This is a genomic window from Halobellus ordinarius (assembly GCF_031823395.1).
In the GTDB taxonomy this organism is placed as follows: domain Archaea; phylum Halobacteriota; class Halobacteria; order Halobacteriales; family Haloferacaceae; genus Haloquadratum; species Haloquadratum ordinarius.
Window position 1 is genome coordinate 54,720 of the sequence record NZ_JAVQKJ010000005.1, and the last position, 110,546, is coordinate 165,265.

The following is a 110,546-nucleotide window of genomic DNA, read 5'->3' on the forward strand; positions in this document are numbered from 1 at the left end:
CCGGAGACGACGACCTCCTCGATGTAGCCGATCGTCGGCCGGTCGCCGCTCGGCGTGGTGTCGACCCGTGGCATCCCCGCGGGACGGGAGTCATCGAGCGTCGCCGACAACTCCTCGACGCGTTCGTCGTCGACCGCCCCGCCGACCTCCTCGATGGCCAGTTTGGCGATGTACGGCGCTGGACTGTGACCGGTCGCCTCGTAGAGCCCTTTGAATCCGGCCGTCGGATTGACTTCGAGGACGAACCAGCCGTCGTCGCCCTCGATGAGGTCGACACCGACGTAGTCCAGCCCCATCACCTCCGTGGCGTAGAGGGCGGTCTCCTTGGCCTCCGTCGGCAGATCTTCCGTGGCATCGAGGACGTCGCCGCCGAGCGCGACGTTCGTGCGCCACTCGCCCTCCGGCGCGTACCGGTACATCGCGCCGACTATCTCCCCGTCGACGACGTAGACGCGGAGGTCGCGGTGTTCGTCCTCGTCTCTGTCGATGAGGTCCTGCAGGAACGCCTGTCTGTTGCCGACCTTCGGATTCACCGGCTCCGTGAGGTCGACCTTCCAGGTGCCGCCGCCGTGGGTCCCGATCGCGGATTTGTAGACGCCGACGTCGCCGAAGCGTGCCCGGTCCCGGTTCAGTCGGTCGTTCGAGAGCGCGAGCAGCGCGTCGGGGACCTTGATGTTCCAGTTTGCGAGCGTCGCCGCCGTCGCGAACTTGTGGATCGCGGTGAGCACCGCGGCGGGGTCGTTGAGCATCGGTCGGATCCGCTCGAAGGTCGTCGCGAGTCCGAGCAGTTCGGCCGGCTCCTGGGAGTTCGAGAGCAAGAGCCGATTCGCGACGACGTCGACCTCGGGTTCGACTGTGACGTCGCCGTCCTCGACGCTGATCGCCGTGTTCTCCCGGCGCAGCCAGATACCCTCGTGGCCGAGGTCGTCGACCGCATTCAGAATCGCCTTCGTCTCCTTGCTGTTGTGCAGCGAGAGGACGCCAACCCGAATCGGATCTCCGTCGGTGGACATATTCGTGATACTCGCCTGCGGTTTCAAAGAGGTGCCGATGGGACCGTCCGGTAGTGAATTTCGGCCACCCGAGCACGATACTGGTTGAGAGCGCTTATGCCGCCGGGGGATCCAGAGGGGGTATGAGCACCGACGCGACCTTCACCTACAACGGCGGGAAGGTCGAACCAGGGGAGCGACAGAACCTCAGATACGGGATCAGCGAGACGTACCTCGGGGATCCGATCCGGATTCCGGTCACCATCATCAACGGCGAGGCGGACGGCCCGACCGTCTTTCTCTCGGCGGCCGCCCACGGCGACGAACTCAACGGCATCGAGGTCGTCCGCGAGATCGCCCACGAGTGGGACCTCTCGGACCTCGCCGGCGCGCTCGTCTGCCTCCCGGTGATGAACGTCCCCGGATTCCTGGCACAGCAGCGGTACCTCCCGATCTACGACCGCGACCTGAACCGCTCGTTTCCCGGCGACGAGGAGTCGACCAGCGCAAAGCGGATGGCGGCGCGGATCTTCGACAACTTCATCGCGCCCTGCGATTTCGGCCTCGACTTCCACACGTCCACGCGCGGGCGGACGAATATGCTCCACGTCCGCGCGGACATGTCCGACGACGAGGTCGCGCGACTCGCGAAAGCCTTCGGATCGAACGTGATCATCGACACCGAGGGCAGCGACGGCATTCTGCGGACCGAAGCCACCCGGATCGGCATCCCGACGGTGACCATCGAGATGGGCGAGGCACACCGCTTCCAGCGCGGGCTGATCGACGACGCACTCGCGGGGGTCGCGAGCGTCTTCACCGAGTACGGCCTGGGTCCGGAACCGGGCGTCCGGTGGCCGGGGTGGCGGACCGTCATCGGCGACGACAGCGAGAAGACGTGGATCCGCGCCGACGCGGGCGGGATCGTCGATATGCACCACGAGCGAGGCTCTCTCGTCCACGAGGGCGAGCGAATCTGCACGCTGACGAACCCGTTCAAAGACGACAACGTCTCCGTCACTGCCCCGTTCACCGGCCTGCTCGTGGGCGTGCTGGAGAATCCGGTGGTCTATCCCGGCAACCCGCTGTGTCACCTGGTCGAACTCGAAGACGACGTCCAGCAGGTCGTCGAGCGCGAGCAGTCGGACCACGGCGACAGCGGATAGTCGAATCCCGGCTCAAAAGTGGTGACAGCCGAGCGAAAAGCTGACCGCAGCGTCACCCTGGATTCGGCTTTCGTCGCCGGGCTTTGCGACCGTACACGTAAGTTCTATAGTGGGTCCGGCCTGAGGTCCAGAAGAGTATGAGTCAGTCTTACAATCGGGGCCGCATCGAGGACTTCGGCCGCTGGCGGGAGTTCTCTGCGGGGATGTGGGCCTGGGTGTTCCACAAGTTCACGGGCTGGGTGCTCGTCGGCTATCTCTTCACCCATATCGCCGTCCTCTCGACGGCGCTGCAGAGCCCGGACGCGTACACGACGACGATCCAGTCCCTGGAGAGCCTGCTCGTCGTCCGGATTCTGGAAGTCGGGTTGCTCTCGGTCGCCGTGTTCCATATCCTCAACGGCGTCCGACTGCTGTTCGTCGACCTGGGTATCGGCCTTGAGGCGCAGGACAAGAGCTTCTACGCGTCGCTTCTGCTGACGGGCGCCATCGCCGTCGCGAGCGTCCCGACGTTCCTCGCGGGGGTGTTTGGCTGATGGCCGAACGCTACTCCTCGTTCCAGCCGGGGGGCCGTCGGTGGCTCTGGCAGCGCATCACGGCCGCGTTCCTCGTGGTCGTGCTCGCCTTCCACTTTTTCCTCCTGCATTTCGTCAACCACGCCGACGAGGTGACCTTCGCGATGTCGCAGGCGCGGATGGAGCAGTTGACGTACTTCTCGCTGATGATCCTGTTTCTCGTGACGGCGACGTTCCACGGGGTCAACGGCGTGTACAACGCCCTCATCAACCAGGGGATCTCCGGAACGAAAAAGACCGCCGCGAAGGCGATCTTAGGGCTAGCGAGCGTCGTCGTGATCGTCCAGGGCGTCAGAACCGCACTCGCGTGGGCCGGGGGAGTCCCACTCTAACAATGAGCACGCAAGTACCCGAACAGACCGAGGAGGAATCGTCCACGACCGAACCGCCGGCGGAGTCGACGCCGTCGGAACGGCGGATGGAGAAGAAACGCGAGCGCGCCGCAGCGCGGGAGGAAGCGCTGCAGGCAGAGGAAGCCGAGAAGGCGCTCGACGACGAGGAGACGTACCACCTGAAGGTGTTCCGGTACGATCCCGAGATCGCGGGCAAACAGGAACCGCGCTTCGACGACTTCCACGTCCCCTACCACAAGGGGATGACCGTCCTCGACGCGCTGATGTACGCCCGGGACACGTACGATTCGAGTCTCACCTTCCGGCACTCCTGCCGGCAGGCGATCTGTGGCTCGGACGCGATGTTCGTCAACGGCTCACAGCGGCTCTGCTGTAAGACCCAGCTGTCGGACCTCGAAGAGCCGGTCCGCGTCGAGCCGCTCCCGCACGCCGAGGTCGTGAAGGATCTCGTCGTCGACATGGAGCACTTCTACGACCAGATGGAGGCGGTCGAGCCGTACTTCCAGACGAACGACCTCCCGGACGGCGAACTCGAAGAGCAGCGGCAGTCACGGGAGAACCGCGAGAAAGTGAAGATGTCCACGCGCTGTATCTGGTGTGGCGCGTGTATGTCCTCCTGTAACATCGCCGCGGGCGACAACGAGTATCTCGGCCCGGCCGCGATCAACAAGGCGTACCGCTTTACGATGGACGAACGGGAGGGCGAGGATATGAAGCAGCAACGCCTGGAGATCCTCGAACAGGAACACGGCGTCTGGCGGTGCCAGACGCAGTTCTCCTGTACGGAGGTCTGTCCGAAGGACATCCCGCTGACGGAACACATCCAGGAGCTGAAGCGCGAAGCGGTCAAGAACAACCTGAAATTCTGGTGAGAGAGTAACTATGCACGAACACGACGTCATCGTGGTCGGCGCGGGGGGCGCAGGCCTCCGCGCGGCCATCGCCGCACAGGAAGAGGGGGCCGACGTGGCCATCGTCTCGAAACTACACCCGGTCCGCAGCCACACCGGTGCCGCGGAGGGCGGCATCAACGCCGCGCTCCGCGAGGGCGACTCCTGGCAGGACCACGCCTACGACACGATGAAGGGCTCGGACTACCTCGGCGACGCGCCGGCCATCGAGACGCTGGCCCAGGACAGCCCCGAGGAGGTCATCCAACTCGAGCACTGGGGAATGGCCTTCTCCCGGGAGGACGACGGCCGCGTCAGCCAGCGCCCCTTCGGCGGCCTCTCGTTCCCGCGGACGACCTACGCCGGCGCGGAGACGGGCCACCAGCTCCTGCATACGATGTACGAACAGCTGGTCAAACGCGGCATCGAGGTGTACGACGAGTGGTACGTCCTCGATCTGGCGGTCAGCGACGAGGAGACTCCGGAGGAGCGGACCTGCCACGGCGTCGTCGGCTACGACATCCAGTCGGGGACGGTCGAGGGCTTCCGCGCTCGCGACGGCGTCGTCCTCGCGACCGGCGGCCCCGGCCAGGTGTACGACCACACCACGAACGCGGTCGCGAACACCGGCGACGGCGTCGCGATGGCGTATCGCGCGGGCGTCCCGATGGAGGACATGGAGTTCATCCAGTTCCACCCGACCACGCTCCCCTCGACCGGCGTCCTGATCACCGAGGGCGTCCGGGGTGAGGGTGGCATCCTCTACAACAGTGAGGGCGAGCGCTTCATGTTCGAGTACGCGTACGCGAACAACGACGGCGAACTCGCCTCACGCGACGTGGTCTCCCGCGCCGAACTCACCGAGATCAACGAGGGGCGCGGCATCGAGGAGGAGTACGTCCACCTCGACATGCGCCATCTCGGCGAGGAGCGCATCGTCGACCGCCTGGAGAACATCATCCACCTCTCGGAGGACTTCGAGGGCGTCAACCCCCTCGAGGAGCCGATGCCGGTCAAGCCCGGCCAGCACTACGCGATGGGCGGGATCGAGACCGACGAGAACGGCGAGACCTGTATCGAGGGCCTGTACGCGGCCGGAGAGTGTGCCTGCGCCTCGGTCCACGGCTCGAACCGCCTCGGCGGCAACGCCCTCCCGGAACTGATCGTCTTCGGCGCACGCGCGGGCCACCACGCCGCCGGACGCGACCTCGGCGAGGCCGAAATCCCGACCGGGAAGCGCGGCGAGTGGGAAGCCGGCGACGTCGACACGCCGGTTGAACCCGGTTCGGTCTCACCCGACAGCGTCTCCGGCGGCGACGCCGACGCCGTCGCAGACGGCGGGGCGGCAGCGGATCTGGGGCCGACGGAGTTGGTCGAACGGGCGACCGAGCGGGCGACCGAGCGCGTCGAGGCGCTTTTGAACAACGACGGCCGCAACCACTCGGAGATCCGCTCGGAGGTCCAGCAGTCGATGACCGAGAACGTCAACGTCTTCCGCGAGAAGGAGCGCCTCGAAGACGCCCTGCGGGACATCCGCGAGGCGCGGGAGGCATACAGCGACGTCGGCGTCGCCGACCAGTCGCGGACGTTCAACACGGACCTCATCCACACCATCGAAACGCGGAACGTCATCGACCTCGCGGAGGCGATCACGCTCGGAGCACTCGCCCGCGAGGAGTTCCGCGGCGCCCACTGGCGGAAGGAACACCAGGAGCGCGACGACGAGGAGTGGTTGAAGCACACGATGCTGTCGTGGAACGACGGCTCCCCGGAACTGTGGTTCCGACCGGTGCTGCTCGAGGGCGAGTCGAAGCGCTACGAGCCGAAGATCCGGAGTTACTGAGCGACGCTGGGGCCCGCAACACGCGCGAATTCCCCGCCGTCACCCATATACCGCGGCGCTGTGTAGGTTACTCCGGGAAGGGTAGCTCAGTGGTAGAGCGGTCCGGCGGCGGCCGTCGTTCGGTCGCGCCGGCTTACGGCTTCGCGTGGTTCAAATCCCGCCCCTTCCATCTTAGCTCGTTGTGGATTATCGTCACGAGTCGAAAAAATCGCCCCCGTTCGACCGCCAAAAAGAAATGAACAATCGTCCAAAAATCGCAGAACAGGCGGCAGACGGTGTCTCTGGCTGTTTATCGAAACGAGAATCTTCGACAATCGTCGTGGGAGGGTTTTATTATCGTCGAATCCAACAGTAAGACAACAACGATGCAGGGCACGATGCACACGCGACCGACAGGGGGGATCGAGACACCGTCGATTCCGTCTCAACTCGAATCGCCGCGCGCGAAACTCGTCTATCTGTTCCTTTCGACGCACGGGGAAGCGACGATCTCCGAACTCCAGTCGGGTCTCGATATGAAGAAGATCTCGCTGTACAGCATTCTTTCGACGTTGTGTGAACGCGGCCTGATCAATCAGGACGCCGAGCGCTACCGGCTCTGCTGAAGCCGTCCGTCCGCGCCGACGCTCTCGACAGTAGCTTCAGCAGTCGGCCCTATACTTCGTCGCCGGAGCGGAACAACGTCAGTTCCTCGGCCTCGTAGATGTTGATGAGTTCGGTGACGATTTCGTCGTAGTCTTCGCCTTCCTGGCGGAGGGAGTCGAGTCGGGCCACCGTCTCCTCGTCGAGATGCACCTGGGGCATACGCGAGGCTACGGCACGGAGGAATTTAAACGCCGGGGGGTATCGGAGCGAACCGCCCCCCAAGCGGGAAAAACCGCACGACACGGGCAGGACGTTGGTCGGTAACGGCGAGGCGGGTCGAAGCCGCGATACCGGTCGCCGCTCGCAGGGACGGACACTCACCGATGTTTCAGATCCCGACCAAGGCGACAGAGAGAACAACCGAAGCGAGCGCCCACCCCGTCCCGACCCAAGTCAGCACCGCGAACGCCCGCCGGGCGCCGGCCTGTGTCCACCCGGAATCGGAGCCGAGGTGCCGCTGTACCTCCGTCAGCGACTCCCCGAGGCCGACGGTGCCCGACCAGGCGGTGACGCCGAACCCCAACACCAGCGCGCCGAGCGCGAAGGCCGTATCGGTCGCTCCCCGTGGCGAGGCGACTGCAAGCAGGAGTACGGCGACGGCGAGCCCGAGGGCTGCCCCCTTGGCAATCCACCGGCCGGCCGATCGACCGGTCGCCCGCAGGCCGGAGTCAGTCAACGGTCTCTCGCATCCGCGGGTCGAGCGCATCGCGCATCCCGTCGCCGACGAGGTTGAACCCGAGCACCGTCAGCGCCAAGATCAGGCCGGGGAAGAAGGACCACCACCAGGCTCCGGAGAACAGGCCGAACTCGACGCCGTTCGAGAGCATCATCCCCCAGGTCGGCTCCCCGGGGCTGGCGCCGAACCCGAGGAACGAAAGCGCCGCGATGTCGATGATCGCCAGCCCGTAGTTCAGCGTCGACTGGACGGTGATCGGCGCCAGGCAGTTCGGCAGGATATGCCGCACCAACAGCCGCGGGTCCGTCGCGCCCAGCGCCTCGGTGGCCTCGACGTACTCGTCCTCTAAGACTTTCAGCGCGGCGCCGCGGACGACCCGGGCAAAGCGCGGGGTGTAGACCAGCGTCAGAGCCGCGACCGCCCGCCAGAGTCCCAGCTCCTCCGGGAAGATCGTCACCAGAGCGAGAGCCAAAAGCAGCGACGGGAACGAAAGCAGCACGTCCATCGTCCGCATAATCACGTTGTCGGTGAGGTCGCCGTAGTAGGCCGCGATGATGCCCAGTCCCACCCCGAGGAACGTCGAGGCGGCGACGGTGACAGTACCGTAGAGGATCGCGTACCAGGCGCCGTACAGCACCCGCGGGAAGATGTCGCGGGCCTGTCCGTCGGTCCCGAACGGATACTCCAGGCTCGGCGGCGTCTCCGAGGGGTTCGTGCCGAACTGCGTCGACATCAGCTCGCTCAGGTCGTACGTGAACCGCGCGTAGATCGCCAGCACGACGACGGCGGCGATGATAGCCAGCCCCGTCACCGCGAGCCGATTCGAGAACAGTTGCGAGAGGAACGGGCTCGCGCGGACCCGCTCGACGATGCTCCGGTCGACGTCTCGGGTTGTGGTTTCGGTGCTCATTGTTCGATGCGGGGGTCAAGGACGGAGTAGGTCACGTCGACGAACAGGTTGACGAGCGTGTACAGGACAGCGAACACGAGCACCGTCGCCTGGACGACCGGGTAGTCGCTCCGGTTTATGGCGTCGACGAGCAGGGTGCCGATGCCGTTGATCTCGAAGACGGTCTCGGTGAGCACGGCGCCGCCCAGAAGCGATCCGAACTGGATCCCGATGACGGTGATGACGGGGATGAAGGCGTTGCGGAGGCCGTGTTTCATAATCGTGATCTTCGCGCCCTGGCCCTTCGCCCGCGCGGTCCGCATATAGTCCTGGCGGATCACCTCCACCAGCGAGGAGCGCATCATTCGCGAGATCAGTGCCATCTGGTAGATACCGAGCACGATCACCGGCAAAAGCAGGTGTCGGACCGCCGACCGGAACGCCTCGGTGTTCCCCGCCAGGAGCGTATCGACGAGGATGAACCCGGTCGTCGGCTCGATGAAGAACTCCGAGCCGATCCGCCCGCTGGTGGGAAGCACGCCGAGGAACTGCGCGAAAAGCAAGATTAGAAGGGGACCGCTCCAGTAGATCGGGACGCTGATCCCGCTGAGCGCGCCGACGCGCGTCAGATGGTCGGTCCAGGTGTCCTGTTTGACCGCGCTGAGAATCCCGAGCGGGAGGCCGAACAGGAGGCCCGCTATCTCCCCGAGTAAGGCCAGTTCGACCGTGATCGGCAGTCGATCCGCGAGGATGTTGCTCACCGGGGTGCCGCGCTGGATCTGGTAGGACTCGCCGAAATCGAGAGCGGCGACGTCGCCCAGGAAGCGAACGTACTGCTGCCACAGCGGGTCGTCGAGGCCGAGGTCCGCGCGGACCTCGTTTACGAACTCCTGGCTGGCCCGTTCGCCCGCGATAGTCACCGCGGGATCGCCCGGAGACAGATGGAGGATCGCGAAGACGACCGTCGCGACCCCGAACAGTACGGGGAAGAGGAGGAGAAGCCGTTTCAGGACGAACTGCTTGGAGATCATCAACGAAAGCCGTGGATTAGAGAGTAAAAAATGTATGCCCGTTACTGGAGTTCGACCTGTTCGAGGAAGGGACCGCCGATGGCGGCGACCGTGTAGTTGCTCACGGCGTTACTGACGCCGCGGACCTCGTCGGCGTAGTCGATGAAGACCCAGGGCGCCTCGTCGTGGGCGAGCTGTGCAGCCTGGCTGTACAGGTCGGCGCGATCATCCTGGTTCGTGGTCCGTTGTGCCTCTTCGACGAGACTCATATACTCGGTGTTGGCCCAGGCGGCGTTGTTCGAGGTGTTGAACCCCTCGGTGTCCCAGGAGACCCAGTCCTGTCCGTCCGGGACATCCACCTGCGGGTGCAAGAGGACGTAACAGAAGTTGTCCGGGTCGGCGTTGTCGGTGTACCACCCGGCCAGCGTCGCGTCGTGGCGGCCCTCGCTGGTGTACGTGAGATAATCGGAGAACTGCCGGTCGTCGATCTCCATCTCGATCCCGACCTCCGCGAGGTTCGAGCGGATCGTCTCTGCGGTCGGCAGCGGCGCGGGGTTGTACCCCCGCGGATTCTGGAAGGTCGTCAGTGTGAAGGAGAAGCCGTCCCCGTAGCCGGCCTCTTCGAGCAGGCTCTGGGCCTGTTCGGGGTCGTACTCGTAGGGGCTGATGTCGTCGTTGTGACCGAACAGCGCCGGCGGGATCGGCTGGTCGGCCTGCGTGGCGATGCCCGAGTAGATCTCCTCGACGATCGTCGCGGTGTCGATGGCGTGGCTGATCGCCTGGCGGACCCGACGGTCGCGGAAGGCCTCGACCCGGGAGAGGTTGAAGGCCATATACCCGATGTTGATCCCCGTCGCCGTGCGGTTTTCGGCGGTGTCCGACCCCTCGATGATCTGCATACTGTCGGGGTCGAGCCCGTCGATGATGTCGAGTTCCTGCTCGACGAGCGCCTGCGCCCGCGTGGAGTTCTGCCCGCGGGTGAGAAAGAGGACCTCGTCGACGTTCGCTCCCTCGCCCCAGTAGTCGTCGTAGGCAGTCAGTCGAATCCGGTTGTTCGCGTCGTCCAGGGTTTCGAGCTGTAACGGACCGGTCCCGACCATCTCGTCGTCCAGGTTCGTGTCGCCTTCGATGGCCTCCTGGGAGATGACGACGGCAGCGAACATCGCGAGGTTCCGCAAGAACGGAGCGTACGTCTGGGTCAGCGTGATCGACAGCTCGTAGTCGCCGGGGGCCTCGACCTCGTCGATCCAGTTCCCCAGCGTGAACGGCCCGTAGACCGAGGAATCCTCGAAGTGGTACTCGTAGTCGTCGTCGACGAACCGCCGGTAGGTGGCGATGAAGTCGTCGGCAGTGAAGTCCGACCCGTCGTGGAACGTGACGTCCTCCCTGAGCGTGAGCGTCACCGAATCGCCGTCCAGCGACCAGTCGGTGGCGAGGGACTCGGTGAGGGCCGCCTCGCCGGGCTGGAAGGCGATCAGACCCTCGTAGGCCTGGTTCGTGACTTTCGCCACCTCGCCGCTGGTGGTGTTCTGCGGGTCGAGCGTGCTGGAGTGGGCGCCGCGGCCGTACCGGAGGGTGGTACCGCCGCCTCCGCTGTCGTCGCCGGAGTCGCCGGTGTCGTCGCCGGAGTCGCCGGTGTCGTCGCCCGAGTCACCGCCCGAATCGCCGCCCGAGTCGCCGCCACCGCCGCCACAGCCAGCGAGCGACGTGATCGACGCCGTTGCGGCGGTCGCGCCGGCAACCTTGAGGAAACTACGCCTGGGGACTTGCTCCGCTTCGCGGGGCATACCCGGCCTATATACTGCTATATTGATAATTCTACTGGTATGTCAAACAATCATTGCATTTCGTCGGTGTGTAAGTGACATGCCGCCGGGTGGTCCCCGTCGTCGAGGTGGGGTTCTTCTCGCTCGCAGACGCTCTCGAACGTCGCTCTGAGCACTGCTTCGGCCTCGTCCCAGCGGTCGGCTTTCAGGTGCTCGAAGGACTCCACGACGGCGGCTTCGGCCTCGCCTGAGAGGGGGCCATCAAAGAAGTACTCGAAGAGCGCGGCGTGTTCGCCGCCGCCGTCGGCGACGGCGTTAGGGGCTGCATCGACGGCACCGCCCGCGTCCGCCTCGATGGCCTCCAGGCTGATGTCGCCGGATTCGACGCGTTGCCGGTAGAACATCACTTCGCGGTAGCGCTCCTGATCGATGTCTAAGTCCTCCGGCGGGATGATCGACGGACAGCGCGTCCGGAACCGGCAGTTCGAGGGGGGATCGATCGGGGAGGGGACGTCGCCCCGCAGGATAGTTCGGTCGCCGGTCGCCGCCGTCGGATCAGGTTCCGGGATCGCCGACAGGAGCGCCCGTGTGTAGGGATGTTTCGGCGTCTCGAACAGTTCGTCGGTGTCGGCCACCTCGACGATCTTTCCCAGGTACATCACGGCGACCCGATCGGAGATGTGCCGGACGACGCTGAGGTCGTGGGCGATAAAGAGGTACGTGAGTCCGAACTCCTCTTGGAGGTCCTCCAGGAGGTTGATGATCTGCGCCTGCACCGAGACGTCCAGCGCCGACACCGGTTCGTCGGCGACGATGAAGTCGGGGTCCACCGCGAGCGCCCGGGCGATGCCGACGCGCTGGCGCTGCCCGCCGGAGAGTTCGTGCGGGTAGCGGTCGTACTGTGCCCGTTCGAGCCCGACGGCTTCCAGCAGCTCGAAGACCCGTTTGCGCCGCTCGCCTTTCGCGAGCCCGTGGATCTTCAGCGGCTCCATAATCGTCTGCCCGGCGGTCATTCGGGGATCGAGACTCGACATCGGATCCTGGAACACCATCTGCATATCCTTCCGGCGCTCGCGCAGTTCCGACTTCGAGAGCGAGCCGAGTTCCTCCCCCGCGAAGACGACCGTTCCGTCCGTCGGGGGGTTGAGGTGGAGGATCGCCCGGCCCGCGGTGGATTTGCCGCAACCGGACTCGCCGACCAGACCGAGGGTCTCGCCCTCGCGGACGGTCAGATCGACGCCGTCGACCGCCCTGACGCTCGGGCTCTCGCCCGCCAGCAGCCGGTCGAAGACGCTGTCGTCCTGCTCGTAGTACTTCCGCATCCCCACCGTCTCTAAGAGCGGTTCGCCGACGTCGGAAGGGAGCGCAGCGACGCCTTCGTCGGATCCGTACTCCGATTTCTCGAAGGACTCGTGGATGCACTTCGATCGGTGATCCACGGTGTCGGGGCCGTGCTGTAGCTCCTGGATCTCTCCCTCGCGACACTCCGGTTCGGCCCAGGGACACCGTGGCGCGAAGTGACATCCCTTGGGCATATCGATCAGATCTGGAACGTTCCCCTCGATGGGGGTGAGCCGATCCTTCTCCTCGGTCGGGATGGACTCGAGCAGCGTGTAGGTGTAGGGGTGGCTGGGGTTGTGGAAGATCTCCTCGACGGGCCCCTCCTCGACGATTTCGCCAGCGTACATCACGGCCACGCGGTCGCAGGTCTCGGCGACGACCCCCAGATCGTGGGTGATCATCAGGACCGACATCCCGAACTGTGCCTGGAGGTCGTCGATGAGATCGAGGATCTGCGCCTGGATTGTCACATCCAGTGCGGTCGTCGGCTCGTCGGCGATCAGGAGCCGCGGGCGGCACGCCAGGGCGATCGCGATCAGGACCCGCTGGCGCATCCCGCCGGAGAACTCGTGGGGGTAGTCGTCGAGCCGCGCCTTCGCCTCCGGGATCCCGACCTCCCGGAGCATCTCGACGACCTCCGCCATCACCTCCTCGTCGCCCGTCCGCCCCCCGATCTTCGGGAGGATCTCGCGGATCCCGTTGAGCCAGGAGTCCCGTTTTTGCCCGCCATAGCGGTGGAGCCGCAGGGACTCGGCGATCTGTTCGCCGATCGTCACGGCCGGGTTCAGGGAGGTCATCGGATCCTGGAAAATCATCCCCATCTCTCCGCCGCGGATCCGGCGGACGGCCTCCTCGGGCGCGGCCGTCACGTCGACGATCCCCCTCTCGATCCCGGCGTCACTCGGGTCGGTCCCGCCCCGGATCCGGTCCCGCGCCCGATCGTCGACGTACACGAATCCGTCGGTCGCGTCCTCGAGCGCGCGGCGGAGGGCGTCACCGACGGCGTCGGGGTCGTCGTGATCGTCCAGGCGCCCCGCCGACTCCCGGAGATCGGACGCGAGGTCGTCGGGATCGTCCAATCGGGCGAGGTCGGCGGCCAGCGAACGAAGGTCTCCGGCCGCTCCCCGGGCGTCCGCCTCCGAGCGGAGGTCGTCACAGACGGCGTGTGCCGCGTCGATCGGATCGAACGGGTACTCCACGAGGGCGCCGCCGAATTCCGAAAGCAGTCTCCCCGCCAGGGCCGCGTCCTGGAACGTGACCCGACCGTCGACAATCTCGCCCGGGTCGTCGACGATATCCATCGCGGAGAGGGCGGTGACGCTCTTCCCGGATCCGGACTCGCCGACCAGACCGACGGTCTCGCCCGCCTCGATGGTGAGGTCGATTCCGTCGACGGCCTTGACAGCGCCTCGCTCGGTTCTGAATTGGGTTCGGAGGTTCGAAAGAGAGAGGAGGTCGGTCACTGAGAGGGATACACGTGCCACGGGAAAAATACCTTATGGAGGGTCCGGTGGGAACGCTTTTTGCGGACGGCGCCGCTCCAACGAATATGACTGGCCCGTCGCCGAGTGATGCGCCCACGAACGTCCAGGCCCAGGAGGGGTGGGACGCCGTCGTCGAAGATATGGAAGCGACCGCCGCGACGTACCGCGAGCAGGGCTGGCGGGCGCTCGAACTCCACCCGGGGGATTCGGTGCTCGTCGACTCCGACCGCCGCCGGGGGCTCGATGTCCTCCTCCCCGGCCCCGAGTTCGAGGAACTGGAGGCCGCCGTCGAATCGGGATCGTTCACCGACGTCGAGGTGTTCCGCGCCGAGAGCGGCGGCCTGCTCTACCTGCTCGTCGTCGAGCGGGATCCCCAGGAGGAAACCGTGGTGCTCGTTCCCGCCTACTACGATCCGATTTCGTCGAGCGAGACGCTCGAGTCGATCGAGGAAGACGGGACGTTCAAACTGTTCTGTCGTCGGCTGAACGACGACACCGTGGAGTTCGCCCACGGCGACCCCTCGCCGTTCCTCCCGGAGACGGCGTAGCGCTGTTTTAGCTCCCTTTCATACTGATTACTCTCGTCTCTTCCCGCCGAGCGCCGCCAACGGGGACGGCGCTCGGCGGTAAACAGTGAGAGTAATCAGTATCAGGAAGGACGGAAAATTGAAACAGTCTCGGGGAGATACCTCTCGATATGGAATCTGTTGACGACTCCCCGATCACCCGAAACGGAAACTCTCTGATCCTCGCGTACGACCACGGGACGGAACACGGCCCGGTGGACTTCGAACCGATGCCGAAAAGCGCCGACCCCACACACGTCTTCGAGGTCGGGAGACACAGTGCAGTAACGGCCATCGCGCTCCAGAAAGGCAACGCCGAATACTACCGGAACTGGGAGACCGAACACGCCGTCGACGACGCGGCGCCGCTGCTCGTCAAACTGAACGGCAACTCGAACCTCGCGAAACGCGACGACTACTACTCCCCCAAACAGTGCTCGGTGGAGTACGCCGTCGAACACCTCGACGCCGACGCGATCGGCTACACGATGTACGCGGGGTCGCTCCACGAAGACGAGATGTGGAAGGAGTTCCGCGAGGTCCAGGAAGCCGCACGGCAGTACAGCGTTCCCATCGTGATGTGGAGCTACCCGCGCGGTAAAGGGATCCAGGAGAACGACGCCTACAGCGGGCAGGACGACCCGGACGTCGTCGCGTACGGCGGCCGCCTGGGGCTCGAACTCGGCGCCGACGTGGTCAAATGCAAGTATCCCGGCAGCCAGGAAGGCTGGCGGCAACTCGAAGACGCCGTCGGCGATCTGAAGACCGTGATGAGCGGCGGATCGAAGCGGAGCGACGAGGAGTTCCTCGCGGACGTGTCCGCGACGGTCGAGGCCGGCGGCAACGGTCTCGCGGTCGGCCGGAACATCTTCCAGCGCGAGAACCCCGAGGGACTGCTTGACAAACTCGAAACAGTCCTCTTCGAGGAGTAGAGCTCCGACGAGATCGATAGTTGCGTTCGCAAGTGGTCGCCACTCGATCGCCCGACGTCGTGCGGTCAGGAGAACAGCTTCTTCAGGCGCGCGAAGAGGCCCTTCTCTCGGTCGCCGCCGCGCCGTTGCCCGCCGGCGTCGGCGTCGCCGCCCGCAGCCGGTTCGTCGGCAGCGTCGTCGTCCCCTCCGCCAGCCTCGACCGCACCCGTTTGGCCCTCCTCGACTAACTCGGCGGCCTGCTCGAAGAGGCTCTCGGGGTCGTTGACGCCGTCCTTCACCGTTCCCTTCACGAGCGGCTTGCCCTCGAATCGTTCCCGGCTGACGGCCGTATCCGAGGCGATGATGACCGCGTCGGCATCGTCGATCTCCGCGGTCGTGAGTTCGTTCTGGGCGCCCATCGCGCCCTGCACCTCGACTTTGATCTCGTGGCCGAGCCGTTCGGCGGTCTGTTCGAGGTTCTCGGCGGCCATCTGGCTGTGCGCGATCCCGGTCGGGCAGGAAGTGACTGCGACAACGTTCATTGTGTGGTCTCTGTTAACACGTCTTTCACTTGGTCTTTTGTGCTGGCCGCAAGCGCCCGTTCCGCGAGATCACGGGCGTCAGCGAGCGTCGTCTCCGTCACGGCTTTCTTCACCTGCGGCACCGTGACAGCGCTCATACTCAGTTCGTCGAGGCCGAGACCGACGAGCAGTTCCGTCAGATCGGGATCGCCCGCCATCTCGCCGCACATCCCGACCCAGACGTCCGTGCCCTCGGTCGCCTCGACGGTCATTCGGATCGCACGGAGCACCGCAGGCTGGCGGTAGTCGCCGAGGTCCGCCACCCGGTCGTTGCCGCGCTCTGCGGCCATCACGTACTGTGCGAGGTCGTTCGTCCCGATGCTGAAGAACTCGACGTACTCGACGAGGTCGGCCGCGAGGAACGCAACCGCCGGCGTCTCGATCATCACGCCGAACTCCGGGAGGGCGTACTCCTCGCCCTCGGCGTCGAGGTCGGCCGCGACCGACTCCAGGACCTCCCGGGCCTCCCGGACCTCCTCGACGGTGGTGACCAGCGGGAGCATCACCGAGAGGTCTCCACCCGCATCGTCGCCGGCCGCACGCAGGAGTGCGCGCAGTTGCGTTTCGAAGAGATCCGCGTCGGGTCCCAGCGATCGCCTGATGCCGCGCTCGCCGAGGAAGGGGTTCTCCTCGTCGGGCAGATCCAGGTACCCCACCGGCTTGTCGCCGCCGATGTCGAGCGTCCGGACGACTACCCGGCCCTCCGGGAACGCCTCCAGAGCCTCCCGGTACGCCGTGTACTGCTCGTCCTCGTCCGGCGGCGACGTCCGATCGAGGAAGAGAAACTCCGTGCGATACAGGCCGATCCCGTCGGCGCCGCGGTCGGCCGCAGGCCCGACGTCCGCCTCCGTACCGACGTTAGCGGCGACCTCGATCGGCGTCCCGTCGGCCGTCGCGACCGGATCCGCGCGGATTTCGACGTCCTCGCCGCCCGCGGCTGCCTCTCGCGTCTCGTCGTCGGGGTCGACGACGAGCGTTCCCTCCGTGCCGTCGACGACGACATCGGCGCCGTCGGCGACGTCGTTCAGGGCGTCTCCGATGCCGACTACCGCTGGCAGCGCCAGTGAGCGCGCGAAGATCGCCGCGTGAGACGTCCGGCCGCCGGTCACGGTCGCGAATCCGGCCACGCGCTCGGGGTCGAGCTGAGCGGTGTCACTCGGTGTTAGCCGTTCAGCGAGCACGACGCTCCCCTCGGGGAGCGCCGAGAGGTCGACTCGATCGCCGCCGACCAGCACCCGCACCAGGCGATCGCGGACGTCGCGGAGGTCGTCGGCGCGCTCGGCCATCCGGCCTTCCATCTCGGCGAACTGCTCGACGAACCGATCGAATGTCCGGGTGACGGCGTGTTCGGCGGAGAGCCCCTCGTCGATGGCGGTCTCGACGCCCTCGGTGATCTGGGGATCCTCGAGGAACTGGATGTGCGCGTCGAAGACCTCGGCTTCCGCCTCGCCGACGCGCTCGGCCGTCCGCTCGCGCTCGGCGCGGATCTCCTCGCGTGCCTCGTCGCGGGCCGCCTCGAACCGCTCCCGTTCGGCGTCGGCGTCGACCGACTCGGGGGCCGGCGGCTCGTCGAGTTCCGCGTCCGGCGCGTACCAGACGACCGTGCCGACGCCCGAAAGCGGCGTAACGCCCACCCCGGAGAGTCGTTGCTCCGGCATTCAGAGTTCATCCTCCGGGGTTGTCAGGATCCGTTCCAGTTCGTCCAGTGCGGCCTCGGCGTCTTTGCCCTCCGCGGTCAGACGGACGTCCTCGCCGGTCGCAACCCCCAGGCCGGTCACCGCGAGCATACTCGCGGCGTTCACGAGGTCGCCGTCGACGTGGCCGACGCGGATCTCCGCGCCGAACTCGTTTGCCGCCTCGACGAACTTCGATGCCGGCCGCGCGTGCAGGCCGTCCTCGGGAACGACGGTGACGACGCGTTCGGGCATCAGTTGACCGCCTCCCGGACGGTGTTCTGGACGGTTTCGGGGTCCTCTGCTGCCAACAGCGTCTCGCGGACATCCTCGTGCATCAGTGCCCGGGAGAGCGCGCTCAAGATCTGTAAGTGTTCCTCGCCACCCTCTGCAGGCACGAGAATCATAAACAGGAGGTGCGCCGGCTTGTCGTCCATCGCGTCGAAGTCGATGCCCGCATCCGAGCGAGCGAACGCGACGGACGGCTCCTCGACGGCGCTCGTCTTCGCGTGCGGGATCCCGATGCCCATCCCGACGCCCGTGGTCGCCTCCTGTTCTCGCTCGCGGAGCGCGTTCAGTGCCGCCTCCCTGTCGGTGACGCGGCCGTTGTCCGCGATGAGATCGAGGAGAAACTCGACTGCTGCTTCCTTCTCGGCGGGCGGTTCGGTCAGCGAGATGTGCGCCTGCGGGAACAGTCGATCGATGTCGTCTTCGAGCATAGGTACTGAATTCGTTGACTGGAACCGTAAGGATTCGTGTTCGATCCGGCCCCCAGCGGTGAGTGGAGTCTGGCGGCGCGACCCAAACGTGAGGACCGACCGTCGGACGGACTGCTGTGACGTTTCGCCGTCCGTCGCCCACGACGGTGTGGCGATGGACGGGACGAAACTGCCGCAGTCCGTCTCAGTCGCCCGCGCTTGCCCCCGCAGTGGCATCAGCCTCCCCGGCCGCGCCGACGCCCTCCTCGTAGTCGGGCTTGAGGACAGTCGCGAGCGCCGCCGTCACGAGCGAACCGATGACGATGGCGGCCAGGAACACGAACGGGCTGTTCGACAGCGGGACGACGAAGATGCCGCCGTGCGGGGCGGGCATCGAAACGCCGAGCGACATCGACATCGCCGCGCCGACGGCGCTGCCGACCATGATCGAGGGGATGACCCGGATCGGATCGGCCGACGCGTAGGGGATCGCCCCCTCGGTGATGAACGAGAAGCCGAGGATGATCCCGGACTTGGCGTTCTCGTACATCTCTTCGGCGTACTTGTGCGGCGCGATGAAGTTCGAGATCGCCAGACCGATCGGCGGGATCATCCCGGCGATCATCACCGCGGCCATCGGTTCGGTGACGCCTTCGGTGATCAGTCCGGCGGCGAACACGTAGGCGACCTTGTTGACCGGACCGCCCATGTCGAACGCCATCATCGCGCCGAGGATGCCGCCGACGAGAAGCGCCTGCCCGCCCTGAAGTCCCTGCAGGTACGCGGTCAGTCCCGCATTCGCGATGGCGACGGGGACACCGAGGACGAACAGCGCAATCGGCGAGACGATCGCCATCGTCAGGACCGGGACGATGAGCACCGGCATCATCGGCCGGATGAAGTCCGGAACGCTCCAGTTTTTGATCCACCGGGCGATGTAACCGACGAGGAGGCCGACGACGAGCGCTCCGAGGTATCCGGCACCCGCTTCGCCGCCCTGTAACCCGATAACCTCGCCCGCCGCCACCAGCACCTCACCCTGCTGGATCAGATACGACGCGAGAAAGCCTGGTGCGAGCCCCGGTCGATCCGCAATCGCGTACGCGACGTACGCACCGAGGATCGGGACCATAATTGTGAGGCCCAGGCCACCGATCTGACCGAGGAAGTACGCCAGCGTCCCGACCTGTGACGTGTCCGGGGCTCCGTTGGGCCCCGTCGGCGCGACGGCGAACCCCAGCGCCAGGAAGATCCCGCCGATCGTCACGAACGGGATCATAAACGATACGCCGGTCATGAGGTCCTCTTTGACCTTCGTCAGGTGGGACCGCATCTTGCTCTTAGCTTTGCTTGACATACGTCTTCCTCACGATTGTTTTCCAACGAACGACTAAGAACTTTCGTTCGTGTTTGTTTCTGACCGATATAAAGCTAAGATAGTCGAAAGCACACAGCGTCCGGCTCAGACCGACCGGACCTCGACCGTCTCCCGATCCGCGACGACGTCGTCGAAGGACGGGACCCGAGTTCCGGGGACCGAGACGACTCGCGCGGCGACGACGATCGCCGTCCGGAGCGCACTCGCTTGCGGCTCTCCGCGGACGAGTCCGGCGAGAAAGCCCGAAAGCATCGCGTCGCCCGCACCCACGGTGTCGACGACGTCGACGGGGAGAGCCGGAGCGTAGAGCGCCTCCGCCTCGGAGACGAGGAGCCCGCCGTCGGGGCCGAGCGACGCGAGCACGTAGCGAAACCCGCGTTCTCGAAGCACCCGGGCGGCCGCGGCGCAGTCCTCGATCGTCCCGACATCACGGCCCGTCGCCGTCCCGAGTTCCTCGCGGTTTGGCTTACAGACCAGGTAGTCGGCATCCAGGCGCTGCAGAAACGAGCCCCCCATATCCACCGCGGTCTCCCAGGGGCCGGCGCGTGCCAGCCGATCGACGGCGTCGACGTCGACGCCCCGGGGGAGACTTCCGGCGATCACGAGTCGGGAGGGTGACCGTTCGCGGACGCGCTCGACGAGTGTGTCGACGTCGTCGCCGCCGACCAGCGGGCCGTCGTGGTTGATCTTGTACTCGCCGTCGGGGCTCAGGATCGTCGTGTTGAGCCGCGTCCGTCCCGTGATTTCGACGAAGTCGTGGGCGACGCCGTCGTCGTCGAGAGCCTCCCGGATCATCAGCCCGAAGGACCCACCCAGGAAGCCGGTTGCGGGCGCGTCCACGTCGAGGGCAGTCAGGTACTGCGAGACGTTGATGCCCTTCCCGCCGGCGTCGAACTGCGCGTCGTCGGTCCTGGCGACGCCGCCTGCTTCCAGCGGTTCGTCGAGGCTAATCGTGTGGTCGACCGCCGGATTCATCGTCACCGTCAGCACGTCGTCGCCGTCGCTCATCACGACCTCGCCTCCACAACGGGGACCTCTGCAGCCTCGAACCACTCGCGGGCCTCCGCCGGGATGCCGCCGGCGGTGACGAACAGGTCGACGTCATCGAGACGGGCAAAGCTCACAAACGACCGTTCGCCGATCTTCGAGGCGTCGGCGACGAGGACGACCCGCGAGGCCCGCTCGACCATCAGCTCTTTGACGCGGGCCTCCTCCTCGTTGGGGGTCGTCAAGCCCGTCTCGTGATCGATCGCGTTCGCTCCCAGGAAGAGCAGATCGAAGTTCGTCCGTTCGAGGAACGATTCTGCGGTCGGTCCGACCAGAGAGCGGGTCCGCCGGCGGAGCGTTCCGCCGGTCAGTTTCACGTCGTTTTCCTCCTTGCCCAGTTCGACCGCCAGCCGCGGGGAGTTCGTCACCGCGAGCATCGAGCCGTCCTTCGGCGCCTGCGTGGCCACCTGCATCGTCGTCGTGCCCGCATCGAAGAAGACGACCTCTCCGTCGGTAATCTCCTCGATCGCCCGTTCGGCGATTGCCCGCTTCTCTTTGAGATTCTGGACCTCCTTTTGCCCGTACGCCTGTTCGTGGCCGACGCTCGTGACAGGGACCGCGCCACCGTGAGACCGCTCGATCCGCCCGCGCTCTTCGAGTTCCTGGAGGTCGCGCCGGATCGTCGCCTTCGAGAACCCGAGATCCTCGGCGAGCGCTTCGACCGACTGTCCGTCCTTCCCGGTAACGAGTTCGACGATGCGACGTTTTCGCTCAGCGGGTAGCATATGAGTTGCTCGTCGCACCTTCTCTCTGTGTATTGTTAATGGTTTGTGTTCGTATGCTCGTGAGTTAGTCCCGAAACCGATTCGATTCGATCACAAACAAACAGATCCGCTGGATTCCTGGATCGATAGCGGAGTCAGAAGCCGGGACTGAGGGCAACGATTATTGCGGAATAGTGTATATATGGGAGTTATAAACAATATTGGACCGACAGATCGGAGCGTCAGACTGGCAGTCGGCGTACTACTGGTCGCTATCGGGCTCGCGAACGTCGGTGGCGTCATATCCCTCGGTGTCGTCGGGGGCGTCGCGCTCCTCGTCGGCGCGGTGCTCATCGGAACCGGCCTGCTCCGAACGTGTCTCCTCTATCGGGTCGTCGGCATCGACACCTCGCAGGGCCGATAGAGATGGAGCGGTTTCGGAACACCGGACAGCCGGACTGGGACTGGTGGGGGCGGCTGTGGCCGACACCCGGTGAGACCCTGCGTCGACTCGGTATCTCCGACTCCGACGTCGTCGCGGAGGTCGGGTGCGGAAACGGCTATTTCGCGCTCCCGGCCGCCCGGATCACGGCCCCCGAGCCGGTGTATGCACTCGACATCGAGCCGTCGCTCCTGACGGAACTGTCGAATCTCGCCGACCGGGAAGCGATCGACAATCTCGTCCCGATCCACTGCGACGCCCGAAACCTGCGGAACCATCTCCCCGACGGCGTAGACACCGTCCTCATCGCGAACACGTTCCACGGGATCGAAGACGTCTCAGGGTTCCTCCAGGAGGTGTCCACGGCGCTCCCAGCCGACGGCCGGTTCGTCGTCGTCAACTGGTACGACCAGCCGCGTGAGGAGACGACTGTGATGGGAGAGCCACGCGGCCCGCCGGCGGAACTGCGGCTCTCACCCGCTGAGACGACGGACTGCGTCGAAAGCGGGTCGGCATTTTCGCTGGAACGGCAGGTCGAACTGCCACCATATCATTACGGGCTCGTCTTCGAGCGCGCCCGCCGGTGATGTCGTCCGCCGGAACCGGGAGGTGAGATCGCGCCGCCGTGGCCGCGTTTTCCCCGCGCCTTCGATTTCCCACTATATTGGATCCTTCGCCCAATATTAATACGTCGCGGGACGAAGTGGTGTATGTACTTATGACTGAGACCGAACTCGAAGCCCAGGAAACCGTCGACGCCCGCGGTGCGGCGTGTCCCGGTCCGCTTATGGATCTCATCGGCAAGATCCGTAGTGTCGACCCCGGGACAGTGGTACTGCTCCTGAGCGATAACGACCAATCGAAGACCGACGTGCCGGAGTGGGCCGAGGAGTCCGGCAACGAGGTGCTGGGGATCGAAGAGCGCGACGACCACTACGCGTTCTACGTGGAGAAAACATGACAGAGGAAATCGTCATCGTCGGCGGCGGGACTGGCGGGACCGTGCTAGCGAACGACCTGGCGGACCGCCTGTCGCCCGAACTGGACCGCGGGGACGTCCGAATCACGCTGATCAACGACAGTCCAGATCACGTGTACAAGCCGGTGTGGCTGTACGTCCCCTTCGGTCAACGGGAGCCCAGCGATGGCCGCCGGCCGCTGTCGGAACTCCTCGACGACCGGGTGAATCTCCGGATCGATCGCGTGTCCGAAATCGACACCGACGCCCAAGCACTGCAGACACGCGAGAGTCGAGACGGAACCGAGTACGACAAACTCGTCCTCGCGACGGGGTCGACGCTGGCTCCCGACCGAATTCCCGGCCTCGAAGCCGGTGGCCACGACTACTACAGCGAATCCGGCTCGGAGGCGCTCAGAGAGGAGCTGCTGTCGTTTACCGAGGGGCACATCGTGCTGAGCGTCATCGGCACGCCGCATATGTGTCCGGCCGCGCCGCTGGAGTTCGTGTTTATGACCGACGACTGGTTCCGAGAGCGGGGACTCCGCGACGACGTCGATATCACGTACACGTATCCCATCGGGCGGGTCCACGGCAACCCGCACATCGCCGAGTGGGCGAAGCCGCTGATGGAGGAGCGCGACATCGCCATCGAGACGTACTTCAACGCCGAGGAGGTCGATCCCGACGCGGAGACGATCGTCGGGATGGGCGGGAGCGAAATCGACTACGACCTCCTCGTCTCGATTCCGCCGCACAGCGGCGTCGATCTGATCGCCGAGGCCGGTCTCGGCGACGACGGCTGGGTCGACGTCGACAAACACACCCTCGAGGCCGAACACGCGGAGAACGTGTACGCTATCGGCGACACGGCCGACACTGGCGTCCCGAACGCCGGCAGCGTCGCCCACTATCAGGCGGGCGTCGTCGGACAGCGCCTGGCAAGCGAGATCCGCGGTCGACCGGCGACAGAGACGTACGACGGCAAGACCCTGTGCTTCATCGAGACGGGGATGGACGCGGCGTCCTTCGTGGAGTTCAACTACGAGGATCCGCCGTCGCCCGCCCCGCCGTCCCAGAAGCTCCACTGGTCGAAACTGGCGTACAACGAGTCCTACTGGCTCACTGCACGGGGGTTACTCTGAGATGTCCGAAGAAGTAGGGGCCGAGGAGTCCAACGAGATAGAAGCGAACCAGTCCGAACTGCAAGCGGCCATCGCCGAGAACCCCGAGGCGGTCGCGGAGTTCGTTGAGCGACTGGACGCCGTCAACGAACTGCTCGACGTGCTCGCTCTCGGCGAGAGCGCGCTCACTGACGAGATGGCGCGCGACGTCGCCGGGACGACCGCCACACTGGCGGAATCCGCGGACGGCATCGCGACCGACGAGACGGCGGCGCTGGCCGAAACCGTCGGGGAGAACGGCGCGGAGATCGAAGCCGCACTCGAATCGATACTCGCGCTCCAGCGGTCCGGAACGCTCGACGAACTGGTCGAGCTCGCGGAGGTCGTCTCGCTTCTGACGGCGGCACTCGACGACGAGATGGTGCGGTCGCTCGCGGGGACTGGCTCCGGACTGGGCGAACTCGCTCAGACCGCCGCCGACGAGGAGACCCGCGAGGGACTGGACACCCTGCTGTCCAGTGTCGGTGCAGCCGAACGCGACACGTCGGAACCGGTTGGCGCCCTGGGGCTGATAAAAGCGACCCGGGACCCGGAGGTCCAGCGCGGCCTGGGCTATCTGCTGTCGCTCTCGCGGGCGATCGGTCGGTCACAGTCGGACGACGGAGCCGACTCACGGTAACCGTCTCGCGGTTTTCGCCACCGGAGACGGCGCCTTTCGCCGGGTTGGTCTCGCGAACCGCCGAATAGCGGCGCTGCTCCTACTGAGACCCGAAGACGTATCGGAACAAAAGAGACGCGGCGACCCTAGACGAGTAGCTGGATGTCGGCATCGGCCATATCCTGGAGCGCCGTCGCCGCCCCGACTCCAGTCGTGACACCGTCGTAGAACTCGTCCTCGTCGTACCCCATCAGGTCGATGGTCATCTGACAGGCCTGGAATTCCACGCCCATATCGAGGCTGGTCTCGACGAGTTCTTCGATGGTCGCGGTGTCGTTGTTGTCGATTTTGCGTTCCATCATCGTCGTCGTCACCCGGTCCATCCCGGGGAGCGCGCCCACGAAGTTCGGGACCGGCATATTGGGGTTGCCGACGGAACTCAGTTTGAGGTTCTTCGACCGTTTCTCGTGGAGGATTTCGAGCCCCCAGAACGTGTGAAAGACAGTCACGTCGTAGCCGAAGGCGGCCGCAGTGCTGGCGAGGATGAGCGGCGGGTACGCCATGTCGAGCGTCCCCTTCGTGGCGATGATGCTCATCTTCTTCGCGTCGTCCTCGTCGGTAGCCTCGGCCAGCGACTCCTCCAGATCTTCGATGCGTGCCTGGAGTTCCGCCCGCGAGGGGGCGTCATCCGCCGATGCGGAGGGGGTGTCCGTGCTCATCGTCACTCCGTCTTCCGGACGTAGTGTTTGAACACGTCGTCACCCTCCACCTGGTCGAGAAGCTCTACACCGGCTGTTCCGTCCGCCCATCCCTGGATGTCGCTCATACTCCCCGAATCGGTGGCGAGCACTTCGAGGACCTGTCCCACCTCGATGTCGTCGACGGCGGATTTCGTCTTCACGACCGGCATTGGACACGATGCACCTTTCACGTCGAGCGTCTCCGCGATATCGAATTCTGCACTCATAGTTTTGATCTGCTCCGTGCGTCTGTATTGGAGCTACCGCACAATATACTCTACCCGGTTAAAAGAATGTTGATTCTTGTACGGACTGTGAATTACTCTCAGGTGCCGAGTCCGACCCTATTCCACACATACACGCGGGTAATCACGCTATTATCTGTAAAACCGCCACGAATGGTATTGTGTATTTAGCGGATTACTATACAAACTCTTTAGTATCTCCGTCCGGTACGAGGGAATGCACTATATGAATCCAGAAGACTTCCCGACTCCGGACGCCGACGTGGAGACAGTCGCCCCGGAGACGCTGAAGGATCGTATCGACGCGGGCGAAGAGGTCACGCTCCTCGACACGCGGATGACCTCCGAGTACGAGGAGTGGCACATCGACGGCGAGAACGTCGAGTCGATCAACGTCCCCTACTTCGAGTTCCTCGACGAGGAGGTCGACGACGACGTCCTCGATGGGATCCCCGACGACCGTGAAGTGACCGTCCTGTGTGCGAAGGGCGGCGCAAGCGAGTACGTCGCTGGGACCCTCGCGGAACGCGGTTACGAAGTCAATCACCTCGAAGACGGAATGAACGGCTGGGCGAGCATCTACGAGGCCGTCGAAGTGACCGAGTACGACGGCGCGGGGACGCTACTGCAGTACCAGCGGCCGTCCTCGGGCTGTCTCGGATACCTGCTCTACGACGACGGCGAAGCGGCGATCATCGATCCGCTCCGGGCGTTCACCGGCCGGTATCTCGATGACGCCGAGGACCTCGGCGTCGACCTCACGTACGCGCTCGATACGCACATCCACGCAGACCACATCTCGGGCGTCCGCAACCTCGACGAGGAAGGCGTCGAGGGCGTGATTCCCGAAAACGCCGTCGACCGCGGCGTCACCTACGCCGACGACCTGACGACGGCAGCCGACGGCGACACGTTCCAGGTCGGCGACGCGACCATCGAAACCGTCTACACGCCCGGTCACACGACCGGAATGACCTCGTATCTCGTCGACGGGAGCCTGCTTGCGACCGGCGACGGGCTGTTCGTCGAGAGCGTCGCCCGCCCGGACCTCGAAGAGGGTGACGAGGGCGCGCCCGATGCGGCGCGGCTGCTCTACGAGTCGCTGCAGGAGCGCGTGCTGACACTTCCCGACGACACGCTGATCGGCGGGGCGCACTTCAGCGACGCCGCCGAGCCCGCCGACGACGGGACGTACACCGCCCCGATCGGCGACCTCGTCGAAGAGATGGACGCGCTGCGGATGGACGAGGACGACTTCGTCGACTTGATCCTCTCGGACATGCCGCCGCGGCCGGCCAACTACGAGGACATCATCGCGACGAACCTCGGCCAGAACACCGTCGACGACGAGGAGGCGTTCACGCTCGAACTCGGCCCGAACAACTGCGCTGCGAGCCAAGAGTCGCTTGCGGGTGACTGAGACCGCCGATGGTGACTGATCCGGTCTTCGCACAGGTTGTCGCCGAGCTGTTCCCCAACGGGATCAGTCGCTACGCCGTCGGCGGACTGCTCGTCGGCCTCGGCACCGTCGTGATCTACCTCGGGACGGGTATCCCCGCCGGGGCGAGCACGTTCCTCGAGTCGACGCTGTCGTACGTCTCCGACCTGCCGCGGTTCCAGCAGTACGTCGGCTCCCGGGACTGGCGGCTCGTGTTCACGGCCGGGATCATCCTCGGCGCGCTGGCCTTCGCCGCGACGTTCCAGTCCGGCCTGGTCACGAGTTCCCTGTACGAGCCCGGAACGACCGGACAACTGTACGAGGTCGGCGGCGTGACGCTGTGGATGACCGACGTCCAGCCGTGGCGACTGTTCCTGGGTGGCATCCTCGTCGGCATCGGCACCCGTGTCGGCAAGGGCTGTACGTCCGGTCACGGCGTTTGTGGCGTCGGCTCGGCATCGAAGACGTCCATCCTCGGCGTGGTCACGTTCCTGACGGTGGCAATCGGGACGGCACAGGTCGTCGCCGCACTGGGGGTGAGCCCGTAGATGGCCGACCGCCATCCCCTGTTCAAGCCGCTGATCTTCGTCGGCGGCCTGATCTTCGGGTTCGGGCTCGGGTTCAGCCACATGGCGCGCCCGGAGGTCGTGCTGAACTTCCTCCTGTTCGAGGATCTCGGCCTTCCGTTCGTTATGTTCGGGGCCGCCATCGTCTCCGGCGTTGCCTTCGCGCTGCTCCCTCGGATTCGAGACGCCGCGCCGCTTACCGGCGCCCCCTACGAGCGCCGACTGAAGTCCTTCGACCGGAACGTCCTCGTCGGCGGCGCCATCTTCGGCGTCGGCTGGGGGCTCTCCGGCATCTGTCCGGGTGCGGCTTACGCCAGCCTCGGTGTCGGCAACGTCACGATCCTCTGGGCGCTCGCCGGGATGTTCATCGGCGCCTACGTCCAGGGCTACTGGCGGAGTCGAACGGCCGATACTGAACCCCTCGCTGCGGGTGCGGACTAACTACTCGTTCTCAATTCTCAACTACTAATGGAACTTTCTGTACTCGCTCTCTTCTTGATTGCCGGACTCGCAAGTCTGTTTATGGCGTGGGTCATCGGCGCCGGATCCAGCGGCGCGACGCCGTTTGCGCCGGCCGTCGGCGCCAACGCGATCTCGACGATGCGCGCGGCGTTCGTCGTCGGGATCTTCGGGTTCGCCGGCGCGGTAATCCAGGGGGCGAACGTCTCCGAGGCCGTCGGTCGCGGGCTCGTCGGCGGCGTCAGCCTCCCGGCGGAGGCCGTCATCGTCGTCCTCCTGATCGGCGCCGGACTGATGGCGATCGGCATCAAGACGGGCTATCCGATCGCGACTGCCTTCACCGTGACCGGCGCAGTGATCGGCGTCGGCCTCGCGCTGGGCGGCACTCCCGTCTGGCCGAAGTACCGCCAGATCGGCGCGGTCTGGGTCCTGACGCCGTTCGTCGGCGGCGGGATCGCCTACGCGATCGCGAGCGTGCTCCCTCGCAAGGACGTCCCGGAACGGTTCAGTATCCCGCCGCTTGCCGCCCTCGTCGGCGCGGTCGTCGCCAATCTGCAGTTCACCGGGCTCGGACCGGGTGGCACGGCGGGCTCGCTCGTGGCGTTGAGCGGGCGTACGCTCGGAACCGACCATCCGCTGCTTCCGTGGGCTGTCTCGCTCTCCGTCGCGGCCGCGGTTGCCGCGATCGTCTGGTGGGACGTCCGTCGCGACAGGGCCGGCGGGCTCCGGCGGGTGCTGCTCGCGTTCGGCTCGCTCGTCGCCTTCTCCGCCGGGGGCAGCCAGGTCGGGCTGGCCGTCGGTCCGCTGCTGCCCCTTCTGGGCGACGTCGGCCCGATCCCGGTGATCTGGGTCCTGGCCGGCGGCGGTCTCGGGATCCTCGTCGGCTCCTGGACCGGCGCCCCGCGGATGATCAAATCGCTCGCGCAGGACTACTCGTCGCTCGGGCCGCGGCGCTCGATCGCGGCGCTCGTCCCCTCGTTTCTGATCGCCCAGGTGGCCGTCCTGCTCGGCGTGCCGGTCTCGTTCAACGAGATCATCGTGAGCGCGATCATCGGCAGTGGCGCGGCCGTCGGCGGGAGAGACGCGATCAGCGCTCGGAAGATCGGCGTCACCGTGGGCGCGTGGGCCGGGTCGTTCGGGATCGCGTTCGTGCTCGGATACGGCGCGAGCTGCGCGCTTCAGGTGGTCTGACGGCGAGATCGAGATCGAACGGACGAAAGGATCGCTCGCTGCAGGTCAGTCCAGCCGGTCGAGAACCGCTTCGGTGACCGCGGCGGTTCCCGCCTCCCCGCCGAGATCGGCGGTCCGCGGGCCGTCCGCGAGAACGGACTCTACAGCATCGTTGACGTCCGCTGCGGCTTCGTCGTAGCCGAGATGATCCAAGAGCATCGCCGCCGAGAGGATCGCCGCCGAGGGGTTCGCGACGCCCTCGCCCGCGATGTCGGGCGCGGTCCCGTGGACCGGCTCGAACAGCGCGTTGTCGGGGCCGACGTTCGCGGAGGGAAGCAGCCCCAGGCCGCCGACGAGGCCCGCCGCGAGGTCCGAGAGGACGTCGCCCGCGAGGTTCGGGCAGACGACGACGTCGAACTGCTCGGGGTCGAGACAGATCCGGGTCGCGAAGGCGTCCATCAGGACCTCCTCGGCGTCGACCCCCTCCGAGTCGGCGACGTCGACGACGGCGTCCCGGAAGCGGCCGTCGGTCTCGCGCATCACGTTCGCCTTGTGGGCGACGTGGAAACCCGATTCGCCGCGGTCCGTGACGTACTCGCAGGCGTACTCGGCCAGTCGCTCTGAGGCCGAGGTGGTGACCACGCGCGTCAGCGTCGAGAGGTCCTCGGAGAGGCGGTCCTCGTGGCCCGAGTAGACTCCTTCGGTGTTCTCACGCAGGAACACCAGATCGGTCTCCGGCCGGACGGCGTCGACGCCGGGGTAGGCCCGCGCGGGCCGGATGTTGACGAAGGAGCCGACGGCCTCCCGGAGCGGGAGGATGACGTCGGCTGCGGTCTCGCCGGCAGCGCCGAACAGCGTCGCGTCGGCCTCGGCGACGGTCTCGTAGGTCTCCGCCGGGAGTGCCTCGCCCGTCGCGTCTTTGACGGCGTCGCCGGCCTCTGCCTCGACAAACTCGAAGCCGCCGACGGCCTCCAGGACCGAGACGGCCGCGGGAACGACCTCCCGACCGATGCCGTCGCCCTCGATGACGGCGATCTGCTCAGACATCGGTGTAGGGGAGTTCGGCGGCCTTTTCGGCGACCGCGTCGGCGTTGGACTTCATCAGCGCCGTCGTGTCCCAGACGCCCTCGGTGAGCGCCCGCCGCTGTGCGTCGTCGACCGTGGCCTCGACGGTGGTATCGTCGTAGGCGACGCTCTCCTCCTCGACATCGACGTGGATCTCCTCGTCGGGGTTTTCGTCGATCCACGCCTGGAGTTCCTCTATCGTCTCGTGGTCAGCTGTGACCGTGGGGATGCCGAGCGCGAGGCAGTTGCCCGCGAAGATCTCGGCGAAGGACTCGCCGACGATGGCGTCGATCCCCCAGCGCATCAGCGCCTGGGGGGCGTGCTCGCGGGACGAGCCGCAGCCGAAGTTCGCGTTGACGACGAGCACCGAGGAGTCCTGGAACTGCGGTTCGTTGAACGGGTGGTCCTTCTGGTTGTCGTCGTCGTCGAACCGCAGGTCGAAGAAGGCGAACTCGCCGAGGCCGTCGAACGTGACGACCTTCATAAACCGCGCCGGGATGATCTGGTCGGTGTCGATGTCGTTGCCGCGGATCGGAACGCCCGATCCGGTGACGGAGTCGATCTCGGGGATCTCGTCGGTCATACGCGAGCCACCTCCTTCAGGTCGCGGACGTCAGTCACTTCCCCTTCGATCGCCGCCGCGGCGACCATCCGGGGGTTCATCAGGACGGTCCGCCCGTCCTTCGAACCCTGCCGGCCGATGAAGTTCCGGTTCGAGGAGGAGGCGCAGGCCTCGTCGCCCTCCAGTTGGTCCTCGTTCATCCCGAGGCACATCGAACAGCCCGCGTTCCGCCACTCGAAGCCGGCTGCCTCGAAGATCTCATCGAGGCCCTCGGCCTCGGCGGCGGCCTTCACGCGCTGGCTGCCGGGGACGACCATCGCGCGGACGTCCTCGTCGACCTGCCGGCCCTCGACGATGCTCGCGGCCCGGCGCAGGTCGGGAAGCCGGGCGTTCGTGCACGACCCGAGGAAGGCGACGTCGATCTCGTAGCCCTCCATCGTGTCGCCGGGGGTGACGCGCATATGTTCCTGTGCGCGCCGTGCGGTGTCCTGTTTGTCCTCCGGCAGCGATTCCGGTTCGGGGATGGGTTCGCTGATCCCGATCCCCTGGCCGGGTGTGGTGCCCCAGGTGACGACGGGCTCCAGTTCGGCGCCGTCGATGGTGACGACGTCGTCGTAGACGGCGTCGTCCTCGGAGCGGATGGACTCCCAGTAGGGCTTGAGTTCCTCGAACCGTTCCGGGTTCTCCTGGAAGTAGTCGGTGTCTTCGAGCCACTCGTAGGTGGTCTCGTCGGGGTTGACGTAGCCCGCGCGGGCGCCGCCCTCGATCGACATGTTGCAGATGCTCATCCGGCCTTCCATATCGAGGTTCTCGATGGCCTCGCCCCCGTACTCGTAGACGTAGCCGACGCCGCCCTCGGTGCCGAGACGGCGGATCACTTCGAGGATGATGTCCTTGGCCTCGACGCCGGGACCGAGTTCGCCCGTGACCTCGATCTTCCGGACCTTCTTTTTCTCCATCGCGACGGTCCCCGTCGCGAGGACGTCGCGGATCTGGCTCGTCCCGATCCCGAACGCCAGGGCGCCGAAGGCGCCGTGCGTCGAGGTGTGGGAGTCGCCGCAGACGATGGTCTTGCCAGGTTGGGTGAGTCCCTTCTCGGGGCCGATGACGTGGACGATGCCCTGTTCGCCCGAGGTGGGATCGGAAAAGTCGATGCCCGCCCCGCGGACGTTCTCTTCGAGTTCGCTCATCATCTCCTCGGCGGCGTCGTCGCTGTAGGGGCGCGATTGGTCCGCCGTCGGGACGATGTGGTCGACCGTCGCGTGCGTGAGTTCGGGATAGGCGACCTCCAGGCCGCGCTCTTCGAGCATCCCGAACGCCTGCGGGCTCGTCACCTCGTGGATGAGATGAAGGCCGACGAACAACTGCGTCTGTCCGGTCGGCAGCTCGGAGACGGTGTGCTCCTCCCAGACCTTGTCGTACAGGGTTCCTTCGCTCATCTGCGCTCCCCCGTTCGGTTCGGTGTCGTCTTTTTGTATACTCTCATCGTCATCGTCAGTCGTCCGCGGCTGCCTCTGCCGTCTCGGCGTCGTCGGATTCCTCGTCGGCCCACGCGAACAGGTCACGCAGCGGCGCGCCGACCTGTTCGATGTGGTGGGTCTCCTCGGCGTGCTTCAACTGGGTGTAGGAGGGGCGGCCCGCCTGGTTCTCCGCGATCCACTCGCGGGCGAACGTGCCGTCCTGGACGGCGTCGAGGATCTCCTCCATCCGCTCGCGGGCGTGGTCGTCGATGACGTCGTCGCCGCGGGTGAGGCCGCCGTACTCGGCGGTGTCGGAGACGGAGTCCCACATATTCGAGAGGCCGCCCTCGTACATCAGATCGACGATGAGCTTCATCTCGTTGAGGCACTCGAAGTACGCCATCTCCGGGGAGTAGCCCGCGTCGACGAGCGTCTCGTAGCCCTCCTTGACGAGGGCGGTCATCCCGCCGCAGAGGACGGCCTGCTCGCCGAAGAGGTCGGTCTCGGTCTCCTCGCGGAACGTGGTCTCGATGACGCCCGCGCGGGTACAGCCGATTCCGTGGGCGTACGCCAGCGCTTCCTCGCGCGCGTCGCCCGTAACGTTCTGGTAGACTGCGACGAGGCCGGGCGTGCCCTGGCCGGACTCGTAGTTCCGGCGGACGAGGTGCCCGGGAGACTTCGGCGCGACCATCGTCACGTCGACGTCCTCGGGCGGGCGGATCTGGTTGTAGTGGATGTTGAAGCCGTGGGCGAACTGGACCGTGTCGCCGGCCTCGATGCCGTCGCGGATGTTCTCGAACACCGCCGGCTGGACGGTGTCCGGCACCAGAATCGAGACGATGTCGGCCTCCGCGGCCGCGTCGGCGGGGGTCTCGACCCGCAGGCCGTCGGCTTCGGCCGCCGCGCGCGAGGAGGAATCCTCGCGCAGGCCGACCACCACGTCGACCCCGCTCTCGGCGAGGTTCTGTGAGTGGGCGTGGCCCTGGCTACCGTAGCCGATGACGGCCACCGTCTTGTCGTCGATGTGGGAGCGATCCGCGTCGTCGTCGTAGTACACTGTCGTGTTCAGCTCTGAGTCTGTCATTGTACGTTCGTCGGTTGTGTTGGTTCGTCCGCGGTCCCGGGCTTTTCGCCCGGAACGGTCGCTTGATTCCCGCGTGCCAGCGCCGTGTAGCCGGTTCGGGCGATCTCGATGATCCCGAACTGCCGGAACGCGTCGATCGCGTCGTCGATCTCCTGCTCGCCGCCGGTCAGTTGCACGGTGATCGTCTCCGGGCCGGCGTCGAGGGTCTGGCCGTCGTACATCTCGGTGACGGCGTGGACCTTGTCGGGCTCGTCGCCCTCGACCTTCAGGAGGACGAGTTCGGTCCGCACCGCGTCGTCGTCGAGTTCACCGATGGCGATGACGGGCTTGAGTTTTCCGAGTTGCTTCTTCACCTGGTCGATGCCCGGCTCGGACTCCTCGACCACCATCGTGATCCGCGAGTGGTTCTCGACGGTCGTCGGGCCGACGGTGAGGCTCTCGATGTTGAACTGCCGCCGGGAGACCAGCCCCGAGACGCGCGAGAGCACGCCGGGGTCGTCCTCCACGAGCGCCGACAGCACCGCACGCCGGATCTCGGGTTCGGCCTCCGCCTCGGGATCGATACGGATCCCCTGGGAGTTCCGCCGCCCCTCCGGGTGCGGCCGCTCGTCGGGTTCCGGCCCCTTCAGTCCGTGTTTCGGTAGCTCGTCGTCCGTCTCGTCGGTCTCGTCGGAACTCATAGCTGGTCCTCCGTGAGTGCGAATTTGCCGTTCGCGCCGCCGGAGGGCACCATCGGGTAGACGTTCTCCGCCGGATCGATGTGGAAGTCGATCACGGAGGGGCCGTCGTACGCGAGGGCCTCCTCGACGGCGTCTGCGACCTCGTCGTAGTCGTCGACGCGCCACCCGCGGGCGCCGAACGCCTCCGCCAGCATATCGAACTCGGGACACCAGTTGTACTCCGCGGCCATCCGGCGGCCCTCGAAGAAGGCGTCCTGCCACTGGCGGACCATCCCGATGTACTCGTTGTTCAGCACCGCGACGGTGATGTCCATCTCCTCTCTGACCGCCACCGACAGCTCCTGGATCGTCATCAGGAAGGAGCCGTCGCCGTCGACGCAGACGACGTCCTGATCGTCGTCGGCCGCGACGCGCGCGCCGATGGCGGCCGGCAGGCCGTACCCCATCGTTCCGAGCCCGTGGCTCGACACCCACGTCCGCGGCTCGGTGTACGTCCAGTACTGGGAGGCCCACATCTGGTGCTGGCCGACGCCGCTCGTGACGATGGTGTCGTCGTCGGTCGCCTCGTCGAGCACCTCGACGACGAACTGCGGCTTCAGCGGCTCGTCGTCCGGCGTCGCGTAGTCCATCGGGTACTCGTCTTTCCAGGTCAGACACTGCTCGCGCCACTCGTCGGCGTCGGGTTCCGTCGTCAGCGCGTCGTCGAGTTGGTCGATGACGATCCCCGCATCGCCGATCAGCGGGTAGTCCGCGTGGATGTTCTTCGAGATCTCCGCGGGGTCGATGTCGATGTGGATGACCTCCGCCTCCGGCGCGAACGTGTCGATCCCGCCGGTCAGGCGGTCGTCGAAGCGGGTCCCGACGGCGATCAGCAGGTCCGTGTGCGTGATCGCCATATTCGCGTAGCCGGTGCCGTGCATCCCCGCCCACGACAGACAGAGGTCGTCGTCCTCGGGGAACGAGCCGATGCCCGGCATCGTCGTCACGACCGGGATCTCGTACTCGCGGGCGAACGCCCGCGCCTCGTCGGTCGCGTCGGCCTTGATGACGCCGCCGCCGAAGAGCAAGAGGGGCCGTTCGGCGGCCTCGATGGCGGCGGCGGCTTCCTCGACGTTCTCCTCGTCGGCGACGTACTGCGGCCGGGTCGTCGCCGGCGGTTCGGCCGGCGCGACGTCGCCATCGCTGTCACCGAGCGTGACGTTCTTCGGCAGGTCGACGAGCGTCGGGCCCGGACGGCCCTCGTCGGCCAGCGCGATCGCCTCGCCGACGGTGTCGCCGACGGTGTCGGGGTCGTCCGCGAAGTAGTTGTGCTTCGTGATCGGTGCCGTCACCCCGATGGTGTCGGTCTCCTGGAACGCGTCGGAGCCGACGATGTCCGAGGGGACCTGCCCGGTGAGCGCGAGCAGGCGGTCGGAGTCCATATTCGCGTCGGCGATGCCGGTGACCAGGTTCGTCGCGCCCGGCCCCGACGTCGCCAGGCAGACGCCGGGCTCGTTTCTGACGACGCTGAACGCGTCGGCGGCGTGTGCCGCGCCCTGCTCGTGGGCCATCGTGATGTGCCGGATGTCGGAGTGATACAGCGCGTCGTAGACGGGCATGATCGCCCCGCCCTGGACGCCGAACGCCGCCTCGATGCCCTCCTGTTCGAGGGCGCGCACGACGGCTTCGGAGCCGGTCGTCACTGGCGTGCGCTCTTCCGTCTCCGTCGATTCGGCAGCCGCATCTGACGTGTCGGCGGTCGCCTCCTCGGAATCGGCTGGTGCCTGTTTGCTCATCGGTGATCACCTCCTGTTGGCGGTCGGTGGGTACGTGTCAGTTCGGTTTGCGTGCGATACGTCGGGGTCGGTCGTGTGGATCGGGCGTGGGTCATAGTGATGACGGTCGCTGGTCGGTCACAGGGTGAGTGCGGACGGAGTCGAGCGGACGAAAACTGTGGATACGGGGCTAGGACGCCCCTACAATGATCCGCGAATCGACGTCGGCGCCGACGCCGGGCGACGGCCGCTGCGCGGACGCCGCCGTCTTCGTGGCGGCGGGCGTCGCGTGGATGAGCCGTCGTCGCATCGTACCTACGAGATTCTCCTCGTCCGTAATTAACGTTTCGAGCTTTTCCTCGCCTGCACCTACCGCTACGTGTTCGGTTGCCCGTGGCCGGAGTCAGTCGACGGTGTACCCGTGGCTCGTCGGGTCGAGCGAACGGGGCCTGGGCCATCAGGCGCGGACCTCCTCCTCCTCTTCGTCGTCGGCGCGGTCGACGCCGACGTCGCGGGCGAAGCGCGTCAACACCTCGACGGTGACGCGCTCCTTTTCGGCCCCGTAGTCCTTGACGCGTCGGGTGACCTCGGTGACCTCGGTCTCGTTCGGCGCGAACCCGGATTCCTCCAGGCGCTTGCGCACCGAGTGGCGGCCGGTGTGCTTGCCGAGGACGAACTCCCTCTGGGCCCCGACCATCTCTGGCGTCATCACGCCCGGCTCGAACGTGTCGCTGTTCTCGAGGACGCCCGCGGCGTGGATCCCGCTCTCGTGTGAGAAGGCGTTCTGGCCCACAACCGGTTTGTTGCCCGGGACCGGGATGTCGCTTGCCTCCTCGACGATCCGCGACAGTTCGGTGATTCGGGTGGTGTCGATGCCGGTGTCGACGTCGTAGAGCGCCTCCGCCGACATCACGACCTCCTCGAAGGCGGCGTTGCCGGCGCGCTCGCCGATGCCGTTGACCGAGACCTGCGCCTGCGAGGCGCCCGCCTCGAAGCCGGCCATCGCGTTTGCGGTGGCCAGCCCGAAGTCGTCGTGGGCGTGGACGTCGATCCGCGCGTCGGTGTGCTTTCGCACCTCGCGGACCATACTGGCGAAGCGCGTCGGCGTCGCGACTCCGGTGGTGTCCGGGATGTTGACCCAGTCGACGCCCGCCTCGTCGACGGCGCCCAGGATCTCGGCCAGGAAGTCGATGTCGGTTCGGGTGGCGTCCATCGGTGAGAACATCACCTCGACGCCGGCGTCTTTGACCCGTTCGACGCTCGCGACGGCCCGTTCGACGGCCTCCTCGCGGGAGGCGTGCATCGAATCGGCCAGCTGGACGTCGCTCGTGCTGACGAAGACGTGGACCAGCCCGACGCCGGAGTCGAGTGCGGCCTCGACGTCTTTGTCGACGACGCGCGCCAGCCCGCAGACGGTCGTGTTCGTCGCGGCGGCGATGTCGCTCACCGATTCGAACTCGGCGTCGGAGTTGACCGGGAAGCCCGCCTCGATAACGTGGGTCCCCATCTCGTCGAGCGTCGCCGCGATGTCACGCTTCTCCTCGTAATCGAACGAGGTGCGTGGTGACTGTTCGCCGTCGCGGAGCGTGGTGTCGAAAATCCGTACTTCGTCAATCTCGGATTCAGTTATGTGGGCTAATGTGCCCTGGAAGAACTCGACCAGCCGGGGTGTCCGACTGAGCCTCCGTGTCGTGAGACATTGTGTTTGTCCCCTGCCGTGGAACGATATTAAAGCCTTTCGCTGTGGATGGCAGAATCGCGGAACGGCGGCGATAGCGACAGTGGAGTTTCCGAACGGCGGAGTTCGCGTCAACGGCTTAGAGGAGGCCGTTCCGTCGGGTATCGGGCGTCCGTGCCAACCTATCCGCTGATTCCCACTGTCAGGTCAAAGGACCGTGTGATCGCTTCCGATCCGGCGCGATTCCCGCCGAAAATGGGCAGATGAGTCAGCAATCCGGCTCGCGCGCGGCGAGGAGTGGACGAATGTCCACGGAAGTGCAGGCGGTGGCGATCGAGTCCCGGGGTGCAATTGCTCCAAAATCCCCATCCCTCCGGTGTCGGCGTACATTACGTTCTTGTAACGGCTTGCAGGTCTCTCAGGGAATATATGTCAGTAAAAAGGGTTGTTTTAGCACCTATCCCGGAGATGGTGGACTCGTATGGTACAGCGAGAGCAGGCCACAAACAGTCTCCACAGAAACACTGTGGCTGTCGTCATCGCCGCCAGAACGCCGCCCAATCTACCATTCGGGGGGCCCCAGTGCGACGAGTCGGATCGGAAGCAACGCCAGCCCCGGGTGGGCAACACTGCGAACGCGGACCGGTCGGCAGGGGGTCGTCCCCGATGAAACGCCGTGACGCATTGTCTGCTGCAGGGACCGTGTTGCTTGGAGCGACTGTGCCCGGTAGATCTGCGGGTACAACCGACGAAGACGTCTCCGAGTCCTCGATCACGTTCACCCACCAGCGCACGAACGGCACAGCGGTAACAGTAGAGAGAGTCGCAACAGACGTCGCTGCCCGATTCGTCGTCCGTGACTCCGATTCGAATGTGATCGGCGGCGCCACCGAACTGGCGGCGGGGACTGTCCTCGAGGACTACGAGGTGGAGTTGCTGCCGCCGTTATCCGAGACCGAGCGCGTCTCCGCGAACCTCTACGACGCCGACGGCCAGGGCATCGCACGCGAAACGGCGGAGGTACGCGTCGAGAACCCGCCGGAACTCGTTTCCGGGGTGGAGCCGACGTTCGTCGAACCGGACCCCGATTCGGGGTTCAACTACCCGTACTATCTCTACGCCCCACCGCGGGTCGACGACCAGCAGTCCGTTTCGATTCTCGTCCAACCGACCAACAGCGGGCAGGCGACCGACGACTTCGAGGTCCAGAGACAGTCCGCCGATGATCGTATCCGGAACGGAACCTCGCGGACGATCGCTGACCGTCTTGCCGTCCCGTTGCTGGTGCCGGTGTTCCCGCGGCCGAGATCTGAACCCGTCGACTGGCGTCACTACGTCCACGCGCTGGATCGCCAGACGATGCAGATAGACGACGGTCCCATAGAGCGTGTGGATCTCCAGTTGTTGCGGATGGTCGAAGACGCCGGGGACCGACTCGAAAAGCAGTCCTATCCGGTCGACGACCAGCTGCTGCTCAACGGCTTCTCCGCTGCCGGCAACTTCGTCGATCGGTTCACCCTCCTGCATCCCGACCGGGTGCGCTCCGTCACTGCCGGTGGGTTGAACGGAACTGCGATGCTTCCCATCGAGGAAGCCGACGGCCACCGGCTACCCTTCCATATCGGCATCGCGGACGTCGAAGCGCTCACCGGCGACACTGTCGACCTCGAAGCCCTCGATGCCACGAACCAGTTCCTCTATATGGGGGAAGACGATGGCAACGATACGATCCCGTACGACGACGCCTGGAGTCGGGAGATGCGGGAGATCGCGCTCGACGTCTACGGAGAGGATATGGTCGCGGACCGGTTCCCCACCTGCCAGCGGGCCTACGAGGAGGCCGGTGTCGACGCACAGTTCAACGTCTACGAGGGCGTCAGTCACACACCACGGCCAGCCATCGACGACATCGTCGAGTTCCACAGGCGGAGCCTCGATGGCGAGGACGTGACCGATTTCGGGCAGGAACTCGGCCTCCGACCGACGTTCGAGTATACCCCCGAGCACCCGGCGCCGGGTGAGGCGATCGAGTTCGACGCGAGTCCGTCCACCCTCGGTGTCGGCGAAATTCTCGCGTACACGTGGCAGTTCGCCAACGGGGAGACTGCCGCCGGAGAGGCGGTAAGACACCAGTTTTCCGATCCTGGCGAGTACTCGGTGACGCTCCGAGCGATCGACAGCAAAGGCCGTGCTGCGACAACGACAACGAGCATCACTGTCGGCGGGCATTCGAACGCGGGCGCTTCGGAATCAACCGCCGAGACCACCACGCAGTCGTCCCCCGCATCGAAATCAGAGACAACGGGGACACCCGCTGATCCAACCTCGGTAGCAACTGGAACGACCGCCGACTCGGAAGTCGTGAACTCGACAACTGGAGAGACCGAGGGCAGTGCGCCGGGGTTCGGAATCGCCGCCGCCGTCACCAGTATTGGCGGAGCGGTATACGCACTCACCAGTCGGGGAGAAAACTGACGTCCGCCCAGGAGCGAAGCCGTGGGATCCGACGGTCACCTGGACACGACGGAGAGGGTTTCCCACTCGTCGCCCACGCACGGTGGAGCGTGGGGAAGTGAGACGGCTCCGCCGTCTCGTCCTCCCTGTAAAAACCTGTCCCGCTGAGCGAAGTGGGGGCTCGTGAGACGCTTGCGTCTCACGGGGAAACAAAAAGAGACCGACTTCCTCCGCTCGCGGATGCTCAATATACCTGCGGATTGGCCGGCCGATCCTAAGGGTTAGCGACTGGAGAAACACTTACCGTTCGATCCGCAGAGACAGTCACGGTCTGTCCAGCGTACTGGAACTCCACGGAACCATCTGTGTGGCGGCCGGAGAACAACACATCGAGAGCATCGGGATCGATCACCTGGTACAAGGGCGGAAGTTCATCGACTGGCGTCTCCGTCGCGGCACTCACTGCTTCCACGACGAGAGCACTCAAGGCCGCGTCACTCTCGGTCGGGAGGTTCCGTTGTTGTATTTTAGTTGCCATATACTTACCTAAGTGTATATTATATATAAAGTTCCGTCAGACTTTCTCATTAACAGAATTTTCCCGAAATAAACATCCCGCAAACATCAAAACCGGAATCAACGCTGATGTTGCATTCGCGTGTTCCATCTCGCAAGGCTATCGAAACAGTTCCGTGACCTGGTAGAAATTCCGGGGTTCACCACCCAAACGCACTCTAAGAGCTTATTCAGCGAATTACAAGCGGAAGAATCTCCTTGTTGATACTTCTATGACACTCTCACCTATCGAGCGGATTATCCATTTGTGATGATATAATGACGGCGGATGCTCGATAGAGCCGTACCGGAGGCGACATCGGAACGTGAGCCGGCTGGGAAATCAGAGCCGGATGTCGATGCCTCCGGTGAGTTCGGAACGTCCGAATCCTTTTCGTCCCCCTTTCCGTCTACCCGGGTATGAGCGACTTCAATCTGAACCTCTCGGAGGCCGAGGAACATCTCGACGACGAACCGGAAGGCGACGTGGTGCTCGGTATCCTGGACGGGACTACAGAGCCGACGGAGTGGGTCGAGACCGTCGAGGCGGGGAACGTCCTCGTCCTCTCGGTCGAGGGCGACCTCAACGAACTCGCGAAGGGATTTGCTCGCTCGGTCCGGGATATGGGTGGCGGTCTCACCCACTTCCGGGAATTCCTGGTCGTGACGCCCCCGGGAATCGAAGTCAACACCGACCGCCTCTAGGACACCACGGGGATGCCACCGCGGACGGCGGATTTATATCGGTCCTGGTTCTAATCGACGGTGTGAGCGTCAACGTCGAGGTGCGGGTGGACGCCCCGGGCGCCGCGGAGTACGTCGAGGAGACCTGGGACCTCAAAGAGCGCATCCGGGAACGCGAGAACGTGCTCAAGCAGCGCCGGGCCTTCTTCGTCGATGCCTATCGCCGCGCGCGCGATCATCTCCTCTTCGAGAACGACGAACTCGTCGGGTTCGCGTCGGTTCGGCGGGACGGGTACATCCTGTTTCTGGCCGTCGCCCCGGAGTACCGCGGCGAGGGGTACGGCAAACGGCTTGTCGCCGCCGCGCTCCAGGACCACGATTCGATCTCGTGTCACGCGCGAGCGACGAACGAATCGGCGTTGTCCTTCTACGAGCACCTCGGCTTCGAGATCAAGCGCCGAATCTCCGATTACTACGAGGACGGCGGCGACGCGTACTACCTCCGACTGGGCGAGAACTCCTCCCTGCGGGAGAAGTTCGCCGAGTTCTTCCGGCGCTCGGTCGTCGGCGAGTGAGGGGCGCGGCAGAAAGCGGGTCGTGCCTTCAGATGTTTTCGACGCCGTTGTCGGTGATCACTTCGTCGATCAGTTCGACCGGGGTCGCGTCGTAGGCCGGGTTTTCGATCACGACGTTCTCGATCGGCTCCAGGGAGACTTCCGCCGACGAGCGGATCTCGTTTTCGAAGACGAAGCTCCCCTCGACGACCTTCGCCGCCGAGCCGACGACCGTGACCGGGACGTCGAGGTGGTTCGCGGTCGCGACGATCGGGTAGGTGCCGACCCGGTTGTACAGCGTGTCGTCGACGATACAGTCCATCCCGACGACGACCCGATCACACTCCGCGAGGAACGTCCCGGCGGCACCGTCGACGATCAGGTGAGGATCGACCCCGTCGACGTCGGCGAGGCGGCGGGCAGTCTTGCGCCCGAGAAAGCGGGGTCGGGCCTCCGTTACGTACATCGTCAAATCTGCGCCATCGCCCACGGCCCGTTCGACGGCTTCGAGAACGGTCGACGAATAGTCGTGGGTGAGGAACGTCCCACCCGCCTCGAAGAGCGACACTGCGTTGTCGGCCGCGCGGGACTTCCCCTGCTGGACGTCCTCGACGACACGGTCGATCACTTCGTCCAGGAGGGATTTCGCCTCCTCGACGCTGTCCTTCCGATCGACGACGTTCACGACGACCGTCTGGATAGCGTTGAAAAGCGAGGCGTGAGAGGGGTTCGCCCGCTTGAGCGCGCTGGCGTTGCGTTCGAGGTCGCGCTCGAACTCCTCGACGGTGGCGTGATCGCGCTCCAGAAGCTCCGAGAGCGCCCGCGTCGCCTTGACCGCGACGACCGACGAACTGTGCGTCTGCATTTCCCGGATCTCCGCGATCGTCTCGTCGATCATACTGACACGTCGGCGACTCGGGTCAAAGACTTTCCGACGGGACGCCGGGCCGCCCCGGCGGCGACAGTAGTTTTCACACCGTCCCCGGATGTCGGGTCAGGAGATATCCCTGCGGGACAGTCGTTCGATCTGCGTCTTCGTGAGCACGCGGTGGAGCGACTCCAACAGTCCATAGACAGCGAGACACGAAACGAATGCAATCGTCCCGAGTTTGCCACCAGATCCACCCAGATACGGGGCGGAGTATACCAGTATCAGCCCGACAGCGAAACCTGCCAGCGCCATCCAGCGTTCGTCCGGAATCCGGGTCGAGTCGCTCATCCCCGCAAACGAGGCTCCGTAGACTGCCGCTGCCAGGAGTTCGCCAACGGCTGGGAACAGCCACGGGAGTGCAAGCCCGCCAAGTATCCCGACAGTACCGGACGCCGACACCGGTTCAAATGACGATCGGTCGTGGAGTACGAAGGTAGCCACCGCAGCGACGACCGAACACAGTACCACGAGGCCGGCAGTACTCGCCGCCGGCAGCGGATCGCTCAGAAACCACGTCTGTGTCCCAAGGACCGTGAGGGCGGCCCCGACGAAGGCGGTAGTCCCGAGTTTCCCTCCCACCCCGTGAAACACCGGGTTGGCCAGAAGAAAGACCGCGACTGCCAGTACTGCCGCGACGAGGCCCTGCCAGTAGGTCGGAAACAGGGTTGGGGAGGTCATCCCCACGAATGCCCCACAGTAGGCTGGAACGGCAAGCTGACGCCGCACAACGACTGCCGAGAGGCCTGTGAGGCTCGCGGCAACCACCGGGGTCAGTTGCCCCTCGACGACAAGCACGAAGGTTACGAAGCCACCAAGCATAATCGCACCGGCGGTCCAGAAGAGTTCGGTCCGTTCGATCGACTCGATCCCCGGTGCAGCCTGGACGATGCGGAGTTCGACCACGATGCCACGGAGAGCGAAAAGGGCGATCAGGAGGAACAATCCGCCGAGAACGATAGATCCCCCTTCGCGGATGGCGCCCAACACCGCAACTCCCACCAAGCTCATCGCCGGAACTGCAAGGACAAATAATCCAAAAAAGGCCACCCTCCATTGCAGACGACCGGTCATTGATTATGAAAGAAGGTGATGAATGCCTTGGCTATTTTGCTGTGCTGCTGGGGTCGTCGACAGTAATCGGGAAAACGGATCTCCAGATCGGATCCCTCGCGGAGGACGTGCTGTGCATCCTGCACCGTGTCGGAGAAATTCGTCGGATCGGATTCTGAAACGGAAGGTCGAGGACTCGCACCTGTGGGCGTACAGCGACACTTAGTCGGAATCGCGTCCGCCGTCTCCAGCTTCGAATCGCCACGCGTAGCCGAAGACCGCGAGCGCGACGACGACCCAGACCACTGCGCCCACGCGCACCGCGAACTCGACCCGCGCGGCCCACGTGGGGAGCGGAGTCCCGAGCGAGAGCACCGCCACGATCGGCGCGCCGACGAGGATGGTGAGGACGAACGTCGTCTGCATCACCCACCCGTAGTCGACCCCCTCGGGGTCTGTGGTCTCGACTGGTTGCACGTTCGGGCCTTCGTCGGCCGCCCCAAAGCGGTGCCGGTTCGCGGCGGTTAGTCGCGGACTCGACCGACGCGGACGTTTATGTACGATAGCGCGGCCAGCGGTCCTGTGACGTAGGAGCGGTCCCGCGTCGGTCAGCGGTTGCTCGGCACGTCGGCGTGGGAACCAGGCGGGAAACCGTCGCAAAAGCAGCTGTGCCGACTGTTCGCCACAAACGGCTGTGCCGACTGATCGTCACACGATCGGCCACGTCCGTCGGGACAACGAATCCTTTAATCGCTCCGGCGGGAAAGTCGACCCCGTGACGACGGTACGTGACATCCGCGAACGGGCCCACCCCGAGGCAGAACCGGTCACAATGCTGACCGCCTACGACGCCACGACGGCGTCCGTCCTCGAGGAGGTCGGCATCGATATGATCCTCGTCGGCGACAGCGCTGGTGACACCGCCTTGGGCTACGATTCGACGCTCCCGGTGACGTACGACGAGATCCGCTCCCGGAGCGCCGCGGTCGCCCGCGCGGCTGACGACGCGCTGGTCGTGGCAGATATGCCGTTTCTCTCCGTCGGCGTCGACGAAAGCGAGAGCATCCGGAACTGCGGTCGGCTGCTGAAGGAGGCCGGCGTCGACGCCGTCAAAATCGAGTCCGGCGACCACACCGTCGACCTCACCGAGCGGCTGGTGCAACTCGGGATCCCAGTGATGGCGCACGTCGGTCTGACGCCGCAGCGCGTCAAGGAACTCGGCTACGAGAAGCAGGGCACTGGTGAGGGGGATGCCGAGCGGATTCTGGATCTGGCGGTGCGGCACGAAGCGGCCGGCGCGTTCTCGATCGTCCTCGAACACGTGCCCGCGGAGCTAGCGGCGGAGATCACCGCCGAACTCGATATCCCGACGATCGGCATCGGCGCTGGCCCGGACTGCGACGGCCAGGTACTGGTCGTCGACGACGTTCTCGGTCTGAGCGAGCGGTCGCCGCCCTTCGCACGGCGGTTTGCGTCTCTCAGAGAGGAGATGCGCGATGCCGCCGCGGCGTACCGGGAGGCCGTCGAGTCAGGATCGTTCCCTGACGACGGGGCCGACAGCGACGGGGCCGGCGCGACGGACAACGAAGCGTAGGTCCCCGACGCGGCGAATTTGTGGGCGTGGAAGCAGAGCGGGTACGACGCGGCAAATTTCTCCAGTCACAACTCCGCGAGGAACGACCGCACTGCGTCGTTGAACGCCGTGGGGGATTCAAGCATCGCGAGGTGCGCGGCGTCGTCGAGGACAGTTAGGTCACAGTCCGGGAGTTCCTCGCAGAGCGCCTCGTGGTAGTGGACTGGCGTCAGCCGGTCGTACTCGCCGACGATCGCGAGTGCCGGAAGGTCGATCGCAGTCAGGTCCCCGCGCCGGTCGAAGCCGTGGGCCGTCCGGAAATCCCGTTCGAGGATCTCCGGGCCAGTCTTCCGTAGCGCCGCCCGCGAGACGTCCAGCGTGGCGGCGTCGGCGTCGTGAAAGAGGTGATCAGGTTCGTGGAAGAACTCCACGACGCGATCGAAGTCCTCGGAGACCCATCTGAGCAGATCGTCCAGCACGGGCAGTCGCGGGCCCGTCCCCGCGAGAACTACTCCGTCGACGTCGACCTCGCGTTCCAGGAGCGCCGTGATGATGACCGCGCCGCCGAGGGAGTTGCCGAGGAGCACGTCGGGATCGACAGCCTCGGCGACGGCCAGCGTGTCGTCGACGTACGCCGAGAGCGTCTCGTACCCCGGCTCGGCCGCCACGTCGTCGCTCCCGCCGTGCCCGCTGAGGTCGAGAGCGACGAACGGGTAGTCCGACGCCAGCTCCGCTTGGGCGCTCCAAACGCGGTGTGTCCCGCCGCTGCCGTGGACAGCGAGCACGCGCGGACCGCTTGCCCCTCGATCGAACTCCCGGTAAGCGGTCTCCCGACCGTGGTGTGTGACCGTTTCCATACTGAAACGGTAGGTCCGGTGGGAGTATAAACCCCCGATCGGCATCCCCATCGGTCGAATATGGCCGAATCGCAATTCGACCGATCGTTCCGAGTTTCGACCGCTGTCCTGCGATTAGTCTACGAAAGGTTTAAATATGAATGAGACTAACGTGGAGTTAGGAATCACGATGAGTACCAAGCAACTGGCCGGCGAAGACGAGCAGATAGTCCGCCGGTACGAATACGAGGACAGCTGGGTTCTCGCGGCTGAGCTCGGCTTCGCCGACGAGGACATCGACGTCGACGTCGTCGGGGAGACGGCGATCGTCGTCGCCGACACGCCCGAGGGAGTTTCCGAAGCGGAGTTCGAACTCCCCGGATCGGACGCATCGGTCGAGACGAACAACGGCGTACTGACGATCACGGTCGAGAAATGAAGCTCACTGTCAAGCCACTCAAGCAGAAGGACGCCGGGCGCGGCCTGGCGGCGATGGACCGCGAGGCGGCTGCCGAACTCGATCTGGAGGGCGGCGATTACATCAGGATCGAGGGAAAGGGCGGCACCGCAATTGCCCGTGTCTGGCCGGGATACCCCGAAGACAGCGGCACGGGCGTCATCCGAATCGACGGGCGGCTTCGCCAGCAGGCGAACGTCGGCATCGACGACCACGTCGAGGTCGAGAAGGCCGACGTCAAGCCCGCGAAGGCGGTCTCCGTCGCACTTCCGCAGAACCTGCGGATCAGCGGCAACATCGGTGCTCACCTCCGCGATAAACTCGCCGGCCAGCCCGTCACGAAGGGACAGAACATCCGCGTCCCCTTCGGCTTCGGCTTTATGTCGTCGTCGAGTCAGCCGATCCCGCTGAAGATCGCCTCCACGGAGCCGAGCGGCACGGTCGTCGTCACCGACTCCACCGAGGTGTCGATCAGCCAGACGCCCGCAGAAGAGATCGCTGCGGGCGCCGAGGAGGAAAGCGACACGCCCTCGGTCGCCTACGAGGACATCGGGGGCCTCGACAGGGAACTCGAACAGGTTCGGGAGATGATCGAACTCCCGATGCGGCACCCCGAACTGTTCCAGCGGCTCGGCATCGAGCCGCCGAAGGGCGTCCTCCTCCACGGCCCGCCGGGGACCGGGAAGACGCTCATCGCGAAGGCCGTCGCCAACGAGATCGACGCCTCCTTCCATACGATCTCCGGGCCGGAGATCATGTCGAAGTACTACGGCGAGTCCGAAGAGCAACTCCGTGAGATCTTCGAGGAGGCCGAAGAGGAAGCTCCCGCGATCGTCTTCATCGACGAGATCGACTCCATCGCGCCGAAGCGCGGCGAAGCCGGCGGCGACGTCGAGCGCCGCGTCGTGGCGCAGTTGCTCTCGCTGATGGACGGCCTCGACGAGCGCGGCGAGGTCGTCGTCATCGGCGCGACCAACCGCGTCGACGCGATCGACCCGGCACTCCGCCGGGGCGGCCGCTTCGACCGCGAGATCGAGATCGGCGTGCCGGACCGGGAGGGCCGCAAGGAGATCCTCCAGGTCCACACGCGGAACATGCCGCTGTCGGACAACATCGACCTCGACGCCTACGCCGACAACACCCACGGGTTCGTCGGCGCGGACATCGCCAGTCTCACGAAGGAGGCCGCGATGAACGCCCTCCGGCGCATTCGCCCCGAACTCGACCTCGAATCCGACGAGATCGACGCCGAGATCTTAGAGTCGCTGACGGTCACCTCGAAGGACTTCAAGCAGGCCATCAAGGGGATCGAACCCTCGGCCCTGCGTGAGGTGTTCGTCGAAGTCCCGGACGTCAACTGGGAGCACGTCGGCGGCCTCGAGGACACCAAAGAGCGCCTCCGCGAGACGATCCAGTGGCCGCTCGAATACCCCGAGGTCTACGAGGCGATGGATATGCAGTCCGCCAAGGGCGTGCTGATGTACGGCCCGCCGGGTACGGGGAAGACCCTGCTCGCGAAGGCCGTCGCCAACGAGTCCGAGTCGAACTTCATCTCGGTGAAGGGGCCGGAACTGCTCGACAAGTACGTCGGCGAGTCCGAGAAAGGCGTCCGCGAGATCTTCCAGAAGGCCCGCGAGAACGCCCCGACGGTGGTGTTCTTCGACGAGATCGACGCCATCGCGACCGAGCGCGGCAGCAACACCGGTGACTCGGGCGTCTCCGAGCGCGTCGTCTCCCAGCTGCTGACGGAGCTCGACGGGCTGGAGACCCTCGAAGACGTCGTCGTCGTCGCGACGACGAACCGGCCGGACCTCATCGACTCGGCGCTGCTGCGGCCGGGCCGCCTGGACCGCCACGTCCACGTGCCCGTCCCCGACGAGGAGGCCCGCCGGGCGATCTTCGCGGTCCACACCGACGAAAAGCCGCTCGCCGACGACGTCGACCTCGACGCCCTCGCGTCCCGGACGGACGGCTACGTCGGCGCCGACATCGAGGCCGTCTGCCGGGAAGCCTCGATGGCCGCATCCCGGGAGTTCATCAACAGCGTCTCCCGCGAGGAAGTGGCCGAATCGATCGGCAACGTCCGCGTGACGATGGACCACTTCGAGGAGGCCCTCGACCAGGTCGGTCCGAGCGTCACCCCGGAGACCCGCGAACGCTACCGGGAGATAGAAAAGCGCTTCCAGACCAGCGAGGTCGAGCGCGAACCCGAGGCCGGCGTCAGCCGCACCTTCCAGTAGGGGCGGCTGGCTGCGGATAGCCGGGTCCCACGACGATTTTTACGTTTTCGACGCCGAAAGCCGGTCGGCATACGCGATCGCTCGCGGCTCCGTCTTGGAAAACTAAGAAACGATTTTCTGTTTATTTCACCGGAAACGCGGTGTCCCCACCGACTGGTTTCGCCGCTTTCGGCCGGGTCAGTCGTCGCCGTCGAGGACCTCGTCAAGATCGGCGAGAATCTGCTCGGCGTGACCCTCCGGGGAGACGCCCTCGTAGGCGAAGACGATGTCGCCCTCGGGGCCGACGACGTACGTGTTGCGGAAGACGCCGTCGAAGGTGTTGCCGAACATATTCTTCTCGCCGTAGGAGTCGTAGGCCGTCGAGACGGCGCCATCCTCGTCGGAGAGCAGGCGGAACGGGAGGTCGTACTCCGCGGCGAACGGCGCCAGATCGTCGACGGGGTCGTCGCTAACCCCGAGGACACGCACGTCGCGGGCAGCATACTCGTCGTAGGCGTCTCGGAATCCGCAGGCCTCCGTCGTACAGCCGGGCGTGTCCGCTCGCGGGTAGAAGTAGACCACGACGTACTCGCCACGGTACGAGGAGAGCGAGACCGTCTCGCCGTCCTGATCGGGCAACTCGAAGTCGGGGGCAGGGTCGCCGGGATCTAGCATCGTCCTCCCTTGCGCGGTCGGCGGCTTCAAGACGTCGAAGACGCGTTGGGGGGTCGCCCGTACCGTTCGCTGTCGTACGCAGGGGTTCCGTGTCCCGTCCGATTCTTGCCACCGTCTGCCGCTTTCCAGCGCCGCCAAACACAACCGATAATTTCAACGAACGTGAGCGTTCAGGTAGCAGACGATTCGTATGACTACGACAACAGATCTCGACCGAGCGGAAGATCTCAAAGAGCGCGCCGGCGACGAAGAGTTGACCGACAGTGACGTCGAAACGCTGATCGACCTCCTCGACAGCGACGACGAGGAGGCCCGCGGGGTCGCTGCGAAGGCGCTGAGCTCCCACTCGAAGGACCACGCCGCCGGACTCCGGGAGTACGCCCCGGAGTTCCGGTCCCGCGTCACCGAACCGGACCAGGACTCCACGCGGCAGTCGTACCTCGGAGAGACGCTGAGTCAGATCGGTCTCGTCGCGCCCGAGGAGGTGGTGCCCGTCGCGGAGACCCTCTTCGAGTTCACGATGAAGCCGTGGCGCTTCTTCAGTTTCACCGACGCCGTCGTCGCCGCGGCCGTCGATGACGACGAGGTTCTGAACTTCCTCCGCTCGCGGACCGACAGCGACTCACAGCCGGAACGCAACAACGCTCACTACGCGCTCTCGAAGGTCGCAGACGAGGCACCCGGCAGGATCACTCCCCATCTCGCGGAGTTCGTCGAAGTCGTCGACGACGACTCCGAATACCTGAAGATCCGCGGCCACGCGGCCAAGACGTACGGCCTCGCGGCCGCGGAGTCGACGACCGTCCGACCGGAGGGCGACTCGCTGTCGACGCTTCTGGGATCCCGCGAGTCGACCGCCGTCGAAGGCGCGCTGGCGTCTCTGGCCGCACTCACCGAACACCCGTCGATGGATCTCGCGCCGGGACTGTACGACGACCGCCTTGAGATCCTCGCCGCCGGCGACGACGAGGAGGTCTCGCTGTGGTCCGACGACAGAAAGCGCGTCGAGGCGATTCAGGAGTATCTCGCCGGCCGGACGGGTGCCCACACCACAGACTCGGGTGGAGGGCAGGCCGGCGGCGAGGAGACGCAGGTGTTCGACGGGCCCGAAACCACCGAGGTCGCGCCCGCAGACGTTGGTGGCGGGAACGCCTCCGAGGCTACGGGCGGGAGCGGCGCCGAGGCCACGGGCGGGAGCGGCGCCGAGGCCACGGGCGGGAACAGTGCCGAGGCCACGGGCGGGACGGACGTAACAGGCGGACCCGACGCGACGGGCGGGACCCACGCCGACGACGCCCCCGGTTCGACCGCGGTGTCGTTCTGCCCGAACTGCGGCGAAGACCTCAGACAGTGGTCCGAGCCGTCGTTCTGTTCCGGCTGCGGATTCGAATTTCCCTGAGGGCCGCCGCCCGAACTCGACGGCCACGTCGTTTGGCGCGCCCTGACCGGCCGACGGCGACGGACCGAACAGGTAATGAACGGCGAACGACAGGAGAGGACATACAGGAATGCTCCCAGACCCCGCCCCCGGCGTCACGATCATCGACCGCTACCGTCTCCTCGAACGCCTGGGTAGCGGGGGATTTTCGACCGTCTGGCGGGCACGCGACACCGACGAGGACCGCGAGGTCGCGATCAAGGTCTCGCGGGGAACCTCCCACGACTGGGAACAGACCCGGCGGCACTTCCAGCGCGAGTTCGACGCCCTGCAGGCAGTCCAGCGGGCCGGCGGACACCCGAATGTCGTGAGCGCTCACGACGGCCGGATCTCCGAGAACGACGCCTTTCTGGTGACGGATCTCTTGGACGGACCGATGCTGGAGACCGCGGTCGATCGCGGGACGGTCACGCCCGGTATCGACACCGTCCGTGGGATGGGGACCGAGATCTGCGACGCGCTCGCGTTCCTCCACGACAACGACGTGCTCCACCTCGACGTCAATCCGACGAACGTCAGACTCACCGAGCGCGGCGACCCGGTCATCATCGATTTCAACACCGCCGCCACCGCCGAGGGGGACACGACGCTGTTCTACGAGAATCCCTTCAAACCGATCGAACAGACGCCCGACGACGGGAGCGACATCGAGACGGGAAAACCGGCGGACGTCTACGCCTGCGGCCACCTGCTCGCGTACCTCCTGACCGGTGAGGAACACGGCTCCGAGAGCCGCACGTCAGAGACGGTCGATGTCGATTCAGACGCTGCGTCGTGTCCGGAGCGACTGGCAAACGCCCTCCGGCGCGCGACCGCCCGGTACCCCGAGTCGCGCTTCCGCTCCTGCCGGGCCTTCGAGCGAGCGCTCCGAGCGGTCCACCGCGGCGAGACACAGACCGCCCGTCTGGAACACACCGACACCGGCCAGACGTTCGAGGTCCGATCCGGCGACATTCTCGGTCGCGACACCGACGCGGCCGATCTGGTGCTCCCCGACGGAGAGCAGTACGTCTCTCCCGAACAGGCCCGGTTCGAGGCCTGGGGGACCGGCTGGAGCCTTCGGGATCTGAGCACCAACGGGACGTACGTCGACCGCGGCGACGGCTGGAAGCCCGCGCTCTCGGATCGCGGCTTCCGGAAACAGCAGAACGCGGGCGTCGACCGCGGCGCCGACAGTCGGCAACCGCCACGCCGACAGCGACTGACCGACGGCACCCTCGTGCGTCCGGTCGCGCCGGAGTTCGAGCTGACGCTGCGGTTCCACGAGGAGTGATACTGATTACTCTCGTCTCTTCCCGCCGAGCGCCGTCAACGGGGGTGGTGCTCGGCGGTAAAACGTGAGAGTAACCAGTATGACGAATCACCCTCTCGGATCACCACGGCGAAGTGCTCCCGTGACCGGATTTCGCGCTGCGAGCCCACAGTATATTTATCCTCACCAACAGATACATCAGGTAATGTCGTCGAAGGCTGCCTCGCTCAGGCGGCGGGCCGAGTCGGACCCGCGGGCGCTCGTGGACGAGATCGACGAAATCAACGACTCTCTGACCGCTGCATATTACGACGAGCGGCGCCACGCGACGAGCGCCGCCCGGAAGGTGGCGTACGTCGCCCCGGAGGAAATGACGGAGTGTGTGAACGAACTCGCCGAAATCGCGGATGACGGGCGCTCGACGTCGATCCGCAAGGACGCCTGTCGCGCGCTCGGACACATCGGCCGCGTCGACGGCCGGGCGGTCGACGCACTGGCCAAACAGCAGCGGACCGCCACGGATCGTGAGGTGCGCTCGACCGCGGCGACCGCCCGGAATTCGTTGGCACGGGCCTCGCTCCCGGAGTCGGCCGGCACGAGCGACGACGGCGGGGATACCGACGTGTTCGATCCGGACGCGGCGGGTGGCTCGGACACCGACGTCTACGACCCGGATGCGGACTCGGAGACGGACGTCTACGATGAAGAGCCGAGCGGCGGGCAATCAGAGACTGACGTGTACGGAACTGGACCCGGAGACGACCGGACGCCCGGGCACTCGGACGTCCCGAACTTCTGTTCGCACTGCGGGACGGACCTGCGGGAAACATCCGCTCCGAACTTCTGTCCCCACTGCGGAACGGAGATTTGAAGAATTCAGGTAAACAAAAGAGGATACGTCATACTCACTGGTGGATCGCTGTGTGTCGCCTTCGGTACAGAACCGTCCCGACTATCGAAGCGAAACGAGAGGAAACACGGACATCTGTTCATCTGGTAGTATCTCTCTCAACGCTTCCCCGTCCGCTGACAGTAAATTGATGTGACATCGAAAATTTATGCGGACCCGAATGGATCCCAAACTGCGAAATGAGTTGGAGGAAGCCGCAGACGAATCGATCGACGAGTTTCTCATCGAGATGGCGCTCGTCGAGACCGACGAGGAGGTGATGTCGACGGAGTATGTCCTCGGGATGCTCGAAATGACACTAGTCGACAGACTGGTCGACGAAATCTCCAGAGAAGAGATCCAAGAGTTGGGTAGAGGTGAAATTGTCGAATGCGTGCGGCCAAACTGCGACGAAGTGTTTGACCTCGTCCAGAACGGGGGAAGTTGTCCGGAGTGCCAGACACCCCATCCGGATGGCTCATCGGACAGCAATGAGCGCTTTGTCGCCCCCGACAGCGATGTCGGTACCGACGACGCGGGGGAACTCCTCGGCGACGTCCGAAAGATCGTCCGTCGTCGCGAGGACGATATCCGGGCCGCCCTGAACCGGGACGACGCTGCCGACGCAGGAGACACAACGCTCTTCGACTCCTGATCGATCTTCCCTCAGCCGACATCAACAGTCAGAATATGTCCAGTACTGCGAACGCGTCGTACGTTTGGGAGATATCGATCGCACACGGCGAGAGCACAGCCGATCGCGTCGGAGGGAGTCGCGCCCCGACAGTAACTTAATGTAAGCCCGGGAAATTAGCCGGACCCAAATGGATCCTGCACTGCGGGGTGAACTGGAGGTAGCCGCCGACGAGTCGATCGAGGAGTTCCTCGTCGAACTCGCGCTCGTCGACACGGACGAGGGGCCGGTCTCGACAGAGTACGTTTTGGGGATGCTCGAGATGGTGCTGATCGGCGTCCTGACCGACGAGATATCCGACGAACAGGCCAGAGAGATGGAGGGAGACGAAGAGGAGGTGATCGGCGAGATCCGGACGATAGTCCGACGTCGCGAGGACGACATTCGGACCGCGCTGAATCGGGGTGACGCGGGCGACCTCAGCGACGGAGACACGCAGATCTTCGAAGGGTGATCCTACGCCCTCGAAGAGTGACCCTACGTTCGCGGAGTGACACGACAACCAACAATCACAAAGAATATGTCGTGCACAGCGAACACGTTGTACGTATGGCAGATACTGTCGAGTGCGTGCGGCCGAACTGTGGTGAGGTATTCGACCCCGACCAGACCGGCGGATCGTGTCCGAGTTGCCAGACCCCACACCCGGACGCGACGACATCCGGCCCGGGCGGCGGCGACGATACCGGCGGCGGAGGCGGCGACGATACCGGCGGCGGAAGCGGCGACGATACCGGCGGCGGAGGCGGCGACGATACCGGCGGCGGAGGCGGCGACGATACCGGCGGCGACGAATCGAAGCCGGAGGTTTCGTGTCCGGATCCGGACTGTTCGGGCACTATCGCGGCGGGAGCGGACTACTGTTCGGCGTGTGGGACAGAGCGCGGAACGGAATTCGACACGGGCAGCGAGGAAGGAGGCGAAAGCGGACCGCCGACCTGTCCGAACGGCCACGAGGTCGACCCCGACGCGCAGTTCTGTCCGCAGTGTGGCGAATCGATCCCCGACGACGCCGGAGCGGTGGAAGACGAGGGACCGCCGACCTGTCCGAACGGCCACGAGGTCGACGCGGACGCCCAGTTCTGTCCGGAGTGCGGCGAATCAATCCCCGACGACGTGAGCGGCGGCGCCTCGGAGGGGCCGTCAGTCACTCTCGAAATCGGATCCCAGGCGTACGACGTGATCGAAGACGGGGAGATCACCGTCGACGACGACGAGAAGAGCGCCGACGTGTTCGGGACCGACGCGCGGCGGGCGGCCCAGGCCGAAGGCGTCGACGCCAGCACCGCGCGTCAGATCCACCGCGACTACCTCTCCTTCCGCGTCGACGGCGACGACTGTTACGTGACGAACGAGGGGCGAAACCCCACGAAGTACAACGGCGACGGCTTCGATCAGGACGAGGAACGACAGCTGAACGACGGTGACACGATCGACCTCGGCGCCGGCGCGGTGACGGCAGTCGTGCAGCTGGACAACTGACGGACTCGCCTGCAGACGCGGACGGGTTCTTCTCTTCGTGTAGCGAGGCCCCACCGGCAGTAAGCGACTCATAACGCCGGACAGGAGCGAGTACAATCTCCCAAAAGGTTATGGTATCCGGAGAGAAATCGACTCATACATGACGACGAGTATGAATGTTGAACTCGATCGCCCGTACGTACCGCCGGAAGAGCGGTCCACTGTTTTCGCCGAAGTCGACATCGATCCGGGGAGTCAGCCGGGAACCGCGACGCGGCAGGTCGTGATCTGCATCGACCGGAGCGGCTCGATGGACTCGATGTTCAGCACGGGGGAGGCGAAGATCGAGCAGGCTCAGGAGGGCGCCAAGAACGTGCTGGGGCTGTTGAACGACGAGGACCACCTCGGGATCGTCTCGTTCAACAGCCGGACGTCCGTCACCCAGGACATCCAGCAGTTCGGGGACCTCGACGAGGGCGACGTCCGGACGAAGATCGACGGCATCACCGCGAACGGCGGGACCGACATCTACGGCGCCCTAGAGCGGTCCCGGGATATGCTCGATGGGCTCCCGGGCGGAGAGAACACGACGAAGCGCATCCTGCTGCTCTCGGACGGCGAGGACAACGAGAAGGACGCACCGGACTTCGAGCCGCTGGCCACCGAGATCGGCAACAACGGGGTCTCGATCGTCTCCGCAGGACTGGGCGCGGCGTACGACCAGCCGACGATCAAGACGATCGGCGAGGCCTCCCAGGGGTCGTGGGACCACCTCGACGACGCGCAGGGCATCCTGCAGTTCTTCGGCAGCGCCATCGAGGACGCGGGCAAGACGGTCATCAGCAACCCGCAGGTCCGGATCGACGCGGTGAGCGGCGTCGAAGTGCTGGGGGCGTTCCGCCGGCGGCCGCAGGTCCAGGAAGTAAATCTGCAGGAGGCCGGCGGCACGTACGCCGTGGGGCTGCCGGACCTGCTGAAGCGTCAGCAACAGCAGGTGATGTTCGAACTCGAAGTCCCGGGGCGGCCCGAGGGCGAGGTGCAACTGGGCGACATCCACCTGGACGCCGGGCAGCAGTCGCTCTCGGAGAGCCTCCAGGTCGAGTACACGGCCGACACGGACCTCCAGCAGGAGCGGAACATCGACGTCTGGGCGAAGTACCACGACGCCGACGCGCGCACCACGCTCGCGACGGCGGACACGCAGGCGGCGCTCAACGAGGCCAAAGAGAAAACCGAGATGGTCAACGCGGTGGCGGGCGACACCCAGATCGCTACGAACCTCGAAACCAGCGTCACGAACGTCGAGGAAAGCGGGAAGGGTGAGGCCGAAAAGGAAGCCAAACAGGGGTCGACGATCGTTCCGGACGAAGACGCGTTCCAATAATCGGCTATGAGCACGGAACCGAAGCAGGGGGCGATCATCGGCAACTATCGGCTCAAAGACGAGGTCGGCGTCGGGGGGTTCGGCCGCGTATGGCTGGCCGAGGATCGGACGACGGGCGACGAGGTCGCACTGAAGATACCCCGCCACGACAAGGTCAGCGAGACGCTCCTGGACAAGTACGTCAACCGGGAGCTACAGGCGCTCAAGGAGATCAGGACCGTCGGCGGCCACCCGAACCTGATGAATCTCAAGGACAGCGTCTCCAACGACGGGGACGTGATCCTCGTCGTGGACTTCGTCGGCGGCGACGAACTCGGCGAAATCGTCGAAGATCGATCGGGGTTCGGCGCCGACGAAGCGCGCGACATCGGGATCGACATCTGCGATGCGATGTCGTTCCTCCACCAGCACGAGATCGTCTACCGCGATCTGAAGCCCGACAACGTCCTCCTCGACGGTCAGCGCACGCCGACGATCATCGACTTCACGACGGCAAAGCAGGTCGACGTGTCCGATCTCTCCCGGGCAAGCAACGAGACGTCCGATAGCGGGACCAACACGGAGGTTGGCGGCGACCCCGCGTTCAAGCCGCCGGAGGTGCTTCCGGACGGGATCGACAGCGACCAGGGGCCGTGGAGCGACGTCTACTCCCTCGGGAAGATCCTCTTTTTTATGATCACCGCCCAGAAGTTCGAGACGGACGGACTCACTCCGAGCGACGTCGGCGGCACGAGTCCGAGTTACCTCGACAACATCGTCGAGCGGGCGACCGCGAGAGATCCGACAGAACGGTACAGCAGCGCGACCGCGCTCAAGAACGCGCTCGAACGGAAAGATCCCACGCCGCCACAGACGGCGGCGCTGTATCACGTCGGGAGCGATCACACCTACGAGATCGAAGACGGCGACACGATCGGCCGCGACGACCCGCCGAAGACCAGCATCTCCATTCCGGCGAAGTACGTCTCTCGCGTTCACTGTCGGATTACCCGCGATGCGACGGGGTCGTGGATGCTCGAAGACGAGAGCACGAACGGCACGTACTACCACGAAGGCGGCGATTGGGTAGAGATCCTGTCGCCGAACGGCAGGCAAAAGCTACGCAGCAAAGGCCGGGACGTCGAGGCGACGACAGATTCCAAGCGGCTCGAACCCGGCGACACCTTCGCGTTGGTCGATCCGAACTACGACAAGCAGACGTGGTTTATTTTCCAGGGTGAGAACTGAATGTACTACGCGTCACGTTGTGATCTGGGGGACCGGAAGCGAAAACAAAACGAGAGGCTCCCGCCCGGGGAACAGTACGTCAACGAGGACAGCACCGCGGCGCTCGTCTTCGACGACATCCACCGGAGTACCGAGCGGGAGGCGGGGCTGTTCGTCGTGGCCGACGGGGCCGGCGGCGAGGACGCGGGCGACGTCGCGTCGTATCTCGCGACGTCCGTAATAAGCCAGGAACTCGCAGAGTACGTCGTCACCACGCTCACCGAGGATCCGAGCGACGCCGACATCGACATCCCGGCGGAAGTCAGTCCGGGTGGCGACCGGGTCGATCCCGAGACAGCCATCGAAGACGCCGTCCAGACGGCCCAGGCCCGGATCGTCGAGTACGCGAAGGCCGCCGAAGACGAGAACGCGGATCCGAACAATCCGTTCCGGGCCTACACGACAGTCGTCGCCGGAATCTACGACGGGAACCGACTCCATTACGGCTGGGTGGGAGACAGCCGCGCGTACGTGATCAACACCGCAGCGGAGCGGATCTCGCCGCTGACGAAGGACCACTCCGAGGTCCAGGCGCTCGAAGACGCCGGAGCGGTCAACGAAACAGAGGCGCTGGTGCATCCGGACAGCCACAAGATCAGGCGTGCAGTGGGCGGGACGTCGTTCAGCGATCCGGAAAACGGCGTCGAGGTCGACACCGGGTCGGTGGCGGTCTACGAGGACGACGTGTTGCTTTTCACGAGTGACGGCCTCATCGACGCCTACCCCGACATCGATCCCCTGCACCGACGCTATCAGGCCGCCACCGACGACCAGAAGGAGGCCGTCGCCCAGGAGATACAGGAGACAGTGGTCACGGACGACGACATCCAAAAGATCGTCCTGGAGGGCGACTCGCTTGACGCCACCGCAGAACGCTTCATCGAGTTCTCGAACGAGAAGGGCGGCAAGGACAACCTCTCGATCCTCCTGGCTCGCGGGGAGACGTTGCCGCCGACGCCCGACCCACTGCCGCCACGCGGGTTCGAAGAACGGGAGGAAGAGGACGTCACGAGTCAGGAAACGGAGATCATCCCGCCGGAGGATTCCGACGACGGCGAAGCGGGATCGGAGTCGGAAGCGGAATCGACGGCCGAGAAGCCGCCCGAAGCCTCCGCCAACGGCGAGTCGGCAGCCGCCTCGGAAGCGGCGGACGCGAGCACCGACGACGCCGACACGATGACAGGCGACGAGGACCCCGAAGCGGCGGCAACCGGCGGGGAGGCTGCAGATTCACGGGAGACGTCAGGCGGATCTGCTACGCCGGCCGAGGACGCAGAATCGGCCGACAGCGCAGCCGCTGAGACCGACGGACCCGACACGCAACCGGACGGGTCGGCATCGGCGGGACAGACCACCGGAGACGGGGAGACTTCGGACGAAGCACCCGACGAATCCGCCGCCCGGCCGAGCGAAGGGGCCGCAGATGATGCCGAGGGAGGCGATTCAGCAGAGCAGGAGTACCCGACCGTCCGCCTGGTAGCCGCGTCCGGAGAATCGTACACGGTCACGGAAGGCGATACCTTCGGGCGGGGAAGCGACGCCGACGTTCAGATAGAGGGCCCCAACACCATCTCACGCGTTCACGCCCGGGTGGTACTGACTGGCGACGACGAGTGGCGACTCGCGGATCAGTCCAGCGGTGGAACCTACGTCGAGGCCGCCGGCGAGTGGAAGCGCGTCAAACACACGCGAACGCCACCGCTGGATTCCGGGACGCTGCTCGCCCTCGGCAAGCGACACGAGGACTGCGTCTTCGAGTTTCGGCTCTGAGCAATGGTGACGAGGCCAGTCCACGTCGAATCGTTGGTGCACTACTACGTCAACGAGGTCCGCAGCGATCGAGGACTGCGGGAACTCGAATACGACGCCGACCTCGCTACGATCGCGCGGAGTCACAGTTCTGATATGGTCGATCGGGTCTTCTTTTCGCACACGACGCCGGAGGGCCGGGACATCGGCGATCGCTATCGCGCCCACGAGTACCACGTGGATTACCCACGACGCAACCGCTGGGGCGAGAACATCGCCCAGCGATCGTTTCCTCTGAGCCGGATCGACCGCCGCCCGGAGGAGGATCGCTCGCGGATCCTCGTGGAGACGGCGCAGGCGATCGTCGATCAGTGGCTCAACTCTCCGGAGCACCGGGAGAACCTCCTCGACGAGAACTGGAAACGGGAGGGGATCGGCGCCAGCGTCCGGGAGTCGACGACGCCCGAACAGCTGTTCGTCACGCAGAACTTCTCGTAGGCCGGGAGTGGATCTGCGCTCGACCTCCGTCAGGCGTCGTAGATTCGTGTCTCGTCCGACGGTGACGACGACTCGTACACTTCGGTTTCGGTGCCGGTGTCGGTTGCGGCATCCGACGGACTGCCGCCGTCCTCCTCGGGTCCCGACGCGCTCCCGCCGCCGTCAGCGTCTTCGACTCGTTTCTTCGAGACGTTCGCCTCCGTGATCTCGTCACCAAGCCACTGCGGGGTGTCGTCGTCGGCAGCCTCACGCCACGCCCACGCGTCGTAGACGTGCACGTCGTCGGTCCCCCGCTCCCGCAGTTTGATCTCCTCGGGGGTCGCCGCCGCTTCGCTGTCTGCCGGTTCCAGCCGTCGCGCCACCTTCATTGCGGCCTGTCTGGGTCGCTGTCCCGTGAACTCTCCCGCTTCGCTCCCGTCCGTCAGTCGCCGTGTAAACGTTCGCGTGCCGTCGTCTCGTGCCATCGATGTGTACGGAGTATATTGGACGAGGATGAATAAACTGTCGGCGATCAAACAGTCGACAGTATCAATACATTCCTGAGAGATGAGGGTGTGTGATCGACAGAATCGAGAGCGAAGTGGAGATGCTGGATCGACACCTTCGAGTTCTCCGGACTGTCGCCGCCGACGAACCGATCGGGATCGTCCGTCTGTCGAAGGACCTGTCGATACCCGAACACAAGGTCCGATACTCGCTGGAAGTGCTTGAGGAAGAAGAGCTGATCGAGCCCACAGCGCAGGGTGCCGTCACGACGGAGAAGCTCGACGCGTTCGCCGACGGCGCAAACGAGCGGCTCGAGGGAATTCGCGATCGGCTGATAGCCGCCAGGATCGGCGATGGTTCCACGGAAGTCGCCGAACACGACGCCGGGTCCGAGGATAGCTTCGAGGAAGAGGACGGGGACGAGACACGGATTTACAGGGAGTGATACTGTCGAGCGGAGATTCGTGGAGAGTTTCGTGGCACAACAAATCGCCACACAGTGACCTCCTACAGGCCGACGTCACCGACGAGACGACGAAAAGAGCTTTTTGCACACGTGTCGTTTAGCCAACTGAAATGCTACGTGGCGAGGTCGACTTCTTCAACGACACGGGTAGGTACGGGTTCATCGAGTCCGACGACGTCGACGAAGCCGTGTTCTTCCATATGGAAGACATCGACGGCCCGGACCTCACGGAGGGCGAGGAAGTCGAATTCGAGGTGGAGTACGCCGAGAAGGGCCCCCTGACGACAAAGGTCCGACGAACCCCGACCGACTCGGTACGCGGGGAGGTCGACTTCTTCAACGATACGGGCGGATACGGCTTTATCCAGTCTGACGACGTCGAGAAGGACGTGTTCTTCCATATGGAGGATGCCCATGGCCCGGACCTCCAAGAGGGCGAGGAGGTCGAATTCGAGGTAGAGCACGCCGAGAAGGGGCCGCGAGCGATACACGTCCGGCGGGATCCGGACGGTCCAGACGATGAGGGGGGCGACGACAACACCGACGTCTACGAGCAGATGGGAGCGAGCGAGGTGGAGGACAGCACGCACACCGAAGTCTACGGGGAGGCCGAATCGACCGACGTGTACGACGGGGAAGACCCAGCGTACTGCCCGAACTGCGGCGAGGCACTCGCCGCGTACCCCGATCCGGACTTCTGCCCGGGTTGTGGGAGCGAACTGACGGTCGGAGAGTAACGAGAGGCGCGGTACTCCTCCGGACAGACACGGATAACCACCGCCGGTACGCCGCTATCGCTGTGCCCGAATTCGGGCACCGATCAGCGTTCGAAGTGACGGGTGACTGAACACTTTTTAATCAGCCGAACGCGATACCGCAGATATGAGAGACGACAGACTGCAAGGGGTGCGACGGGAATGTCGCTGACGTCGGAGTGGACCCAGGACGTCGGCGGAACCGCGACGAAACTCCAGTATCACGCCACGCCGGGGCTGCTCGCCGTCGGCATCGACGAAGACTCCGCAGCGGGACCGGGGGTGGTGTTCCTGTGGGCGAGCGACGGAACCCGAATGGGGACGCTCGAGACGACCGGAAGCCTCCAGCGGACCGAGTACCACGACCGTGCGGAGTTGGTCTTCGCCGTCACAGACGACGATCACGTGTACGCGATCGATCCAGAAACGGCCGACCTGCGATGGGATACGCAGGCCTCGGCTGTCGCGGCAGCCACCGACGAGACCGTATTCCTCCGGGGCGGAAGCACCGTCTGGGCGCAAGACGTCGAGAGCGGCACTCGCAGGTGGCGTCAGGCACTCCCTGACACGGTCTACGGGGGGTCGACATACGTCGACGGAACGCTGTTCGTTCAGGTGGGGGAATGGCAGGACGAAGGCGTGGTCGCGATCGACGCGGCGAGCGGCGACGAAGAGTGGTACTACCGGCCCGGGGCGGCTGAGAACGTACTCGTCGGTGACCACGGCATATACATCGCCTTCGACGACGAGGATCGGGAGACCGAACTGGCGTCTCTCAACAGTACGACGGGGGTCGAACAGTGGGCCTACGACACGGGCCGCTCGTATCTCTCGGCAGAGCCGACCGAGTCGGCCGTGTATCTCCGGAAGCAAAACACCGCTGTCGCGCTGAATCCGGTGACTGGCCGGGAGATCTGGACCTCCGAGGAGTACTACGACTTCGAGGAGCTGCTGGTCGAGGACGGAAACGTCTACGGGTGCGTCGAGACGCCCGATCTCCACGATTACAGTTTCGTCAGACTCGACCCGGACACCGGCCGGACGCTGTGGGAGATCGACCTCAAGAACCAAACCTGGTCGACGGCGGGATTGACAGCCGACGACGGGGACGTCTACGTCGGCACCGACGACTACCACGACGACGAGGCCGTCCTGTATCGGCTGAACGGTGCCACCGGGAGTCCGTACTGGGAGTTCCCCGTCGACGAGACGATTAACGACATTGCTGGCGAAGGCGACCCTGTTTTGACGCTTTCGAGCAATACGCTGTATGCAGTCGACACCGAAACGGGGCGGGCAGCGTGGTCTTTCGCCGACGAGAGTCTGTTTGTGAATCTGGCTGCGGACCGACGCGTCGTGCTCGCGGGCAGCGGGCGTCAGTACGTGCTCGATCGTGAGACCGGAGCGGTCGAGGCCACGATCGACACCGACGGTCCCGTCACAGCGTTCGACGGGGCCCTCTTCGAGGCGGACGGCTCGCTCGTGACTGCCTCGCCTGTCGCCGAACGCCCCGGGGCCTTCGGAGGCGTCGCGGCTGAGAAGGCGGGGTCGAACACGAAGGTGTACGATGATACGGCCGAGGTCGCCGGCGAGACGGGCGTCTACGACGAGGCGGCCGATTCGGCGGCGGACGGGAACCCTGACGCGGGAGGCGACACCGCCGAGGCGCAGAACACCACCTCGACGGTTTCGTTCTGTCCGAACTGCGGGACGGATCTGGATGCCTTCGGCGACGTGAACTTCTGTCCGGAGTGTGGGATGGAACTGCGCTGAGTGTCAGGCCAGCGTCGTACGGCCGCCGGACTCGGCCATCCCCCAGACAGTGAGCGCCCCTGCCACGCCCATCCCGACCGCGAAGACGAACAGGACGGCGTACGTGCCAGCGGTGGCGACCAGTTCGCCCGCCACCACGGGCGCGACGAACGCCCCCAGCCACCCGGCCACGCTCGCGAGCGCAACAGCCGTCCCCGCGGCACTGGCGTCGACGAACTCCTGAATCGACTGGTACAACAGCCCGATCTGGAGTTGGATGAAAACCCCGGCGAGGACGAGCATCGCGACCAGGACCGCGATCGTGCCGCTGTAGAACATTGCCACCGCCAGCACGGTCGTACCGACGAACGAGGCGGCGAAGACAGGCCGTCGTCGCTGGGCCAGCACGGTATCCGAGAGCCAGCCACCCGTGGGCCGTGCGAGAATCCCCACCGCGGGAAACAGCGCGACGAACGCGCCGCTGTCGGCCAGTGAGACGCCGAACTGGCGAGTGATGTACGTCGGCATCCACGAGTTGAAGACCATATACAGCGAGTAGCCGAGGATCGTCACGACGAGTACCATCCACACGTTCCGGTTTCGCACCACCCGCTTGAAGCCGATCAGCGAGATCGGTTCCGTGGACGTCCGGTACCGTGAGACCTGCCCACCCGCGGCGTAGAGCCCGATCGAGGTCAAAAGCACCGCGCCACCGAAGACGGGGAACACCCCCGGCCAGCCGATGACGGCGGCGAGCCGCGGCGCACCGAGTTGGCCGAGCGCGTATCCGGCGGGATAGCCCGAGATGAGCACCGACGTCGCCGTCGCCCGCCTGTGGACCGGGAACGTGCTCGAGGCGATATTGACGCTGACTACCCACAGAATGAACATCCCGACGCCCGCGAACAACCGAGTCCCGATCAAAAGCGAGACGTTCCCGTCGGTTGCAGCGAACCAGTCCCCGATACTGCCAACGAAGAGGATGACTGCCCCGGCCGGGACCACCGCGCGGGTCTCGACCCGGTCGAGATACACGCCGATGGGAATGCCGATCACTGTCGCGGTGACCTGTGGCATCGAGACGAGTGCGGCGGCCGTCGCCTCGGTGATGCCGAGGTCGGCCATCAGCAGCGTGAGAATGCTGGCCGGGGTGATCAGGTACGCACCGACGAACAGCAGTAACAGCCAGCCGACCGCGACGGTTACAATCCGCCACGTCGAATCCTCGGCCAGATCGGGGGCGTCTGTCGGCCAGATATCCACCACAGTGCGGCTTGATGGAGTTCGAAAATAGTCCTGTCGGTCACGACGTCAAATTCCTCAGAAATCGACCTCATATTCCGCGGAAAGTCGATCCGCGGAGATGCTTCAGTCGAGCCGTTCGGCGGCGTCCCGATCCATAAGGGGACCGGCGTTCGTCGACGGGAGGGTCACGACGTCCTCCGCAGCGAGGTCGTACTCGCGGTCGTCGACAGCGAGAATCCGCCCGACGTCCTCGGTGATGCGGAGCGTGACACGGTCGGGGTCTTCGCCGGTGCGATCGCCCCTTGCCCGTGAGGCAGCCGCGGTTCCGCCGGCTCCCTGATCCGCCTGGGCGTCCACCTGCGACGCCGGGCGATCCGGTTCGGCAGCGGTTTCGCCGTTGGCTTCGAGGACCGGCGGGTCGGTGTCGGAGCTCTCGGAGGCGTCCGCGACAGGCGCGTCCGCTGTCGGTTCCGGAGCCCCCGACGGTGACGGGTCCGAGGGCACGTCCGGAACGGGATTCGGTCCGCCCGATGCGGACTCGGAGCCGCCGTCGGGCTCGAAGCCCGTCGCTTCCTCGCCCATCGCCGCCGCGAGTACGTCCTCCGGGCTCGTCTCCGACTCCGCAGACTCCTCGGGGACCGGCGGCGGGGTCGGTGCGCCGTCGGCAGCGCCGTGGTCTCCGTCTGCGGTGGCGGTCGCTTCCGGTTCGGCGCTTTTGGCCCCTTCGCCGGAGAGAACATCCAGGACCGCGCTCCGGTTCTGCTTGATGCGCGCGACCAGATCGTCGAACAGGGCGCGCTCCTCTGCGGTGAGTCCGGCAGTGTCGGTGCTCATATCCGCGGCCGCGAACGACGCGAGTTTCACGACTTTGCCGACGCGGCGCTCGTAGATCGCCTCGACGACGTCCTCTGCGGTTTCGATCTCGTCGGTGAGTTCGCCGACCTGTGGGTCGCCGAAAGGGTCGTCGGCCGCCTCGGCCGCGCGCTGGCGCTCGGCTTTGCGCTCGGCGATGTAGTCGGCGACGTCCTCGTAAAACGAGTCACGGAGATGCTGGAGGCTGTCCTTCTGGCGCTCAGTCCGCCGGACGCCCCGTAACTCGTCTAAATCCATATGTTGTGGGTCACTCCTTGATCTTCTCTGCGCGTCCCCGGGTCATCAAGAATATCCCGAGGCTTTCCTCGACGGATTGCTCGCCCGCCGGGATAGTAAACGTGTCGCCGTCGAACGTAGTCGGGCCCGGATCGGTGACGTCGACTCTGATCTCGCGGCCGCGGAATCGGTCGGGGATCGCGTCCGAAAGCGGCCGGAAGTCGTCGAGGTCGGCCCGATCGAGCGGTGTCACCACCAGCCCGGAGCCGCCGTGGAGGCTCCCGGGCAAGCGGATCAGCCGCTTCGTGTCGGTCGTCACCGGCTCGTCGATCGGCGCGCTCTCGGCTTCGACTGCCTCGGCCGCAAGCGCGTCAACGAGAATTCGCGTGCCGGGACCTCCCGCTTCGACGTTGCCCTCGCGGATTGCCTCGAAGTTGTGCTGGATCTGTCCGAGGATGGTCTTCGCGCGCCCCTCGCCGATGCCTTCGAGTTCCTGAAGCCGTTCGAGGGCGGCCGTCTCTTCCATCTCCCGGAGGCGCCCGGCGAGGTCGACTAGCCGTCGGTGGACCCGCGCGCCCCACCCTCCGTGGCGGCGGAGCATCCGGCGGGTCGTCCCACGGTTCGATTCCGTGGTGATCAGCCCGTCGACGTCGAGATCGATCGCGCGCACGTAGTCGACGATCTCCCGGCGGGCCTCGCTGTCGAGTTCCCGGACGGCAGGGTCGCGGACGTGGACGTGGTAACCGCGTCCGCCGGAGAAGACGACCTCGGTGTCCGCGAATCCGAAGTCGTCGTCGATAAACGAAAGGAGGTTACGGAGTTCCGTCTTGCAGGCCGCGAGCATCTCCGCGTAGGAGGTCTCCTCGGGGTCGACGCCGGGGAGGTGGTCGGCGTCGAGGTCGAACACGAGATCCGCGGACTGCCAGCCCTTCTCGTCCATCGACGACGCGCCGGGATCCGCAAAGCGGGCCGACGAGAAGTAGACGTGCCGGGGCGCGGTCCGGTGCAGGAAGTCGTCGAGGTCGCCGATATCGAGCAGCGACTGGTGGCGGATCATCGTCGTCCGCCCGGCGCTCCAGGGGATGTGTCCCCACTCGCGACGATCGGCGGCGGGCGGCACTGAGACGTCGCTCCGGCGGTAGTAGTCGCCGAAGCGCCCTTCGAGATACGTCCGCGTGCGCGCCTCCATCGGTCGATGACGATAGCGGAGGGAGGAGTAAAGCCGTTGTGCCTCGCCGGCGTGAACGAATTCGACACGCCGGGCGTCGAATACCGGCGGCTGGGGACGTCGACCAGTCTCAGAGCCGCTCGCGATCCGGAATCCCGTCGCGCCCGAGGAGGATCTCCTGGGCCTCGACGTCTTCGAATGCCGCGACCAGGCCCCCGATTTCGAGGACGCCGTCGTCGGTCTCGAGGTTGAGCGAGGCGACCTCCTCGGTGTCCTCGAACCGGGTAGTCTGCACCTCGCCCTCGACGACCACCGGATCGCCCGTTTCGACGTCGCGACCCGTCACCGACGCGTAGAACGGCCCCTCGAGTTCGCGAACGTCCTTTACGGCGCGGCGGATCGAGGCGTACCGTCGGGGGAACGGTCGACGCTTGCCGTCGGCAGCGAGCGTCTCCGCCGTCGTCCACAGGACTGTCCCGAAGAAGCCCGAGACCAGAAACCCCAGTGCCGAACGGTTGAAGATGACGCCGTAGCGGTCGCGGTCGTCGCGGAGCGCGTCCTGGGTCGCGTAGATCGAGTAGTTGCCGTCGGCGACAGCGAGGACCGGGGTGGTGATACCGCGGCGGGCACGCGCGACGGTCGCGACTTCGAGGTAGTCGAACTCCTCTGGGTCGGGCGCGTGCGACTGTGGAGTCACCAGGAGATCCACACTGACGCCTGCGTCGACTTTTGCCGCGAGGTCGTCGCGGAACCGACGCAGCAGATCGGGGGTCAAAGAGAGCACCAGTTCGTACTCGGCGCTCTCGATGATCTCCTCGACGTACCGCAGGATCGTCGACCGCGATTTGACGAGGGAGACTGCTTCGGTGTCCCGCGCAGGGGCGGTGTACCGCGCTTCGAGTTCCGAGATGAGATCCTCCAGCGACTGTTTGACGTTGCCGAAGGCGTCCTCCGGATCGACGGCGACGATCTTCATCGGCCGCGACTCCCGGAGTTCGACGAGCCCCCGGTCCGAGAGGCTTCGAACCGTGTCGTACACCCGGGGCTGTGGGATCTCGGTCCGATCTGCGATTTCCGAAGCCGTCAGTTCCCCGTGTTCGAGTACGGCCAGGTACGCTTCGATTTCGTACTCGCCGAGATCGAACCGCTCTCCGACTCCCTCGAGCGTCGCGTGGAGTTCCTCCGTCATAGACGGGTCTGCTCGGCCTGCCTACTTACTATTTACTATATTTTGAGTAGCACGAGATTACGAAACGCCGGTATTCCAGCCCAGATCGATGTCGGCCGGTGGTGGATCAGCCGCTCGTTTTTGCTTTCGCAGCCCCTATCTCTCACCTGTGACCGCCAGTCGCGAGCGACCCTTTTTATCCGGGGCTCTCGTGGTCGGAGGTATGTGGTCGCAGCCGGCACTCCTCGGGACAGCGGCGGTAGGGGGCACGGGAGATGCCTGGGCCGAAGCGGGATGGGGATGGATCGCAGAGGTAGCTGTGTTGCAAGCCGGCACGCCGGAGACGTCTCCCACGGGCACGCTTCCGGAGTGGGTGTTCTTCCCGGGTTGGCGGTGGATCCTCGCCGCTGTAATTATCGCCGGCGGTGTGCTCGTATCACGGTACGTCGTTCAGCTTCTGGGCCGGTCCGTCGCCCGGCAGTTCCCCAGAGAGAGCGTCGCACAGACGGTACTCAGACTAATTCGGCTGGCCGTCGTGTTCCTCTCGACCACCGTCGCCGCGGGCGTACTCGGCTTTCAGATCGGTGATATCGTTCTCTCGGTGACGGTGTTCTCTGCGGTCCTCGGTATCGTGCTCGCACCGATCGTCGGGAGTACGATCAACGGCCTGTTCATCCTGGCAGATCAGCCCTACGAGATCGGCGATATGATCGAACTGGACAACGGTCAGCGGGGCTTCGTCGACGATATCACGATTCGCTACACGAAGCTTTTCACCCTCGATAACACCTTTCTCGTCATCCCGAACTCAGAGATCAGACAGCATCTGGTGACGAACTTCTCCGCCGAGGACGAACGGGTTCGGCTGAAGCTCGACGTGGTCGTCACCTACGAATCCGATATCGACCGAGCGATGCAGTTGATGCGGCGTGCGGCCGCCGATGTCGGGCCGGTCATCACCGGCGGCCCCGACATCCGTATCGGAAGCGCACGCTATCCGGCACGGCCGACCGTCCTGCGAACCTCGTTCGGGGACGACGGTGTGGAACTCAGGCTCCGCTACTGGGCGAAGCAACCGTACAAGATCCCCACGATCCAGTCCCACGTCCGGGACCGAATCGCGGACACGTTCCACGACTCCGATGCGGAGATCGAGTTCGCGTACCCCCACCGCCACCTCGTGTTCGACGAGACCAGCGGTACGCTGGAGGCAACTGTCGGTGACCGGTCACAGTCGCGGCCGGTCGGATCAAATGCCGGTCACGAGGACCCTTCCTCGGAAGGGTTCGAGGCGGAGTGAGCCGAAGTCGGCGGCGGATTGCCGGGTCGTTCCCTGTTCACTCGTCGGCACGGACTGAGATCACGGTAGAATCGAGTTCCTGCCGCAGGAAGGATTCGATATCCGGATCGTCGAGTACGCGCCGGATCATCTGTCGCCACCGACCCGCCTGCTTGGCACCGATGACGACGATATCGGCCTCGTCGGCGGCCACCTCTTCGAGGATCGTCTCCTCGACGAGGAAGCCGCGTCGGACCACGTACCGTGTCCGTTCGAGTGGTCCGAACTCGGACTCGACAGCCTGTTTCAGATCGGCCCGCGAGACGTCCTTCCCTGACTGGTAGAGATCCACGTGGAGGACCGTCAACTCCGCCGACCGCTCCTCGGCGATCCGGATGGCCTCCGAGAGCGTGGTCTTCGAGTGGGTCGATAGCGGGTACCGGACAGGGACAACAACGCGCGTCACGTCCAGTGGGAGGATTCGACGGCCCCTGAACGTTTCCATACAGACCCACCTTTTGCGCTGCGGGCCGGCGGAGCCGGCCCTCGGCAAAAGCTGGACCAAAAGCCTGCGAGCCTCCGGCGAGTGAACCGGCGACCTCCCGGGCTCTTCGAGCCGCTCGGTTGCCGGATGCTACTTCCATCGATTGTTCGATAGCTCACCTGAACCGTTCTATCAGTCCTCGGCGTCACCACTCCCGGAAATCCGGCGGATCCGCCCCTCGATCTCGGGATCGATCCCGCACTCGCGTGCGTACGCCGCGAGCACCTCGAACTGGATATCTCCCTCGCCGGCGCGGTGGCGCTCCGTGAGCGTGGGGAACTCGTGGTCGGTGTGGAGGAGGAACGCCGACGTCGCGAGCGTGTAGGTGCGGTCCGGATCGACCGGCTCGCCCCCGACCTGCGCCGACCGGAGTTCGTTCGCGTCGTCGTCCCAGACGACCGTCGCACCGGAGAGGTGGCTATGCCACCAGCCCGGTTCGCCGAAGTCGACGACGGCAGCCGAAGACTCCCGGAACACGGAGAGCAGTTCCGCGCCGGTCAGTTCCGCGCGGACGACTGGCTCCTCGAACGGGATGACGCTCACGAGATCCGCGACGGTCACCTCCCCGGCGAGCGGCGGGCCCTCGCGGATCCCCCCGCTGTTCTGCAGGCCGACATCGGTCGCCATCGCCCACCGATAGGCGTCGGCGACGAAGTTGCCGATTCGGGACTCGCCGCCGTACACTGTCGATCCGCGCCGGTCCAGCGGCCGGTCGACCACCGCCACCACCTCGCCGAGGCCCGCCGCCTCGATCCGACCCTGGAGCGCGTTCACGACGTCGTCCGCGATCGGGGCGTCGGCGGTTTCGTGCCGCGTCACGTCGACTGTACCGGCCGCACCGAACGCCACCTCGTAGATCACGTGTCCGTTCGCACCCGGGCGGAGCAGCCGCGTCCCTGCGACCACCTCGTCGCGTTCGACGTGGACGTGGCCGCCGAGGATCACGTCTAAGTCGACGCAGCGTGCGAGTTCGTCGTCACCGCTGCCGAGATGCGAGAGCGCGACGATCCGATCGACGCCCGCCGCGGTCAGTTCGTCGACGGCCCGCGCTGCAGCCTCGTATGGGTCGGTGAACTGCAGATCACCGGCCATCGGATTCAACGACGGCGTCGCGGGATCGGTGACGCCGAAGAAGCCGATGCGGACGTCGTCGACGGACTCGACAGTGTGGGGAACCACGTCGTCGGCAGCGAATCGGTCGCCGTCGCTCGTGTGGACGTTCGCCGACACCCACTGCTGCGGCGCGGCGGCGACGAGCGACCGCGTCGCCTCGGGTCCGTAATCGAAATCGTGGTTGCCGAAGGTTTCGAGGTCGGCGTCGACGGCGGCGAACAGATCGAGCGCCTGTCGCCCGCGCTCGATCAGCGCGAGCACCCCTGGTGCGGTGTTGTCGCCAGTGCCGCAGACGAGCGCGTCGTCGCCGTTCCGAGTTCGGAGCGCGCCCGCCAGCCGGGCTGCGCGGACGGGATCGTCGTAGACGTTCTCGACGTCCGAGTAGTGGAGCAGACGCGCCATTCACGCGCCCTGGTCGGGCAATAAAAAAGAAGCCGTCGGTCGCAGGGCGACCTGCGTGGGTGCCGGTTCGTCGGTTGTCGATTACTCGCCGTCGCGCAGCTGGAAGGCGACGGTGACTTCGGCCTGATACTCTCGGCCGTCGACCGACGCGACCTCGACGCCGAGTTCGTCTACCTCGATCCAGTGGACGTTATCGAGTGTTGCCTCGGCTCGGTCGATCGCATCGTCGACTGCACTATCGAAACTCTCTCCGCTCCGGCCGATCAGGGTGACTTTCTTGAATACCATCGTCGCCCGAATCTACAGCACGGAACACGATAAATCTCGGGGGCGACGCCGACCCTCGCGCACGCGGCGTGAGTGGTGACGCCGACCCTCGCGCACGCGGCGTGAGTGGTGACGCCGACCCTCGCGCACGCGGCGTGAGTGGTGACGCCGACCCTCGCGCACGCGGCGTCAGATGTCACTCATACTGATTACTCTCGGCTCTTGCCGACGAGCGCCGTCAGCGGGGGCGGCGCTCGGCGATAAAAAGTCAGAGCAATCAGTGTCAGGGTGAGGCAGGTCGTCGAACGCGAGAACAGCGGTCCGATTCAGCTCGCCTCGGGCCGATGAACGTCGTAGTCGCCGTCGTCGCCGACGCCGATCACCGCCCACTCGTAGCCGGGATCGACACTCGCGAGTCGGTGCTGTACGTCCCCTGTGGCTTTCTTCGGTGCGACAAAGCAACGGAATCGATACTCGCCCGACGGCTCGCCACCGTCGGCGAGCAGACGGCGTCCATTGAGGTCGTCGCCATCGGAAACGGCCGTGACGCGAACCGTGCGCCACTTTCGCTCGGCGACGAAGTCCGGTCCGTCGCCCGAAACACTGTAGCCCAGCCGACGGAAGATCGCCCGGGCGTCCTCCGAGGGAGGCATGCTGACAGGGGGCATGTACCTGCTGCTACGATACCAGGTAGCATAAATCTTGGCACCGGATACCACACTCTGGGATCGGTCAGTGGCGACGACGGTTCGATCCAAGATCTGCCGCGAATCGACTCCAAAGTGGCGAGGAGTCATACTGATTACTCTCGTCTCTTCCCGCCGAACGCCGCCAACGGGGGTAGCGCTCGGCGGTAAAAAGTGAGAGTAATCAGTATCAGTCCACATTTAGGCTGCGATTCAGTCCAGCTTTCGGCGACGAATCCGTCCAAGTTTAGGCGACGAGTCGGTGCAGCGTCCAGCGATGGGCCCCGGCCTCACTCGTGGGCCGCGTCCCACTCGTCAGGTTTTCTCACGTTACCGCAGACGTTGCACTCGATGCGGCCCATCGTGTCCATCGCGGTGTCGGTCGACTCGCAGTTTCCACAGAAAAAGCCCCAGCGGTCGAGACGGTCCGGCGTGGCGTACACGACGAAGAACGGCGCCTGTGCGCCGACTTCGGCGTCGGATCGGTCGACGTACACCGTCTCCCCGTCGGGGCTCTGGACGGCATCCAGTTCTGTTGCCATACGTCCACTTCGGGACAGAACGATATAGTCTCGGGGGAACCACGCCGCGGTCGGCGCGGACGGGTCAGGTCCGGAACGACTCGCCGCACCCGCACTCGCTGACGACGTTTGGGTTCTCGACGTGGAAGCCCGCACCCTGGAGGCCGCCCTCGTACTGCAGCGTCGAGCCGCCGACGTAGTTCTGACTTGCCGGATCGACGAACACTCTGAGTCCGTGCTGTTCGACAATCGCATCGTCCGGTTCGGGTTCGTGATCGAACCGCATTCCGTAGGAGAGCCCCGCGCACCCGCCCTGCTGGACGAACAGCCGAAGTCCGGCCTCGTCGGTGTCGAGTCCCTCCGACTCGATGAGCCGGAGCGCCTCCGCTGCAGCCTCCTGTGTGACGGTCACTGTCCCCTCGCCGCCGTCACCGCCGGCGGTTTCTGTGCTCATATGCGAATCAGTAGCAGACGAACGGAGTTAATGGTGACGCTACTCAACTGTCCGGGGAGTAACCGATATCGGTTATATCAGGGCGTCGTCTCGACGACCGGAGATATATCCAACTCCCCGCCGAACTGACCCGTATGTACGACACGATCCTCGCCCCGACAGACGGGAGCGACCAGGCCGACGCCGCGATCGATTATGCCGCCAAACTCGCTGCGGCGCACGATGCGACGTTGCACCTCCTGTACGTCGCCGACACCAACCGCGACAGCGTGACGATGCTGGGTACCGAGGTCGTCGACGCGCTCGAACACGAGGGCGAACGGATCATCGAGAAGGCCGCCGATCGGATCGCCCCGCACGTCGACATCGTCGACGCCGTCGAAACGGGCGATCCCGTCGACACGATCCTCAACTACGCCGACGTGGTGGACGCGGACCTGATCGTGATGGGAACCCAGGGACGCCGCGGCCTCGATCGCTATCTGCTCGGGAGTACCACCGAACGGGTGGTCAGGCTCTCCGATATCCCGGTACTGACGCTTCAGGGGGACGAATCGTAACAGTACTCACTCCTCTGTTCCCGGGAGGAGGGGTTCCGCGGAATCGCCGGTATCGACGGGTCTGACCCCCCGGCCGACCACGACACCGGGAAGGTCGCTCTCGCCGGCCACGAGGACCTCCTCGAACCCCGCAGCACGGAACGCAGCGGTTAGTTTGTCGGCTGTCGTGGTTTCGACGGCCCGTCGCTCCGTCGTAACCGCACGCTCACCGTCCCGACGGTCGGTGACTCGGTAATCGACGACGATGGCCGAGTCTGTCACGTCGACGGCGCGCTCCAAGAGGTATCGGGACCCGCTGTACGTCTCGACCCCAGGTTCAGCGATGGCCGATGGATCGGTCGGGGCCGCGATCACGGCGATACCGCCCGGTCGCAAAACAGTGTACCCGGCCACACAGAGGTCGATCGCCGACGAACGACCGGTCGCGTCCTCGACGGCGCAGACGGCGTCGAAGGTGGATCGAAGGGGTGGCTGCGACGGATCGCCGCGGACGACCGCCTCGCCGCGGGTGGCGGGGAACCGGAGCTGTGCGCCCCGGTCGTCGACACCGATCGCCTCGTATCGTTCGCCGAGTCGCTGCAGGACCGTGCCGACGCCGCACCCGAGTTCGAGGACGCGGTCGACGTCCGCGGGGAAGCGCGAAGTCACGAGGCGGGCGCGCCGCTTCCCCCACTCCTCGGAGCGCGTTCGAGCGTAGATGGGCGCGAGGGTCGTCCGCACCGAGTGAGAGCCGCTCGGATCCGCCAGCACGGCCGCACAGGCGTCCGAAAACGTCGGCGGGCGGCGGTCGTCGGCCATCCCGTGTTACTCGTTGTCCCCGTCGAACCGGGCGCGGACGCTCTCGGCGTGCGCTTCTAGGCCCTCTGCGTCTGCGAGCGTCGTGATCGTCTCCGACAGCGCGTCCAGTCCCTCGCGGTCGAGTCGCTGGACGGTCGTCGATCGGAGGAAGGTGTCGACCGAGAGCCCGCCGTAGCGCTTCGCTCCGCCGGACGTCGGCAGGACGTGATTCGTCCCCGAGGCGTAATCGCCGGCGGCGACCGGCGTGTATGGACCCAAGAAGACGCTGCCGGCGTTCGTGATCCGGTCGAGCAACGCCTCGTCGTCGTCGGCCTGGATCGACAGGTGTTCGGCGGCGTACTCCTCGGCGAACAGGACGGCCTCCGACATCGACCGGGCGTGCAGGACCCCCGAGGCGTCGTTATCGAGCGCCGCCCGGATCACGTCCGCCCGCTCGCGGTCCTCGACCTGCGCCTCGGCGGCGTCGACGACGGCCTCCGCGACGCGTTCGTCGTCGGTCACGGCCACGACCGAGGCGTTGGGGTCGTGTTCGGCCTGTGCGAGCAGGTCGGCCGCGACCAGGTCGGGATCGGCGGTGTCGTCAGCCAAGACCAGCACCTCCGAGGGACCCGCCAGGAAGTCGATATCGACGTCGCCTCGTACCTCGGCCTTCGCGGCGGTGACCCACTTGTTGCCCGGCCCGACGATCTTCCCGACGCTCGTGACGGTCTCGGTGCCGTACGCGAGCGCGCCGATCGCCTGCGCGCCGCCGACGCTGTAGATCCGATCGGCGCCGGCGACGTGGGCGGCCGCGAGCGTGACCGGATTGATCTCCTCGGCCGGCGGCGTCGCGAGCGCGACGTGTTCGACGCCCGCGACCGTCGCCGGCAGGACGCCCATCAGTACGCTCGACGGATACGCGGCCGTGCCGCCGGGGGCGTAGACGCCGACCGAGTCCAGCGGGCGGAAGCGACGGCCGAGTTCGCGGCGGCCCGTCTCCCCTGTCGTGTCATCGCCGAACGAGTCCCGCCAGTCGTCGGGGACCTGCCGTTCGTGAAACGCTCGGACGTTCGCCGCGGCGGTCTCGATCGCCTCGCGCACGTCGTCGTCGATCGCCTCGTAGGCGCGTTCCGCGTCGTCGGTCACGTCCAGATTCCCGACCTCGACGTCGTCGAACTTCCGACAGAACTCGCGGACGGCGACGTCGCCCTCCTCGCGGACGCGGCCGACGATCTCTCGCACGTCGCCCCGGACCTCGTCGACCCCCGCGTCCCGGTCGAAAAGGGCAGCGCGCTCGGCGGGCGAGAGTTCCGAGACGGCCCGAACTCCCAGTGTCATACCCATAGGTTCGCCGTCGTCGGGTAAGGACGTTCCGGATCCCTCCGGCTGGGAGTCCCCGGATCAGGCGACCTTCCGCCGCTCGGAGAACGTGATCGTTTGATCGGCGGTCTCGACGGTGGTCTGGATGGTGATCCAGCCGCCCGCGTTCTGGATCGCCAGCCCGTCCGACAGCGACAGTTCGACGCGACGGGTCTCGGTGTGAGACTCGCCGGGTTCCAGCGTGCCGACGTCGGCGCTGCCGCGCCAGACCTCGTCGTCCTCGTTGGTCTCGTTGCCGGCGAACATCCGGGTGTAGACGGTGACGTCCTCGGCAGTCGTGTCCTGCTGGTTCGTCAGCGTCGAGGTGACGTCACGGCAGGTCTGGCCGCACTCCTCGATGTTGTCGATCGTGAACGCGAAGGGTGGCGTCGGCGTCCCCGTCGACGCCGCTGTCGTCGTTGCCCCCTCCGCTCCCCCGTCGTCGCCGCTCGCAGGTGTCTGTGTCGCCGTCGCTGTCGGGAACGGTTCGGTATCGTCGCTATTCCCGCCCGAAAGCAGGTCTCCCCCCACCACAACAGCCCCCGCTCCGAGAGCCACGATCAGAACGACGGCCACGATCAGTTTTGTATTCATAGGTGTCGAATCTCGCTCGGGGGTCGGGGCCTGCGACGGATAAATGGGGTTCGCCGTCAACTGCAATTCGCCCCGTTTTGGCTCATTTTTCGCGGTGCACAGAGAATTCGGGGCGCTTGCATCACAGTGGAGTGGCAGGCGGCCACGCCACGAAGACTGGATCGGCAGCTACGGGTGCGTCCAGTAGGTCACCGATTCCTCGTCGTCGTGGGCGTCCACTCGCGCGAACCCGACCCGCTCGAACTGCACGACGTCGTCGACCTCGGTCGTCCCGAAGTCGGGTTCGGCGACGCCGGTGACGTCGCCGTCCGGCGTTCGCATCCGCACGTCGATGCCGCCCTCCGCGGGCGCCCAGTGGACGACGTCGACGTCGCCGGCGCGGACCACCTCGATGTCGTCGCCAGTCGCGACGAGGGTGTCGCCCTCCCGCCGGACGCAGGCGTAGCCTTTCAGCCAGACGCGCTCGCCCTCGCTCGGCAGGTCCTCCGGTTCGACGAGAACGCCCTCGGCGGCGGGCACGGTCCGGTCGCCGCGCTCCTCGTGGTCGGGGTGCAGCGGCGGGTGACCCGCGTCGGGGCCGCCGTCGACGGCGAACCGCTCGCCGTCGCGGACGAGGAAGTAGCGGTCGGCCTCGTCATCGACGAGGTCGCGGTTCGCGGCGTAGATCGAACTCACGGAGAGGTCGACGTTCGCGGTGGAGGTCCCGAGCGCGGCCAGCGCCTCGACGACGGCCTCGCCACGGATCCCGCGGCGCCGGAGGCTCTTCAACGTCGGCGCGCGCGGGTCGTCCCAGCCGTCGAGTTCTCCCGCGTCGATCTTGGCTTTCAGCGTCGACGTCGAGATCTCCACGTCGTAGGCGTCGACCTGGACGTGGCCCCAGTGGACCACTTCCGGGTAGTCCCACCCGAAGTAGTCGTAGACGAACCGCTGGCGCTTCGCGGAGTCCTGGAGGTCGATCCCGCGGATGATGTGCGTGACACCGGCGAGGTGATCGTCGACGCCAGACTGGAAGTCGAGCATCGGCCAGCAGCGGTACTCGGCAGCCTCCGGGCGCGGGTGCGGCGTGTCGATCATCCGGAAGGCCACCCAGTCGCGGAGGGCAGGGTTCTTATGTTTGATGTCGGTCCGAACTCGGAGGACCATCTCACCGGCCGCATAGTCGCCGTCGACCATCGCCTCGAACTCCTCGCGGGTGGTCTCGGCGTCCTTCCCGCGGTGCGGGCACGGTTCGGCATCGTTTTTCAGCGCCGAGAACTCCTCGCCGGAACACGAACACGTGTACGCGCCGCCGGCGTCGATCAGCTCGCGCGCGTGGTCGTAGTACGTCTCCAGCCGATCGGAGGCGATGATGACGTCGTCCGGTTCGAAGCCGAGGTAGTCGATGTCCTCGAGGATGGCGTCGTAGGCGTCGAGGTCCGGCCGCTTCGTCTCGGGGTCGGTGTCGTCGAACCGGACGATGAAGGAGCCGTCGTACCGCTCTTTGTACCGACCGATCACCGCGGGCATCCGGGCGTGGCCGATGTGCCAAGGGCCGTTCGGGTTCGGGGCAGCGCGCATCCGCACCTCGTCGTAGTCGTCGACGTTCGGGAGGTCCGGCAGGTCGTGTTCCTCACCCTCGTCTTCGGCTTCGATTTCTTCGAGTTCCTCGGGTGCCAGCTCGGCCAGTCGCTCGCGTTTCTCGGCCGTCGAGAGGTCGTTGACGCGGGCGACGACGCCACCGACGACGCCGGGGATCTCGTCCCCGTGTGGGCGGAAATCGGGATTCTCGCCCATCAGCGGCCCCATAATCGCGCCGACGTCGGCGTCGCTCTCGTATTTCACCGCGTTCAAAAGCGCGTGCTTTTCGGCCTCGCGTTCGATTCGTTCGCGTAGATCGTCGTCCATTATGCGTCGGTGGGTACTCCGCAGTAAAAAAGGGGCGCGAATTCGGGGTTGTGGATGCTTTCGTCCACGGCGACTGTGCTCCGACCGTCTGCTCCCGTCCGACAGTATATCCGTCCGGCGCTCGTTCGTCGACCGATGACGTTCGATCCGGACCGCGTGACCACCATCACGTTCGACTCCTACAGCACCCTCGTCGACGTCGACGCCGCCGAATCGGCGCTCGAAGCCCGCGTTGAGGACCCCGAACCAGTCTCGAAACTCTGGCGCGCGCGGTCGCTCGAGTACACGTTCGTCGCGAACCACATCGACGCCTACCAGCCCTTCTACGAGATGAACCGCGACGCCCTGCAGTACGCCCTCGACGCCCACGGGGTCGATATCTCCCGGGCGGAGCGCGACGAGATCCTCGCCGTCTACCACGAACTCGACGTGTTCGACGACGTCCGTCAGGGTATCGACCGGCTGCGCGCCGGCGGGTACGACTGCTACGTCGTCTCGAACGGCAACCCCGAGATGCTCGCGTCGATGGTCGAACACGCCGGGATCGAGGGCCTGATCGAGGACACGATCAGCGCCGACGAGGTGGAGACGTTCAAACCAGCCCCCGAAATCTACCGCCACGCCGCCGCGCGAACCGGCACGCCGATCGACGAGATCGCCCACGTGAGTGCCGGCTGGTTCGACGTTCAGGGGGCGAAACACGCCGGAATGTGGGGCATCCGCGTCGATCGGAAGGGGACGCCCTGGGAGCCGTTCGACGGGGAACCCGATCTGACGATCGACTCGTTTCACGACCTCTGCGAGGCGCTCGGAGTCTGATACCGAGTACGCTCACTTTTCTCGCCGAGCGCCATCCCCGTTGACGGCTTTCGGCGGGCAGCGACGAGCGTACTCAGTATGACTGGCTGCGCGGATTCGGAGGATCGGTGCGGTGCTGCCAGATCGCGAGAGACTCGGAGAACGATCCGCAGATCCCCGTTGTCGTGGATCGAATCGTTCGGCCCAGCGGACGGAGCCACATAGGTAGCGGTGTCCTCCCTCCTCATCGAGGCTATCCGTCGCGGGTCGAACTGTAGTACGCGCCGTTGCGATCTCTTCGACAAGCATCGGATCGATGGTCCGTCCAGCTCCTCGATTGTGTCGATGTCGGTGGTTCTCACGACCTCGCCAGCGGCTTTGATCTCGATGAACGGCTCCGGACTCCCAGGTGAGTCACGCTTCGATGTCGGGTCGGTTGCCACTCCAAGAGATGGTAACGCGCTGCTCGCGGTCTCGAAGCTCTGCAATCAACCATCCGGCATCACTACGACTCTGGACGCTGCTCCGCCTCGATACTCCGGCGAATGATATCCACAACCTGCGGGTGTAGCGGTGCAAGCTGGACGGATTCGCTTTGCGGATTGTAGTCGATCAGTCCCGCCTCGTCGAGTCCAGGCAAGTGATTGTGGACCAGGGTGAGACGAATTTCCGACCGGTCCGCTGACGTATCTGTCGTGCCAGTGGTCGTCGGTTGCCACTCGCTAAGGACAGTAGCGAGTTCGTCGAGGCTACTATCTTCCTCCACAACCAAATGATGGAGGAGACGTCGACGGTGGGCTGCCGCCAGCGCCCGATAGAACTGGTCCTCAGCCAACCGTGGCGGAGGACGTTCTTCCCCCTCTCTCTCGTCTTGTTGGCTGTTTTCCTGTGAGTCCCCCATAATGGACAAAATAATAACATAATATAAAAACCTACTCGTGTGATAGTCACTATCGAGGTAAGCGTCAAAGGCCATAGCTCGAGAAACGGGGGAATCCCAGGTAGCGGGGGACCGGGGGCCTGTCGGAGCGCCGGCGGTCAGTACCCGCGAGTGATGAGATACTCGGCGAGGTCCGAAAGCAGCGTCCGCGCCTCGTTGTCAGGGAGGACCGCGAGATGGTCCTTCGCGTTCTCTGTGAGTTCGCGAGCCTTCGCCTCCGCGTAGTCGATCGATCCGGCGGCGTCGAGTTCCGAGACGGCCGCTTCGATCTCCGGTTCCGACACCGACTCGACGTCGTCGGCGTCGACGAGTCCGTCGACGTCGACACCCTGCTGGCGCGCGTGGAGCGTGATGAGCGTCTCCTTGTTCTCGACGAGGTCCGAACCGCGCTGTTTGCCCAGCTTTTCGGACGGCACGGTCAGATCGAGGACGTCGTCTTGGATCTGGAACGCACGCCCGGAATCGATCCCGTAGCGGTAGAGCGCCTCGACGGTTTCGTCGTCGGCGCCCATCAGGACCGCCGCGGTGGCGGTTGCGGCCCCGTACAGTACTGCGGTTTTCAGTTCGATCATCTCCAGATACTCGTCGGGAATCACCCCGGTTCGGTGCTCGAACTCGACGTCCAGAGCCTGGCCCTCGCAGATCTGGGTGCAGGTGGTCGCGAGCCGTCGGACGGCGTCGATCCCGTTTGCGGGGTCGGCGCCGGTCTCCGAGAGCAACTCGAAGGCCTTCGCGTAGAGCGTATCGCCCGCGAGAATCGCCATCTCCGTGTCGTAGGCCTTGTGCACCGCCGGGACGCCGCGACGGAGGTCGTCGTCGTCCATGATGTCGTCGTGGATCAGCGTGAACGACTGGATGACCTCGATGCTCGTGGCCGCCGCGAGCATATCGATCTCCGTGCCGTCGAGCGCGGGAAACGAGCGGTAATCGACCGACAGCGGCTCGACGTCGGCCAGCGCCTCCGCGGTCAGAAGCGAGACGGTCGGCCGGAGGCGTTTGCCGCCGGCCAAAAGCAGGTGACGCGTCGCCTCGTAGAGCCGCTCGGGCGACTGCATCGGGATCTCCTCGTCGAGGGCGCCGTTGACGAGTTCGCGTCGCTCGGCGACCGCCTCGAGTACCCGCTCCTCCGTCGCTTCCGAACTCATCTCACTCCACCAGCTGGATCAGATTCCCGTTCCGCGTGACGTGCAGGTCGCGACCGAGCGCGTAGCCCTGCGACTCCGCAAGGTCGACGTACGGCGCGAAGCCCTGCAGGTCCTGGTGGGCGGGGATGACGTGTTGGGGCTGCAGCGCATCGAGCATCTGGTAGTGCCCCTCCTCGCGCAGGTGGCCGGAGACGTGGACCTCGTCGTAGATCCGGGCGCCCTGCATCTTCAGGAGGCGCTCGGACTGGTAGCGCTGGCCCTCGTTCGTCGGTTCGGGGATGACCCGCGCCGAGAAGATGACCTTGTCGCCGTCCTCGATCTCGTAGGGGGTCTCGCCGCGGCCCATCCGCGTGAGCATCGCGCGCGGCTCGCCCTGATGACCCGTGACGACGGGGAGGAACTTCTCCTTGCCCTCCTTCATAATCCGCTTGAACGTCCGGTCGACGGACTTGCGGTGGCCGTACATCCCCACGTCGTCGGGGAAGTCGACGAAGCCGAGTCGCTCCGCGGTACCGGAGTATTTCTCCATCGAGCGACCGAGCAGCACCGGCTGACGGCCGATGTCCTTCGCGAACTCCACGAGCGAGGAGACCCGAGAGACGTGCGACGAGAACGTCGTCGCGACGATCCCGCCGTCGTAGTCTTCCATCGACCGGATCGTGTCCTTGAGGTGGTGCCGGGCGTGGGACTCGGAGGGCGTCCGCCCCTTCCGGCCTGCGTTCGTACAGTCCTCGATGTAACAGAGGACGCCGTTGCCCTCGCGGCCGATCTCGCGGAAGCGCTCCATATCGATCGGGTCTTCCAGTACGGGATCGTGGTCGATCCGCTTGTCGAGACCGTAGACGATCGAGCCCTCGGGCGTGTGGATCACGGGGTTGATCGCGTCGATGATCGAGTGGGTGACGTGGACGAACTCGAGTTCGACGTTGCCGGAGTCGCCGATCGACATCGTCTCGCCGCCCTCCATCTTCACGAAGTCGTTGTCGAAGCTCCCGCTGAACTTCGTCTCGTCTTCGACCTGCTGTTTCGCCAACTCGATCGTGAAGGGCGCCGCCACGACGGGGGCGTCGTACCGGTGGGCGAGTTTCGGGATCGCGCCGATGTGGTCGAGGTGGCCGTGCGTCGGCACGATGGCCTGTACGTCGCCCTCGATGTCGGACATCACCCGGTCGTCCGGGATGGCGCCCATATCGATCAGATCGAGGCTGTGCATCTTTTCGGTCTCCACGTTGTCGTGGATCAGGACCTGACTGAGGTTCAGGCCCATGTCGAAGATGACGACGTCGTCGCCCGCGCGAACGGCCGTCATCTGTCGACCGACTTCTTCGTATCCGCCGATTGTTGCGATTTCGATTTCCATAGTCGTATCCGAGCATCGAAAGCCACTGACGTGGCGAGGGTGCTCACTGAAACGTCCCACGTGGTTCGACGGCCGTCAGTCGTCGCGGACGGACCGTCTCGGGACCGATCGGCCCCGGCGTCTTACAGCGCGTCGGCGTCGGCCCCGCGTGCTCCGGACGCTCCGGAGCACTTGCCCGCGGGAAGTCTGATACTGATCGATTCACGGCCCGGTACTAAAAACTAACCGGGTCGGAGCCAGCGCGTGTGCTCGCGTGTCACGCAAGGCTGGTTCGGGGCGCAGGGCACGGATTCGGCCGGAGGCGAACGATCGGACGAGAGGAAGGGACGGGGAGACTCGTCGCTACGGCAACAGATCGTCTCCGGACTCGCCTACGACAGCAGTTCCTTGAGGGCCTTGCCGTACGCGCCCGGAAGATTCCGCCTCGCCCCGTCGAGTGCGTCCCGGAGCGCCGCCGCCGCGTCAGTCGTCACCCCCGCGCCGTGGCCGACGAGGATCCGGTCGGGTGCGAACCCACTCAGCGCGTCCCGCGGCGGAACCGGACGCAGCATCGGGTGAACACCCAGTCGCTCGCCCGGCGCACAGAAGAAGGAGACCGTTCCGACAGCCTCCGGAACCACGAGCGTCCCGTCCTCGCGGTGATAGAGTCCGACCTCCTGCCACGGCGGGAACGAGGCGTCGCGGATGGTGAACGCCTCGTAGCCCGATTCGCCGAGCGTGCCCCCGAACCGCTCGACCGGCGCGTCGAGTTCGGTAGCAACGCCCGACATCCACTCAGGGATGTAGACGGGGACGTCGTGGCGAGTCGCGACCCGCGCGGCGTCCCGTTTGTGTCTGTCGAGTCCGAGGACGACGCCGACGACGTCGCCGAGTTCGGCCAGCAGGTCGTCGAGGCCCCGCGCGTCGACGGGGTCGATCACCCAGACACCGCCCTCGTCGCCGACGAGCGCGTGGCTCGCGCGCTGCATCTTCTCGTCGGGGCGGCCGATCCAGCCGACGCCGCGGTCCCAGCGGTCGATCTCGCGGTACGCCTGTCCGGTGTCCACCTGATTCGTCATACTCGATCCAGGGGCGCGAGCACGATAAAGTTCCTCGCCGCCGCCGCCAAAATCGGAGGTCACCGCGTCGCCAAAATCGGAGGTCACCGCGTCGCCAAAATCGGAGGCCACCGCGTCGCCAAAATCGGAGGCCACCGCGTCGCCGACCGGAAGACACTCCCGGGCGGCGCGTCCTCGGGGACGTATGAGCTTCGAACTCCGCGATCACACCGCCGACGTCGCGGTCGAAGCGACGGCTCCCGATCTTTCGACGCTTTTCGGATCGGTCGCCGACGGGCTTGCGGCGGCGTCCTGTGAGGAGATTCCCGACAACGGAGGGTCGGAGTTCGAGGTCACCGTCGCGGCCGAAAACCGGGAGGCGCTGCTTTTCGACTACCTCGATCAACTCATCTACGAGCGCGACGTCCGCGGTGTCCTTCCCGTCGACAATCAGGTGGAGGTCGACCCGCCGGAGGCGGAAAACGACGACGCGACCGAGGAGACGGAATCCCAGTGGAAACTGGCCGGCACCGCACGCGGGATTCCGCTCTCGGCGGTCGACGCCAGAGAGGTAAAAGCGGTCACCTACTCGGAGATGCGGATCCAGGAGACCGATTCCGGGTGGGAAGCGTACGTCGTGTTCGACGTCTAACGGTGTAACCCCTCCGACACCACGGCGGTTTGTCGGATACGGGCCTTTCCTTCTCGGAAGTTGTTTGTGCCCCCCGCTTCGAGTAGGGTGTAAGATGCCCGACCGCGCAGCGCGCCTCGCCTGTCTCGGCCTCGTGGTCGTCGCGCTCCTCGGTGCAGCAGCACCGGGGGCGACGGCGCAGCCGACGGGGACGATCGCCGATACGCAGATCGATCCGGACGACGTCTCGCTGCAGATCGATCTTCGCTCGGATGGCTCCGCCGCGTGGACCGTCGAGTATCGGGTCCGCCTTGACGACGACAACGCGACGGAGGCGTTTCTCTCGCTCCGTGACGACATCGAGGCTAACGAATCGCAGTACTCCGGGCAGTTCCGCGACCGGATGACGGCGACGGCGCAGACCGCCGAGAACGCGACCGGCCGGGAGATGGCGATCGAGAACGTCTCGGTGGCGGCGACGCGACAGCAACTCCCGCAGGACTACGGCGTCGTCACGTACACGTTCGTCTGGACGAACTTCGCCGCCGTCGAGGACGGGGAGATCCGGGCGGGTGACGCCCTCGCGGGACTCTTCCTCGACAGCGAGACGTCGCTGCAGTTCTCCTGGCCGGCGGGCTACGGGATCGAGACGGTTCAGCCGGAACCGACGGACAGACGCGAGGACTCGCAGGTGGTCGTCTGGTCCGGCCCACTTGATTTCGGCCCCGAAGAGCCCACGCTCGTCGTCACAGAGGCGGCGGCCGGCGGTGACACCACCACCGCCGCTGTCGACGGAAGCGGCGACGACGACGGGGGAACCGACAGCGGACTCGGCAGCCTGCCGCTCGTCGCCGCGCTCGTGGTGCTCGCGCTCGTGGTCGTCGTCGGTGGCTGGTACGTCTTGCGGCAGGGCGAGGACGACGGCGGAAGCCCAGTCGCGGCCGCGGGTGGCGGTCGGGACGGTGGCTCCTCGGGCGCCGCAGCAACTCCCGAAGCCTCGCAATCGGACGATGTGAGTGCCGGGGCCGGAAACGGAACGATCGGAGCAGACGAAGCAGCGGCCGCTGAGCCGGACGCTGGCGCGGTGGCGGGGGCCACAGCCGGCGCCGCGGCAGGTACCGCCGCCGACAGCGACGACGAGAGCGGAAGCGAAGCGGCCGAATCGGCCGCCGCGAGCGGCGAGGAAGACACTGGCGACGTGGATCCCTGGGAGGACGAACTGCTGAGCAACCAGGAGCGCGTGCTCGCGCTCGTCGAACACAAGGGCGGACGGATGAAACAGCAGGAGGTCGCAGGGACGCTCGATTGGACCGACGCGAAGACGAGCCAGGTGGTCAGGAAGATGCGCGACGAGGGCGACCTCGACGCGTTCCGGCTGGGACGGGAAAACGTCCTCGTCCTCCCAGACGAGGAGTTCGGTCCCAGCGGTCCTGACGAAGAGTGAGGCGCGGCTGCTCAATGAGCGACACAATACGCCGACTGCGACGGGATCTAACCCGACTTAATCCGGGCTAAATGGGCGTAAGGATGTCGATACTATATGGGTCCAGGTGAGTAACAGACAGATGATGAAAACCGTATCTGCGCTCGTCGTCGCGCTCGTCGTCGTGATCGGGATGGCCCCGGTCGGCGTCGCCGCCGCGTCGTCGGGGGACGCGTCGTCGTCGGGTGCGCTCTCGGCGGGAGTCGCACAGATCAACGAGACTGCGACCGCCACGCCCGCGAACGGATCGACGGAAACTGCGACGCCGACAGCAAACGAGACGGCCGAAGAGAACACGTCGGACACGAACGGCTCGACGAGCGATATCGAGCCCGGTGCACAGCTTGCGGGGGTCGTCTCCGTCCAGGGGACCGAAGTCAGCGAGGAAGTCGGGTCCCGCGCGTTCGGACTGCGTGTAGCCGCCGCAGCGTCGAATGAGTCCAAGGCGACCGTCGTCGCCAACGAACTGAACGCCACCCAGGAACGGCTCGAAACCCTCCGTGATCGCCGTGCGGAACTGGAGCAGGCCTACGAGGCCGGTGAACTCTCAGAGGGTCAGTACCGTGCTCGGGTCGCCGGGCTGAGTGCCAAGATCAACGCGATCGACCGCCGGCTGAACCAGACGAACGAGTCGGCCTCGTCGCTGCCGGCGGAGGTTCGAGAACGGAAGGGAATCAACACCTCGAACATCGAACGACTCAGAACCGAGGCGAGCAATCTCTCCGGCCCGGAGACGGCCGCGATCGCCCGTGGGATTGCAGGCAGAAACGCCGGACGGGGACTCGGCACAGCCGGTGGAGGCCCTGGACAAGCCGGTAACGCACCCGAACGGAACGGGAGTCCGGGAAACGGGACTGACGGCGTCACTGGTGCCGGCGCGAACGTTTCTACCGGGAATAGCGCCGGAGGTCCCGGAAACGCCTCGAACGGGGAGGCCGCCGGCGGACCCACGAACGCGTCAGACGCCGGCGCAGCCGGAGCCAGCGGCGGTGAGGCCCCCGGCGGTAACGGGAGCGAGGATCGGAACACGTCCCGTGAGGGCGGTGGGAGCGGTTCCGGCCCGACCGATGGTGGTTCGGGAAATGGTAACGGCGGCGATGGGGGACCGCCGGACAATCCCGGCAACTCCGATAACGGCGAAGCGGGCGAAAATGCGGCTGTAAACGACTGATACGGCGATCGACATTCCGCCACGGCAGATATTCCGGCGCTTCTTGAACTCCCAGATTCAATTTTGATAGCGGAGGAGCAGGATTATTATCGTTCCACGATTACCGCCGACACGATGGAGTATGCGTACCCGGTCGTCGGGTTTCTCGCAGGAATGGCGCTGGTAGCCACCAGTGTCTTTACGGCGTTTCTGTACACACCGACGACGTCGTCGACGGTCGATACGGCCATCACGGCGTTCACCGGCGCGACCCTGCAGATCGGGGACTTTCTGTCCGTGTCGTCGGTCACGGCCATCGTGTTCGATCTGCTCGCGGCGCAGTTCGGGATGCAGTACCCGATGCTCGTTCCCTTCACGATCGCGTATCTCGCCACGCATCTGATCGTCTACTACTCGTCGCTCCGGATCACCGACGTCCAGGGGGAACCACTCGACCCCGACTTCGATATCCGGGAGAATCCGCTTCGACTCGCGACGCTTTCGATTCCGGGCGCGCTGATTCTGCTGCCGTCCGGCCGACGATGAACGTCCGATAAGTAAAACGGTTCTTTGAGACAAGATCGGTTTTAGGTACATACCCGTCGTAGTCGGAAGTGCCCCGGTTGGGCCGTCCACGAGTCGGTCCCCACCGACGCGACGCAGTTCGATCCGACCCGGTTCGCCCCCCCTCTCCCCCTCCCCCACCCTTCCTGGTCGGTGGCCCTCCTACGGGGCAACCCCGCTGACGCATTCCCCCACCCGTTGCGATCGAAGTACTTGACAAGCGAGTGGTCGCACCGTAGACGATTCCGTACCAGAGGCGATCGGATCTCGCACTGAAGCCGAGAGAAATACGTGTTCTCGGGGAGTTCGGGTGACCCATCCCGTGAATCAGCGTCGAGTCCACGATGGGGATGGACAGCTAATCCTTCAAATCGTCACCAGGCCGCAGCAAAGCGGGCTACCTGACTCCGAAGGTGCCCCGTGGGACCGAAAACGACGGTGGGACTGGGATTTGAACCGAGCCGAGGCGGTCGCGCTCACTTCGTTCGGTCGCTGCGACTCGTCGGGTTCAAATTCCCTCGTATCCGCAACAGTGCTCACTTCGTTCGCACAGAGTACCGGTGGGACTGGGATTTGAACCACGGTCTCGGATCGGAGATCCGCTCTCTGATTCAAATCCCAGCAGTCTCCGCGATAGCGCTCGCTGTCGCTCGCGCAAGAGACGGTGGGACTGGGATTTGAACCCAGGAATCCGTGAGGATACCTGCTTTCAAGGCAGGCGCGTTAGGCCACTCCGCCATCCCACCACGGGCAGTCGTTGCCGACGACGCGTCTAAGAGTTGTCGGTCGCCTTCCGGTATCCGGGTCCCGGATAAGTCCTCACTCCCGGACGACAGTGGGGTCGTCTCCGTTGTCGGCGACGAAGAGGTCGTTGTCGACGACGAAGGAAGCGGTGTGTTCGGGGACGACCCGGTCGGCCTGCCACCGCGCGCGGATCGTCGAAACGAGCGTCGCCAGGTCCGCGCTCGTTCGAACCGTCGGTTGCATCTCCAGGAACCCGACGTCGCGGTCGGCCTCGTTCGCGCAGTCGACGAGCGTCTCCAGTTCGGGGGACGCGTAGGCGTTCTCGAAGTCGACCGGCGCGCGGAAGCCCGCGAAGAAGACGCGGCCGTCCGTCGACGGCCCGAGGACGACCTCGTTCGTCCGGAGTTTCATCGCCCCCGAGTCGACGGTCGAGCGGAGCAGGAACGGGGCGTCGCCGCGGACGACAGCCGCGGATCTGACCCCTTCCTCGCGGAGGAGGTGAGTGACGGTGTTACCCGCGCGCGCCGAGAAGTCCGAGCCGACCTGCACCTCGAAGCGGGCCTCCGATGGGTCCTCCAGGGTCTCGTCCGCGATGGCGCGGAGCGCGTCCTCGGCGGACTCCTCGGAATCGACGTGGGCGTCCGGGAGGCTGTCGTCGGAGCGGTAGTTCACGAGCAGTTCCCCGCCGGAGCGCTCGACAGCCTGCAGCGTGTCACTGAGCAAAGCCTCCGAGAGCGCTGCGGCGTCCGCGTTCGAGAGCGGGCTCGTCTCCGCGAGGCGAGGAAGTGCGAGTCCGGGACGCGGCGGGTCGGCCAGAACGGCGACGACGGTCATACCTTCTCTGGGCGGTCGTCGGTCTTCAACCCGGCGTTTCCGGTGCTACCGACTGCGGCGGCCCTTGGTCTGCCGGTAATCCCGAGTGAAGACGTTCTCCAGGAAGTGATCGACGAACGCCCGGGTCTCCTCGTCCGTCTGCTCGTCGAGGGCGATCATCGGGACGAGTTCGAACCCGCGGCCGCGTATCGTCGTCGCGTGAGCCTCGGCGACGTCGACGTCGCCGGGTCGGTTCATCGTGTAATCGATCGCCAGGGCATCGAGCGTTCGCTGGCCGATCGGCACGATGATCTCGGGGTTGATCATCCGCAACTCCGCGTTGAGATACGGCTCGCAGGTTCGGATCTCCTCGTCGGTCGGCGCGCGCTCCGGATGGCGACACCGCGTGAGATACGTGATAAAGGCGTTCTGGAGGTCGGGTTCCGCAGCGTCGGGCGGCGAGCGCGCAAAGCCGAGCTCGCCGAGGATTCGCTGGAGTCGCTCGCCGGCCGCATCGCCCGTGAACGGAACGCCGGTCCGGTCGGCGCCCGGACTCGGCCGTTCGGCGACGAAGCAGAACTCTCCCCCGACGTCGCCGTAGCCGTGGACGACGTGCTCCCGCGACCCGCAGAGGCCGTCGCAGTTTCGACACGCCTCGTCCATCCCGAAGGGGTTCGCGAGAGAGCCCTGATTGGCGTCCATCCTTACCGCTTGGCGGCCTCCCGCCGCCGGACCACGCCGGCCATATCCGCCACGTTCTCGGTGAGCAGGCGGAACGCGTCGGCCGTCTCGCCCTCCTCTAAGACGATCGGCTTCCCGCCGTCGCCGCCGGTCCGCACCGACGGATCGAGGGGAACCGACCCGAGGAACGGGAGGCTGTTCTCCGCGGCGAACGCCTCGCCGCCGCCCGCGCCGAAGATGTCGTGGCTCGAGCCACAGTCGGGACAGCGGAAGGTGGACATGTTCTCGACGATGCCGAGGACGTTCGTGTCGTGTTTGCCGAACATCTCCAGGCCCTTGCGGGCGTCGTCGACGGCGACGTCCTGCGGCGTCGTGACGATCACGGCACCAGTCAGCGGCAGCGTCTGCAACACCGTCAGCTGTGTATCGCCGGTGCCCGGCGGCAGATCCAGGATCATATAGTCGAGGTCCCCCCACTGGACGTCCTCGACGAGCTGGGTGAGAAGCTGGTGCACCATCGGTCCGCGCCAGATCACCGGGTCGTCCTCGCCGACCAGAAACGCCATCGACATCAGCTTCATCCCGTAGTTCTCGGGGGGGATGATGGTGTCCTTCCCGGTCGCCTGCGGTGCCTCGTCGGCGTCGACCATCCGCGGGACGTTCGGCCCGTAGACGTCAGCGTCGAACAGTCCGACGCGCGCGCCGAGTTCCGCGAGGCCGGCGGCGAGGTTGACCGCGACGGTCGACTTCCCGACACCACCCTTGCCGGAGGCGACGGCGATCACGTTCTCGACGCCGGGGAGGACGTCCTCCTCGGGATCGACCTCCGATGGGACGTTCGCCGTGAGTTCGACGTCGTAGCCGGTGTCGGACAGCGCCTCGCGGACGCCGCTTGCGATCTCCGTCTCGTTCGGCGAGTAGGGCGCGCCGAGCGCAAGCGAAATACGCACGACCGACGCGTCGTCGTCGACGTCGACAGCGTTGATCAGCCCCAACGAGACGATGTCGTCGCCGAGATCCGGGTCGGAGACCGTACTGAGCCGCTCGCGGACGGCTTCCTCGTTCATACGGCCATATGGGTGTGAACCGCCGATAAGCGTTTTGAACGGTTCCGGTGACTCTCCCCCGATCTGACGCCGTGAAGTAACTGAAATTAGTTACCTGTACCCGGAGATTGACGCCGAATTTATCACCATTGGGCCGAACCGTCCGATGATGCTTGAAGACGACTTCGGGCGCGAGGTGTCCGGGGTCCGCGTCTCTCTGACCGACCGATGCAACTTCGATTGCGTCTACTGTCACAACGAGGGGCTCGGCGACACCCGCGGCCCGATGGATCCACAGGACGACGAGATGACAGCCGACGAGGTCGTGCGCTTCCTCGAGGTCGTCTCGGAGTTCGGCGTCCGCAAGGTGAAGTTCACCGGCGGGGAGCCAATGCTCAGAGGGGACCTAGAGGAGATTATCCGGCGCGTCCCCGATTCGATGGAAGTGTCGATGACGACCAACGGGACCTTCCTCCCCGGCCGCGCCGAGGACCTCCGGGAGGCCGGCCTCGAACGAGTCAACGTCTCTCAGGACGCGATCGAACCTGACGCGTTCGCGGAGATCACGAAATCCGGGGCGTACGAGAAGGTGATCGAGGGCGTCGAGGCCGCTCTCGACGCCGGCCTGGATCCGGTGAAGCTGAATATGGTCGTGTTCAAACACACCGCGGGCTACGTCGAGGGGATGGTCGACCACGTCGCGGAGAACTCGGGCCTCCAACTCCAGCTCATCGAGTATATGCCCGAACTGACGGGCCACCCCGAGTGGAGTATCGACATCGACCGCGTCCACGACTGGCTCGAAGACCGGGCCGATCGCGTCGAAACCCGGGAGATGCACAACCGCCGCCGCTACTACGTCGGCGAGGACGACGACCCGAACGGGGAAGGCGGAATGGTCGAGATCGTCGATCCCGTGGAGAACCCGAACTTCTGTGCGAACTGCCACCGCGTCCGCGTCACCCACGAGGGGTATCTGAAGGGCTGTCTGAACCGCAACGACGACCTCCGGTCGATGGGCGATATGAGCCGCGAGGAGATCCGTGAGACGTTCCGCGAGACGGTCGCGAACCGCGTTCCCTACTACGGCGAGTACATGGTTCGCGAGGACGGCGAGTGGGTCGTCAACGACGAGTACATCGACGCACCAGTGACGAACGTCTGACCGTTCAAGCGCGACGCCGCCGACCCAATTGTCTGTCGGATCCGACCTCGAACCGCCGATCGCGTCACAGAGCGACGATTCGCCATACTATCCCGAACTCTGGGAGGTCGCCTCTGCGAGATCCGGTTGTGCACGAGATTGAACAGTCTGAACAATATTAAAGCCACGTGGGGACGTATATTCTGGTATGAGCACATCTCACGTCGCGCTCTTCGACGCGTCGGTGGGCGAGACGCCCGCCGAGCGCAACTTCCGTCGCGAACTCGATGCGACGGTGACGGCGTTCAAGATCAGCGAAAACGAGTTCCCCGAGTGGCCGGGGGCAGACGGGTCGTGGGCGTACGACGGCGTCGTCATCTCCGGGTCACAGACGTCCGTGTACGAACACGAACCGTGGATGGAGACGCTCGCGGAACTGGTCCGGGACCTCCACGAACTCGGCGTGCCGATGTTGGGCGTCTGCTGGGGACACCAGTTCCTCGCACAGGCTCTCGGTGGATGTGTCGCGGATATGGGCGAGTACGAACTCGGCTACCGACGGATCGAGCGATACGACGAGTCGCCGCTGTTCGAGGGGATGCCCGCGGAGTTCGTCGCCTTCGAGACCCACTCCGACGAGGTGCTCAGACTCCCGCCCGGCGGGAGCGAACTCGCCGGCAACGAGCGGTCCTGCCAGGCCTTCGCCGTCGGGATGACCTTCGGGGTACAGTTCCACCCGGAGTACGATCTGGAGACGGCCCGGATGGTCACCGAACGCAAACGCGAGGAGGGCGTTCCCGACGAGCGGATCGACGCCGTCCTGGCCGACGCGACGCCGGACCGCTACGCCGAAGCGGCGGCCGCGACGGACGTGTTCGACAACTTCCTGGCGGTCGTCGAACGGACGCGTGGCCAGGGAATCGCTACGGTCGAGGACTGATATGGACCGCCGTAGCTGTGATTTCTCTATCAGACATTCCCACCGGAAAAGACGTCAAGAATCGTTGAGGAGCTGCCACAGGCTCAACGAGGAGACGCCTGAGCCCCTGTTCTTTCTCAAAGGTGATAATCTATGGAAACTATGAAGTCTCGACTTAGCGCATTAATCTTATGGCCAAATCACAGGACGGTTCGACGGCGGGACGGGATTTATCCCAGCCGATCCGCGGCGGGAAAGATCTCCCGGAGGAGGGGCTCTGGGACGTACTCACGAGCAACCTTCGGCAGGTAATGGAGTCGACCGGGGCTGCGATGCGGATCCTCGACCTCGACTTCAACGTCGTTGTGGAAAACCAGCAGATGAAAGAGATGGGCGGCGTCGAAGCCGAAGGGAGTGAAGCGATCAACTGCTACGATCAGTTCTGCAACCCGGAAGTCTGTGGTACCGAAAACTGCACGCTGAAACAGATCGTCGACGGCGGACAAGACGAGATCCGGGTCGAAGTCGAAAAAGAGAGCTACGACGGACGGGTGATTCCGACTGAACTGGTCGTCAGACCCATTCACGACGATGAAGGGGAGGTCGTCGCCATCAGCGAGACGTTCCGCGATCTCTCCGGCAAGAAGCGCGCGACGGGGAGCATCAAATCCGCAGTCGGCGAGCTGGAAGCGTCCGCGGAAAGCATCGAGCAGAACTCCCGCGAGATCAGCACCCAGGCCGCCGATCAGGTGGAGGCGATCACGGAGGTGGCCGACGAGGTGTCGTCGCTCAGCGCCACGATCGAAGAGATCGCTGCCACCGCTGACGATGTGAAAGCGACAAGCGAACGGGCCCGGGAGCAAGCCGAATCAGGGGGCGAGGAGGCCGAAGAAGTCATCGACATTATGGCCGACCTCGAATCAGCCGCTCAGGGCGTGACCGAGGACGTTCGCGAACTCGACGAGAGTATCCAGCAGATCGACGAACTGGTGGACGTCATTAACGACATCGCCGATCAGACGAATCTGCTCGCGCTGAACGCATCGATCGAGGCCGCGCGTGCGGGGGAGGCTGGTGACGGGTTCGCCGTCGTCGCAGACGAGGTCAAAAACCTCGCCGAGGAGTCACAGCAACGTGCCAGCGAAATCGAAGAGATCGTCGCCGAAATCCGGGAAGATACGACGGAAACGGTCGAGAGCCTCGACGAGACGAACGAGATCCTGGACGTCGGCAGCGAGAAGGTCCGGAGTTCGGGAGAGACCTTCAAGCACATCGCCGACGTGGTCGAGGACGTCTCCACCGGCGTTACGGAGGTCGCCGATGCTACAGACGATCAGGCGGCCAGTACCGAAGAGATCGCCAGTATGGTCGATCAGACTGCCGAGGAGTTCGAACGCGTCGCAGACGAAGCGGAGGCGATCGCCGCCGCGAACGAACAACAGACCGAGCGAGTCGGGGAGATTAGCAGCGAGATCGACGAGATGAACTCCCTCGACATCCAGAGCGATATGTAGATCGCCACCGCGTCTCCATCCCGGTTCTCGCTGTCTGAGGAAGCTGGGGGCTGTCGCCTAGAAGGATACGCCCATATAAGTTAGGCTACGACTGAGCGACGGCAACACCGCCGCTGGACGTTCGGTCTACGATTCGTCGGCCTACGTCGTCGCCCCCGACAGGAACTCGTCGATGGCGTCGCCGCCCTGGAACCCGCTCGCCAACCGGCCGACGACCTCGCCGTTCTCGAAGAGCAAAAGCGTCGGGACGCTTTTGATCTGGAACCGGTCGATCAGCGGCGGGTCGTCGCGGGGGTTGACAGTCGCAACCGTGAGATCCTCGTGAGCGCGCGCGACGTTGCCGATCACGGGTTCGATGCTCGCACACAGCGCGCAGCCGTCGGTGTAGAACTCGACGAGAACGCGGTCGTGCTCGGAAATTAGGGCGTCGAGGTCGGCTTCGCCGTCGAGGGCAATGGGACGGTCGGGTGTCGAAGTCGCGGACGTATTCGTACTCATACTTCTAGTAGGGGGTCCAGAGGTATATACCGTGGGCGTAATGTCCAAGGTTACGCACATCCGCGCAGGCCGCACACCCGGGAAGCAATAGCATTCCACACTCGGGGGGCACGTTCCGCTGATACTGATTACTCTCGTCTCTTCCCGCCGAACGCCGCCAACGGGGGTAGCGCTCGGCGGTAAACAGTGAGAGTAATCAGTATCAGATTGGCGGACGGGGAAGCGGGCGGCCCCCGGCGCAGTCGAACGCGGTGGGCGCGATCGTAACGAGGACGGGACCGGCGTTGACGGCCGGAGAGCGTGTCAGCCCTGCCCATACCGGAGTATGCGGATCGCTCGCACTCCGGTACCCTATCGTGATGTTTAAGTAGCGACCACGGCTTGTTTCGACTGCGATACGCTGTAGGGGGATGGCCCCCGAGTCCGAGAGGGCGACAGTACGAGACCGTGTGTTGCGGTAGCCAAGCCTGGCCCAAGGCGCTGGGTTGCTAACTCAGTGGCGTCAAGCCCCCGGGGTTCGAATCCCCGCCGCAACGCTCACCGGACTTACCAAAACTCCATGAGTGCAGAAGAACCACAGGACGACGCTCCCGAGGAGGAAGAAGACCTCCGATACTTCGTCAGGATCGGGACTACCGATCTGGACGGGACGAAGTCGGTCGAGCGGAGTCTCACCGACATGAAAGGAATCGGCAAGCGCACCGCGCGCATCGTCTCCGACGCCGCCGGCGTGGACCGACACGCGACGTTCGGTCTGCTCGACGACGACGAGATCGACGCAGTCGTCGACGTCGTCGAGAACTTCGACGAGTACGTTCCCGAGTGGATGGCGAACCGCCGCAACGACTTCTTCAGCGGCGAAACCACCCACAAGACCGGGTCCGACCTCGAAGAGAAGCGACGGCACGACATCAACCGGATGAAGATGATCGACTCCTACAAGGGCGTCCGCCACAAGCGCGGACAGAAGGTCCGCGGACAGCGGACGAAGTCCACCGGCCGGACCGAGGGGACGATCGGCGTCAACGTCGAGGCGATCAAAGAGGAGGCGGCCGAGGAGGCCGCCGCCGAAGAAGAGGAGGAAGGAGGCGGCGAACTATAATATGGCGACCGGAAACAACACGAAGCGGTACGAGACCCCGAATCACCCGTTCCAGGGTGAGCGCATCGCCCAGGAGGGCGATATGCTCGGCCGCTACGGACTGAAGAACAAAGAGGAACTGTGGCGCGCCCAGTCGGAACTCCGGAACTACCGACGGGAGGCCCGGCGCCTCATCGGCGAGGCGCAGGGCGACCTGACAGCGGCCGAGGCGGCCGGCGAGGAGTTCCTCGCACGGCTCCGCCGCTACGGGATCCTCGCGACGGAGGACGACATCAGCCGCGTCCTCGAACTGGACGTCACGGACATTCTCGAACGTCGACTGCAGACCGTCGCGTACCGGAAGGGCCTCGCGAGCACGCCCGAGCAGGCGCGACAGTTCATCGTTCACGGCCACGTCACCGTCGACGGCGCACGCGTCACGCGCCCCGCGAAGATGGTGGAGTCGGCCGAGGAAGACAGCCTCGCGTTCGACGAGACGAGTCCGCTCGCGGACGACCTCCACCCCGAACGTGCGGAGGGACAGGAGTAACCCATGAGCGAATCCGAAACAACCAGAGACAAGTGGGGTATCGCCCACGTCCACGCGTCGTTCAACAACACGCTCATCACGGTGACGGACCTGACGGGCGCGGAGACGATTGTGAAGTCGTCGGGCGGCGCCGTGGTGAAGCAGAACCGAGACGAGGCATCGCCGTACGCGGCGATGCAGATGGCCGAATCCGTCGCCGAGGAGATCAAAGCGGCGGGCATCGAGGGCCTGCACGTCCGCGTCCGCGGTCCGGGCGGGAACGGCAACAAGAGCCCCGGCCCCGGCGCGCAGGCGACGATCCGTGCGCTGGCTCGCGCCGGCCTCGAGATCGGCCGCATCGAGGACGTCACGCCGATCCCACACGACGGGACGCGAGCGCCGAAAAACAGCCGACTCTAAGATCAACAGATGACGAACGATTTCGAGGTCGAGTTCATCGAACGCGGCGACCGGACGGCCAGATTCCTGGTCCGTGGCGCCTCGCCGGCCATCGCAAACGGCATCCGCCGGGCGATGATCGCCGACGTGCCCACGTTCAGTATCGACACCGTCCGGTTCGTCGAGAACTCCTCGGTGATGTTCGACGAGATGATCGGGCTGCGACTCGGACTCGTCCCGCTGACGACGCCACTCGACGACTTCGAGGAGGGCGACGTCGTCACGCTCGCGCTCGACGTCGAGGGGCCGGCGACGGCATACTCGGGCGACCTCGAGTCGGCCGACAGCCTCGTTCAGCCGGCCGACGAGAACATCCCCATCATCGAACTCAAGGAGAACCAGCACCTGGAACTGGAGACCGACGCGGTGCTCGACACCGGGAAGGCTCACGCCAAACACCAGGGCGGCGTCTCCGTCGGCTACCGACACCTCCAGCGCGTGGAGGCCGTCGGCGACGCCGGCGAGTTCGACGACGAGGAGCCGAACATCCTCCGTGGAGTCATCGAGGAGGCCGCGGCCGAGCACGCCGCCGACGGGAGCGCCGCCGACGGCGACCTCGTCCCCACGGACGCGTTCGACAACGACCTCACGAACCGGTATCCGGGTAAAGAACTCGAAGTACACGACGTGTCCGAGGCGTTCGTCTTCCACGTGGAGACGGACGGTTCGTTCAGCGTCGAGGAGTTGGTGCTGCGCGCCGCCGAGTCGCTCGGCGACCGCGCGGCCGAACTCGAAACGAAAGTCGCGATCTAACACCACAGCACGATGTCTGTCCCTTCACTCCCCGTCCGACGCTCGCCCGCCGTGCCGCCGGCAGCGCCGACGCCGGCGTTCCCGCCGTCACAGGCGGCGAGCGCCGCGATCGACGCGAGCCGGCGCCGGCACGGTCGGCGCCGCCGGACCGAAAGGAGTTTGAAGGGGCACGCAGTAACTCGGAGTGCGAGCAGGGATAGCCAAGTCTGGCCAACGGCGCAGCGTTCAGGGCGCTGTCCCATAGGGGTCCGCAGGTTCAAATCCTGCTCCCTGCACTCCGTTTTCTTTCAGGAGGTACACAATGAGTAAGACGAATCCGAGACTCAATAGTCTCATCGCCGAGCTGAAGGCGGTCTCCCGCGAATCCGGTGCCACTGTCTGGCAGGACGTCGCGGACCGTCTCGAGAAGCCGCGGCGCACCCACGCGGAGGTCAACCTCGGGCGTATCGAACGATACGCACGCGAGGACGAGACCGTCGTCGTCCCCGGCAAGGTGCTGGGGAGCGGTGTGCTGCAAAAGAACGTCACAGTCGCGGCGGTCGACTTCTCGTCGTCCGCTCGAACCAAGATCGAACAGGTCGGGGAAACGGTCGCGCTCGAACGCGCGATCGAGGAGAACCCCGACGGAAGCAACGTGCGGGTGATCCGATGAGCCTCGCCGAGTTCGATGCAGACGTCGTCATCGACGCACGGAACTGCATCTTCGGTCGCGTCGCCAGTCAGGTCGCAACGCGCGCCCTCGACGGCGAGAAGGTCGCGATCATCAACGCCGAGGACGCAGTCATCACCGGCTCCGAGTCCGATGTGATGAGCACGTACCGCAAGCGCGCGGAACTGGGCTCCGACCGGGGGCCCCACTACCCGAAGCGTCCCGACGGCATCTTCAAGCGCGGCGTGCGCGGGATGCTGCCGTACAAAGAACACCGCGGTCGCGAGGCGCTCTCGAACGTCCGCGTCTACCTCGGCAATCCGTTCGACGAGGACGGCGAGACGCTCGAGGACACCACGCTGGACCGCCTGTCGAACATCAAGTTCCTCTCGCTCGGGGAGGTTTCCGAGAACCTGGGTGCGAAAGTCACATGGTAACGAACACGTCCGGAAAGAAGAAGACGGCCATCGCCCGCGCCACCGTGCGCGAGGGCGAGGGTCGGGTCCGAATCGACTCCCAGCCCGTCGAACTGATCGAACCGGAGATGGCCCGCCTGAAGATGCTGGAACCGTTCCGCATCGCCGGCGAGGACCTCCGTTCGCAGGTCGACATCGACGTCAGCGTCTCCGGCGGCGGCTTCGCCGGCCAGGCTGACGCCACGCGGACGGCCATCGCCCGCGGCCTGGTGCAGCACCTCAACGACGCCGAACTCCGCGACGCGTACATGGAGTTCGACCGCTCGCTGCTCGTCAACGACGTGCGCCAGTCCGAACCCAAAAAGTGGGGCGGCCCCGGCGCACGGGCCCGCTACCAGAAGTCCTACCGCTGAGGTGATCCAGCTATGATGATACCTGTCCGGTGTTTCACCTGCGGCAACGTCGTCGGCGAACACTGGGACGAGTTCAAATCGCGCGCCCGCGAGGGCGACGAGGACCCCGGCAAGGTGCTGGACGAACTCGGCGTCGAGCGACACTGCTGCCGACGGATGATGGTGTCGCACAAGGACCTCGTCGACGTCGTCGCCCCCTACCAATGAGCGAGAACGTCCACTACAACCGGTACGAGAAGGCCCGCATCCTCGGCGCGCGAGCGCTGCAGGTGTCCTACGGCGCGCCGGTACTGATCGACACCGACCAGTCGGAGCCGATCTTAGTCGCCGCCGAAGAGTACGACGCCGGCGTTCTGCCCTTCACCGTCAACCGCGAGGGCAACTGAGATGACGCGTATCACGAACGTCTCGCTCCGTCGGATCCTCGACTCCCGCGGCAACGCGACCGTCGAGGCCGACGTCCTGACCGAATCCGGCGGCTTCGGCCGTGCTGCGGCCCCCAGCGGGGCGAGCACTGGCGAGTACGAGGCCATCGAACTCCCGCCGAGCGAGGCCATCGCCGCCGCCCGGGAGCACGCGATCCCCCGGCTGGTCGGCGAGGTCTTCGCCGGCAACCAGCGGGACGTCGATGCCGCCTTACACGCCGCCGACGGCACCGGGAACTTCTCGGAGGTCGGCGCCAACAGCGCTGTCGCCATCTCGATGGCGGCCGCGAAGGCCGGCGCCGACGTGCTCGGTGCGCCGCTGTACCAGCATCTCGGCGGCACCTTCCGCGGCGAGTCGTTCCCGACGCCGCTCGGGAACGTCGTCGGCGGCGGTGAACACGCCAAAGAGGCGACCCACATCCAGGAGTTCCTCGCCGCGCCGGTCGGCGCGCCGAACGTCTCCGAGGCCGTCTTCGCGAACGCGGCCGTCCACGCACGCATCTCCGAGCTCCTCGACGACCGCGGCGTGCCCGCGGCGAAGGGAGACGAGGGGGCGTGGGCGCCGCCGATCTCCGACGCCGAGGCCTTCGAGGTCGTCGACGAGGCCGTCGGCGACGTCGCCGACGAACTCGGCTTCGAGATCAGCTTCGGCCTGGATATGGCCGCCGCGGAGCTGTACGACGCAGAAGCGGACGGCTACGTCTACGGCGACGACGTGAAATCGACCGCCGAACAGGTCGACTACGTCGCCGAGATGGTCGCGGAGTACGACCTCGCTTACGTCGAGGATCCCCTCGACGAGGACGACTACGAGGGCTTCGCGGAACTGACAGCGCGGGTCGGCGACCGGACGCTGATCTGCGGCGACGACCTCTTCGTGACGAACGTCGAGCGCCTGCAGGCCGGCATCGACGCCGGCGCCGGCAACGCGATCCTCGTCAAGCCCAACCAGATCGGCACGCTGTCGGACGCCTTCGACGCGATCGAACTGGCGACCGAGAACGGCTACGAGACGGTCATCTCCCACCGTTCGGGCGAGACGGAGGACACGACGATCGCACACCTTGCTGTCGCCACCGACGCCGGCTTCATCAAGACCGGCACGGTGGGCGGCGAGCGAACCGCCAAACTCAACGAACTCATCCGCATCGCGGACGACGCAGTATGACAGACAACGACAACGACGCGGTCGAAGTCGTCGACGACGACTCGGAGGCCGAAACGGCGGCCGACGACGACGTCGAAGCGACGACCGAGGCCAACGCCGAACCGACCGAACCGGTCGCCGAGGCCGCCGAAGACGAGGTCGCCGCCGACGACGGCGCGGCCGGAGACGAGGCTGCCGAGGCCGAACAGACAGAGGAATCGGGCCCGACGTTCGACGAGAACGTGATGCCCGACGAGGAGGCCGACCTCCTCATCCCCGTCGAGGACTACCTCTCGGCGGGGGTCCACATCGGGACCCAGCAGAAAACCAAGGACATGGAGCGGTTCATCCACCGCGTCCGCGACGACGGGCTGTACGTCCTAGACGTCAGTCAGACCGACTCGCGGATCCGGACGGCCGCGGACTTCCTCGCGAACTACAACCCCGAGCAGATCCTGGTGACGAGTTCGCGGCAGTACGGCCGCTTCCCGGCGACGAAGTTCGCCGACGCGGTCGGCGCCCGCGCCCGCACCGGCCGATTCATCCCGGGGACGCTGACGAATCCCGACTACGACGGCTACATCGAGCCGGACGTCGTCGTCGTCACCGACCCGATCGGTGACGCCCAGGCGGTCAAGGAGGCAATCACGGTCGGCATCCCGGTCATCGCGATGTGCGACTCGAACAACCAGACCAGCAACGTCGACCTTGTCGTCCCGACGAACAACAAGGGGCGCCGGGCGCTGTCGGTCGTCTACTGGCTCCTGGCGAACGAGACGCTCGACCGCCGCGGCAGCGACACCGTCTACGCCCTCGAAGACTTCGAGGACGAGATCTAACCGTTTCGACGCTCGACGCTTTTCGGTCCTGTCACTGTCCGCGAGCAGCAGCGCCCGCACGTGTTTGTACCGGCGGCCACAGGCTGTCGAATCGGCCTGCCGCCTGCCAATATCGTTATTCGCGTCTGCCTCATAGCGGGTAGTATGCCCGAACTGCTCGATCAACTCACCGTCGACGAGCTCGCGACGGCGATCGACGCCGATGAGGACCTTACCGTGATCGACACCCGCCCCCCGGAGAGCTTCGACGCCTGGCACCTCCCGGGCGCCGTGAATATTCCGTACCACCCGATGGAGGGGCTGGGAGACGGTCACGACTGGGCGGACGTCGAGGCGATCGTCTCGGCGGGCCCGACAGCGATCATCTGCGGGAAGGGCCTTTCCTCGACGTCGTTCGGCTTCGAGCTCGGCAGTCGGGGACAGGACGTCACAGTCGTCAAGGGCGGAATGGAAGACTGGAGCAAACTGTACGACGTCGTCGAGATCGAGACCGAGGGCGATCTGTTCCTCGCGCAGCTACAGCGGCGCGCGAAGGGCTGTCTCGGCTACGTCGTCGGCGACCGCGCCGCGGGGAAGGCTCTCGTCGTCGACCCGACGCGCCAGTCCCACGAGTTCGAACTCGTCGCTGCCGACGCCGGGATGGTGGTCGACGGCGTCGTCGACACTCACATTCACGCCGATCACCTCTCCGGCGGGCGCACGCTCGCAGATCGGTGTGACGTGCCGTACTATCTGAGCGAAACCGCCGAAGAGCGCGGGGTCGCCTACGAGTACGAACCGGTCGCGGACGGCGAGACGCTCTCCGTCGGCGACGTCGACGTCGAGGTCCTCGCCGCACCGGGCCACACTACCGACCTCGTGAACCTCCTGGTCGACGGGCGGTACCTCCTGTCGGCGGATGCGCTGTTCACCGAATCGGTCGGCCGGACCGAACTGGAGTTCGGGGAGGGTGGCGCCGAACAGGGTGGCGAACTGCTCTATGAGACGCTCCACGACCGCTATGCGCCGCTCGGAGACGACATCGTCGTGCTTCCCGGCCACGTGTCCGTCGACGCCGAGGGACGGTTCGGCGCGGGAAAATCGGGCGAACTCATCGCTGCGACACTGGGAGAGCTCCGGAGGGAACTCGAACTGTTCTCCCTCGATCGCCCCGCGTTCGTCGAGCGGGTAGCCGGGCAGACGAGCGAGAAGCCGCCGAACTACGAGGTCGTCATCGACGTTAACCGCGGTATACTCGATGTCAAGGAGGACGAGGCGACCGGCCTGGAACTCGGGCCGAACAACTGCGCGGTGTAGCGGCGGCGATCGACCAGTCTATCCACGCCGGAACAAGGGTTTTGCGCGCCCGTCCCCAGATACGCGTATGAACCTCTTTCGGAGCGTGCAGGCGATCGCGGGTGCGTCCAGCGGCAACGACGCGTCGGCGTACATCGACTGGCCGGCCGTCGCGACGGCCGCCAAGAGCGCGACGGACCCCGGATCGCTGGATCTGACGCCCGCTGAAAAGGAGGGCTACGCAGCGGACGTCCGCGACGCGCGGACCCGACTCCGCTCGGTGGGCGGCGTCGAGTTCGACGTCCCGAACGCGATCGAGGTGCAGAACCGCCACCACTGGATCGACTCGAACATCACCACCTTCCGACGCGTGATGCGCCCGCTTGAGTCGAACATCGAGGTCGCCTTCCCGGCCGCAACGCGTGTGCTCAACACCGGATCCATGTCGTTTATGCTCTCGTTTCTGGCCTCGCACGTCCTCGGGCAGTACGATCCGCTCCTCTTAGCCGACGGCGACGAGGACCACGAACTCTACTTCGTCCACCCCAACATCGTCGACGCCGCGACGGAACTCGACGTCGACTACCCGCGGTTTCGGCGCTGGATCGCCTTCCACGAGGTCGCCCACGCCGCCGAGTTCGGCGCCGCCCCGTGGCTGCCCGAGCACCTGGAATCCCGGATGGAAGACGGCCTTGAGTCGCTCACGAGCGGCACGTTCGACCGCGAGGCGTTCCGCGACCTCGACGTGGCGATGACCGCCGTCGAGGGGTACGCCGAGATGCTGATGGACAGGGCATTCGACGAGGAGTACGCCGACCTGCGCGCGAAACTCGACGCGCGGCGGCGCGGCGGCGGCCCGGTAGCGCGAATCGCGCGGCGGTTGCTCGGTCTAGGGCTGAAGCGGCGGCAGTACGAGCGCGGCGCGCGCTTCTTCGGGACGGTCGCGGACCGCCGCGGCGTCGCGGCGGCGGCCGCCGTCTGGGACAAGCCGGCGAACCTGCCGACCGAGGCGGAACTGGACGATCCCGCGCGGTGGCTCAGCCGGGTCGATCCGTAGCCTGTATTCCACGCGGCTGCTCGCCCGGGTCGATCCGTAGCCTGTATTCCACGCGGCGGGTCGCCCGACTCGAACCGTAGGCTGTATTCCACGCGGCGGCCGACCGCCAACCGTCATACTCTTTCGCTCCGGGTGAGTACGGCCGGGTACGTATGCGCGTCAGAGACTGGCAGGACATCCTCGCGGACGTGACCGACGCCGACGTCGACCCGGACGGCTGGCGGGCCGTCGCGGGCGACAGACGCGGCGGACTCGGCGAGGACCTCTATCTCGGTCACCCGAACGCTGGCGTGTACGCGCTGAAGACGTACACGAAGAACCCCTCCGAACTCCGCGGCGTCGGCGCGCGGGTCGCCCGGCGGATCGACGAGGACCTCGAACCGCTGTTACCGCACGAAGACCGCGACGACCCCGGCCGCTTCGCCGTCCAGTCGCCGCCGGAGGACGAAGAGCACGCCGAGACGATGGCCACGCGTCTCGAAGAGACCGTGAAGGTCCACGCCGAGGCGCCGACGACGCCCGACGACTTCTTCGAGGACGTGATGGACGCACTGGACAGTCCCGCGTTCGGCCCGATGGAGTACGAGTTCGACGGCCGGCCCGACCGGCTGGAGGACCTCTCCGAGGAGTTCGCCGACGCGGACGAACTGCTCTCGAAAGACCTCGACGACCTGGTCGAGTCCGACGGCGTCGACCGCGGGTTCCAGTGAGCCCCTGCTCTCCTCGCGCCGGCCACAGCGGAGGGATCTGAGTGGTCGGACCGAGTATGACCGACGCCGAGCGCGACGTGGCGAGCCGTCGGCTCAAGGCCAGTTTCGTCGCACTGGTGGCTGTCTCGGGCGGCTTGATCGCGCTCCAGGCCGGCGGGTCGCCCGTGATCATCGCCGTCGGTGTCGCGGGCGGCCTCGTGCTCGGGTGGGTACTCCTGTGGTTCCTGCTGCGGTGGTGGGCGGAGTTCCTGCCGGCTCCGGACACCGGCGATCGTCGCGACCGATAGCGTCTTACCGCACGAACGGCAGGTACGCCACGTGCAACTGCGCGGCCGCATCGTCGACGTCGGTGACGAACGCGAGGTGGACACGAAGTACGGTTCGCGGTCGCTCGCGGAGGTGTCGGTCCGGCCGGACGGGGAATCCGACATCGAAGCGTCTGGCGCGGCGACGTGCCGACTCACGCTGTGGGGGAAGTGGACCCATACCGTCGAACACGCCGAGGCAGGGATGGAACTGGTCGCCACCGAGATCGAGGAGTCGGAGTACCAGGGAGAGACGACCTACTCGACCACGGGCGATTCCTTCGTCGTCCTCGAACCCGGCTTCCTCGTCGACGTGACCGACATCCGCTCGTGGGTGCAGTGCCCGCGGATGTACTACCTGAACAAACTGTCGGGGATCCCGCTGAACTACCCCGTCGTCAAGGGGACCATCGTCCACGAGGTGTTCGGCGACCTCCTCCGCGACCGCGACCTGGAGACGGCGATCGACGACCGGGTGCGCGAGGCGGGCCTGGAACTCGGACTCCTGGGCCGCGAAGCCGCCGAGGTGCGCGACGAGGTGCGCCGCAACGCCGCGGCGATCGAAGGGTGGCTCAATCAGGGAACACTCACCGAGGAGGACGCCTGGCGCTCGGAGTACACGCTGATCTCGCCGACGTTCGGGATCAAGGGCCGCGCCGACGCGCTGCGCCGCGGGATGCCGGTCGAACTCAAGACCGGGAAGAACACGAAACGTGAGCCACGCTTCCAGGACAAGATCCAGGCGGCCGCCTACGCGCTGGTGCTCTCGGAACGCGGCGTGCCCGCCGACACCGGCACCCTCCTGTACACCAAGAACACCGCCCTCGAACGGACCGAGGAGACGGGCGACCTCTCGCCCGCGAAGGAGTTCTCCATCGGCGACGGCCTGCTCCAGTTCGTCGTCAGACAACGGAACGAGATCGCCGCGATGGAGTTCGAGACCGACGTCCCGACGGGCTACGAGGCCGACGCCCGCTGTGAGTACTGCTTCGAGCAGGACACCTGTATGGTCGTCTCCGGACGCCTCGACCAGGAGTCGAAGGCGGGACAGATCGGCGACGCGGTCCCCGAACCGGAGCGGAGGTACTTCGACCGCTTCTACCGCGCCATCGAGGCCGAGCGGCGGGCGGTGCACGCCGAGTACCGCAAACTCTGGGAGCAGTCAGCCGAAGAACGCGCCGACGACGACCGTGCGCTGCTCGACCTCGAACCGATCGGCCGGCGCGAACTCGACGACGGTCGGTGGGAACTGCGCGCCGAGAAGTCCGACGACGCCGTCTCGAAGCTCCGAGCGGGGGACGTCGCGCTGGCGAGCGACGGCGATCCGGTCTCCGGACACGCTGAACTCTGCCGCATCGTCGAACTCGGCTCGGAAGTCGTCGTCACCGCCGACGAACCCCTCTCGGTCCGTCGGCTCGACGTCTACCCCTCCGAGATCGGGGTCGACCGGATGCTCACCGCGCTCCACGACTTCGTGCTGAAGGGCGATCCCGACCGCAAGGACGTTCTGTTCGGCCGACGGGAGCCCGCGTTCGCGGATCGAGCAGCGGCGGGTGCTGACAACGGCAACGAAGGCGACGGAGACGACGAAAGTGCCGAATCTTTCATCGACAACAACGACGCACAGGACCGAGCAGTACGCCTCGCGATCGACGCGGAGGATTTCGCGCTCGTCCACGGGCCGCCCGGGACGGGGAAGACGTATACGATCGCACAGATCGTCAGCGAACTCGTCGACCGCGGGGACCGCGTGCTCCTGTCTGCGTTCACCAACCGCGCGGTCGACAACGCCTTGGAGTCGATCCGCGAAGCGGGCGTCGACGACGTGGTCCGCGTCGGCACCGAGAACGGTATCCGCGAGGATATGCTCGACGTCCGGCTGGAAAAGGACGGCGAGCCGAACGAACGCGCCGCGGCGCTGCGCGAGGCGCCGGTCGTCGCCGCCACCACCGCCACCTGCGGCTCGCGGGTGATGCGCGAGGACTCTTTCGACGTCGCGCTGGTCGACGAGGCTTCGCAGTTGACGGAGCCGGGTACGCTCGCCGCCGTCGCGCTCGCCGATCGGTTCGTCCTCGTCGGCGACCACCAGCAGCTCCCGCCGGTCGTGCAGGCAGGCGGGAACGCTGGAGGCGCCGAAGAGACGACAGCCGGAGGGACCGACTCGGATACGGCTGCCGGCGGCGATTCGCCGGCCGAGGACGGGTCGGGCCCCGGATCCACGTTACAGACCTCGCTGTTCGAGCGGCTGATCGAGACCTACCCGGAGGCGTCGGTCCTGCTCGACCGCCAGTACCGGATGGCCCAGCGCATTCAGGCCTTCTCGTCGCAGGAGTTCTACGACGGCGCGCTCCGCCCGGCGAACGGCGCGGTCGCGGCACAGCGGCTCTCGGACCTCGGCGCCGACGAGGCCGCCCTGCCGCCGGAACTCCGCGATCCCGTCGCGTTCGTCGATCCCGGCGGCGAACGGGTCGGCAACACGAATCCGATGGAGGCCGACCAGGTGGCCGAGGTTGTCGACGCATACCTCGCGGCGGGCGTCGACCCCGACGACATCGGCGTGATCGCCCCGTTCCGGGCGCAGGTGGCCGAGATAGCCCGTCGCGTCGACGTCACCGTCGACACGGTCGACCGCTTCCAGGGCTCCGCGAAGGAGGTGATCGTGGTATCGTTCGTCGCGACCGGTTCGCTGGACGGCCCGCTCTTCGAGGACTACCGGCGCGTGAACGTCGCGCTCACCCGCGCGAAGAAGGCGCTCGCGCTCGTCGGCGACGCCGACGCGCTCGCCTCCGAGCCGTTCTACGAACGGCTGCTCTCGTGGGCGCAGCGGTCAGGCTAGTCGCCGGTCAGGGAATCCTCGACGAGGGCGTCGATGTCGGCCTGGACGGCGTCCAGTGCTTCGATGGTCGTCCGGTTGTACTCTCGCTTGCTGACGTCTACGTGTTCGGGAACGATCTCGTGGGCCGCCATCGAGAGCTCCGCGAGCCGTCGACCCGAATCCGAGGCCTCGTAGGTCGGCAACGAGAGTTGCGAGACGACCGTCTTCGAGAGGCCGGATTTCCCGCCGTCGGTGAGCCCATCGAGACACCGCTGGTAGGGCGTCGAGTTCAGGAGCGCACAGAGGAAGTGCGCCTCGTACTCGTCGTCCGTCGGGATGAACATACAGTGGTCGCCCGGGATCACCGGTTTCTCGCCGAGGTCGTCGTCTTCGACGGTCGAGACGACCGCGAAGTGCGGTTTATAGCCGAGCCGACACCAGGCCACCTTGTACGGCGACCACGTGTAGGGGCCGAGTCCGAAGAGGTTGTAGAACGTTCCCGACTCCAGCCACGACGACGACCGGGCTTCGAGGGCCGCCCTGTTTGCTTCGAGGTAGTCGTAGGTCGCCGGCGTCTCCCGCCGCAGTTCGGCTGCGTTGTCCTCGTTGGCCGAAGACAGCGGAACCAGATGGAGGTCGTGGCCGAACAGGCCGTACTTGACGATGTGTTTCGATCGGAGGTACGGGTAGACGTGGTCCGGTTCCAGGTCGTCGAGTCGCTCGCGGTCGACGCTGAACACCTCTTTGGCGTCGTCCTTCAGCCCGTGGCGGATCCGGTGGTCGCACTCGCCGAGCGCGCGGTCTTCCGCGTCCGCTCTGACCCACGAGGAGGCCGGATCGTCACTCACCGGAACGAACGCCGTCTCCTCGCAGTCGGACGTCGCTCGGAGCGCGTCGACGGTGGCGTAGTCGGGGCTCCCGCCGCGACTCGTCCACGCCGTCACCGGAATCGGGAACGAGGTGTCGGTGCCGGAATTCAGCGTGTACACGGCAGCGCCGACGTCGACGTCGTGTCCGAAGGGACGCAAGTCTGTGAAATCGTGGACGTGCCGCACGGCGACCGGGCGGTCGCCGACGCGGCCGGTCCGGAACAGCCGACCGGCCGGTCCCTTGGTCAGCCCCCGCTTCAGCACGAACGCGGCGTCGCCGTCGTTCGCAAGGTAGCGCTGGATGCACGCCCAGACGAACGGGACGGAGACGTCGTCGTTTGCGTGCCCGAGTCTGGCCTCGACACCCGATTGCTGGAGGAGACCCAGCCGCTCGACGTACGTCTCCCGCCACGCGTCGCGGACTGACTCGGTGAGCGCCCCCCACGTGAGCCACGGGGGGTTCCCGACGAGGTGGTCGACAGTGAGATCGATCGGTCGACCCCCCAGATCCAGCGTGTCGTTACGCGTCAGTCCGAGGGCGTCCGTCAGAAATACGGGGAGTTCGACCTCATCGACGTCGCCTTCTGCCAGGAGCGGGAGCAACGCGCCGAGGTAGGACAACTTCGCGCCCCTGACTGCCACGGGATTGAGGTCGATCCCGAACACTGTGTCGGTGATCGCATCGACGGCGGCCGCCGGCCGCTCGTCCGCGAGTGCCCCCCGCTTTGCGGCGACACAGACAGCGAGGAACGCACCCGAGCCACAGCCCGGATCCAGCACGGTTTCGGCGGGGCCGGGATCGAGTTCGGCGATCGCCAGTTCCGCCACACCCCGCGGCGTGTAGTACTCCCCAAGGTGACGCCTGAGTTCGGCCGAAATGACCTGCTCGTAGAGCGTGCGGAGGAACGCCGGTCCCAGGTTCCCGGGGCCGACTGCGTCGAGGAAGGCGTCGGCTGCGTCGTCGATCGCGTCGGATCCGACAATCTGCTCGTGCAGGCTTCGGAAGTCGACGGCGAGGGCGTCGGTGTTGTCACCCGGCTCGGGATTGACGAGGCGGAAGTCGAACCGCCGCTCCAGCGACCGGATGAGGCTGTCGACGACGTAATCGTAGTACAGCGAGTCGACGAACAGCCGTTCCCGCGGCCGCTCGACGTCGACGTCCCCGAAGACGTCGCCGTGGCTGTCGACGAAGAGCCGTTCCCACTCCCGCTTTGCCGCCTGTAGAGTGTCATCGTCGGCCAGTCGCTCCGCGACGGTCGACGTGTAGCGCTCGTAGCGAGCGCTGTCCGTTCCCCAGGCAGCGACCTCGGAGGCGTAGCCTGCCATCGTGGACTTCCGTTCGGGTATCCCCTTCCCCGCGTCGCTTAGTATCTTCGGCATCCGGTGGGTGTGGAGCGCCCGTCAGGAAGCGACGACTACTGGTCACTCAGTAATCAGTATCAGTCGTCGCCATCCGCATCGATCGCCGCCTGCACGCGGGCGTGGAACTCCTGCAGGACCGCGCTCTCGTCTTCGGCGAGGACGACGTCGCTATCCAGCAACGTCGCGAGGCCGAAGGCCCGCGGCGTCGGCGAGTCCACGCGGTGAGTGACGACCTCGACCTCGCCGCGGCCGATCGCCGCGAGGGCGTCTTCGATCGCCGCCACGTCGAGTTTGTCCTCGACGATCTCGCGGTAGGTCTCCTCGATCACCGCGAAGTCGTCTAGGTCCTCGGCGAGCGAGAGGAGCATCTCCGCGGAGACCTGCTGTTCGGCCGCCGACTTCTCGTAGCCCTTGTACCGTTTCAGGATCATCAGCGCACGGGTGGCGTTGATCCGGAAGTACCGCTTCAGGAGGTCCGTTCCATCGAGGGCGTCCCGCAGTTCCGCGCGTACCGAGTCG

Annotated in this window: 113 protein-coding genes, 4 tRNA genes and 4 pseudogenes (2 of these 121 cut by a window edge); 66 read left to right on the forward strand and 55 right to left on the reverse strand. The window is 65.7% G+C overall.

Annotated elements, in window-relative coordinates; translation table 11 throughout:
- Window positions 1-1,013: the 5' portion of a putative ATP-dependent zinc protease gene (locus RJT48_RS06830; RefSeq protein WP_311171521.1), read on the reverse strand. The gene continues 346 nt to the left of window position 1, outside the view; only the first 1,013 of its 1,359 coding nucleotides appear in the window; it begins with the start codon at window positions 1,011-1,013; its stop codon lies off the left edge, out of view.
- Between the two features lie 122 nt (window positions 1,014-1,135).
- Between RJT48_RS06830 and RJT48_RS06835 the strand changes: the two genes are divergently transcribed.
- The 7 genes from RJT48_RS06835 to RJT48_RS06865 all read left to right on the forward strand — a co-directional run bounded on the left by RJT48_RS06835 (window position 1,136) and on the right by RJT48_RS06865 (window position 6,421).
- The gene (locus tag RJT48_RS06835; protein ID WP_311171522.1) at window positions 1,136-2,158 is read left to right on the forward strand and encodes a succinylglutamate desuccinylase/aspartoacylase family protein; all 1,023 of its coding nucleotides are present in this window, start codon (window positions 1,136-1,138) and stop codon (window positions 2,156-2,158) included.
- Window positions 2,159-2,295: 137 nt separating this feature from the next.
- Window positions 2,296-2,691: a succinate dehydrogenase, cytochrome b556 subunit gene (gene sdhC, locus RJT48_RS06840; RefSeq protein WP_311171523.1), complete on the forward strand. Its 396-nt coding sequence runs from the start codon at window positions 2,296-2,298 to the stop codon at window positions 2,689-2,691.
- A complete protein-coding gene (locus RJT48_RS06845) occupies window positions 2,691-3,062 on the forward strand; it encodes a succinate dehydrogenase hydrophobic membrane anchor subunit (protein ID WP_311171524.1) in 372 nt (123 codons plus the stop codon). The genes sdhC and RJT48_RS06845 overlap by 1 nt, the downstream gene beginning before the upstream one ends.
- A 2-nt stretch (window positions 3,063-3,064) precedes the next feature.
- Window positions 3,065-3,955, forward strand: a complete 891-nt coding sequence (locus tag RJT48_RS06850; protein ID WP_311171526.1) for a succinate dehydrogenase/fumarate reductase iron-sulfur subunit — start codon at window positions 3,065-3,067, stop codon at window positions 3,953-3,955.
- Between the two features lie 10 nt (window positions 3,956-3,965).
- On the forward strand, window positions 3,966-5,816 hold the full coding sequence (locus RJT48_RS06855) for an FAD-binding protein (protein ID WP_311171527.1): 1,851 nt from the start codon (window positions 3,966-3,968) through the stop codon (window positions 5,814-5,816).
- A gap of 75 nt (window positions 5,817-5,891) precedes the next feature.
- Window positions 5,892-5,985, forward strand: a tRNA-OTHER gene (locus RJT48_RS06860).
- Between the two features lie 196 nt (window positions 5,986-6,181).
- The gene (locus tag RJT48_RS06865) at window positions 6,182-6,421 is read left to right on the forward strand and encodes a TrmB family transcriptional regulator (protein WP_311171528.1); all 240 of its coding nucleotides are present in this window, start codon (window positions 6,182-6,184) and stop codon (window positions 6,419-6,421) included.
- A 49-nt stretch (window positions 6,422-6,470) separates the two neighbouring features.
- On the opposite strand, the gene RJT48_RS06870 is transcribed toward RJT48_RS06865, so the two are convergent.
- The 6 genes from RJT48_RS06870 to RJT48_RS06895 all read right to left on the reverse strand — a co-directional run bounded on the left by RJT48_RS06870 (window position 6,471) and on the right by RJT48_RS06895 (window position 13,606).
- Entirely contained in the window at window positions 6,471-6,620 is a 150-nt protein-coding gene (locus RJT48_RS06870) for a DUF7557 family protein (protein ID WP_311171530.1), read from the reverse strand.
- A gap of 169 nt (window positions 6,621-6,789) precedes the next feature.
- A complete protein-coding gene (locus tag RJT48_RS06875; protein WP_311171531.1) occupies window positions 6,790-7,137 on the reverse strand; it encodes a DUF7268 family protein in 348 nt (115 codons plus the stop codon).
- On the reverse strand, window positions 7,130-8,047 hold the full coding sequence (locus tag RJT48_RS06880) for an ABC transporter permease (protein ID WP_311171532.1): 918 nt from the start codon (window positions 8,045-8,047) through the stop codon (window positions 7,130-7,132). The genes RJT48_RS06875 and RJT48_RS06880 overlap by 8 nt, the downstream gene beginning before the upstream one ends.
- Complete coding sequence (locus RJT48_RS06885) at window positions 8,044-9,057, reverse strand: ABC transporter permease (RefSeq protein ID WP_311171533.1); 1,014 nt, start codon at window positions 9,055-9,057, stop codon at window positions 8,044-8,046. Before RJT48_RS06885 ends, RJT48_RS06880 begins: the two co-directional genes overlap by 4 nt.
- A gap of 41 nt (window positions 9,058-9,098) precedes the next feature.
- Complete coding sequence (locus RJT48_RS06890; protein WP_311171534.1) at window positions 9,099-10,823, reverse strand: ABC transporter substrate-binding protein; 1,725 nt, start codon at window positions 10,821-10,823, stop codon at window positions 9,099-9,101.
- Window positions 10,824-10,873: 50 nt separating this feature from the next.
- Complete coding sequence (locus tag RJT48_RS06895; RefSeq protein ID WP_311171535.1) at window positions 10,874-13,606, reverse strand: ABC transporter ATP-binding protein; 2,733 nt, start codon at window positions 13,604-13,606, stop codon at window positions 10,874-10,876.
- 86 nt (window positions 13,607-13,692) lie between these two features.
- Here RJT48_RS06895 and RJT48_RS06900 point away from each other — a divergent pair, with 86 nt between their 5' ends.
- Window positions 13,693-14,175, forward strand: coding sequence for a DUF7529 family protein (locus tag RJT48_RS06900; RefSeq protein ID WP_311171536.1), 483 nt, complete (start codon window positions 13,693-13,695; stop codon window positions 14,173-14,175).
- A 149-nt stretch (window positions 14,176-14,324) separates the two neighbouring features.
- The gene (locus RJT48_RS06905; protein WP_311171537.1) at window positions 14,325-15,125 is read left to right on the forward strand and encodes a class I fructose-bisphosphate aldolase; all 801 of its coding nucleotides are present in this window, start codon (window positions 14,325-14,327) and stop codon (window positions 15,123-15,125) included.
- A gap of 65 nt (window positions 15,126-15,190) precedes the next feature.
- Here RJT48_RS06905 and RJT48_RS06910 read toward each other — a convergent pair whose 3' ends face one another.
- From RJT48_RS06910 to glpR, 7 genes are all read right to left on the reverse strand, one after another.
- Window positions 15,191-15,646 (reverse strand): PTS fructose transporter subunit IIB, encoded by a 456-nt coding sequence (locus RJT48_RS06910; protein ID WP_311171538.1) that lies wholly within the window; start codon window positions 15,644-15,646, stop codon window positions 15,191-15,193.
- The gene (gene ptsP, locus RJT48_RS06915) at window positions 15,643-17,343 is read right to left on the reverse strand and encodes a phosphoenolpyruvate--protein phosphotransferase (protein ID WP_311171539.1); all 1,701 of its coding nucleotides are present in this window, start codon (window positions 17,341-17,343) and stop codon (window positions 15,643-15,645) included. Before ptsP ends, RJT48_RS06910 begins: the two co-directional genes overlap by 4 nt.
- Window positions 17,344-17,613, reverse strand: a complete 270-nt coding sequence (ptsH1, locus tag RJT48_RS06920; protein WP_311171540.1) for a phosphocarrier protein HPr — start codon at window positions 17,611-17,613, stop codon at window positions 17,344-17,346.
- Entirely contained in the window at window positions 17,613-18,077 is a 465-nt protein-coding gene (locus tag RJT48_RS06925) for a PTS sugar transporter subunit IIA (RefSeq protein ID WP_311171541.1), read from the reverse strand. The genes ptsH1 and RJT48_RS06925 overlap by 1 nt, the downstream gene beginning before the upstream one ends.
- A 184-nt stretch (window positions 18,078-18,261) precedes the next feature.
- Window positions 18,262-19,413 (reverse strand): PTS fructose transporter subunit IIC, encoded by a 1,152-nt coding sequence (locus RJT48_RS06930; protein WP_311171542.1) that lies wholly within the window; start codon window positions 19,411-19,413, stop codon window positions 18,262-18,264.
- Between the two features lie 105 nt (window positions 19,414-19,518).
- Window positions 19,519-20,442, reverse strand: coding sequence for a 1-phosphofructokinase (gene pfkB, locus RJT48_RS06935; RefSeq protein WP_311171543.1), 924 nt, complete (start codon window positions 20,440-20,442; stop codon window positions 19,519-19,521).
- Window positions 20,442-21,206, reverse strand: a complete 765-nt coding sequence (gene glpR, locus RJT48_RS06940) for an HTH-type transcriptional regulator GlpR (protein ID WP_311171544.1) — start codon at window positions 21,204-21,206, stop codon at window positions 20,442-20,444. The genes pfkB and glpR overlap by 1 nt, the downstream gene beginning before the upstream one ends.
- A 181-nt stretch (window positions 21,207-21,387) precedes the next feature.
- On the opposite strand from glpR, the gene RJT48_RS06945 reads away from it, so the two are divergent.
- The 5 genes from RJT48_RS06945 (at window position 21,388) to RJT48_RS06965 (ending at window position 24,388) form a co-directional block, all read left to right on the forward strand.
- Window positions 21,388-21,609, forward strand: coding sequence for a YgaP family membrane protein (locus tag RJT48_RS06945; RefSeq protein ID WP_311171545.1), 222 nt, complete (start codon window positions 21,388-21,390; stop codon window positions 21,607-21,609).
- Between the two features lie 2 nt (window positions 21,610-21,611).
- The gene (locus RJT48_RS06950) at window positions 21,612-22,214 is read left to right on the forward strand and encodes a class I SAM-dependent methyltransferase (RefSeq protein WP_311171546.1); all 603 of its coding nucleotides are present in this window, start codon (window positions 21,612-21,614) and stop codon (window positions 22,212-22,214) included.
- 131 nt (window positions 22,215-22,345) lie between these two features.
- A complete protein-coding gene (locus RJT48_RS06955; protein WP_311171547.1) occupies window positions 22,346-22,588 on the forward strand; it encodes a sulfurtransferase TusA family protein in 243 nt (80 codons plus the stop codon).
- Window positions 22,585-23,730 (forward strand): NAD(P)/FAD-dependent oxidoreductase, encoded by a 1,146-nt coding sequence (locus RJT48_RS06960; RefSeq protein WP_311171548.1) that lies wholly within the window; start codon window positions 22,585-22,587, stop codon window positions 23,728-23,730. Before RJT48_RS06955 ends, RJT48_RS06960 begins: the two co-directional genes overlap by 4 nt.
- Window position 23,731: 1 nt before the next feature.
- On the forward strand, window positions 23,732-24,388 hold the full coding sequence (locus RJT48_RS06965) for a helical membrane plugin domain-containing protein (RefSeq protein ID WP_311171549.1): 657 nt from the start codon (window positions 23,732-23,734) through the stop codon (window positions 24,386-24,388).
- A gap of 125 nt (window positions 24,389-24,513) precedes the next feature.
- Here the strand turns inward: RJT48_RS06965 and RJT48_RS06970 are convergent, their stop codons facing one another.
- Together RJT48_RS06970 and RJT48_RS06975 are read right to left on the reverse strand one after the other, a co-directional pair.
- Window positions 24,514-25,086, reverse strand: a complete 573-nt coding sequence (locus RJT48_RS06970) for a DsrE/DsrF/DrsH-like family protein (protein ID WP_311171550.1) — start codon at window positions 25,084-25,086, stop codon at window positions 24,514-24,516.
- 2 nt (window positions 25,087-25,088) lie between these two features.
- Entirely contained in the window at window positions 25,089-25,334 is a 246-nt protein-coding gene (locus tag RJT48_RS06975; RefSeq protein WP_311171551.1) for a sulfurtransferase TusA family protein, read from the reverse strand.
- Window positions 25,335-25,578: 244 nt separating this feature from the next.
- Here RJT48_RS06975 and RJT48_RS06980 point away from each other — a divergent pair, with 244 nt between their 5' ends.
- From RJT48_RS06980 to RJT48_RS06995, 4 genes are read left to right on the forward strand one after another with little or no spacing between them, the layout of a single operon-like run.
- Entirely contained in the window at window positions 25,579-26,772 is a 1,194-nt protein-coding gene (locus tag RJT48_RS06980; protein ID WP_311171552.1) for an MBL fold metallo-hydrolase, read from the forward strand.
- Between the two features lie 8 nt (window positions 26,773-26,780).
- Entirely contained in the window at window positions 26,781-27,338 is a 558-nt protein-coding gene (locus RJT48_RS06985) for a YeeE/YedE family protein (protein ID WP_311171553.1), read from the forward strand.
- Window positions 27,339-27,797 carry a YeeE/YedE family protein gene (locus RJT48_RS06990; protein ID WP_311171554.1) on the forward strand — a complete coding sequence of 153 codons (459 nt, stop codon included), beginning with the start codon at window positions 27,339-27,341 and terminating at the stop codon, window positions 27,795-27,797.
- A gap of 27 nt (window positions 27,798-27,824) precedes the next feature.
- On the forward strand, window positions 27,825-29,006 hold the full coding sequence (locus tag RJT48_RS06995; protein WP_311171555.1) for an inorganic phosphate transporter: 1,182 nt from the start codon (window positions 27,825-27,827) through the stop codon (window positions 29,004-29,006).
- A 45-nt stretch (window positions 29,007-29,051) separates the two neighbouring features.
- Here the strand turns inward: RJT48_RS06995 and leuB are convergent, their stop codons facing one another.
- The 7 genes from leuB to RJT48_RS07030 form a co-directional block, all read right to left on the reverse strand.
- Window positions 29,052-30,032 carry a 3-isopropylmalate dehydrogenase gene (gene leuB, locus RJT48_RS07000; RefSeq protein WP_311171556.1) on the reverse strand — a complete coding sequence of 327 codons (981 nt, stop codon included), beginning with the start codon at window positions 30,030-30,032 and terminating at the stop codon, window positions 29,052-29,054.
- Window positions 30,025-30,633, reverse strand: a complete 609-nt coding sequence (gene leuD, locus RJT48_RS07005) for a 3-isopropylmalate dehydratase small subunit (protein ID WP_311171557.1) — start codon at window positions 30,631-30,633, stop codon at window positions 30,025-30,027. Before leuD ends, leuB begins: the two co-directional genes overlap by 8 nt.
- Window positions 30,630-32,051 carry a 3-isopropylmalate dehydratase large subunit gene (gene leuC / locus RJT48_RS07010; protein ID WP_311171558.1) on the reverse strand — a complete coding sequence of 474 codons (1,422 nt, stop codon included), beginning with the start codon at window positions 32,049-32,051 and terminating at the stop codon, window positions 30,630-30,632. Before leuC ends, leuD begins: the two co-directional genes overlap by 4 nt.
- Before the next feature lie 55 nt (window positions 32,052-32,106).
- Window positions 32,107-33,156: a ketol-acid reductoisomerase gene (ilvC, locus tag RJT48_RS07015; RefSeq protein ID WP_311171559.1), complete on the reverse strand. Its 1,050-nt coding sequence runs from the start codon at window positions 33,154-33,156 to the stop codon at window positions 32,107-32,109.
- Window positions 33,153-33,836 carry an acetolactate synthase small subunit gene (gene ilvN, locus RJT48_RS07020; RefSeq protein ID WP_311171560.1) on the reverse strand — a complete coding sequence of 228 codons (684 nt, stop codon included), beginning with the start codon at window positions 33,834-33,836 and terminating at the stop codon, window positions 33,153-33,155. The genes ilvC and ilvN overlap by 4 nt, the downstream gene beginning before the upstream one ends.
- Entirely contained in the window at window positions 33,833-35,611 is a 1,779-nt protein-coding gene (ilvB, locus tag RJT48_RS07025) for a biosynthetic-type acetolactate synthase large subunit (RefSeq protein WP_311171561.1), read from the reverse strand. The genes ilvN and ilvB overlap by 4 nt, the downstream gene beginning before the upstream one ends.
- A 436-nt stretch (window positions 35,612-36,047) precedes the next feature.
- A complete protein-coding gene (locus RJT48_RS07030) occupies window positions 36,048-37,319 on the reverse strand; it encodes a LeuA family protein (RefSeq protein WP_345784741.1) in 1,272 nt (423 codons plus the stop codon).
- Between the two features lie 615 nt (window positions 37,320-37,934).
- On the opposite strand from RJT48_RS07030, the gene RJT48_RS07035 reads away from it, so the two are divergent.
- A complete protein-coding gene (locus RJT48_RS07035) occupies window positions 37,935-39,743 on the forward strand; it encodes a PKD domain-containing protein (protein ID WP_311171562.1) in 1,809 nt (602 codons plus the stop codon).
- A gap of 253 nt (window positions 39,744-39,996) precedes the next feature.
- Here RJT48_RS07035 and ddfA read toward each other — a convergent pair whose 3' ends face one another.
- Complete coding sequence (ddfA, locus tag RJT48_RS07040) at window positions 39,997-40,260, reverse strand: DdfA family disk-determining factor (protein WP_311171563.1); 264 nt, start codon at window positions 40,258-40,260, stop codon at window positions 39,997-39,999.
- Window positions 40,261-40,697: 437 nt separating this feature from the next.
- Between ddfA and RJT48_RS07045 the strand changes: the two genes are divergently transcribed.
- Complete coding sequence (locus RJT48_RS07045; protein ID WP_311171564.1) at window positions 40,698-40,982, forward strand: DUF5779 family protein; 285 nt, start codon at window positions 40,698-40,700, stop codon at window positions 40,980-40,982.
- 62 nt (window positions 40,983-41,044) lie between these two features.
- Window positions 41,045-41,536: a GNAT family N-acetyltransferase gene (locus RJT48_RS07050; protein WP_311171565.1), complete on the forward strand. Its 492-nt coding sequence runs from the start codon at window positions 41,045-41,047 to the stop codon at window positions 41,534-41,536.
- Window positions 41,537-41,564: 28 nt separating this feature from the next.
- Here RJT48_RS07050 and RJT48_RS07055 read toward each other — a convergent pair whose 3' ends face one another.
- From RJT48_RS07055 to RJT48_RS07065, 3 genes are all read right to left on the reverse strand, one after another.
- Window positions 41,565-42,413: an eIF2B alpha/beta/delta subunit family protein gene (locus RJT48_RS07055; protein WP_311171566.1), complete on the reverse strand. Its 849-nt coding sequence runs from the start codon at window positions 42,411-42,413 to the stop codon at window positions 41,565-41,567.
- Window positions 42,414-42,509: 96 nt separating this feature from the next.
- The gene (locus RJT48_RS07060) at window positions 42,510-43,454 is read right to left on the reverse strand and encodes a hypothetical protein (protein WP_311171567.1); all 945 of its coding nucleotides are present in this window, start codon (window positions 43,452-43,454) and stop codon (window positions 42,510-42,512) included.
- Window positions 43,455-43,718: 264 nt separating this feature from the next.
- Window positions 43,719-43,922, reverse strand: coding sequence for a DUF5822 domain-containing protein (locus tag RJT48_RS07065; RefSeq protein WP_345784742.1), 204 nt, complete (start codon window positions 43,920-43,922; stop codon window positions 43,719-43,721).
- A 349-nt stretch (window positions 43,923-44,271) separates the two neighbouring features.
- Here RJT48_RS07065 and panB point away from each other — a divergent pair, with 349 nt between their 5' ends.
- On the forward strand, window positions 44,272-45,090 hold the full coding sequence (panB, locus tag RJT48_RS07070) for a 3-methyl-2-oxobutanoate hydroxymethyltransferase (RefSeq protein ID WP_311171569.1): 819 nt from the start codon (window positions 44,272-44,274) through the stop codon (window positions 45,088-45,090).
- Window positions 45,091-45,155: 65 nt separating this feature from the next.
- On the opposite strand, the gene RJT48_RS07075 is transcribed toward panB, so the two are convergent.
- Window positions 45,156-45,926, reverse strand: coding sequence for an alpha/beta fold hydrolase (locus RJT48_RS07075; protein WP_311171570.1), 771 nt, complete (start codon window positions 45,924-45,926; stop codon window positions 45,156-45,158).
- 169 nt (window positions 45,927-46,095) lie between these two features.
- On the opposite strand from RJT48_RS07075, the gene RJT48_RS07080 reads away from it, so the two are divergent.
- Complete coding sequence (locus RJT48_RS07080) at window positions 46,096-46,344, forward strand: Hsp20/alpha crystallin family protein (protein ID WP_311171964.1); 249 nt, start codon at window positions 46,096-46,098, stop codon at window positions 46,342-46,344.
- Window positions 46,341-48,602: a CDC48 family AAA ATPase gene (locus RJT48_RS07085; RefSeq protein ID WP_311171571.1), complete on the forward strand. Its 2,262-nt coding sequence runs from the start codon at window positions 46,341-46,343 to the stop codon at window positions 48,600-48,602. Before RJT48_RS07080 ends, RJT48_RS07085 begins: the two co-directional genes overlap by 4 nt.
- Window positions 48,603-48,779: 177 nt before the next feature.
- On the opposite strand, the gene bcp is transcribed toward RJT48_RS07085, so the two are convergent.
- The gene (bcp, locus tag RJT48_RS07090) at window positions 48,780-49,256 is read right to left on the reverse strand and encodes a thioredoxin-dependent thiol peroxidase (RefSeq protein WP_311171572.1); all 477 of its coding nucleotides are present in this window, start codon (window positions 49,254-49,256) and stop codon (window positions 48,780-48,782) included.
- A 190-nt stretch (window positions 49,257-49,446) separates the two neighbouring features.
- Between bcp and RJT48_RS07095 the strand changes: the two genes are divergently transcribed.
- The 10 genes from RJT48_RS07095 (at window position 49,447) to RJT48_RS07140 (ending at window position 59,887) form a co-directional block, all read left to right on the forward strand.
- The gene (locus RJT48_RS07095; protein ID WP_311171573.1) at window positions 49,447-50,655 is read left to right on the forward strand and encodes a hypothetical protein; all 1,209 of its coding nucleotides are present in this window, start codon (window positions 49,447-49,449) and stop codon (window positions 50,653-50,655) included.
- Between the two features lie 109 nt (window positions 50,656-50,764).
- A complete protein-coding gene (locus RJT48_RS07100; RefSeq protein ID WP_311171574.1) occupies window positions 50,765-51,967 on the forward strand; it encodes a protein kinase domain-containing protein in 1,203 nt (400 codons plus the stop codon).
- A 184-nt stretch (window positions 51,968-52,151) separates the two neighbouring features.
- The gene (locus RJT48_RS07105; protein ID WP_311171575.1) at window positions 52,152-52,817 is read left to right on the forward strand and encodes a zinc ribbon domain-containing protein; all 666 of its coding nucleotides are present in this window, start codon (window positions 52,152-52,154) and stop codon (window positions 52,815-52,817) included.
- 199 nt (window positions 52,818-53,016) lie between these two features.
- Window positions 53,017-53,490 carry a hypothetical protein gene (locus RJT48_RS07110; protein ID WP_311171576.1) on the forward strand — a complete coding sequence of 158 codons (474 nt, stop codon included), beginning with the start codon at window positions 53,017-53,019 and terminating at the stop codon, window positions 53,488-53,490.
- A gap of 169 nt (window positions 53,491-53,659) precedes the next feature.
- A complete protein-coding gene (locus RJT48_RS07115) occupies window positions 53,660-53,983 on the forward strand; it encodes a hypothetical protein (RefSeq protein WP_311171577.1) in 324 nt (107 codons plus the stop codon).
- A gap of 95 nt (window positions 53,984-54,078) precedes the next feature.
- Window positions 54,079-55,011: a double zinc ribbon domain-containing protein gene (locus RJT48_RS07120; protein ID WP_311171578.1), complete on the forward strand. Its 933-nt coding sequence runs from the start codon at window positions 54,079-54,081 to the stop codon at window positions 55,009-55,011.
- A 139-nt stretch (window positions 55,012-55,150) separates the two neighbouring features.
- Window positions 55,151-56,374 carry a vWA domain-containing protein gene (locus RJT48_RS07125; protein WP_311171579.1) on the forward strand — a complete coding sequence of 408 codons (1,224 nt, stop codon included), beginning with the start codon at window positions 55,151-55,153 and terminating at the stop codon, window positions 56,372-56,374.
- Window positions 56,375-56,380: 6 nt separating this feature from the next.
- Complete coding sequence (locus RJT48_RS07130) at window positions 56,381-57,601, forward strand: FHA domain-containing serine/threonine-protein kinase (protein ID WP_311171580.1); 1,221 nt, start codon at window positions 56,381-56,383, stop codon at window positions 57,599-57,601.
- Window positions 57,602-59,410, forward strand: a complete 1,809-nt coding sequence (locus RJT48_RS07135; RefSeq protein WP_311171581.1) for a protein phosphatase 2C domain-containing protein — start codon at window positions 57,602-57,604, stop codon at window positions 59,408-59,410.
- A 3-nt stretch (window positions 59,411-59,413) separates the two neighbouring features.
- Complete coding sequence (locus RJT48_RS07140; protein ID WP_311171582.1) at window positions 59,414-59,887, forward strand: CAP domain-containing protein; 474 nt, start codon at window positions 59,414-59,416, stop codon at window positions 59,885-59,887.
- A 161-nt stretch (window positions 59,888-60,048) separates the two neighbouring features.
- Here RJT48_RS07140 and RJT48_RS07145 read toward each other — a convergent pair.
- A pseudogene (locus tag RJT48_RS07145) lies at window positions 60,049-60,351 on the reverse strand (non-histone chromosomal MC1 family protein); the annotation flags it as partial.
- Window positions 60,352-60,443: 92 nt separating this feature from the next.
- On the opposite strand from RJT48_RS07145, the pseudogene RJT48_RS07150 reads away from it, so the two are divergent.
- The 4 genes and pseudogenes from RJT48_RS07150 to RJT48_RS07165 all read left to right on the forward strand — a co-directional run.
- Window positions 60,444-60,734: pseudogene (locus RJT48_RS07150) on the forward strand (hypothetical protein); the annotation flags it as partial.
- Window positions 60,735-60,949: 215 nt separating this feature from the next.
- Window positions 60,950-61,138 (forward strand): annotated as a pseudogene (locus RJT48_RS07155) (cold-shock protein); the annotation flags it as partial.
- Window positions 61,118-61,339, forward strand: a pseudogene (locus RJT48_RS07160) (cold shock domain-containing protein); the annotation flags it as partial. The pseudogenes RJT48_RS07155 and RJT48_RS07160, both read left to right, overlap by 21 nt.
- 417 nt (window positions 61,340-61,756) lie before the next feature.
- Window positions 61,757-63,367: an outer membrane protein assembly factor BamB family protein gene (locus RJT48_RS07165; RefSeq protein ID WP_311171584.1), complete on the forward strand. Its 1,611-nt coding sequence runs from the start codon at window positions 61,757-61,759 to the stop codon at window positions 63,365-63,367.
- A 3-nt stretch (window positions 63,368-63,370) separates the two neighbouring features.
- Here the strand turns inward: RJT48_RS07165 and RJT48_RS07170 are convergent, their stop codons facing one another.
- From RJT48_RS07170 to trmB, 4 genes are all read right to left on the reverse strand, one after another.
- Window positions 63,371-64,612: an MFS transporter gene (locus RJT48_RS07170; protein ID WP_311171585.1), complete on the reverse strand. Its 1,242-nt coding sequence runs from the start codon at window positions 64,610-64,612 to the stop codon at window positions 63,371-63,373.
- 102 nt (window positions 64,613-64,714) lie between these two features.
- A complete protein-coding gene (locus RJT48_RS07175; RefSeq protein WP_311171586.1) occupies window positions 64,715-65,701 on the reverse strand; it encodes a hypothetical protein in 987 nt (328 codons plus the stop codon).
- Between the two features lie 10 nt (window positions 65,702-65,711).
- Window positions 65,712-66,869: a DNA primase small subunit PriS gene (gene priS, locus RJT48_RS07180; RefSeq protein ID WP_311171587.1), complete on the reverse strand. Its 1,158-nt coding sequence runs from the start codon at window positions 66,867-66,869 to the stop codon at window positions 65,712-65,714.
- Between the two features lie 109 nt (window positions 66,870-66,978).
- Complete coding sequence (gene trmB / locus RJT48_RS07185) at window positions 66,979-68,037, reverse strand: HTH-type sugar sensing transcriptional regulator TrmB (protein WP_311171588.1); 1,059 nt, start codon at window positions 68,035-68,037, stop codon at window positions 66,979-66,981.
- A gap of 202 nt (window positions 68,038-68,239) precedes the next feature.
- On the opposite strand from trmB, the gene RJT48_RS07190 reads away from it, so the two are divergent.
- On the forward strand, window positions 68,240-69,316 hold the full coding sequence (locus RJT48_RS07190) for a mechanosensitive ion channel family protein (protein WP_311171589.1): 1,077 nt from the start codon (window positions 68,240-68,242) through the stop codon (window positions 69,314-69,316).
- A gap of 37 nt (window positions 69,317-69,353) precedes the next feature.
- On the opposite strand, the gene RJT48_RS07195 is transcribed toward RJT48_RS07190, so the two are convergent.
- From RJT48_RS07195 to RJT48_RS07220, 6 genes are all read right to left on the reverse strand, one after another.
- A complete protein-coding gene (locus RJT48_RS07195) occupies window positions 69,354-69,761 on the reverse strand; it encodes a universal stress protein (protein ID WP_311171965.1) in 408 nt (135 codons plus the stop codon).
- Between the two features lie 210 nt (window positions 69,762-69,971).
- Window positions 69,972-71,354 carry a bifunctional metallophosphatase/5'-nucleotidase gene (locus RJT48_RS07200; protein ID WP_311171590.1) on the reverse strand — a complete coding sequence of 461 codons (1,383 nt, stop codon included), beginning with the start codon at window positions 71,352-71,354 and terminating at the stop codon, window positions 69,972-69,974.
- A gap of 81 nt (window positions 71,355-71,435) precedes the next feature.
- On the reverse strand, window positions 71,436-71,642 hold the full coding sequence (locus RJT48_RS07205; protein ID WP_311171591.1) for a dodecin: 207 nt from the start codon (window positions 71,640-71,642) through the stop codon (window positions 71,436-71,438).
- Between the two features lie 305 nt (window positions 71,643-71,947).
- Window positions 71,948-72,289, reverse strand: coding sequence for a DUF7116 family protein (locus RJT48_RS07210; protein WP_311171592.1), 342 nt, complete (start codon window positions 72,287-72,289; stop codon window positions 71,948-71,950).
- Window positions 72,290-72,597: 308 nt separating this feature from the next.
- The gene (locus RJT48_RS07215; RefSeq protein WP_311171594.1) at window positions 72,598-72,849 is read right to left on the reverse strand and encodes a DUF5816 domain-containing protein; all 252 of its coding nucleotides are present in this window, start codon (window positions 72,847-72,849) and stop codon (window positions 72,598-72,600) included.
- Between the two features lie 64 nt (window positions 72,850-72,913).
- The gene (locus RJT48_RS07220; protein WP_311171595.1) at window positions 72,914-73,282 is read right to left on the reverse strand and encodes a HesB/IscA family protein; all 369 of its coding nucleotides are present in this window, start codon (window positions 73,280-73,282) and stop codon (window positions 72,914-72,916) included.
- Window positions 73,283-73,416: 134 nt separating this feature from the next.
- On the opposite strand from RJT48_RS07220, the gene RJT48_RS07225 reads away from it, so the two are divergent.
- Complete coding sequence (locus RJT48_RS07225; RefSeq protein ID WP_311171596.1) at window positions 73,417-73,842, forward strand: universal stress protein; 426 nt, start codon at window positions 73,417-73,419, stop codon at window positions 73,840-73,842.
- A 6-nt stretch (window positions 73,843-73,848) separates the two neighbouring features.
- On the opposite strand, the gene RJT48_RS07230 is transcribed toward RJT48_RS07225, so the two are convergent.
- The 4 genes from RJT48_RS07230 to RJT48_RS07245 all read right to left on the reverse strand — a co-directional run bounded on the left by RJT48_RS07230 (window position 73,849) and on the right by RJT48_RS07245 (window position 78,456).
- On the reverse strand, window positions 73,849-74,640 hold the full coding sequence (locus tag RJT48_RS07230; RefSeq protein WP_311171597.1) for a class I SAM-dependent methyltransferase: 792 nt from the start codon (window positions 74,638-74,640) through the stop codon (window positions 73,849-73,851).
- Window positions 74,641-74,646: 6 nt separating this feature from the next.
- Complete coding sequence (gene hisD / locus RJT48_RS07235; protein ID WP_311171598.1) at window positions 74,647-75,957, reverse strand: histidinol dehydrogenase; 1,311 nt, start codon at window positions 75,955-75,957, stop codon at window positions 74,647-74,649.
- 63 nt (window positions 75,958-76,020) lie between these two features.
- Complete coding sequence (locus tag RJT48_RS07240) at window positions 76,021-76,572, reverse strand: hypothetical protein (RefSeq protein ID WP_311171599.1); 552 nt, start codon at window positions 76,570-76,572, stop codon at window positions 76,021-76,023.
- 168 nt (window positions 76,573-76,740) lie between these two features.
- Complete coding sequence (locus RJT48_RS07245; RefSeq protein ID WP_311171600.1) at window positions 76,741-78,456, reverse strand: glutamate--tRNA ligase; 1,716 nt, start codon at window positions 78,454-78,456, stop codon at window positions 76,741-76,743.
- Between the two features lie 135 nt (window positions 78,457-78,591).
- Here RJT48_RS07245 and RJT48_RS07250 point away from each other — a divergent pair, with 135 nt between their 5' ends.
- Window positions 78,592-79,275, forward strand: a complete 684-nt coding sequence (locus RJT48_RS07250; RefSeq protein WP_311171601.1) for a haloacid dehalogenase type II — start codon at window positions 78,592-78,594, stop codon at window positions 79,273-79,275.
- 484 nt (window positions 79,276-79,759) lie between these two features.
- On the opposite strand, the gene RJT48_RS07255 is transcribed toward RJT48_RS07250, so the two are convergent.
- The 4 genes from RJT48_RS07255 to RJT48_RS07270 all read right to left on the reverse strand — a co-directional run bounded on the left by RJT48_RS07255 (window position 79,760) and on the right by RJT48_RS07270 (window position 83,757).
- Entirely contained in the window at window positions 79,760-80,155 is a 396-nt protein-coding gene (locus RJT48_RS07255; protein ID WP_311171602.1) for a DUF7344 domain-containing protein, read from the reverse strand.
- A gap of 137 nt (window positions 80,156-80,292) precedes the next feature.
- Window positions 80,293-81,339, reverse strand: a complete 1,047-nt coding sequence (gene idsA3 / locus RJT48_RS07260) for a geranylfarnesyl diphosphate synthase (RefSeq protein WP_311171603.1) — start codon at window positions 81,337-81,339, stop codon at window positions 80,293-80,295.
- Window position 81,340: 1 nt separating this feature from the next.
- A complete protein-coding gene (locus RJT48_RS07265; protein WP_311171604.1) occupies window positions 81,341-82,699 on the reverse strand; it encodes an RNase J family beta-CASP ribonuclease in 1,359 nt (452 codons plus the stop codon).
- A gap of 371 nt (window positions 82,700-83,070) precedes the next feature.
- Window positions 83,071-83,757, reverse strand: a complete 687-nt coding sequence (locus RJT48_RS07270) for a hypothetical protein (protein WP_311171605.1) — start codon at window positions 83,755-83,757, stop codon at window positions 83,071-83,073.
- A 184-nt stretch (window positions 83,758-83,941) separates the two neighbouring features.
- Here RJT48_RS07270 and RJT48_RS07275 point away from each other — a divergent pair, with 184 nt between their 5' ends.
- From RJT48_RS07275 to RJT48_RS07290, 4 genes are all read left to right on the forward strand, one after another.
- On the forward strand, window positions 83,942-84,388 hold the full coding sequence (locus RJT48_RS07275; protein ID WP_311171606.1) for an archease: 447 nt from the start codon (window positions 83,942-83,944) through the stop codon (window positions 84,386-84,388).
- Window positions 84,389-84,482: 94 nt separating this feature from the next.
- Window positions 84,483-85,811, forward strand: coding sequence for a helix-turn-helix transcriptional regulator (locus RJT48_RS07280; RefSeq protein WP_311171608.1), 1,329 nt, complete (start codon window positions 84,483-84,485; stop codon window positions 85,809-85,811).
- 124 nt (window positions 85,812-85,935) lie between these two features.
- Complete coding sequence (locus RJT48_RS07285) at window positions 85,936-87,021, forward strand: DUF7096 domain-containing protein (RefSeq protein WP_311171609.1); 1,086 nt, start codon at window positions 85,936-85,938, stop codon at window positions 87,019-87,021.
- A 114-nt stretch (window positions 87,022-87,135) separates the two neighbouring features.
- The gene (locus RJT48_RS07290) at window positions 87,136-87,546 is read left to right on the forward strand and encodes a DUF8133 family membrane protein (RefSeq protein WP_311171610.1); all 411 of its coding nucleotides are present in this window, start codon (window positions 87,136-87,138) and stop codon (window positions 87,544-87,546) included.
- Window positions 87,547-88,226: 680 nt separating this feature from the next.
- Here the strand turns inward: RJT48_RS07290 and RJT48_RS07295 are convergent.
- From RJT48_RS07295 to RJT48_RS07310, 4 genes are all read right to left on the reverse strand, one after another.
- Window positions 88,227-88,310 (reverse strand) — tRNA-Ser (locus tag RJT48_RS07295).
- A 73-nt stretch (window positions 88,311-88,383) separates the two neighbouring features.
- The gene (locus tag RJT48_RS07300) at window positions 88,384-89,142 is read right to left on the reverse strand and encodes a TIGR04282 family arsenosugar biosynthesis glycosyltransferase (RefSeq protein WP_311171611.1); all 759 of its coding nucleotides are present in this window, start codon (window positions 89,140-89,142) and stop codon (window positions 88,384-88,386) included.
- 45 nt (window positions 89,143-89,187) lie between these two features.
- Complete coding sequence (locus tag RJT48_RS07305) at window positions 89,188-89,823, reverse strand: uracil-DNA glycosylase (protein ID WP_311171612.1); 636 nt, start codon at window positions 89,821-89,823, stop codon at window positions 89,188-89,190.
- 2 nt (window positions 89,824-89,825) lie between these two features.
- Window positions 89,826-90,869 carry an Mrp/NBP35 family ATP-binding protein gene (locus RJT48_RS07310; protein WP_311171613.1) on the reverse strand — a complete coding sequence of 348 codons (1,044 nt, stop codon included), beginning with the start codon at window positions 90,867-90,869 and terminating at the stop codon, window positions 89,826-89,828.
- 148 nt (window positions 90,870-91,017) lie between these two features.
- On the opposite strand from RJT48_RS07310, the gene moaA reads away from it, so the two are divergent.
- The 3 genes from moaA (at window position 91,018) to RJT48_RS07325 (ending at window position 94,425) form a co-directional block, all read left to right on the forward strand.
- The gene (moaA, locus tag RJT48_RS07315) at window positions 91,018-92,013 is read left to right on the forward strand and encodes a GTP 3',8-cyclase MoaA (protein ID WP_311171614.1); all 996 of its coding nucleotides are present in this window, start codon (window positions 91,018-91,020) and stop codon (window positions 92,011-92,013) included.
- 187 nt (window positions 92,014-92,200) lie between these two features.
- Window positions 92,201-92,932 (forward strand): type 1 glutamine amidotransferase, encoded by a 732-nt coding sequence (locus RJT48_RS07320; protein WP_311171615.1) that lies wholly within the window; start codon window positions 92,201-92,203, stop codon window positions 92,930-92,932.
- Window positions 92,933-93,102: 170 nt separating this feature from the next.
- Entirely contained in the window at window positions 93,103-94,425 is a 1,323-nt protein-coding gene (locus tag RJT48_RS07325; protein ID WP_311171616.1) for a methyl-accepting chemotaxis protein, read from the forward strand.
- Window positions 94,426-94,566: 141 nt separating this feature from the next.
- On the opposite strand, the gene RJT48_RS07330 is transcribed toward RJT48_RS07325, so the two are convergent.
- Window positions 94,567-94,923: a thioredoxin family protein gene (locus tag RJT48_RS07330; protein ID WP_311171617.1), complete on the reverse strand. Its 357-nt coding sequence runs from the start codon at window positions 94,921-94,923 to the stop codon at window positions 94,567-94,569.
- 451 nt (window positions 94,924-95,374) lie between these two features.
- Here RJT48_RS07330 and RJT48_RS07335 point away from each other — a divergent pair.
- The 18 genes from RJT48_RS07335 to RJT48_RS07420 all read left to right on the forward strand — a co-directional run bounded on the left by RJT48_RS07335 (window position 95,375) and on the right by RJT48_RS07420 (window position 107,817).
- A tRNA-Ser gene (locus RJT48_RS07335) sits at window positions 95,375-95,459 on the forward strand.
- A 23-nt stretch (window positions 95,460-95,482) separates the two neighbouring features.
- Window positions 95,483-96,025 (forward strand): 30S ribosomal protein S13, encoded by a 543-nt coding sequence (locus RJT48_RS07340; RefSeq protein ID WP_311171618.1) that lies wholly within the window; start codon window positions 95,483-95,485, stop codon window positions 96,023-96,025.
- A gap of 1 nt (window position 96,026) precedes the next feature.
- A complete protein-coding gene (locus RJT48_RS07345; RefSeq protein ID WP_311171619.1) occupies window positions 96,027-96,554 on the forward strand; it encodes a 30S ribosomal protein S4 in 528 nt (175 codons plus the stop codon).
- Between the two features lie 3 nt (window positions 96,555-96,557).
- Window positions 96,558-96,953: a 30S ribosomal protein S11 gene (locus RJT48_RS07350; RefSeq protein ID WP_121559362.1), complete on the forward strand. Its 396-nt coding sequence runs from the start codon at window positions 96,558-96,560 to the stop codon at window positions 96,951-96,953.
- A gap of 9 nt (window positions 96,954-96,962) precedes the next feature.
- Window positions 96,963-97,745: a DNA-directed RNA polymerase subunit D gene (locus RJT48_RS07355; protein ID WP_311171620.1), complete on the forward strand. Its 783-nt coding sequence runs from the start codon at window positions 96,963-96,965 to the stop codon at window positions 97,743-97,745.
- Window positions 97,746-97,935: 190 nt separating this feature from the next.
- Window positions 97,936-98,020, forward strand: a tRNA-Leu gene (locus RJT48_RS07360).
- 26 nt (window positions 98,021-98,046) lie between these two features.
- Window positions 98,047-98,397, forward strand: coding sequence for a 50S ribosomal protein L18e (locus tag RJT48_RS07365; RefSeq protein WP_311171622.1), 351 nt, complete (start codon window positions 98,047-98,049; stop codon window positions 98,395-98,397).
- Window positions 98,394-98,831 carry a 50S ribosomal protein L13 gene (locus RJT48_RS07370; protein ID WP_311171624.1) on the forward strand — a complete coding sequence of 146 codons (438 nt, stop codon included), beginning with the start codon at window positions 98,394-98,396 and terminating at the stop codon, window positions 98,829-98,831. The genes RJT48_RS07365 and RJT48_RS07370 overlap by 4 nt, the downstream gene beginning before the upstream one ends.
- The gene (locus RJT48_RS07375; RefSeq protein WP_311171625.1) at window positions 98,825-99,223 is read left to right on the forward strand and encodes a 30S ribosomal protein S9; all 399 of its coding nucleotides are present in this window, start codon (window positions 98,825-98,827) and stop codon (window positions 99,221-99,223) included. Before RJT48_RS07370 ends, RJT48_RS07375 begins: the two co-directional genes overlap by 7 nt.
- Before the next feature lie 12 nt (window positions 99,224-99,235).
- Window positions 99,236-99,430 (forward strand): DNA-directed RNA polymerase subunit N, encoded by a 195-nt coding sequence (locus RJT48_RS07380; protein ID WP_311171626.1) that lies wholly within the window; start codon window positions 99,236-99,238, stop codon window positions 99,428-99,430.
- The gene (locus RJT48_RS07385; protein ID WP_311171627.1) at window positions 99,427-99,609 is read left to right on the forward strand and encodes a DNA-directed RNA polymerase subunit K; all 183 of its coding nucleotides are present in this window, start codon (window positions 99,427-99,429) and stop codon (window positions 99,607-99,609) included. The genes RJT48_RS07380 and RJT48_RS07385 overlap by 4 nt, the downstream gene beginning before the upstream one ends.
- Window position 99,610: 1 nt before the next feature.
- Window positions 99,611-100,816 carry a phosphopyruvate hydratase gene (gene eno, locus RJT48_RS07390; protein ID WP_311171628.1) on the forward strand — a complete coding sequence of 402 codons (1,206 nt, stop codon included), beginning with the start codon at window positions 99,611-99,613 and terminating at the stop codon, window positions 100,814-100,816.
- A complete protein-coding gene (gene rpsB / locus RJT48_RS07395; protein ID WP_311171629.1) occupies window positions 100,813-101,634 on the forward strand; it encodes a 30S ribosomal protein S2 in 822 nt (273 codons plus the stop codon). Before eno ends, rpsB begins: the two co-directional genes overlap by 4 nt.
- A 144-nt stretch (window positions 101,635-101,778) precedes the next feature.
- The gene (locus RJT48_RS07400) at window positions 101,779-102,930 is read left to right on the forward strand and encodes an MBL fold metallo-hydrolase (protein WP_311171630.1); all 1,152 of its coding nucleotides are present in this window, start codon (window positions 101,779-101,781) and stop codon (window positions 102,928-102,930) included.
- A gap of 67 nt (window positions 102,931-102,997) precedes the next feature.
- Window positions 102,998-103,966 carry a zinc-dependent metalloprotease gene (locus tag RJT48_RS07405; RefSeq protein ID WP_311171631.1) on the forward strand — a complete coding sequence of 323 codons (969 nt, stop codon included), beginning with the start codon at window positions 102,998-103,000 and terminating at the stop codon, window positions 103,964-103,966.
- 152 nt (window positions 103,967-104,118) lie between these two features.
- The gene (locus tag RJT48_RS07410; RefSeq protein ID WP_311171632.1) at window positions 104,119-104,676 is read left to right on the forward strand and encodes a hypothetical protein; all 558 of its coding nucleotides are present in this window, start codon (window positions 104,119-104,121) and stop codon (window positions 104,674-104,676) included.
- 56 nt (window positions 104,677-104,732) lie between these two features.
- The gene (locus RJT48_RS07415) at window positions 104,733-104,963 is read left to right on the forward strand and encodes a hypothetical protein (RefSeq protein WP_311171634.1); all 231 of its coding nucleotides are present in this window, start codon (window positions 104,733-104,735) and stop codon (window positions 104,961-104,963) included.
- 31 nt (window positions 104,964-104,994) lie between these two features.
- Window positions 104,995-107,817, forward strand: a complete 2,823-nt coding sequence (locus tag RJT48_RS07420; protein ID WP_311171635.1) for an AAA domain-containing protein — start codon at window positions 104,995-104,997, stop codon at window positions 107,815-107,817.
- On the opposite strand, the gene RJT48_RS07425 is transcribed toward RJT48_RS07420, so the two are convergent.
- Entirely contained in the window at window positions 107,814-110,045 is a 2,232-nt protein-coding gene (locus RJT48_RS07425) for an N-6 DNA methylase (RefSeq protein ID WP_311171636.1), read from the reverse strand. The two genes, RJT48_RS07420 and RJT48_RS07425, sit on opposite strands and share 4 nt — an antisense overlap.
- A gap of 59 nt (window positions 110,046-110,104) precedes the next feature.
- Window positions 110,105-110,546 carry the final stretch of an ATP-dependent helicase gene (locus RJT48_RS07430; RefSeq protein WP_311171637.1) on the reverse strand. Its footprint extends 2,405 nt past the window's final position, so 442 of the gene's 2,847 nt are visible here — the last part of the coding sequence; its start codon lies beyond the right edge, outside the window — the gene reads right to left on this strand; its stop codon occupies window positions 110,105-110,107.

What these genes read in the sequence shown, in the direction of transcription:
- RJT48_RS07320 (WP_311171615.1), top strand. Translation starts at nt 92,201, where the DNA reads ATGAGCACATCTCACGTCGCGCTCTTCGACGCGTCGGTGGGCGAGACG.
- RJT48_RS06975 (WP_311171551.1), bottom strand. Translation starts at nt 25,334, where the DNA reads ATGAGTGCAGAATTCGATATCGCGGAGACGCTCGACGTGAAAGGTGCA.
- RJT48_RS07230 (WP_311171597.1), bottom strand. Translation starts at nt 74,640, where the DNA reads ATGGCCGACGACCGCCGCCCGCCGACGTTTTCGGACGCCTGTGCGGCC.
- RJT48_RS06990 (WP_311171554.1), top strand. Translation starts at nt 27,339, where the DNA reads ATGGCCGACCGCCATCCCCTGTTCAAGCCGCTGATCTTCGTCGGCGGC.
- moaA (WP_311171614.1), top strand. Translation starts at nt 91,018, where the DNA reads ATGCTTGAAGACGACTTCGGGCGCGAGGTGTCCGGGGTCCGCGTCTCT.
- RJT48_RS07060 (WP_311171567.1), bottom strand. Translation starts at nt 43,454, where the DNA reads ATGAGCTTGGTGGGAGTTGCGGTGTTGGGCGCCATCCGCGAAGGGGGA.
- leuC (WP_311171558.1), bottom strand. Translation starts at nt 32,051, where the DNA reads ATGAGCGAAGGAACCCTGTACGACAAGGTCTGGGAGGAGCACACCGTC.
- RJT48_RS07305 (WP_311171612.1), bottom strand. Translation starts at nt 89,823, where the DNA reads ATGGACGCCAATCAGGGCTCTCTCGCGAACCCCTTCGGGATGGACGAG.
- RJT48_RS07045 (WP_311171564.1), top strand. Translation starts at nt 40,698, where the DNA reads ATGAGCGACTTCAATCTGAACCTCTCGGAGGCCGAGGAACATCTCGAC.
- RJT48_RS06995 (WP_311171555.1), top strand. Translation starts at nt 27,825, where the DNA reads ATGGAACTTTCTGTACTCGCTCTCTTCTTGATTGCCGGACTCGCAAGT.
- RJT48_RS07300 (WP_311171611.1), bottom strand. Translation starts at nt 89,142, where the DNA reads ATGACCGTCGTCGCCGTTCTGGCCGACCCGCCGCGTCCCGGACTCGCA.
- RJT48_RS07325 (WP_311171616.1), top strand. Translation starts at nt 93,103, where the DNA reads ATGGCCAAATCACAGGACGGTTCGACGGCGGGACGGGATTTATCCCAG.
- RJT48_RS07080 (WP_311171964.1), top strand. Translation starts at nt 46,096, where the DNA reads ATGAGTACCAAGCAACTGGCCGGCGAAGACGAGCAGATAGTCCGCCGG.
- glpR (WP_311171544.1), bottom strand. Translation starts at nt 21,206, where the DNA reads ATGCTACCCGCTGAGCGAAAACGTCGCATCGTCGAACTCGTTACCGGG.
- RJT48_RS06950 (WP_311171546.1), top strand. Translation starts at nt 21,612, where the DNA reads ATGGAGCGGTTTCGGAACACCGGACAGCCGGACTGGGACTGGTGGGGG.
- hisD (WP_311171598.1), bottom strand. Translation starts at nt 75,957, where the DNA reads ATGACACTGGGAGTTCGGGCCGTCTCGGAACTCTCGCCCGCCGAGCGC.
- RJT48_RS07400 (WP_311171630.1), top strand. Translation starts at nt 101,779, where the DNA reads ATGCCCGAACTGCTCGATCAACTCACCGTCGACGAGCTCGCGACGGCG.
- RJT48_RS07210 (WP_311171592.1), bottom strand. Translation starts at nt 72,289, where the DNA reads ATGCCCCCTGTCAGCATGCCTCCCTCGGAGGACGCCCGGGCGATCTTC.
- RJT48_RS06925 (WP_311171541.1), bottom strand. Translation starts at nt 18,077, where the DNA reads ATGCTCGAAGACGACATCGATCGACTGTTCCCGCAGGCGCACATCTCG.
- RJT48_RS07120 (WP_311171578.1), top strand. Translation starts at nt 54,079, where the DNA reads ATGGCAGATACTGTCGAGTGCGTGCGGCCGAACTGTGGTGAGGTATTC.
- RJT48_RS07255 (WP_311171602.1), bottom strand. Translation starts at nt 80,155, where the DNA reads ATGGGGGACTCACAGGAAAACAGCCAACAAGACGAGAGAGAGGGGGAA.
- RJT48_RS07380 (WP_311171626.1), top strand. Translation starts at nt 99,236, where the DNA reads ATGATGATACCTGTCCGGTGTTTCACCTGCGGCAACGTCGTCGGCGAA.
- RJT48_RS07200 (WP_311171590.1), bottom strand. Translation starts at nt 71,354, where the DNA reads ATGGCGCGTCTGCTCCACTACTCGGACGTCGAGAACGTCTACGACGAT.
- leuB (WP_311171556.1), bottom strand. Translation starts at nt 30,032, where the DNA reads ATGTCTGAGCAGATCGCCGTCATCGAGGGCGACGGCATCGGTCGGGAG.
- RJT48_RS07275 (WP_311171606.1), top strand. Translation starts at nt 83,942, where the DNA reads ATGAGCTTCGAACTCCGCGATCACACCGCCGACGTCGCGGTCGAAGCG.
- RJT48_RS06965 (WP_311171549.1), top strand. Translation starts at nt 23,732, where the DNA reads ATGTCCGAAGAAGTAGGGGCCGAGGAGTCCAACGAGATAGAAGCGAAC.
- RJT48_RS07405 (WP_311171631.1), top strand. Translation starts at nt 102,998, where the DNA reads ATGAACCTCTTTCGGAGCGTGCAGGCGATCGCGGGTGCGTCCAGCGGC.
- RJT48_RS07310 (WP_311171613.1), bottom strand. Translation starts at nt 90,869, where the DNA reads ATGAACGAGGAAGCCGTCCGCGAGCGGCTCAGTACGGTCTCCGACCCG.
- RJT48_RS07215 (WP_311171594.1), bottom strand. Translation starts at nt 72,849, where the DNA reads ATGGCAACAGAACTGGATGCCGTCCAGAGCCCCGACGGGGAGACGGTG.
- RJT48_RS06885 (WP_311171533.1), bottom strand. Translation starts at nt 9,057, where the DNA reads ATGATCTCCAAGCAGTTCGTCCTGAAACGGCTTCTCCTCCTCTTCCCC.
- ilvN (WP_311171560.1), bottom strand. Translation starts at nt 33,836, where the DNA reads ATGAGTTCCGACGAGACCGACGAGACGGACGACGAGCTACCGAAACAC.
- RJT48_RS06835 (WP_311171522.1), top strand. Translation starts at nt 1,136, where the DNA reads ATGAGCACCGACGCGACCTTCACCTACAACGGCGGGAAGGTCGAACCA.
- RJT48_RS07100 (WP_311171574.1), top strand. Translation starts at nt 50,765, where the DNA reads ATGCTCCCAGACCCCGCCCCCGGCGTCACGATCATCGACCGCTACCGT.
- RJT48_RS06870 (WP_311171530.1), bottom strand. Translation starts at nt 6,620, where the DNA reads ATGCCCCAGGTGCATCTCGACGAGGAGACGGTGGCCCGACTCGACTCC.
- RJT48_RS07345 (WP_311171619.1), top strand. Translation starts at nt 96,027, where the DNA reads ATGGCGACCGGAAACAACACGAAGCGGTACGAGACCCCGAATCACCCG.
- RJT48_RS07280 (WP_311171608.1), top strand. Translation starts at nt 84,483, where the DNA reads ATGCCCGACCGCGCAGCGCGCCTCGCCTGTCTCGGCCTCGTGGTCGTC.
- RJT48_RS06910 (WP_311171538.1), bottom strand. Translation starts at nt 15,646, where the DNA reads ATGAACGTTGTCGCAGTCACTTCCTGCCCGACCGGGATCGCGCACAGC.
- leuD (WP_311171557.1), bottom strand. Translation starts at nt 30,633, where the DNA reads ATGACCGACGAGATCCCCGAGATCGACTCCGTCACCGGATCGGGCGTT.
- priS (WP_311171587.1), bottom strand. Translation starts at nt 66,869, where the DNA reads ATGGAGGCGCGCACGCGGACGTATCTCGAAGGGCGCTTCGGCGACTAC.
- rpsB (WP_311171629.1), top strand. Translation starts at nt 100,813, where the DNA reads ATGACAGACAACGACAACGACGCGGTCGAAGTCGTCGACGACGACTCG.
- RJT48_RS07365 (WP_311171622.1), top strand. Translation starts at nt 98,047, where the DNA reads ATGAGTAAGACGAATCCGAGACTCAATAGTCTCATCGCCGAGCTGAAG.
- RJT48_RS07290 (WP_311171610.1), top strand. Translation starts at nt 87,136, where the DNA reads ATGGAGTATGCGTACCCGGTCGTCGGGTTTCTCGCAGGAATGGCGCTG.
- RJT48_RS07095 (WP_311171573.1), top strand. Translation starts at nt 49,447, where the DNA reads ATGACTACGACAACAGATCTCGACCGAGCGGAAGATCTCAAAGAGCGC.
- idsA3 (WP_311171603.1), bottom strand. Translation starts at nt 81,339, where the DNA reads ATGAGTTCGGAAGCGACGGAGGAGCGGGTACTCGAGGCGGTCGCCGAG.
- RJT48_RS07425 (WP_311171636.1), bottom strand. Translation starts at nt 110,045, where the DNA reads ATGCCGAAGATACTAAGCGACGCGGGGAAGGGGATACCCGAACGGAAG.
- RJT48_RS07125 (WP_311171579.1), top strand. Translation starts at nt 55,151, where the DNA reads ATGACGACGAGTATGAATGTTGAACTCGATCGCCCGTACGTACCGCCG.
- RJT48_RS07165 (WP_311171584.1), top strand. Translation starts at nt 61,757, where the DNA reads ATGTCGCTGACGTCGGAGTGGACCCAGGACGTCGGCGGAACCGCGACG.
- RJT48_RS07075 (WP_311171570.1), bottom strand. Translation starts at nt 45,926, where the DNA reads ATGGAAACGGTCACACACCACGGTCGGGAGACCGCTTACCGGGAGTTC.
- RJT48_RS06865 (WP_311171528.1), top strand. Translation starts at nt 6,182, where the DNA reads ATGCAGGGCACGATGCACACGCGACCGACAGGGGGGATCGAGACACCG.
- RJT48_RS07035 (WP_311171562.1), top strand. Translation starts at nt 37,935, where the DNA reads ATGAAACGCCGTGACGCATTGTCTGCTGCAGGGACCGTGTTGCTTGGA.
- trmB (WP_311171588.1), bottom strand. Translation starts at nt 68,037, where the DNA reads ATGACGGAGGAACTCCACGCGACGCTCGAGGGAGTCGGAGAGCGGTTC.
- RJT48_RS07055 (WP_311171566.1), bottom strand. Translation starts at nt 42,413, where the DNA reads ATGATCGACGAGACGATCGCGGAGATCCGGGAAATGCAGACGCACAGT.
- RJT48_RS06880 (WP_311171532.1), bottom strand. Translation starts at nt 8,047, where the DNA reads ATGAGCACCGAAACCACAACCCGAGACGTCGACCGGAGCATCGTCGAG.
- RJT48_RS07190 (WP_311171589.1), top strand. Translation starts at nt 68,240, where the DNA reads ATGTGGTCGCAGCCGGCACTCCTCGGGACAGCGGCGGTAGGGGGCACG.
- RJT48_RS07130 (WP_311171580.1), top strand. Translation starts at nt 56,381, where the DNA reads ATGAGCACGGAACCGAAGCAGGGGGCGATCATCGGCAACTATCGGCTC.
- RJT48_RS07250 (WP_311171601.1), top strand. Translation starts at nt 78,592, where the DNA reads ATGACGTTCGATCCGGACCGCGTGACCACCATCACGTTCGACTCCTAC.
- RJT48_RS06855 (WP_311171527.1), top strand. Translation starts at nt 3,966, where the DNA reads ATGCACGAACACGACGTCATCGTGGTCGGCGCGGGGGGCGCAGGCCTC.
- bcp (WP_311171572.1), bottom strand. Translation starts at nt 49,256, where the DNA reads ATGCTAGATCCCGGCGACCCTGCCCCCGACTTCGAGTTGCCCGATCAG.
- RJT48_RS07240 (WP_311171599.1), bottom strand. Translation starts at nt 76,572, where the DNA reads ATGAATACAAAACTGATCGTGGCCGTCGTTCTGATCGTGGCTCTCGGA.
- RJT48_RS07270 (WP_311171605.1), bottom strand. Translation starts at nt 83,757, where the DNA reads ATGACGAATCAGGTGGACACCGGACAGGCGTACCGCGAGATCGACCGC.
- eno (WP_311171628.1), top strand. Translation starts at nt 99,611, where the DNA reads ATGACGCGTATCACGAACGTCTCGCTCCGTCGGATCCTCGACTCCCGC.
- RJT48_RS06890 (WP_311171534.1), bottom strand. Translation starts at nt 10,823, where the DNA reads ATGCCCCGCGAAGCGGAGCAAGTCCCCAGGCGTAGTTTCCTCAAGGTT.
- RJT48_RS07355 (WP_311171620.1), top strand. Translation starts at nt 96,963, where the DNA reads ATGACGAACGATTTCGAGGTCGAGTTCATCGAACGCGGCGACCGGACG.
- RJT48_RS07205 (WP_311171591.1), bottom strand. Translation starts at nt 71,642, where the DNA reads ATGGTATTCAAGAAAGTCACCCTGATCGGCCGGAGCGGAGAGAGTTTC.
- RJT48_RS06980 (WP_311171552.1), top strand. Translation starts at nt 25,579, where the DNA reads ATGAATCCAGAAGACTTCCCGACTCCGGACGCCGACGTGGAGACAGTC.
- RJT48_RS07115 (WP_311171577.1), top strand. Translation starts at nt 53,660, where the DNA reads ATGGATCCTGCACTGCGGGGTGAACTGGAGGTAGCCGCCGACGAGTCG.
- RJT48_RS06900 (WP_311171536.1), top strand. Translation starts at nt 13,693, where the DNA reads ATGACTGGCCCGTCGCCGAGTGATGCGCCCACGAACGTCCAGGCCCAG.
- ddfA (WP_311171563.1), bottom strand. Translation starts at nt 40,260, where the DNA reads ATGGCAACTAAAATACAACAACGGAACCTCCCGACCGAGAGTGACGCG.
- RJT48_RS06905 (WP_311171537.1), top strand. Translation starts at nt 14,325, where the DNA reads ATGGAATCTGTTGACGACTCCCCGATCACCCGAAACGGAAACTCTCTG.
- RJT48_RS07385 (WP_311171627.1), top strand. Translation starts at nt 99,427, where the DNA reads ATGAGCGAGAACGTCCACTACAACCGGTACGAGAAGGCCCGCATCCTC.
- RJT48_RS07265 (WP_311171604.1), bottom strand. Translation starts at nt 82,699, where the DNA reads ATGGAAATCGAAATCGCAACAATCGGCGGATACGAAGAAGTCGGTCGA.
- RJT48_RS07225 (WP_311171596.1), top strand. Translation starts at nt 73,417, where the DNA reads ATGTACGACACGATCCTCGCCCCGACAGACGGGAGCGACCAGGCCGAC.
- RJT48_RS07350 (WP_121559362.1), top strand. Translation starts at nt 96,558, where the DNA reads ATGAGCGAATCCGAAACAACCAGAGACAAGTGGGGTATCGCCCACGTC.
- sdhC (WP_311171523.1), top strand. Translation starts at nt 2,296, where the DNA reads ATGAGTCAGTCTTACAATCGGGGCCGCATCGAGGACTTCGGCCGCTGG.
- RJT48_RS06930 (WP_311171542.1), bottom strand. Translation starts at nt 19,413, where the DNA reads ATGTCAAGCAAAGCTAAGAGCAAGATGCGGTCCCACCTGACGAAGGTC.
- RJT48_RS07065 (WP_345784742.1), bottom strand. Translation starts at nt 43,922, where the DNA reads ATGCAGACGACGTTCGTCCTCACCATCCTCGTCGGCGCGCCGATCGTG.
- RJT48_RS07135 (WP_311171581.1), top strand. Translation starts at nt 57,602, where the DNA reads ATGTACTACGCGTCACGTTGTGATCTGGGGGACCGGAAGCGAAAACAA.
- RJT48_RS06945 (WP_311171545.1), top strand. Translation starts at nt 21,388, where the DNA reads ATGGGAGTTATAAACAATATTGGACCGACAGATCGGAGCGTCAGACTG.
- RJT48_RS07410 (WP_311171632.1), top strand. Translation starts at nt 104,119, where the DNA reads ATGCGCGTCAGAGACTGGCAGGACATCCTCGCGGACGTGACCGACGCC.
- RJT48_RS06845 (WP_311171524.1), top strand. Translation starts at nt 2,691, where the DNA reads ATGGCCGAACGCTACTCCTCGTTCCAGCCGGGGGGCCGTCGGTGGCTC.
- RJT48_RS07140 (WP_311171582.1), top strand. Translation starts at nt 59,414, where the DNA reads ATGGTGACGAGGCCAGTCCACGTCGAATCGTTGGTGCACTACTACGTC.
- RJT48_RS06985 (WP_311171553.1), top strand. Translation starts at nt 26,781, where the DNA reads ATGGTGACTGATCCGGTCTTCGCACAGGTTGTCGCCGAGCTGTTCCCC.
- ilvB (WP_311171561.1), bottom strand. Translation starts at nt 35,611, where the DNA reads ATGAGCAAACAGGCACCAGCCGATTCCGAGGAGGCGACCGCCGACACG.
- ptsH1 (WP_311171540.1), bottom strand. Translation starts at nt 17,613, where the DNA reads ATGCCCGAACGCGTCGTCACCGTCGTTCCCGAGGACGGCCTGCACGCG.
- RJT48_RS06955 (WP_311171547.1), top strand. Translation starts at nt 22,346, where the DNA reads ATGACTGAGACCGAACTCGAAGCCCAGGAAACCGTCGACGCCCGCGGT.
- RJT48_RS07085 (WP_311171571.1), top strand. Translation starts at nt 46,341, where the DNA reads ATGAAGCTCACTGTCAAGCCACTCAAGCAGAAGGACGCCGGGCGCGGC.
- RJT48_RS07340 (WP_311171618.1), top strand. Translation starts at nt 95,483, where the DNA reads ATGAGTGCAGAAGAACCACAGGACGACGCTCCCGAGGAGGAAGAAGAC.
- pfkB (WP_311171543.1), bottom strand. Translation starts at nt 20,442, where the DNA reads ATGAGCGACGGCGACGACGTGCTGACGGTGACGATGAATCCGGCGGTC.
- RJT48_RS07245 (WP_311171600.1), bottom strand. Translation starts at nt 78,456, where the DNA reads ATGGACGACGATCTACGCGAACGAATCGAACGCGAGGCCGAAAAGCAC.
- RJT48_RS06960 (WP_311171548.1), top strand. Translation starts at nt 22,585, where the DNA reads ATGACAGAGGAAATCGTCATCGTCGGCGGCGGGACTGGCGGGACCGTG.
- RJT48_RS07110 (WP_311171576.1), top strand. Translation starts at nt 53,017, where the DNA reads ATGGATCCCAAACTGCGAAATGAGTTGGAGGAAGCCGCAGACGAATCG.
- RJT48_RS07175 (WP_311171586.1), bottom strand. Translation starts at nt 65,701, where the DNA reads ATGGATTTAGACGAGTTACGGGGCGTCCGGCGGACTGAGCGCCAGAAG.
- RJT48_RS07370 (WP_311171624.1), top strand. Translation starts at nt 98,394, where the DNA reads ATGAGCCTCGCCGAGTTCGATGCAGACGTCGTCATCGACGCACGGAAC.
- ptsP (WP_311171539.1), bottom strand. Translation starts at nt 17,343, where the DNA reads ATGCCGGAGCAACGACTCTCCGGGGTGGGCGTTACGCCGCTTTCGGGC.
- RJT48_RS07415 (WP_311171634.1), top strand. Translation starts at nt 104,733, where the DNA reads ATGACCGACGCCGAGCGCGACGTGGCGAGCCGTCGGCTCAAGGCCAGT.
- RJT48_RS07375 (WP_311171625.1), top strand. Translation starts at nt 98,825, where the DNA reads ATGGTAACGAACACGTCCGGAAAGAAGAAGACGGCCATCGCCCGCGCC.
- RJT48_RS06850 (WP_311171526.1), top strand. Translation starts at nt 3,065, where the DNA reads ATGAGCACGCAAGTACCCGAACAGACCGAGGAGGAATCGTCCACGACC.
- RJT48_RS07330 (WP_311171617.1), bottom strand. Translation starts at nt 94,923, where the DNA reads ATGAGTACGAATACGTCCGCGACTTCGACACCCGACCGTCCCATTGCC.
- RJT48_RS06970 (WP_311171550.1), bottom strand. Translation starts at nt 25,086, where the DNA reads ATGAGCACGGACACCCCCTCCGCATCGGCGGATGACGCCCCCTCGCGG.
- ilvC (WP_311171559.1), bottom strand. Translation starts at nt 33,156, where the DNA reads ATGACAGACTCAGAGCTGAACACGACAGTGTACTACGACGACGACGCG.
- RJT48_RS07285 (WP_311171609.1), top strand. Translation starts at nt 85,936, where the DNA reads ATGAAAACCGTATCTGCGCTCGTCGTCGCGCTCGTCGTCGTGATCGGG.
- RJT48_RS07105 (WP_311171575.1), top strand. Translation starts at nt 52,152, where the DNA reads ATGTCGTCGAAGGCTGCCTCGCTCAGGCGGCGGGCCGAGTCGGACCCG.
- RJT48_RS07220 (WP_311171595.1), bottom strand. Translation starts at nt 73,282, where the DNA reads ATGAGCACAGAAACCGCCGGCGGTGACGGCGGCGAGGGGACAGTGACC.